102 protein-coding genes, 3 pseudogenes and 1 other annotated feature (2 of these 106 only partly in view) are annotated in these 115,343 nt (G+C 45.2%); of the genes and pseudogenes, 12 read left to right on the forward strand and 93 right to left on the reverse strand.

Features of this window, described 5'->3' with window-relative positions; translation table 11 throughout:
- From DESLBE_RS11565 to DESLBE_RS11600, 8 genes are all read right to left on the reverse strand, one after another.
- Positions 1 to 515, reverse strand: partial view of a class I adenylate-forming enzyme family protein gene (locus tag DESLBE_RS11565; protein WP_144676897.1) — the 5' end (the start) only. The gene continues 1,072 nt to the left of window position 1, outside the view; 515 of the gene's 1,587 nt are visible here — the first part of the coding sequence; its start codon is at positions 513 to 515; its stop codon lies beyond the left edge, outside the window.
- 58 nt (positions 516 to 573) lie between these two features.
- Positions 574 to 1,353 carry a TIGR03084 family metal-binding protein gene (locus tag DESLBE_RS11570; protein WP_144676899.1) on the reverse strand — a complete coding sequence of 260 codons (780 nt, stop codon included), beginning with the start codon at positions 1,351 to 1,353 and terminating at the stop codon, positions 574 to 576.
- A 31-nt stretch (positions 1,354 to 1,384) separates the two neighbouring features.
- Positions 1,385 to 3,442, reverse strand: a complete 2,058-nt coding sequence (locus DESLBE_RS11575) for an FAD-dependent oxidoreductase (protein WP_144676901.1) — start codon at positions 3,440 to 3,442, stop codon at positions 1,385 to 1,387.
- A gap of 161 nt (positions 3,443 to 3,603) precedes the next feature.
- On the reverse strand, positions 3,604 to 4,842 hold the full coding sequence (locus tag DESLBE_RS11580; RefSeq protein WP_144676903.1) for an MFS transporter: 1,239 nt from the start codon (positions 4,840 to 4,842) through the stop codon (positions 3,604 to 3,606).
- 164 nt (positions 4,843 to 5,006) lie between these two features.
- The gene (locus DESLBE_RS11585) at positions 5,007 to 6,158 is read right to left on the reverse strand and encodes an acyl-CoA dehydrogenase (RefSeq protein ID WP_015943152.1); all 1,152 of its coding nucleotides are present in this window, start codon (positions 6,156 to 6,158) and stop codon (positions 5,007 to 5,009) included.
- Between the two features lie 54 nt (positions 6,159 to 6,212).
- On the reverse strand, positions 6,213 to 7,160 hold the full coding sequence (locus DESLBE_RS11590; protein ID WP_011461747.1) for an FAD-binding protein: 948 nt from the start codon (positions 7,158 to 7,160) through the stop codon (positions 6,213 to 6,215).
- A gap of 14 nt (positions 7,161 to 7,174) precedes the next feature.
- A complete protein-coding gene (locus DESLBE_RS11595; protein ID WP_011461748.1) occupies positions 7,175 to 7,945 on the reverse strand; it encodes an electron transfer flavoprotein in 771 nt (256 codons plus the stop codon).
- 50 nt (positions 7,946 to 7,995) lie between these two features.
- Positions 7,996 to 9,210: a CoA transferase gene (locus tag DESLBE_RS11600; protein WP_005813458.1), complete on the reverse strand. Its 1,215-nt coding sequence runs from the start codon at positions 9,208 to 9,210 to the stop codon at positions 7,996 to 7,998.
- A 509-nt stretch (positions 9,211 to 9,719) separates the two neighbouring features.
- Between DESLBE_RS11600 and DESLBE_RS11605 the strand changes: the two genes are divergently transcribed.
- Positions 9,720 to 11,495 carry a reverse transcriptase/maturase family protein gene (locus tag DESLBE_RS11605; protein ID WP_144676905.1) on the forward strand — a complete coding sequence of 592 codons (1,776 nt, stop codon included), beginning with the start codon at positions 9,720 to 9,722 and terminating at the stop codon, positions 11,493 to 11,495.
- A gap of 342 nt (positions 11,496 to 11,837) precedes the next feature.
- Here DESLBE_RS11605 and DESLBE_RS11610 read toward each other — a convergent pair whose 3' ends face one another.
- Together DESLBE_RS11610 and DESLBE_RS11615 are read right to left on the reverse strand one after the other, a co-directional pair.
- Positions 11,838 to 13,415: an MFS transporter gene (locus DESLBE_RS11610; RefSeq protein ID WP_144676907.1), complete on the reverse strand. Its 1,578-nt coding sequence runs from the start codon at positions 13,413 to 13,415 to the stop codon at positions 11,838 to 11,840.
- A 31-nt stretch (positions 13,416 to 13,446) separates the two neighbouring features.
- Complete coding sequence (locus DESLBE_RS11615) at positions 13,447 to 14,214, reverse strand: enoyl-CoA hydratase-related protein (RefSeq protein ID WP_015943148.1); 768 nt, start codon at positions 14,212 to 14,214, stop codon at positions 13,447 to 13,449.
- A gap of 461 nt (positions 14,215 to 14,675) precedes the next feature.
- Between DESLBE_RS11615 and DESLBE_RS11625 the strand changes: the two genes are divergently transcribed.
- Positions 14,676 to 16,613 (forward strand): sigma 54-interacting transcriptional regulator, encoded by a 1,938-nt coding sequence (locus DESLBE_RS11625; RefSeq protein ID WP_144676911.1) that lies wholly within the window; start codon positions 14,676 to 14,678, stop codon positions 16,611 to 16,613.
- Positions 16,614 to 16,676: 63 nt separating this feature from the next.
- On the opposite strand, the gene DESLBE_RS11630 is transcribed toward DESLBE_RS11625, so the two are convergent.
- Both DESLBE_RS11630 and DESLBE_RS11635 read right to left on the reverse strand, forming a co-directional pair.
- Positions 16,677 to 17,645 carry an MBL fold metallo-hydrolase gene (locus DESLBE_RS11630; protein WP_035214236.1) on the reverse strand — a complete coding sequence of 323 codons (969 nt, stop codon included), beginning with the start codon at positions 17,643 to 17,645 and terminating at the stop codon, positions 16,677 to 16,679.
- 79 nt (positions 17,646 to 17,724) lie between these two features.
- Positions 17,725 to 19,398, reverse strand: a complete 1,674-nt coding sequence (locus DESLBE_RS11635; protein ID WP_144676913.1) for a 2-isopropylmalate synthase — start codon at positions 19,396 to 19,398, stop codon at positions 17,725 to 17,727.
- Between the two features lie 49 nt (positions 19,399 to 19,447).
- Positions 19,448 to 19,718 (reverse strand) — a binding site (T-box leader).
- 211 nt (positions 19,719 to 19,929) lie between these two features.
- Between DESLBE_RS11635 and polC the strand changes: the two genes are divergently transcribed.
- Entirely contained in the window at positions 19,930 to 24,273 is a 4,344-nt protein-coding gene (polC, locus tag DESLBE_RS11640) for a DNA polymerase III subunit alpha (RefSeq protein WP_005813449.1), read from the forward strand.
- A 63-nt stretch (positions 24,274 to 24,336) separates the two neighbouring features.
- On the opposite strand, the gene DESLBE_RS11645 is transcribed toward polC, so the two are convergent.
- The 8 genes and pseudogenes from DESLBE_RS11645 to DESLBE_RS11675 all read right to left on the reverse strand — a co-directional run bounded on the left by DESLBE_RS11645 (position 24,337) and on the right by DESLBE_RS11675 (position 31,181).
- A complete protein-coding gene (locus DESLBE_RS11645; RefSeq protein ID WP_243131294.1) occupies positions 24,337 to 24,585 on the reverse strand; it encodes a hypothetical protein in 249 nt (82 codons plus the stop codon).
- A 130-nt stretch (positions 24,586 to 24,715) separates the two neighbouring features.
- A complete protein-coding gene (locus tag DESLBE_RS11650; protein ID WP_144676917.1) occupies positions 24,716 to 25,120 on the reverse strand; it encodes a hemerythrin domain-containing protein in 405 nt (134 codons plus the stop codon).
- Between the two features lie 110 nt (positions 25,121 to 25,230).
- A complete protein-coding gene (locus DESLBE_RS11655) occupies positions 25,231 to 26,376 on the reverse strand; it encodes a collagen-like protein (RefSeq protein WP_144676919.1) in 1,146 nt (381 codons plus the stop codon).
- 283 nt (positions 26,377 to 26,659) lie between these two features.
- On the reverse strand, positions 26,660 to 27,073 hold the full coding sequence (locus tag DESLBE_RS27435; protein ID WP_242869917.1) for a hypothetical protein: 414 nt from the start codon (positions 27,071 to 27,073) through the stop codon (positions 26,660 to 26,662).
- Positions 27,074 to 27,351: 278 nt separating this feature from the next.
- Positions 27,352 to 28,210: pseudogene (locus DESLBE_RS27440) on the reverse strand (collagen-like protein); the annotation flags it as partial.
- A 333-nt stretch (positions 28,211 to 28,543) separates the two neighbouring features.
- Positions 28,544 to 30,055: a HAMP domain-containing sensor histidine kinase gene (locus tag DESLBE_RS11665; RefSeq protein ID WP_018306235.1), complete on the reverse strand. Its 1,512-nt coding sequence runs from the start codon at positions 30,053 to 30,055 to the stop codon at positions 28,544 to 28,546.
- Positions 30,052 to 30,735 carry a response regulator transcription factor gene (locus DESLBE_RS11670; protein WP_005807742.1) on the reverse strand — a complete coding sequence of 228 codons (684 nt, stop codon included), beginning with the start codon at positions 30,733 to 30,735 and terminating at the stop codon, positions 30,052 to 30,054. The genes DESLBE_RS11665 and DESLBE_RS11670 overlap by 4 nt, the downstream gene beginning before the upstream one ends.
- A 122-nt stretch (positions 30,736 to 30,857) precedes the next feature.
- On the reverse strand, positions 30,858 to 31,181 hold the full coding sequence (locus DESLBE_RS11675; RefSeq protein WP_005807746.1) for a hypothetical protein: 324 nt from the start codon (positions 31,179 to 31,181) through the stop codon (positions 30,858 to 30,860).
- A 389-nt stretch (positions 31,182 to 31,570) separates the two neighbouring features.
- Between DESLBE_RS11675 and ilvA the strand changes: the two genes are divergently transcribed.
- A complete protein-coding gene (gene ilvA, locus DESLBE_RS11680; protein ID WP_005807750.1) occupies positions 31,571 to 32,818 on the forward strand; it encodes a threonine ammonia-lyase IlvA in 1,248 nt (415 codons plus the stop codon).
- Between the two features lie 176 nt (positions 32,819 to 32,994).
- Here ilvA and DESLBE_RS11685 read toward each other — a convergent pair whose 3' ends face one another.
- The 4 genes from DESLBE_RS11685 to DESLBE_RS11700 all read right to left on the reverse strand — a co-directional run bounded on the left by DESLBE_RS11685 (position 32,995) and on the right by DESLBE_RS11700 (position 36,817).
- Entirely contained in the window at positions 32,995 to 33,582 is a 588-nt protein-coding gene (locus DESLBE_RS11685) for a Uma2 family endonuclease (protein WP_005807752.1), read from the reverse strand.
- A gap of 28 nt (positions 33,583 to 33,610) precedes the next feature.
- The gene (locus DESLBE_RS11690) at positions 33,611 to 34,411 is read right to left on the reverse strand and encodes a hypothetical protein (protein ID WP_005807753.1); all 801 of its coding nucleotides are present in this window, start codon (positions 34,409 to 34,411) and stop codon (positions 33,611 to 33,613) included.
- 142 nt (positions 34,412 to 34,553) lie between these two features.
- A complete protein-coding gene (locus DESLBE_RS11695; RefSeq protein ID WP_005807755.1) occupies positions 34,554 to 35,336 on the reverse strand; it encodes an energy-coupling factor transporter transmembrane protein EcfT in 783 nt (260 codons plus the stop codon).
- Positions 35,330 to 36,817 carry an ATP-binding cassette domain-containing protein gene (locus tag DESLBE_RS11700; protein ID WP_005807756.1) on the reverse strand — a complete coding sequence of 496 codons (1,488 nt, stop codon included), beginning with the start codon at positions 36,815 to 36,817 and terminating at the stop codon, positions 35,330 to 35,332. Before DESLBE_RS11700 ends, DESLBE_RS11695 begins: the two co-directional genes overlap by 7 nt.
- Positions 36,818 to 36,989: 172 nt before the next feature.
- On the opposite strand from DESLBE_RS11700, the gene DESLBE_RS11705 reads away from it, so the two are divergent.
- The 3 genes from DESLBE_RS11705 to DESLBE_RS11715 all read left to right on the forward strand — a co-directional run bounded on the left by DESLBE_RS11705 (position 36,990) and on the right by DESLBE_RS11715 (position 39,722).
- The gene (locus DESLBE_RS11705) at positions 36,990 to 37,538 is read left to right on the forward strand and encodes a biotin transporter BioY (RefSeq protein ID WP_005807757.1); all 549 of its coding nucleotides are present in this window, start codon (positions 36,990 to 36,992) and stop codon (positions 37,536 to 37,538) included.
- A 211-nt stretch (positions 37,539 to 37,749) separates the two neighbouring features.
- The gene (locus tag DESLBE_RS11710) at positions 37,750 to 38,085 is read left to right on the forward strand and encodes a hypothetical protein (RefSeq protein WP_005807761.1); all 336 of its coding nucleotides are present in this window, start codon (positions 37,750 to 37,752) and stop codon (positions 38,083 to 38,085) included.
- Between the two features lie 272 nt (positions 38,086 to 38,357).
- Positions 38,358 to 39,722, forward strand: a complete 1,365-nt coding sequence (locus DESLBE_RS11715) for a monomeric [FeFe] hydrogenase (RefSeq protein WP_015943139.1) — start codon at positions 38,358 to 38,360, stop codon at positions 39,720 to 39,722.
- A gap of 79 nt (positions 39,723 to 39,801) precedes the next feature.
- On the opposite strand, the gene DESLBE_RS11720 is transcribed toward DESLBE_RS11715, so the two are convergent.
- Entirely contained in the window at positions 39,802 to 40,374 is a 573-nt protein-coding gene (locus DESLBE_RS11720; protein WP_005807769.1) for an ANTAR domain-containing protein, read from the reverse strand.
- 32 nt (positions 40,375 to 40,406) lie between these two features.
- Positions 40,407 to 41,735 carry a type I glutamate--ammonia ligase gene (gene glnA, locus DESLBE_RS11725; RefSeq protein WP_005807771.1) on the reverse strand — a complete coding sequence of 443 codons (1,329 nt, stop codon included), beginning with the start codon at positions 41,733 to 41,735 and terminating at the stop codon, positions 40,407 to 40,409.
- Positions 41,736 to 42,102: 367 nt separating this feature from the next.
- Between glnA and asnB the strand changes: the two genes are divergently transcribed.
- A complete protein-coding gene (gene asnB, locus DESLBE_RS11735; RefSeq protein WP_144676921.1) occupies positions 42,103 to 43,956 on the forward strand; it encodes an asparagine synthase (glutamine-hydrolyzing) in 1,854 nt (617 codons plus the stop codon).
- A 156-nt stretch (positions 43,957 to 44,112) separates the two neighbouring features.
- Here the strand turns inward: asnB and DESLBE_RS11740 are convergent, their stop codons facing one another.
- From DESLBE_RS11740 to DESLBE_RS11895, 29 genes are all read right to left on the reverse strand, one after another.
- Positions 44,113 to 45,714, reverse strand: a complete 1,602-nt coding sequence (locus DESLBE_RS11740) for a hypothetical protein (protein WP_005807777.1) — start codon at positions 45,712 to 45,714, stop codon at positions 44,113 to 44,115.
- Between the two features lie 204 nt (positions 45,715 to 45,918).
- Positions 45,919 to 46,485 (reverse strand): hypothetical protein, encoded by a 567-nt coding sequence (locus DESLBE_RS11745; protein ID WP_144676923.1) that lies wholly within the window; start codon positions 46,483 to 46,485, stop codon positions 45,919 to 45,921.
- A 10-nt stretch (positions 46,486 to 46,495) separates the two neighbouring features.
- A complete protein-coding gene (locus DESLBE_RS11750; RefSeq protein ID WP_005807782.1) occupies positions 46,496 to 47,017 on the reverse strand; it encodes an NUDIX domain-containing protein in 522 nt (173 codons plus the stop codon).
- A gap of 288 nt (positions 47,018 to 47,305) precedes the next feature.
- Positions 47,306 to 48,499: an IS256-like element ISDha1 family transposase gene (locus tag DESLBE_RS11760; protein WP_011459365.1), complete on the reverse strand. Its 1,194-nt coding sequence runs from the start codon at positions 48,497 to 48,499 to the stop codon at positions 47,306 to 47,308.
- 835 nt (positions 48,500 to 49,334) lie between these two features.
- Positions 49,335 to 49,856: a hypothetical protein gene (locus DESLBE_RS11770; RefSeq protein WP_144676925.1), complete on the reverse strand. Its 522-nt coding sequence runs from the start codon at positions 49,854 to 49,856 to the stop codon at positions 49,335 to 49,337.
- 41 nt (positions 49,857 to 49,897) lie between these two features.
- Positions 49,898 to 50,263, reverse strand: coding sequence for a hypothetical protein (locus tag DESLBE_RS11775; RefSeq protein ID WP_041272649.1), 366 nt, complete (start codon positions 50,261 to 50,263; stop codon positions 49,898 to 49,900).
- Between the two features lie 13 nt (positions 50,264 to 50,276).
- Positions 50,277 to 50,930 carry a C39 family peptidase gene (locus tag DESLBE_RS11780; RefSeq protein ID WP_144676927.1) on the reverse strand — a complete coding sequence of 218 codons (654 nt, stop codon included), beginning with the start codon at positions 50,928 to 50,930 and terminating at the stop codon, positions 50,277 to 50,279.
- Between the two features lie 14 nt (positions 50,931 to 50,944).
- On the reverse strand, positions 50,945 to 52,015 hold the full coding sequence (locus DESLBE_RS11785; protein WP_144676929.1) for an EFR1 family ferrodoxin: 1,071 nt from the start codon (positions 52,013 to 52,015) through the stop codon (positions 50,945 to 50,947).
- Positions 52,016 to 52,035: 20 nt separating this feature from the next.
- A complete protein-coding gene (locus DESLBE_RS11790; RefSeq protein ID WP_005807790.1) occupies positions 52,036 to 52,443 on the reverse strand; it encodes a molybdenum cofactor biosynthesis protein MoaE in 408 nt (135 codons plus the stop codon).
- A gap of 78 nt (positions 52,444 to 52,521) precedes the next feature.
- Complete coding sequence (locus tag DESLBE_RS11795; protein WP_243131394.1) at positions 52,522 to 53,427, reverse strand: hypothetical protein; 906 nt, start codon at positions 53,425 to 53,427, stop codon at positions 52,522 to 52,524.
- 219 nt (positions 53,428 to 53,646) lie between these two features.
- Entirely contained in the window at positions 53,647 to 54,312 is a 666-nt protein-coding gene (locus DESLBE_RS11800) for a class I SAM-dependent methyltransferase (RefSeq protein WP_144676933.1), read from the reverse strand.
- A gap of 119 nt (positions 54,313 to 54,431) precedes the next feature.
- On the reverse strand, positions 54,432 to 54,779 hold the full coding sequence (locus tag DESLBE_RS11805) for an SHOCT domain-containing protein (protein WP_015943133.1): 348 nt from the start codon (positions 54,777 to 54,779) through the stop codon (positions 54,432 to 54,434).
- A 185-nt stretch (positions 54,780 to 54,964) separates the two neighbouring features.
- Positions 54,965 to 55,486 (reverse strand): hypothetical protein, encoded by a 522-nt coding sequence (locus DESLBE_RS11810; protein WP_243131296.1) that lies wholly within the window; start codon positions 55,484 to 55,486, stop codon positions 54,965 to 54,967.
- Positions 55,487 to 55,867: 381 nt separating this feature from the next.
- Positions 55,868 to 56,443 (reverse strand): hypothetical protein, encoded by a 576-nt coding sequence (locus DESLBE_RS11820; RefSeq protein WP_172625423.1) that lies wholly within the window; start codon positions 56,441 to 56,443, stop codon positions 55,868 to 55,870.
- A 115-nt stretch (positions 56,444 to 56,558) separates the two neighbouring features.
- Positions 56,559 to 57,179, reverse strand: a complete 621-nt coding sequence (locus tag DESLBE_RS11825; protein ID WP_041272650.1) for a hypothetical protein — start codon at positions 57,177 to 57,179, stop codon at positions 56,559 to 56,561.
- Positions 57,180 to 57,382: 203 nt separating this feature from the next.
- On the reverse strand, positions 57,383 to 57,841 hold the full coding sequence (locus DESLBE_RS11830; protein WP_144676939.1) for a GNAT family N-acetyltransferase: 459 nt from the start codon (positions 57,839 to 57,841) through the stop codon (positions 57,383 to 57,385).
- A gap of 140 nt (positions 57,842 to 57,981) precedes the next feature.
- Complete coding sequence (locus DESLBE_RS11835; RefSeq protein ID WP_005807804.1) at positions 57,982 to 58,338, reverse strand: cupin domain-containing protein; 357 nt, start codon at positions 58,336 to 58,338, stop codon at positions 57,982 to 57,984.
- 50 nt (positions 58,339 to 58,388) lie between these two features.
- Complete coding sequence (locus tag DESLBE_RS11840) at positions 58,389 to 58,574, reverse strand: M20/M25/M40 family metallo-hydrolase (protein WP_005807806.1); 186 nt, start codon at positions 58,572 to 58,574, stop codon at positions 58,389 to 58,391.
- A 73-nt stretch (positions 58,575 to 58,647) separates the two neighbouring features.
- Positions 58,648 to 58,803 carry a hypothetical protein gene (locus tag DESLBE_RS26570; RefSeq protein WP_157385247.1) on the reverse strand — a complete coding sequence of 52 codons (156 nt, stop codon included), beginning with the start codon at positions 58,801 to 58,803 and terminating at the stop codon, positions 58,648 to 58,650.
- Between the two features lie 143 nt (positions 58,804 to 58,946).
- Positions 58,947 to 60,191 (reverse strand): MFS transporter, encoded by a 1,245-nt coding sequence (locus DESLBE_RS11850; protein WP_144676941.1) that lies wholly within the window; start codon positions 60,189 to 60,191, stop codon positions 58,947 to 58,949.
- Positions 60,192 to 60,250: 59 nt separating this feature from the next.
- Positions 60,251 to 61,591: an amidohydrolase family protein gene (locus tag DESLBE_RS11855; RefSeq protein ID WP_144676943.1), complete on the reverse strand. Its 1,341-nt coding sequence runs from the start codon at positions 61,589 to 61,591 to the stop codon at positions 60,251 to 60,253.
- A 76-nt stretch (positions 61,592 to 61,667) separates the two neighbouring features.
- A complete protein-coding gene (locus tag DESLBE_RS11860; RefSeq protein WP_172625424.1) occupies positions 61,668 to 63,257 on the reverse strand; it encodes a D-aminoacylase in 1,590 nt (529 codons plus the stop codon).
- Positions 63,258 to 63,273: 16 nt separating this feature from the next.
- A complete protein-coding gene (locus DESLBE_RS11865; protein WP_144676946.1) occupies positions 63,274 to 64,566 on the reverse strand; it encodes an MFS transporter in 1,293 nt (430 codons plus the stop codon).
- A 170-nt stretch (positions 64,567 to 64,736) separates the two neighbouring features.
- Positions 64,737 to 65,960, reverse strand: a complete 1,224-nt coding sequence (locus tag DESLBE_RS11870) for an IS110 family transposase (protein WP_144676948.1) — start codon at positions 65,958 to 65,960, stop codon at positions 64,737 to 64,739.
- A gap of 459 nt (positions 65,961 to 66,419) precedes the next feature.
- Positions 66,420 to 67,643: a Zn-dependent hydrolase gene (locus DESLBE_RS11875; RefSeq protein WP_144676950.1), complete on the reverse strand. Its 1,224-nt coding sequence runs from the start codon at positions 67,641 to 67,643 to the stop codon at positions 66,420 to 66,422.
- A 99-nt stretch (positions 67,644 to 67,742) separates the two neighbouring features.
- Complete coding sequence (locus DESLBE_RS11880) at positions 67,743 to 69,008, reverse strand: dicarboxylate/amino acid:cation symporter (RefSeq protein ID WP_144676952.1); 1,266 nt, start codon at positions 69,006 to 69,008, stop codon at positions 67,743 to 67,745.
- Positions 69,009 to 69,065: 57 nt separating this feature from the next.
- A complete protein-coding gene (locus DESLBE_RS11885) occupies positions 69,066 to 70,124 on the reverse strand; it encodes a glutamate cyclase domain-containing protein (protein ID WP_243131298.1) in 1,059 nt (352 codons plus the stop codon).
- Between the two features lie 305 nt (positions 70,125 to 70,429).
- Complete coding sequence (locus tag DESLBE_RS11890) at positions 70,430 to 70,810, reverse strand: RidA family protein (RefSeq protein ID WP_005808777.1); 381 nt, start codon at positions 70,808 to 70,810, stop codon at positions 70,430 to 70,432.
- 39 nt (positions 70,811 to 70,849) lie between these two features.
- Positions 70,850 to 72,085 carry a Zn-dependent hydrolase gene (locus tag DESLBE_RS11895; protein WP_144676954.1) on the reverse strand — a complete coding sequence of 412 codons (1,236 nt, stop codon included), beginning with the start codon at positions 72,083 to 72,085 and terminating at the stop codon, positions 70,850 to 70,852.
- A gap of 465 nt (positions 72,086 to 72,550) precedes the next feature.
- Here DESLBE_RS11895 and DESLBE_RS11900 point away from each other — a divergent pair, with 465 nt between their 5' ends.
- Entirely contained in the window at positions 72,551 to 74,398 is a 1,848-nt protein-coding gene (locus tag DESLBE_RS11900) for a sigma 54-interacting transcriptional regulator (protein WP_243131300.1), read from the forward strand.
- Positions 74,399 to 74,475: 77 nt separating this feature from the next.
- On the opposite strand, the gene DESLBE_RS11905 is transcribed toward DESLBE_RS11900, so the two are convergent.
- Together DESLBE_RS11905 and DESLBE_RS11910 are read right to left on the reverse strand one after the other, a co-directional pair.
- A complete protein-coding gene (locus tag DESLBE_RS11905) occupies positions 74,476 to 76,026 on the reverse strand; it encodes an AbgT family transporter (RefSeq protein WP_144676956.1) in 1,551 nt (516 codons plus the stop codon).
- 368 nt (positions 76,027 to 76,394) lie between these two features.
- The gene (locus tag DESLBE_RS11910; protein ID WP_144676958.1) at positions 76,395 to 76,823 is read right to left on the reverse strand and encodes a DUF3830 family protein; all 429 of its coding nucleotides are present in this window, start codon (positions 76,821 to 76,823) and stop codon (positions 76,395 to 76,397) included.
- A 358-nt stretch (positions 76,824 to 77,181) separates the two neighbouring features.
- Between DESLBE_RS11910 and DESLBE_RS11915 the strand changes: the two genes are divergently transcribed.
- Positions 77,182 to 79,155 carry a sigma 54-interacting transcriptional regulator gene (locus tag DESLBE_RS11915; protein ID WP_018306505.1) on the forward strand — a complete coding sequence of 658 codons (1,974 nt, stop codon included), beginning with the start codon at positions 77,182 to 77,184 and terminating at the stop codon, positions 79,153 to 79,155.
- A 112-nt stretch (positions 79,156 to 79,267) separates the two neighbouring features.
- Here DESLBE_RS11915 and DESLBE_RS11920 read toward each other — a convergent pair whose 3' ends face one another.
- From DESLBE_RS11920 to DESLBE_RS11960, 9 genes and pseudogenes are all read right to left on the reverse strand, one after another.
- Positions 79,268 to 80,551: a CapA family protein gene (locus DESLBE_RS11920; RefSeq protein WP_144676960.1), complete on the reverse strand. Its 1,284-nt coding sequence runs from the start codon at positions 80,549 to 80,551 to the stop codon at positions 79,268 to 79,270.
- Entirely contained in the window at positions 80,544 to 81,767 is a 1,224-nt protein-coding gene (locus tag DESLBE_RS11925) for an MFS transporter (protein ID WP_243131301.1), read from the reverse strand. Before DESLBE_RS11925 ends, DESLBE_RS11920 begins: the two co-directional genes overlap by 8 nt.
- Before the next feature lie 127 nt (positions 81,768 to 81,894).
- Positions 81,895 to 83,232: a C4-dicarboxylate transporter DctA gene (locus DESLBE_RS11930; protein ID WP_018306508.1), complete on the reverse strand. Its 1,338-nt coding sequence runs from the start codon at positions 83,230 to 83,232 to the stop codon at positions 81,895 to 81,897.
- Positions 83,233 to 83,634: 402 nt separating this feature from the next.
- Positions 83,635 to 84,870, reverse strand: a complete 1,236-nt coding sequence (locus DESLBE_RS11935; protein WP_144676963.1) for a Zn-dependent hydrolase — start codon at positions 84,868 to 84,870, stop codon at positions 83,635 to 83,637.
- A 102-nt stretch (positions 84,871 to 84,972) separates the two neighbouring features.
- Positions 84,973 to 85,876, reverse strand: a pseudogene (locus DESLBE_RS11940) (oligopeptide/dipeptide ABC transporter ATP-binding protein); the annotation flags it as partial.
- Between the two features lie 33 nt (positions 85,877 to 85,909).
- The gene (locus tag DESLBE_RS11945) at positions 85,910 to 86,329 is read right to left on the reverse strand and encodes a DUF3830 family protein (RefSeq protein ID WP_005808765.1); all 420 of its coding nucleotides are present in this window, start codon (positions 86,327 to 86,329) and stop codon (positions 85,910 to 85,912) included.
- Positions 86,330 to 86,604: 275 nt separating this feature from the next.
- Positions 86,605 to 87,351, reverse strand: coding sequence for an IS21-like element helper ATPase IstB (gene istB / locus DESLBE_RS11950; protein ID WP_144676965.1), 747 nt, complete (start codon positions 87,349 to 87,351; stop codon positions 86,605 to 86,607).
- Complete coding sequence (gene istA / locus DESLBE_RS11955; RefSeq protein ID WP_144676967.1) at positions 87,348 to 88,826, reverse strand: IS21 family transposase; 1,479 nt, start codon at positions 88,824 to 88,826, stop codon at positions 87,348 to 87,350. Before istA ends, istB begins: the two co-directional genes overlap by 4 nt.
- Positions 88,827 to 89,256: 430 nt before the next feature.
- Entirely contained in the window at positions 89,257 to 90,000 is a 744-nt protein-coding gene (locus DESLBE_RS11960) for a class I SAM-dependent methyltransferase (protein WP_144676969.1), read from the reverse strand.
- A gap of 289 nt (positions 90,001 to 90,289) precedes the next feature.
- Here DESLBE_RS11960 and DESLBE_RS11965 point away from each other — a divergent pair, with 289 nt between their 5' ends.
- Complete coding sequence (locus tag DESLBE_RS11965; protein ID WP_144676971.1) at positions 90,290 to 92,041, forward strand: bifunctional 3'-5' exonuclease/DNA polymerase; 1,752 nt, start codon at positions 90,290 to 90,292, stop codon at positions 92,039 to 92,041.
- A gap of 7 nt (positions 92,042 to 92,048) precedes the next feature.
- Here DESLBE_RS11965 and DESLBE_RS11970 read toward each other — a convergent pair whose 3' ends face one another.
- The 16 genes from DESLBE_RS11970 to DESLBE_RS12050 all read right to left on the reverse strand — a co-directional run bounded on the left by DESLBE_RS11970 (position 92,049) and on the right by DESLBE_RS12050 (position 103,792).
- On the reverse strand, positions 92,049 to 92,432 hold the full coding sequence (locus DESLBE_RS11970; RefSeq protein ID WP_015943126.1) for a hypothetical protein: 384 nt from the start codon (positions 92,430 to 92,432) through the stop codon (positions 92,049 to 92,051).
- Between the two features lie 27 nt (positions 92,433 to 92,459).
- On the reverse strand, positions 92,460 to 92,912 hold the full coding sequence (locus DESLBE_RS11975) for a GNAT family N-acetyltransferase (protein ID WP_243131302.1): 453 nt from the start codon (positions 92,910 to 92,912) through the stop codon (positions 92,460 to 92,462).
- A 54-nt stretch (positions 92,913 to 92,966) separates the two neighbouring features.
- Positions 92,967 to 93,401 carry a GNAT family N-acetyltransferase gene (locus tag DESLBE_RS11980; protein WP_144676975.1) on the reverse strand — a complete coding sequence of 145 codons (435 nt, stop codon included), beginning with the start codon at positions 93,399 to 93,401 and terminating at the stop codon, positions 92,967 to 92,969.
- Positions 93,402 to 93,453: 52 nt separating this feature from the next.
- Positions 93,454 to 93,924 carry a hypothetical protein gene (locus tag DESLBE_RS11985; protein WP_144676977.1) on the reverse strand — a complete coding sequence of 157 codons (471 nt, stop codon included), beginning with the start codon at positions 93,922 to 93,924 and terminating at the stop codon, positions 93,454 to 93,456.
- Between the two features lie 10 nt (positions 93,925 to 93,934).
- Positions 93,935 to 94,774 (reverse strand): methyltransferase domain-containing protein, encoded by an 840-nt coding sequence (locus DESLBE_RS11990; RefSeq protein WP_144676979.1) that lies wholly within the window; start codon positions 94,772 to 94,774, stop codon positions 93,935 to 93,937.
- A 190-nt stretch (positions 94,775 to 94,964) separates the two neighbouring features.
- Positions 94,965 to 95,654, reverse strand: a complete 690-nt coding sequence (locus DESLBE_RS11995) for a hypothetical protein (protein WP_144676981.1) — start codon at positions 95,652 to 95,654, stop codon at positions 94,965 to 94,967.
- Between the two features lie 407 nt (positions 95,655 to 96,061).
- Positions 96,062 to 97,447 (reverse strand): FtsW/RodA/SpoVE family cell cycle protein, encoded by a 1,386-nt coding sequence (locus DESLBE_RS12000; protein ID WP_144676983.1) that lies wholly within the window; start codon positions 97,445 to 97,447, stop codon positions 96,062 to 96,064.
- Positions 97,431 to 97,778: a helix-turn-helix transcriptional regulator gene (locus DESLBE_RS12005; RefSeq protein ID WP_011461784.1), complete on the reverse strand. Its 348-nt coding sequence runs from the start codon at positions 97,776 to 97,778 to the stop codon at positions 97,431 to 97,433. Before DESLBE_RS12005 ends, DESLBE_RS12000 begins: the two co-directional genes overlap by 17 nt.
- Positions 97,779 to 97,854: 76 nt before the next feature.
- Complete coding sequence (locus DESLBE_RS12010; protein ID WP_144676985.1) at positions 97,855 to 98,286, reverse strand: GNAT family N-acetyltransferase; 432 nt, start codon at positions 98,284 to 98,286, stop codon at positions 97,855 to 97,857.
- Positions 98,287 to 98,572: 286 nt separating this feature from the next.
- Positions 98,573 to 98,935 carry a hypothetical protein gene (locus tag DESLBE_RS12015; protein WP_144676987.1) on the reverse strand — a complete coding sequence of 121 codons (363 nt, stop codon included), beginning with the start codon at positions 98,933 to 98,935 and terminating at the stop codon, positions 98,573 to 98,575.
- Between the two features lie 104 nt (positions 98,936 to 99,039).
- A complete protein-coding gene (locus tag DESLBE_RS12020; protein ID WP_005808741.1) occupies positions 99,040 to 99,426 on the reverse strand; it encodes a nucleoside 2-deoxyribosyltransferase in 387 nt (128 codons plus the stop codon).
- A gap of 59 nt (positions 99,427 to 99,485) precedes the next feature.
- A complete protein-coding gene (gene ant(9), locus DESLBE_RS12025) occupies positions 99,486 to 100,268 on the reverse strand; it encodes an aminoglycoside nucleotidyltransferase ANT(9) (protein WP_144676989.1) in 783 nt (260 codons plus the stop codon).
- A gap of 603 nt (positions 100,269 to 100,871) precedes the next feature.
- Positions 100,872 to 101,606: a class I SAM-dependent methyltransferase gene (locus DESLBE_RS12035; protein ID WP_144676991.1), complete on the reverse strand. Its 735-nt coding sequence runs from the start codon at positions 101,604 to 101,606 to the stop codon at positions 100,872 to 100,874.
- 282 nt (positions 101,607 to 101,888) lie between these two features.
- The gene (locus DESLBE_RS12040; protein ID WP_144676993.1) at positions 101,889 to 102,347 is read right to left on the reverse strand and encodes a hypothetical protein; all 459 of its coding nucleotides are present in this window, start codon (positions 102,345 to 102,347) and stop codon (positions 101,889 to 101,891) included.
- A 182-nt stretch (positions 102,348 to 102,529) separates the two neighbouring features.
- Positions 102,530 to 102,703 carry a hypothetical protein gene (locus DESLBE_RS27030; RefSeq protein ID WP_243131303.1) on the reverse strand — a complete coding sequence of 58 codons (174 nt, stop codon included), beginning with the start codon at positions 102,701 to 102,703 and terminating at the stop codon, positions 102,530 to 102,532.
- Between the two features lie 900 nt (positions 102,704 to 103,603).
- Positions 103,604 to 103,792, reverse strand: coding sequence for a DUF4177 domain-containing protein (locus DESLBE_RS12050; protein ID WP_243131304.1), 189 nt, complete (start codon positions 103,790 to 103,792; stop codon positions 103,604 to 103,606).
- 28 nt (positions 103,793 to 103,820) lie between these two features.
- Here DESLBE_RS12050 and DESLBE_RS12055 point away from each other — a divergent pair.
- Positions 103,821 to 104,630 (forward strand): annotated as a pseudogene (locus tag DESLBE_RS12055) (transposase); the annotation flags it as partial.
- Between the two features lie 99 nt (positions 104,631 to 104,729).
- Here DESLBE_RS12055 and DESLBE_RS12060 read toward each other — a convergent pair.
- From DESLBE_RS12060 to DESLBE_RS12105, 11 genes are all read right to left on the reverse strand, one after another.
- A complete protein-coding gene (locus tag DESLBE_RS12060; RefSeq protein WP_144676995.1) occupies positions 104,730 to 105,965 on the reverse strand; it encodes a M20 family metallo-hydrolase in 1,236 nt (411 codons plus the stop codon).
- Between the two features lie 88 nt (positions 105,966 to 106,053).
- Positions 106,054 to 106,179, reverse strand: a complete 126-nt coding sequence (locus DESLBE_RS27305; protein ID WP_282433884.1) for a hypothetical protein — start codon at positions 106,177 to 106,179, stop codon at positions 106,054 to 106,056.
- A gap of 120 nt (positions 106,180 to 106,299) precedes the next feature.
- Positions 106,300 to 106,731, reverse strand: a complete 432-nt coding sequence (locus DESLBE_RS12065) for a DUF3830 family protein (protein ID WP_144676997.1) — start codon at positions 106,729 to 106,731, stop codon at positions 106,300 to 106,302.
- Positions 106,732 to 106,814: 83 nt separating this feature from the next.
- Positions 106,815 to 107,246: a DUF3830 family protein gene (locus DESLBE_RS12070; RefSeq protein WP_144676999.1), complete on the reverse strand. Its 432-nt coding sequence runs from the start codon at positions 107,244 to 107,246 to the stop codon at positions 106,815 to 106,817.
- Positions 107,247 to 107,318: 72 nt separating this feature from the next.
- Positions 107,319 to 108,890, reverse strand: coding sequence for an ABC transporter substrate-binding protein (locus DESLBE_RS12075; RefSeq protein WP_144677001.1), 1,572 nt, complete (start codon positions 108,888 to 108,890; stop codon positions 107,319 to 107,321).
- A 297-nt stretch (positions 108,891 to 109,187) separates the two neighbouring features.
- Positions 109,188 to 110,234 carry a dipeptide ABC transporter ATP-binding protein gene (locus tag DESLBE_RS12080; protein ID WP_144677003.1) on the reverse strand — a complete coding sequence of 349 codons (1,047 nt, stop codon included), beginning with the start codon at positions 110,232 to 110,234 and terminating at the stop codon, positions 109,188 to 109,190.
- Positions 110,191 to 111,237 carry an ABC transporter ATP-binding protein gene (locus DESLBE_RS12085; protein WP_282433885.1) on the reverse strand — a complete coding sequence of 349 codons (1,047 nt, stop codon included), beginning with the start codon at positions 111,235 to 111,237 and terminating at the stop codon, positions 110,191 to 110,193. The genes DESLBE_RS12080 and DESLBE_RS12085 overlap by 44 nt, the downstream gene beginning before the upstream one ends.
- A complete protein-coding gene (locus DESLBE_RS12090) occupies positions 111,237 to 112,166 on the reverse strand; it encodes an ABC transporter permease (RefSeq protein WP_144677005.1) in 930 nt (309 codons plus the stop codon). Before DESLBE_RS12090 ends, DESLBE_RS12085 begins: the two co-directional genes overlap by 1 nt.
- A gap of 15 nt (positions 112,167 to 112,181) precedes the next feature.
- Entirely contained in the window at positions 112,182 to 113,099 is a 918-nt protein-coding gene (locus DESLBE_RS12095; protein ID WP_144677007.1) for an ABC transporter permease, read from the reverse strand.
- Between the two features lie 294 nt (positions 113,100 to 113,393).
- On the reverse strand, positions 113,394 to 114,635 hold the full coding sequence (locus DESLBE_RS12100) for an allantoicase (RefSeq protein WP_172625425.1): 1,242 nt from the start codon (positions 114,633 to 114,635) through the stop codon (positions 113,394 to 113,396).
- Between the two features lie 450 nt (positions 114,636 to 115,085).
- Positions 115,086 to 115,343 carry the 3' portion of a DUF3830 family protein gene (locus DESLBE_RS12105; RefSeq protein ID WP_144677012.1) on the reverse strand. 174 nt of this gene lie beyond the right edge of the window, so only the last 258 of its 432 coding nucleotides appear in the window; the start codon falls outside the window, past its right edge; it ends in the stop codon at positions 115,086 to 115,088.

The following is a 115,343-nucleotide window of genomic DNA, read 5'->3' on the forward strand; positions in this document are numbered from 1 at the left end:
GTGGTCCCCCCCGTGAACTGAATTCTGAATAAATCCCCACTGTCAACGGCAATATCCGGTTCACTGGTATCTTTATGCTCCAGCAGTTTTTCGAAAGAATATTCACCAGGAGCGGGTTCTCCCAGGCGGATAATATGCTTTACCGTCCTGAAGCTGCCCTTTACCTCACTTACCGGCCCATCATACAACCAGCTGTAGACGAAAACATCACATTCCACTGAATCCAGCAGACATTTAATTTCTCTGGCCACCAGCCGATGATTGAGGGGCACGGCAATGGCACCGATCTTAGCAATGGCAAAGAATAACTCGACAATTTCCATGGAGTTGGGAAAAAGATAGCCGATCTTATCCCCCTTGCCAATGCCGAGATCCAGGAATGCATGAGCCAAGGCGTTTACCCTGCCATTGAGTTCCTGATACGTTAAGCGCTTATCCTTGCAGACAAGGGCAATTTTGTCAGGGTATCTGGCTGAATTCAGGGTCAGAAAGTCCCCTACGGTCATCGGATTCATACATTGATTCTCCCTTCCGACAAGGTAGTGTTTACTACTTCATCTCCAATGCAGGATCTTACCTTTGCCGTTTAGCCGCCGGGGCCGGGTCCGCCCATCCCGCATAGGTCTGAACAAGGGAAGCATAGCGCCGGGCTTCTTCTCCCGCCACTTCCAGATCCGTGTCCATCCAGTTCCGGCGGCGAATAGCCACGAGCGCCCAGTCCTTGGCACTGCCCTTAATCCTGTTTCCTGCGCTTGGCTCTCCTTTAGCCCAGATCTCCCCTGAGGGAAGAGTAAGCTCCAGATAAAGAGGAGTTTCGGGCATTTCCAGGCCATTGATCCGATAGGCATTGGGTCTGGCCTGCCAGGATAAGAACAGGGTACTGGTAATCCGCTCCCGGACCACCGGCTCCAGCCCCAAAGCGTCATAGATATCCACAGAGTGAGCCCACAGCTCCATTAAGCGGGCCGATGCCAGGGATTTCGCCGACATCGGCAGCCCAGGGGCCCAAGGAATTCTGTCTTTGGGATTTTTATCATAAAAAGAGGCCGCCATCCGTGTGCGTTCTTCCCGCCACCAGCTTAATACTTCAGCTCCGCTCAGATGATGGAAGTTTGTCGCTCTGACATATTGATCCTGACCGGACTCAGCATCGGCCAGCTTCACCAGGTCTTCTGCTTCCCCCCTCATCAGCTTGTTGGCCGCATAATCAAAGAAAGCAATATGAATAATAGCATCTTTAATATTCCACATTTCTACGGGCAGGGGCTTCAGCCACTGTTCCTCACTTAAGTCAGACACTAAGGTATCCACCAGGGATTGTTCCGCTAATAAATCACTAAGAATTGACTTCATATACCTCTCCTCCTTGCTTCACCGAATTCTCTTAAATTTGACAGGCCGCTTTATAGCCGGCTTTGGTGGCATCAGCCATACGGGCGGGATTGCTGCAGTCCCCTACGGCATAGACTTCGGAGACCCTTCCCTTAAGAGCTTCCGCCAGCTCCATATTCTTCTCGAAGCCCAAAGTTACCGCCACTGTCTTGGCTTGATGGAATGCCTCCGAACCATCTTCATGAACGACCTTGACTCCTGCTCTGGTGATGGCCTTTACCTTAGTCAGCGTCTCCATGGTTACCCGGGGAGATTTCTTAAAGGCTGATACAATATGGAAACGGTCGCTGCCGCCCACATCATGGCCGATTTTCTTTTTTTCTTCGATGATCACAAGCTCCCGGCCATAGTGCATCATTTCTTTGGCCAGCTCACAGCCCGGCAGACCGCCGCCGATGATGGCAATTTTCTTGCCCAGGGGCCAGGGGAATTTGCCCATAAAGGTACGGGCCAAATCCGGGGTATAGAAAAATTTCAGAAAAACAGAGCCGCAGTTATACATAACCTTGTTGATGATTCCCGGCTTTTGAGGGGGATTGCCATTGAGCAATTCCAGGAAGTCATGGGATTTGACCACATTGCCGCCTTCCGCTCCTGGTACTTTCAGGTCAATCGGATGACCCCCGATGGCCACAATCACCGCATCAGGTTTTTCACGGGTTACCTGGGCAGGGGTAACGGCTGTATTAAGGTGTACTTTAACTTCCGGGTGTTTCTTGAGCAGGGTTTTATAATAAGTGTTTAAGCGGTCATAGATGGGGCTGAAGATGGCACTCATGACCAAACAGCCTCCCAAACGAGGTCCCCGTTCATAGATCGTCACCTTATGCCCTCTCCGGGCTGCAGTAACAGCTGCCGCCAGTCCTCCCGGTCCACTGCCGATGACCATGACCTTCTTGCTCTGCTTCGCTTGGGCCAGAGGTGTTTCCAGTTCTTCTCCCAGGCGGGGATTCACTCCGCAATAATTCAGAGGCTTGCCCTGACTGATAACGTCATCCAGGCAGCGGCAGCAACAGATGCATTTATTAATGTCCTCCGGTCTGCCTTCCATGACCTTTTTGGCAAATTCAGGGTCGGCAATATTGTATCTCAGGCCCGCGATCACATCGGCCTTATCTTTCGCCAGAATTTCTTCCATACTAAAAGGATCCGTATTTCTATAGGCGGTGGCCACAGGTATCTTGGCTACCTTTTTGATCTCCTCAGAGATCCAGGACCAATATCCTTCCGGCACATCCTTAATGGTTAAAGGTACGGAGGTTTCATGCCAGCCCGGTGCCAGGTTGTGCAAAACGGCACCTGCTTCTTCCAGGATCTTCACAATCTGCAAGGATTCTTCCATGGTTAAGCTGCCTTTGATAAAATCCACCGGGGACCAGCGGACGATCATGGGATAATCCTCCCCGCAGGCTTTTTTGATCTCTGCCATAACTTCAACCGTCAGCCTGCAGCGGTTTTCCAGGCTGCCGCCGTATTCATCCGTACGATCGTTGGTCGCCGGGGACATGAAGCGATTTAAAATGCCTCCTACCCCTGCCATAACCTCTACCCCGTCCCAGCCGGCTTTTTGCAGGATAACACAGCATTGGACGATATTTTCCTTGAAAATCCGGATATGCTCCTTTGTCATAGGTTTTGGACTATGCTTGGAGACAGACAAAGTGGAAGGCCCCCAATACTCTTCCTTTTCTTCCGGGGCGGGCTTCCAGTCATGCACGGCATATGGCTGGCCAACGATCAGCCCCCCATGCTTATGCACGACCTCAGCCATCTTGCTCAGATGGGGAAGATGTTCCTCCCCGTAGCCCAGAGGCAAAGGATGGAGATGATTCAACTGACTCTTAAGTCTGGGATAAAAGCAAACGGTTTGGCAGATCAAGGCCGTTCCGCCGGCAGCTCTTTCCTCCAGGTAATTATAAAATCTCAGCGTCGGTTGTCCTTCCTCATCGGTATAGTCATGTCCCGGGGACATGGATGTGGTGATCATGCGGTTTTTCAGAAGCATACTGCCTAATTTAACAGGAGAACTCAATAATGGAAATTGTGACATAAGCGTTCCCTCCTTATCCTATGGGATATTCTTGAGTGCATTAATGACTTCAAGGGGCTATTTAGAAGGTAAACCTCAATCGAGGCTATCCATGATTGAGGTTTACATCATGCTCAGGACCTTCATTTCAGTTCAGGGAGTGGGAATGGATATCAGCCTGCTTAGGTGTGAATCAGCTTTTTGCCCACCTTAACGGCTCCGAACAGCATAACGATGGCAATAGCCAGGGTCACAATATTCATCTGCCAGGCAAAGACAAAGCTTTGGGTGATATCGAAGATTCTGCCATAGATAATTGCAGCTGAAGCGGCCATTAACTGCTGTACCAAGGTTACATTGGCATAGATTTTCCCATAATCTTTTTCGCCAAAGATTCCTTTGACAATCAAAGGCAGCATAACGGTCAGCGAGGAGAAACAAATACCGAAAAAAACTAAACCGGCATAGAATATGCTGACATTGGAGCCGCCGGCCAGAATAATCAGGACCCCTGCAATCCCGCAGGACAGGGCAGCAACCATAGAGGGCAGGAAGCCTTTGCGGTCCGTTAGCCAGCCCCAGAAGATTTTGCCGCCCATATTGGCCAGGTTGAGAATGGTCATGGCATAAGCCCCAAAAGCAGTCGCCAGCCCGATTGAACTAGCATATCCCGGAATCTGGGTGTTCATGGAGGAATACAGAACCACCGCACAAGCTATGAACATAACCATATATAAAGCAGGGGATTTCAGGGAATCGGCGGCAGATACCCCTTTCAGAGATATAGCGGCTTTCGCCTGCCCCGTGGCTCCTTCTTCATAGCCGTAGGGTTTCAGACCGACATCGGCAGGTTTAAAGTTAACAAATAAGAGAATACCGGGAATGGCAATGACCCAGGCCGCGATGGACATGGCCAGGCGGGCGGTTCTCCAGCCATACTCCGTAATCAGCATGCCGGCAACGGGGTTGGCTATGGCTGAACCCAGGGTTCCGATGGCCAGGGCGATACCTAAAACCATACCGGTCTTTTTGTTGAACCAATTGCTGATGATGACCGGAAGGGTCAGGTACATAATGACGGAATAGCCCAGACCCATGAGAACACCGGAGATGTTCCAGGCCATGACGGTTTGGAACTGAGAGGCAGCACCGGTAGCGGCGCACACCAGAGTCATACTGATCAAGAGCAGCACTTTTGAATTGACTTTATAAAGAAGTCGGCTGGCTATGGGCTGAGTAAGAGCCATGGTTAACATATAGATGGTCAGATACCAGGAGGCATCGGTCCTGCTCCAGCCCATTTCCTGGGATACCGGAGTCAGATAAAGACCATTGGTATTCCCCAGCATTCCCAATGCGGCAAAGAACAGCAGGGCCAAAGATAGAAATACAAGCCACGGACGAGTCGATTGTTTACTCATGTCTTATCCCTTCCTTTTGAAAAATAGGTTAAATAAGTTCTGCAAAGAAATATATTTTCTTTCCCCATCTGCCTGATTCTCCTGGCACCTCTTTTCCTTGGATTTGGGGAAATAAATATCTGCATTAAGAAAATAGTGATAAGCTGTCCCGGCAGTTTGGCGGTTTATTTATAGTGCTTTAAAATGGCTCTTCCCGCGGCGTGAATCATGATTTCGTCCGTACCGCCGCCGATCCTGAAGACCCGGGCATCCAGCCATAACCTGGAGATACGGGCATCTTTGGTGTAACCGATTCCGCCCATGATTTGCAGGGCATCATCAATGACTTCATTGGCCGCTTGTGCACAATATAATTTGGCAATCGCCGAAGAGATTTGCACCGGCAGCCCGTTGTCCACTTCCCAGGCGCATTTGTAGACCATATTTTTCATATTCTCGATTTTGGCTTTCATAAAGGTGATTTTTTCCTGAATCAGCTGAAAGGAGCCAATGGTCTTGCCAAACTGCACCCGTTGGTTGGCGTAACGGACGGCATCTTCAAAAGCGCACTCCGCCATGCCCAGCACCGAGGCCGCCATCAACAAGCGTTCCATCTCAAAGTTGTACAAGACTTGCATAAAGCCGTTGCCTTCCACACCGACAAGATCCTTTTCTTCGACTTCCACATCTTCCAGGTAAACTTCACAAGTATCCTGCATATGCCAGCCGATCTTTTCCAGCTTTTCGATCTTAATGCCGGGAGCATTCATAGGCACCCACCACATGCTGAAGGCGTTGCGTTTGTCGGCATTGCCGGCCTCTTCCGAATTGCGGGCCAGGCAGAGCATATAGGGTGCCCGCAGCGCTCCGCTCATGAAAGTTTTGTGGCCGTTGATATAGACCTTGCCATTTCTGCGGGTATAGGTGGTGGCAGCGGCACTGCTGTCGGAACCGGCTTGAGGCTCTGTAAATCCCAGGACGAAGGCAACTCCGCCCCTTTGCACCACAGCCATGGTATCGGCGATTTGCTCCTCGGAACCAAAATGGAGCATATCGGCAATGGATAATGCCTGTCCGAACACAAAGTGAGGCCCGCCATTCTTGGTGATTTCTTCAGCGACCAGCATCATAGTCAGGTTATCCACCGGGGTGCCGCCGTGTTCTTCCGGAACCCCTAACATGCCGAAACCATTATCCATAAGGGCCTGAACAAACTTTGTGGGATGCTCGCCTTTTTCGTAGCATTCTTTCATATAGTCTTCGGTACAATCCCTGGCCATGACTTCCCTGAGGCTTTCCAGCAGTAATTCCTGTTCTTCTGTCAGTCTAAAATCCATTAACTTTCCCTCCGATAAGTTCTTTATATTTGACTTTGTCTAGTGCTCTGAGTACTAATGTTCCGCTTTAAACTTCTCAATTAAGGAAGGAAGAACCTTATAAAAATCCCCCACGATTCCGTAATCGGCCTGGCTGAAAATCGGTGCTGCCTTATCTTTATTGATGGCGACGATGACCTTGGCCTGGTTGACTCCCACCATATGCTGAACCTGACCGGAAATGCCCAAGGCCAGATAAAGATCGGGTTTGAGCATAGCACCGGATACACCGATATACCTCTCTTTGGGCAGCCAGTTCATTCCCTCGGCAATAGGACGGGAACAGCCCACTTCAGCTTCCAGCAGGCAGGCCAGTTCTTCAACCATTCCGAGGTCTTCCTGTTGAACAAGACCACGGCCTACACCCACCACCCGTTTAGCCGCATTCAGATTGACCTCTGCACTTGCTTTGCTCTTTTTCTCCAGGAGCTTGATTTTAACGGCAGGCTCCACGAATTCCACCTCGATGACTGTACCTTGACGGCCGGAATCTTCCGCAAGAGGAGTAAAAACGCCGGTGCCGATTGTAACGATCGCTGTCTGGGGCTGAATTCTTTCGGTACGGAAAGCCGCCCCGCCATAGACCATGTGCTGGATTTGAACCTTATCACCGTCCGTCAGGATTTCCACGGCATCAACCAGGGCAGATGTCCCCAGTCCCGCTGCCAAACGACCGGCAATCAGCTTTCCCCTTTTAGTCGGCTGAACAAACAGGGCATCCGGCTTTTCTTCTTGGAGCAGCTTCTGAATGGTCTCCACATAATCTTCCTTAAGGTTCTCCGGTCTGGGAACACCCAGCCGGTACACTTTATCCGCGCCCATCCGAATGGCTTGGTCAGCCTCTTCTTTTTCTCCCCAGAGAATTGCGGAGACTTCTTCTCCCAGCTGGCGTCCGCCCGCGCATAACTGACCTAAAGCCGCTTGTTTTTCTGCCAGTACCCAAACTTTTTTTAAAATGTTCATCTCTTTCACCATCCTTAAAGAAGTTCTTTGTGAATATGCGCAAACAAGTGTTGTATAACTTCTTCCGATTCGCCTTCCCAAAGGACTTTCTTGCGCTCCGCTTGTTCCGGTGCCAGGGTGCTTACCACTTCAGTAGGAATATCCATTTCAGTCATGCCGATAGCCGTGAGATCCCAAGCTGTGGTCGGCTTCTTCCCGGCGGCCAGGATATTTTTCATGCTGGGAATCCGGGGCAGATTAATATCCGTGGTTACCGAGATCACCGCAGGCAAAGGAATCTCCAGCACTTCAATCTCGGTCTCCAGGGTGCGCTCGGCGATCAATCGCTCTCCATCCACGGTCATCTTGCTGATCCCATTGATGGTCGCTGCCTTGAGCATTTGACCCAGCTGGGCTCCCACCTGTTGGGCGTATAAATCCGAAGACCCTTCACCGCAGATAATCAAGTCAACTTTACCTATTTTGCGGATGGCAGCTGCTAGGGTTTGGGCGGTCGTATAGCTGTCTGCATTCCCTAAACTCTCGTCAATGACCAAATAAAGCTCCTCAGGGCCTCTGGAAAGAATCCCCTTCTTGAGCTTAGAGTTGTCCAACTCCTTGCCGCCAACGCTTAAGGCCATAACTTTGCCGCCTGTAGCTTCGGCAATTGCCACCCCGGCTTCCACGGCATTCAGATCATATTGCCCGATTTTCCATTCCGCCCGGTTGAAAGACAGGCTGCGGTCCTTTTCCACTACAATATCCTGTTCTTCCGGAACAATTTTGTAACAGGTAATAATGTTCATGACTTCCCACCTCATTCTCTTTGTGTTAAAGCGTTTTAGCACATAAAGGCCTATTTTTTCTTAATAACACCTTTGTCATAGAAAGCTTTGATCTCATTTTCGCTATAGCCAAACTCACTCAGCACATCCTCATTGTCCATACCGTAGGTATGCCCGCTGCGGAAGATTTGGCTTGGGTTGTTCCTGAACCTGGGAATGGGGGCCACCCCTTTGATCCTGCGGCCGCCGATCTCGTCATACCATTCCGTTATGGTCTCCCTGGCTTTGTACTGAGGGTTATCCAGCATTTTGTCATAAGTCATGACAATACTGCAGGGGATTTGATTTTCGTTCATGATGCGATCCACTTCTTCGGCAGTATGGGTCCGGCAAAACTCAACAGCAGCTTTCACGAATTTTTCAGCACGGGGTCCATCCTCTTTGAAGATCACTGTATGAGGCTCTTGAAAATCCGGGTCACCGTCGAGGCCCCAAAGTTTTTCAACTCTCCTTAAGACTGCGCCTCCCCCTAAGGCCAGCATGACGTAATTGCCATCTTGGCATTTCTGGACGTTTTCCAGAGCAGATTTCAGATCTTTATTGCCCATGCGGGGCGGTTGTTTGCCGGAATTGACTCCTTCCAGGAGAAAATTCCCTTGAATACGGACCAGGCACTCATACTGGGCAACATCAACACTTTCTCCTACCCCGGTTTGCTGGGTCCGGTAGAGGGCCGCCAAGGTGGCCCAAGTGGTATTTAAGGCCGTCACATAATCCCCGGTAAAGGGCTTTGGTGCATAAGGCGGGGCCGGTTCCGGTTCTCCATTAATGGCCATGTAACCGCTGAAGGCCTGCCCGATAGGGTCAAAGGATCCCCGTTTGATGTAATCCGGATCACCTGTCAGTCCAAAACCTGAAACATGGGTGATGACCAGTTTGGGATTGATCCCCCAGAGAAATTCGTCCGTCAGCCCCCACTTGGCCCAAGTACCTCCTTTGGAGGATTCGATCAGGATATCGCACCATTGGACAAGTTTGACTAATATTTCCCGGCCTTCGGGAGACTGAATATCCAAGGCCATGGTTCTCTCGTTTCTATGCTCACTCGACCAAACGTCTCCAAACATACGAAACATATCGGGAACAGCCGTATTCTCCAGGTAAATAACTTCAGCACCCTGTTCTGCAAAAAGTGCCCCGGCAAAAGGGCCTGCAATTGCCGACCCGGATGTAATGACCTTCAACCCCTGCAGGTTCCCGAACTTTGGAATCTCAGACTTTTTCATGCTGCTCTTTCTCCTTTCGTGCGCACGTTGTGCGCTTCATATAAATTTCTTAGAAATCATCGCTCCTGCGATGCGATGTAAGGCAACCGACTCACCTCATGCGAAAGCCTCTGGGGGACAATAGCATGTCGGTAAAGTCAGGATTAGGCAGCACCTGCTGTCAAGTAGCCTGGCGAGTCAGGCCATATAGGGTAAAGCCTGTGGGCTGCTTCCGGGTCTGCGGCTGTGAAACGCTGCCGGACTAAACTCTGGTATCAATGGGTATTCCCAATATTGAGAGGATTGGGTATAAGCAGGCCCCTTGACGCACCTGCGGTAAGCAGGGCAACGACCAACCGGATACCTACGTATGGAGACACTATATGAAGCGTCAAACGTGACCTGCCTAAGTGCCGTCCTCGGCATACGGCAGAGAGCCCTAAGAGTAGCCCAACGGCCTTCTGTAATGGAAGGCACATGGTGAAGGGGGGCAGTATTCCAAGTTCCAATTCTGAAAGGAGTTGCTTTGAATGGAGCAATCAAAACTTGTGCAACGATTGGAAGGTTATCGCCGTCGCAACACTACCAACCCTGGCTATGTCAACGAGGACCTTTACCGGTTGTTCTACAGCAGAGACCTGTACATCATCGCCTACAATTCCGTCAAGTCCAACGACGGCGCGGAAACCTCCGGCGCTGACGGCACCTCCCTGCATGGCTTCTGCGAGGAATGGATAACCCAACTTATCACCTCCATGCGCGATGAGTCCTACCAGCCTCAGCCTAACAGAACAACGATGATACCCAAAAAGAGTGGTAAACTACGTAAACTCAGCTTCCCCAACGGAAAGGATAAACTCGTTCAGGAGGCCATCCGTATTATCCTGGAGTGCATCTACGAGCCAACTTTCTCGAACCTTTCTCACGGCTTCCGGCCCAAACGCTCGACTCAAAGCGCTATCGCCGAGGTCCAGACGTGGAGGGGGACCATCTGGTTCATTGAAGGGGACATTTCCGCCTGCTTTGATGACATCGACCACCGCACACTGGAAACGATACTTCGGGAACGGATCAGGGATGAGCGGTTCATCCGACTGGTCAATAAGGTACTCAAGGCCGGCTACTTCGACATGCAGCACCTCTACCAGAAAACCAAAACCGGAAATGCTCAGGGGTCCTGCTGCAGTCCCCTACTCTGCAATATCTATCTCGATAAGCTGGATAGATTTATGGAAAACGTGATGGAGCAAGACACCATGGGAGGCTACCGCAGGCAGAACCCTGACTATGCCAAGGCTCGTTACCTTTACAAAAAGGCTCTCAAGAGCGGCAGCGACCCGCAAACGGTTCAACACCTTAAGCGGACCATGGAACACCTCCCGACGACGGACCGATACGACCCCAACTTCCGCAGAGTGAACTATGTGCGCTATGCCGATGACTTCCTGATTGGGGTGATTGCTTCCAAGAAGTATGCCCTCGACTTGAAACTGAACCTCAAGGAGTTCCTGCAAAACGAACTCTCCTTAAGGCTAAGCGACGAGAAAACTAAAATCACTCATGCCGCCGATAAGCACGTGTCTTTTCTCGGCTACATCCTCCGCAAGGGCTCTGTCAAACACAGCAAATTCCAAAACCACCCTTTTGACTCAACCCTCCGGGTTTACATGAATACGGAGGGTATTCTGAACAAGCTGCGGGAAAACGGAATGTGTACTTCTAAGGGTTATCCCATGGGTATCACCCGCCTCCTTAGAGAACCTCCCCAAGACATCATCCACTACGGCAACCAGATACTTCGTGGTCTCCTCACTCAGCAACGCGGCTGCTTCAACTTCTATCGCGGGTGGCGCATCCAATATATCGTCCAATTTTCTATAGCTAAAACTCTGGCGCGCAAATTTGACATCAGCCTCAAGAAAGTGTTTGCCCGCTACGGCAAGGCTCTTAACATCCATTACCAAAACGCCAAAGGTAAAGCCTGCTCAATTCGTCTGGCACTCTACACATCGTTTGCAAGGCACAAAGACTTCTTCACCAAAATCAAGCTGGATAGTAAAGCGTTTCTGTTCCTGCCCCTCTACAGCTTGAAAGACCCGTTGGCCCGTGTTTGCTACATCTGCGGCAATCCGCAGTCTCATGTCAGCATGTATCACAGGAAAACGAAGAAGAAGCTCCCCAAGCCCTATTCACCGATGGTCACTCTCATGCTGGCCATCAACCGACGTCAGATACCCTTATGCCAGTCTTGCTTTACCAGCGTCGAAACCGACAGGTTTCAGCTCAATCAGTTAAAACGACGATGACTCATTTGGAATATGGAGAGCCGTATGCGGTGAAAGTCGCTCGTACGGTTCGGGAAGGGGCGGGTTACTTTGCTAATCCGCCTATTTCATAATCTGTCATGCACTGGTAGCTTCCATATCTATACAAAGCAAGAATGATGCCAACTCGAAGATGGAAGAAAAATAATCTCTTTGACCTGATATTGCTGGGGAAATCCATCAGGAGACTCTTTCCATCCCCATAAAAACGAAACAAAGTGTTCAGTCAAAGTGTTCCATGCCAACACTTTCACAACAAGCAAGAAGCTGTGGCTTAAGGCACACAGCTTCTCCCTTTAAGCTCTTGAACAAGTCTGTCTTGTCTTATTTGTTTTTGGGGGCAAGGCCACCGGGGCCGCCATTGGTATTGGGCAAGACAAATACTGCTGCTATAAAAGCTGCTACCGCTATAGCAATAATGATCGTGCTCATCTGGTTGATCGCAATGACCATGCCATCGAAATTGGCCTTAGCATAGAGATCCTGAAAGCTAACCCCAATCTTGGCCAAATGATCCGTTAAGGCCGGGTCAATAACTTTACCGGCTGTTTTCCCCGCTTCCACCACGGCCGGTATCATATCCTGGCTTACTCCCGAGTTCTGAGCCTCAGCAGTTATCTCCGCAGCCAGAGAGGAGGCTGAAATCGCTCCAAAGGCAGCCAGCATGGTGGTTTGTCCGCTGGGACTTCCTAAATCGCGAATCATGATATACGTTCCTGAGCCGCTGCCGAGCTTTTCCGGGGGAACAGCGGACATGGACATTTTCATGCAGGCAGGGGCCATAAACAACAAGGAACCGGACATAAATACCAACGTCAGCACAATATACCAAAAGGGCGTGTCCACTGTGTACTGGGAATAAAGCAGAGTACCAACGATGAAGGTTCCCATTCCTATCAGCAAAACCGTTTTAATCTTAAAAGAATCAATCAATTTGCCGCTGAGCAGGGACGTTACCGCTCCGGCCAGATAAATCACTCCTGTCATAATACCTACATAGGCAGTGCCCAACCCCGGTTTGGCTGTAACAAAGTAGGAGTTTGTAAATACGGAGCCTTGGGAGCAGAGAGCAATAAAGAAATAGAGCAGGATCGGTGCAGCAAAGTAGCGGTTTTTAAGGATGGATAAGTCCATAAAGGGGTGACTGGTTCTTTTCTCCACATTCCAGAAACTTATGGCAAAAACAAGGGCTAATCCCAACATACCCAGAGTATAGGGTGATACCCAGCCAAAATTGGCAACCAGTACGGAAAGAGATAACCAAGTTCCTATGGTAAGCAAAAGCAGGATCGAGCCGATATAATCAAAGGGCTTTCTCTCTGCAGTGGGAGTCTCGGGAACCGTTATCTGTACCAGTGCGATGCCTAGGACTGCTAAGACGCCGCTGATAATATAAAGAGATTGCCAGCCGAATTTCGCAATCAAGATCCCGCCTAAAAAACCACCCATCGCCGAAGCAAAGGTCCCGACGGCAGTATACACACCCACCGCTATTCCCCGCTTGTTGGGCGGAAATAAATAGCTGGCATAGGAAAGGCCGGCCGGGAGAACGGCCGCCACGCCAATTCCCTGGCACAATCTGGCCAATAAGAAAAAGGGATAGTTGGTGGCAAAAGCAGCCATAAATTCACTGATGGCAAAAATAATCATACCGATCATGGCAATGCGTTTGCGGCCTATCTGATCGGCAATATTGCCAAAGACGGGACCGCACACGGTAGCCGTCAGGTAATAGCACAGGCTGATCAAGGCTGCTGTGGCTACCGGGACTCCAAATTCCTTCGTCAGCACCGGCAAAGCGGGAATTTGAAAGGCCATTGCCTCAATCATGGTGAAAGTTCCCAATAATAACCCCAGGTATGAAAACCACGGAGATTTCCGGCTCAGCTGTTCATTGGTCATATTGCTTCCTCCCAGCATGTATTACTTGCTCTTATTTTTTCCGGTTTTTAAACGCTTCAATTAAAGATTTATGCTCTTCCGTCTGGGTGCAAAAAGGAGTGGATTGAAGCTCCGCTTCCATCACCGAGTTCAATAAATTAAACAGAGTTGAATTGGTAATCCGTTTGGTGATTCTGACCGGAAGAGCAGGCATTTGGGCTAAGTCTGCGGCAAAGTTCCGGGTAGCGTTCTCAATTTCTTCCGCAGTATAGACTCTGTTAACAAATCCCAACTCTTTTGCTTCCGCTGCATCAATAACTCTTCCTGTAAACCACAATTCCTTTGCTCTTTGAGCACCCATCATCATGGGCATTAGCAGCATAGCACCCATTTCCGGTGTAATTCCTACTTTGAGGAAATTGGAGCTGAATTTGGCATCCTCCGACGCAAACACAATATCGCAAACCATGGCTAAGCTCATGCCTCCGCCCACAGCATAGCCTTTGACCATAGCAATGACAGGCTTTTCCATCTCTTGGATCTTTCTTGCGGCAAAAATAAACTTTTGTAAGGCTGCTCTGGAATTCTCAACAGTGGGCTCACCGCCGACCCCCGCTTTCAAATCGCCCCCCGAGCTGAAGTGATCCCCTTGACCTTTGAGGATGATAACCCTGACATCCGTATCCTGATCCAGTTGCTCCAAAACTTGTACCATCTTCACCATCAAATCGGCATCCATAGCATTTCTGCGTTCCGGTTTATTAATAATTACATAAGCGATACCGTCATTTTGTTTTTCCCATAATAAAGTCTCGGACATTTTGCTACCTCCTGTTGAGCCGCGTGTTTAATTCCGGCAAAATCGTGAAATGATGTACTAAAATTTGCTCGCGTTTGATCCCTCCCTCTTGCTGTTCATAAACTGTATTTTTAGACAACTTATGATCAATGCAAAACTCATGCCAATTCATTAATACCTCATTTTCCTTTAAAGCAGAGAAGAAACCCCTAAAACCAGATGTTCTATTGTTCACAAGACGGAACACTTTGTTTGAACAAATTGTTCCGCTTTACGCAGCCGGTTTTTTTTAGGAAAAGGTTCGGAGTTGAAAATATTATTAATGTGGTGTAAGATGGCTATAAGATTGGGAAAGTTATTACTAACACCTCGAATTACCGCTTTTCAGCCCTTTTGCTCATGACTGCTTCTCGAAGTGAGAGAAAGAACATAAAGGTTTAAAGGATACTTTCACCATGATTTCTTCTGAGGAGGCTGTGACTATGCATTATACCCAGGAAGAAATTCTTGAGGCTTGGAAGAACTTTATAGTCCGCGGAGTGAGCCAGGAAGACAAAGTTCATCCTTCTGTGGCCCGCTCATGGGAACGATGCCGGAAGCTTGGCCTTGATCCCTGGTCAACGGAATTTCCTAAATGCGACCCCTCCTTGTTGCAGAAAAAAAGAACCCAATATGCAGAATTACTGTCTTTAGCGGCTCCGGTTATGAACTATCTTTATACTTTGCTGGATTGCAACATCAGCATCTGCGATTCTGATGGGTTTGTTTTTGAGTTGATTACCCCGTTAAAAAACTACCCCCGGACTTTAGGAGCCTATACCGATGAAGCGACTTGTGGTAACGGCGCTGTCACTATCGCCCTAAAGGAAAAAATCCCCATGAGAACCGACGGCTATGAGCATTACCGCATTATCAGTCAGAACCATTCCGGTGTGAGTTCTCCGATTATGATCGACAATGCATTGGTTGCCGTCCTCAATGGGGTCAATCCCTTTGGCAGCCTTCACGATAAAGCCCTTGCCATGACTATCACTGCAGCTAAACTCATCGAATATTGTCTGATGGCAGGGCCTAAACCCGCTAAATCTCTTGAACTCAGACCTCGGATCAAAACAATGATCGATGATTGTTCCAGCCCGGTTCTTGTTCTGGAGCATGATGGGACAATCTATACAGCCAACCATGTTTTCGCAAGCTCTTTGGCCGGTTCCGACACAACCGGCAAGTCTTTAGGGAACTATCTTGCTGACAAACATGATTTGAATCGTCTCCTCGCCAACAATTACGAACAACCCAGTGAAGAAATTGAGTTTAAAACAAATTTCACACCCCATAAAAGAGAAACCTTCCGCTGCCGGCTGCTCAGAAAACGGCAGATTCGGCTTCTTAGCGGTGAAGTCCATACCCTGCTTATTTTTAAAAAGCAAGGCCCCGTTTCTACTCCCCATAAGCTCTCCAAACCTCATGGGATTGACTATATCGGTGAAAGCACCGCTTGGTCCAAGGTAGACAGCATCGTTCAAAAAACCGCCAAATTCCCATCCAATGTGTTGCTGTTGGGGGAAACCGGGACAGGCAAAGAAGTGGTGGCTAAAGCCATCCATCAACGCAGTGGACGGAAAGGCAATTTTGTAGCTATCAATTGCGGGGCACTGCCCAAGGATTTGCTTCATAGTGAACTTTTTGGCTATGAAGAAGGGGCTTTTACCGGTGCCCGTGCCCATGGTTCCATCGGAAAATTCGAGCATGCTCATGAAGGAACCCTGCTTCTGGACGAAATAGGAGAAATGCCCCTGGACATGCAGGTAACTCTCCTGAGATTCCTCCAGGAACGGACCATCACGCGGATAAACTCCAATAAGCCCAAAAAAGTGGATGTGCGCATTATCGCCGCAACCAATAAAGATATGGCAGAGCTGGTCAGACTGGGGCAATTCCGTCAGGATCTCTATTATCGGCTCAACGTCATTGAGATCAACCTGCCGCCCCTCCATGAACGAAAGTGCGATATTCCTTTATTGGCGGAATATTTTATATCCGAATTATCCAGGCAGTATAATGTTCCATCCAAACAAATTCATCCGGCTGCTCTGCAAATCCTTTGCGGCTACAGTTGGCCGGGAAATGTCAGAGAGTTAAAAAACGTCATTGAAAAAGCGTTGATCTTGTCCGAAGGCCTAGAAATTACTCCCGACTTTTTACCTGAATATATTTTGCCTTCTCAAAATGCGACCTCTCAATCCATACCATCTACTTCCCGAATCGGGGAATCAGAACGGGAACACATCATCAACCTGCTGGAAAGCTATAACGGTAATATCTTTCAAACGGCAAAAGCCTTAAAGATGTCCCGCAACACCTTGTACCGCAAAATTGAAAAATACAATATTCAACTAAAAACTTCAGCAGTGAAAAAGTAAAAAAGCCAAGGCCCATTTCCCCGCTTACGCTATAGGGTGAAATGTTACCTTGGCTTTTATCTTTTAGTTTACTAATTCGTAATAGGCTTCCCCATCGTGGTTCACCCGCCGAACGTCTCCTTTGTGCACCAAATGCTCCAGATGAGCCATCGCCTCCCCGGAAGCAAACCACTTTTGAGCTAGAGGAAAGTCATCCCAGCTGTTATATCTCAGCTCCCATTGCATTTTTGACGCCGTCTGACCCACCGTCTTTTTGCCATCCCGCAGGATCTCCGCAATCTCCACCAAGCGCTCTTGATGATGGGCGATCAGCTCATCGATCCGCTGCCGGTGGTTGGCGATAAGGCTGCGATGGGCAGGAAATACCTGCTCAATATCATACCCGCGGATCTTTTCCAGGCTCCTGATAAAGTTCCCGAGACTATCAATTTTGTAATGAAAAAAGGTGATATTGGGAGTGATCTCATTGAGGATATGATCGCCGCCCAAAAACAGTTTATGCCTTCTTTCATAGAGGCCGATGTGCCCCGGACTATGTCCGGGAATATTGATAACTTCCCATTGATAGAGTCCGGTCTCTAAGCAGTCTCCCTCATTCAGCGGAGTATAGGCCAAAGGCTTTTTAGGAGTAATATCAAAGACCGCTTTCTCCGTCGAATTCATTTCCTGGCCTAAATTCAAGACCTTATTCAATTCACCCATAATAAGGCCCGGCGAAGTTCTATAATTATTGAGCAGAATGCCGTCCTTCTCCCCAATATAAACCTGGCATCCTCTCTCAGCTAAAAAGTCAGCCAGCCCGGTGTGGTCCACATGCATATGACTCAGTACCAAATCTGTCTTTTGCAGATCGATTTGAAGTTCCTCCACCCCCTCCATAAAAGCAGCCTTACAAACTTCCAGGTCAAACCCTGTATCCAAAATAAGGGGGCGGTCCCCGGACAGAACGATATAGCTGTTCAATGTCTTTAAGGGGTTATGGGGCAAGGGTATCTCATTCAGATAGATATGGGGATAGATTTCACGAATCATCATTTCACCTCAGCATAGCGTCGTTCTGATCATTCTAGCATAAAAAGGCAGCGATTCCTAGGAAATGCAACACCGATCATTAAACCGCAGCTGAATCCTTGATCATGGTGTTAATAGCACTGATCAACGCTTTAACCGAAGAAGTAAAGATATCGGTGTGAATTCCGCATCCCCAATGAATCACCCCATCCGGACCGGTGACTCCCACATAGGAAACGGCTTGTGACTTGGAGCCTAATTCCAAAGCATGCTCTTTATAGATCAGGTTAGAGTAGGATAGCCCCAAGCGAGCCTGGAGAGCATTGCTGATGGCATCCAAACGACCGTCCCCTTCCCCGGATAACTCCTGAATCTCACCCTTGAACTCAAGAGTAACCGTAGTCTGAAAATCATCATGGTTGAGGAAGCGGAAGTTGAGGAATTTAATAGGGCTCTCAATATTGACATATTCCTTGAAGAAAATATCCTTGATTTCTTCAGGCATGAGTTCCTTGTGCAGGTTATCGGAGACATTTTTCACCTTATAGCCGAAGTCTTCCCGCATCTTAGCCGGCAAATCAAGAGCATAATGCTGTTCCAGCATATAGGCGATGCCCCCCTTACCCGACTGGCTATTAATGCGGATCACATCTCCCTCATACTCCCGGCCGATGTCCTGGGGATCGATAAGCAGGTAGGGCACATTCCAATAGTGGCACTCATGCTCTTCCCGCCATTTTATGCCCTTGGTGATGGCATCCTGATGGGAACCGGAGAAGGCTGCAAAGACCAGCTTGCCCCCATAAGGCTGGCGGTCATGGACTTTCATCCGGGTCAACGCTTCATACTTGGCCGTGATTTCCAACATGCTTGCGAAGTTGAGGCCGGGGTCCACACCATGGGAAAACAGGTTAAGGGCTAAGGTGACGATATCCACATTGCCGGTGCGTTCCCCATTGCCAAACAAGGTCCCCTCGATGCGTTGACCACCGGCCAGCAAGCCCAGCTCCGCATCAGCTACGGCAGTACCCCGGTCATTATGGGGATGGAGGGATAAGATCACATTGTCCCGATATTTGAGATGCTCGCTCATATATTCAATCTGACTGGCATAGACGTGGGGCATGGACAGGGAAACGGTGGCCGGCAGGTTAATAATCACTTTGTTTTCCGGGGTAGGTTCAAACACATCCAGGACCTGATTGCAGATTTCCAGGGCAAACTCCATCTCCGTACCGGTAAAGCTCTCCGGCGAATATTCAAATTGGAAATTCCCTTCCGTCTCTGCGGCATATTTTTTCAGCAGCCGGGCACCACTGACGGCGATCTCCACAATCTCCTCCCGGCTCATTTTAAAGACCTGCTCCCGCTGGGCTACAGAGGTGGAATTATAGAGATGGACGACTGCCTTTTTGACTCCCACCAAAGCTTTGAAGGTCTTTTCGATAATATGGTCACGGGATTGGGTCAAGACCTGAATGGTCACATCTTCAGGAATCAAATTCTGCTCAATAAGGGTGCGCAGGAAAGCATACTCTGTTTCCGAGGCGGCCGGGAAACCCACCTCAATCTCCTTAAAGCCAATCTTCAAGAGCATGTGATAATATTCCAGTTTTTCTTCCAGGCTCATCGGCACCACCAAGGCCTGGTTGCCGTCCCGCAGATCAACGCTGCACCAGGTGGGCGGCACCGTAATATATTCCTTTTCCGCCCATTTTAAGCTTTTGACAGGGGGCATGAAATACCCTCGGCGATAATTGTCCACATTCTTCATTGTTCATCATCCTCCCTCACAATAAAAAAAACCTTCCATCTCTATAACCTATAGAGACGAAAGATTTTAACATCTTACGCGGTACCACTCTCATTCATGCCCAAAGCATGCTCTCACAGATACGGGTCCACTATCTGCAAAGAGATTGCCGACCTTATATCCTCCTACTGTAACGGTTAGGATCCGGCTCCACCTACTCTTGATCATTTCAGCGAGCTACTCCGAGGCGAGTTCGGTTCCATCTTTGCCGCTGTTTTACACCAGCCAACAGCTCTCTAAGCGCTTAGATAAAACGTACTAGTCCTCTTCGGCGTATTTAAAAACTATTTAATGTATTCTATAACAGCTTCTCAACTTTTGTCAAGAAAAATTACTTCTTCTTTCCGTCTTCTTTCCTATTCACTCTCATGGTAAAATAAACATAATATGAGCCAAGCCTATTTGTAGTTAAACATCCACAACAGATAGGCTTCTCTGTTTATTTTAGAGAACAACAATTCAGAACAAGTAGATGGAGAGTTTAGAGACAGTATGAAAAGAGTTCAGGAGATTTTCAGGAATTTTGAAGCTGGGGTCAGCTTAAACACAGCTATCGTCAAAGCCGTGGTGCTGAAAGAGAAGAGCAAGACCCTGGAAATGAAGATCAGCTCGGATAACTATATAGAGGTCAGCGACCTTGAATCTCTGAATCAATTTATAAGAGAACAATTGACTTTAGAGGATTCTGAGATTATCGTCGAGTACTCTGAGGGTACTCCCAAAAAGCCCATCGAAGAGGAGCTCAAGAAAATCATCAGCTTGCTGGCCCGCAAACATCCTCTTTTGAAATCTGCCCTCAATAATTGCGACTTCGACATCACGGATCAATCCATACAGCTTACCTTTAAGATTGCTGTTTCTTACTTACTCAAAGGCAAGGGCTATGACAAGATCATTCAAGAGGCGATTAAAAACCTCTATGGTGCCCATTATACCGTTCATTTCGCCGATAAAGTCAACCCTGAAGATTTAGTCCGGCTGCAAGAGGCTACCCAGGAAAAAGAACTTCAGCTGATTCAAAAAGAGAGGCTGGCGGTCCCCCCTAGTCCAACCCCTGCCGAACGCCCTAAAGAGGCTGCACCTGTGCCGGCGGAGAGCAAAGCTGATGATGGCAAAAAAAGCGATCCCCAGCTTATTTTGGGCCGTAATGCCGCCATTAAAGATAAGGTCATCAAAGTTACCGACATTACCCCCGATGAAGGCAAGATTGCTCTTCAAGGGGAACTGTCCAATATCGAAGCCAAAGAATTAAAAAGCGGCAAAACTTTAGTGTCCTTTGATCTCTATGACGGCTCAAGCTCCATCACCTGTAAGTCCTTCCTCAAACCCGGTGAAGACAGTGAGGTCGTATCCAGACTGCAGAAGGCTAAAGGAGTTAAGCTTTCCGGAAATGCCGGCTTCAGCAAGTTCTCCGGGGAAATAGAGGTCATCGCCCACACCATCGTGGAAACAGAAGGTGTAAAAAAATATATACGACAGGATCTGGCCAAGGCCAAACGGGTGGAGCTGCACCTGCATACCCAAATGAGCCAGATGGATGCCATGAGCGGTGCCACGGATCTCATCAAACGGGCCATGAACTGGGGGATGAAAGCCATTGCCATTACCGATCATGGTGTGGTTCAGTCTTTCCCGGAAGCTCATAAACTCCTGGGCAGAGATAATCCCAATATGAAGGTCATCTATGGCGTGGAAGCTTATTTGGCACCGGATAAGAAACCCTCCGTAACCCATCCTAAAGGCCAGAGTATTGATACTACCTATTGTGTACTGGACCTGGAAACCACCGGCTTCTCAGCCGCCACCGAAAAGATCACGGAAATCGGGATCATGAAGATCCAAGGGGGCAAGATCATCGATCAATTCGGCTGTTTTGTCAATCCGGAGAAACCCATCCCCGCCCGGGTCGTGGAGGTAACCAACATCACCGATGACATGGTCAGGGACGCTGAGACCATCGACCAGGTTTTTCCTAAAATCCTGAATTTTATCGAAGGAAGCGTTTTGGTTGCTCATAATGCTGATTTTGATATGGGCTTCCTGAAGCACAACGCGAAAGTCTTAGGCTATGATTTTGACTATACCTATTTGGATACCCTGTCCTTAGCCAAGGAACTTTTCCCGGATTACAAAACCTATAAACTAGGGAGAATTGCCAAGAATCTAGGCATTAAAGTCGAGGTCGCTCACCGGGCCCTCGATGATGTGGGCACCACCGTTAAGGTGTTCAATATCATGGTAGACATGCTTAAAGAGCGGGGGGTAGAGACCCTTGAGGACATTGACCTGAAGGCGGCGGATGAGGCGGCCAGGAAAGATGAATATAAAAAGCTTAAGACCTATCATGCTATTATTTTAGCTAAGGATTATACCGGGCTCAAAAACTTATATAAGCTGGTCTCCTATTCTCATCTTGACTATTTTTATAAAAAACCCCGTATCTTGAAGAGTCTCTATAAAAAGTACTCAGAAGGCTTAATTCTCGGCAGTGCCTGCAGTGAAGGGGAGCTTTATCAAGCCATCCTGCTGGGCCGCTCGGAGGAGGAAATCGAGTCCATCGCCGAAGAATACGATTATCTGGAGATCCAGCCTCTGGGGAATAATGATTACCTGATTAGAACCGAGCAGGTGCCGGGTAAAGACTATCTCATGGAGATCAATCGCAAGATTGTCGCCTTGGGCGAGAAACTCAACAAACCTGTCGTAGCCACAGGGGATGTGCATTTTCTGGATCCCGAAGATGAAATCTACCGGCGGATCCTGGAAGCAGGCCAGGGCTTCAAGGATGCGGATCAGCAGCCTCCCCTCTATCTGAAAACCACAGAAGAGATGCTGGAGGAATTTTCCTATTTGGGAGAAGACAAAGCCTATGAAGTGGTGGTCACCAACACCAATCTGATCGCCGATCTCTGTGAGCCCATCAGCCCTATTTCCTCGGAAAAAGCTACTCCCCATATTGAGGGCTGTGAGGAGACCATTAAGGAGATTGCCTTTGGCAAGGCTCACGAGCTCTATGGGAACCCTTTGCCGGACATCGTTCAGCAAAGGCTGGACAGGGAGCTGGATTCCATCATCAAAAACGGCTTCTCCGTGATGTATATCATCGCCCAAAAACTGGTCTGGAAATCCAACGAAGACGGCTATCTGGTTGGGTCCCGGGGTTCTGTGGGGTCATCTGTCGCCGCCTATATGACAGGCATCACCGAGGTCAATGCCCTGCCCCCTCACTACCGCTGCCCCAGCTGCAAATACTCGGATTTCTCCGATCATGGTCCTAAGATCGGCTTTGATTTGCCGGATAGAGAATGCCCCGTCTGCGGAACCCAGCTGGATAAGGACGGCATCGATATTCCCTTTGAAACCTTCCTGGGCTTCAACGGGGATAAAGAGCCGGATATCGACTTAAACTTCTCAGGAGAGTACCAGGCTAAAGCCCACAAATACACCGAGGTTATCTTCGGTAAAGGCACCACCTTCAAAGCGGGAACCATCGGCACCATCGCTGATAAGACGGCCTTTGGCTATGTAAGGAAGTATTTTGAGGAAAAGAACCGGACTGCCAATAAAGCGGAAATCATCCGCATCTCCAAAGGCTGCACAGGCATTAAACGAACCTCGGGACAGCATCCGGGGGGCATCATCGTGGTGCCCAAAGGCCGGGAAATCTTTGAGTTCTGCCCTGTACAGCATCCTGCCGACGACCCCAATTCAGATATCATCACCACCCATTTTGACTACCACTCCATTGACCAGAATCTTTTAAAGCTGGATATTCTGGGCCACGATGATCCCACGGTGATCCGCATGCTTCAGGATATTACCGGAGTCGATCCGAAAACCATTCCCATGGACGATAAGAAGACCATGTCTCTCTTCTCCTCCACAGAAGCCTTGGGTGTAACCCCCGAACAGATCAACTCCAAGGTGGGGACCTTCGGCATTCCTGAATTCGGTACCCGCTTCGTCCGGGGCATGCTCCTGGATACTCTGCCTAAGGCCTTCGAAGACTTAATCTGCATCTCCGGTCTCTCCCACGGAACCGATGTGTGGCTGGGGAATGCCAAGGACTTGATCGATGCGGGAACGGTGACCCTGAGCGAGGCGGTCTGTACCCGTGACGAGATTATGACCTATCTCATTCGCAAGGGCCTCCCTCCCAACACAGCCTTTAAAATTATGGAAATAGTGCGTAAAGGTAAAGCCCTTAAAGAGCCTAAATGGCCGGAGTACGAAACCTTAATGAGAGAGCACGATGTTCCCGAATGGTACATTGACTCCTGCCGCAAGATCAAGTACATGTTCCCTAAAGCCCATGCCGCAGCCTATGTGATGATGGCCTTCCGTATCGCTTGGTTTAAGGTGCATATTCCCTTGGCCTATTACGCAGCCTATTTCACCATTCGTGCCAAAGCTTTTGACGCCGAATTTATGATCTTCGGCAAAGAAAAGGTCAAGGCAAAAATGAAAGAGATTGAGGCCCTGGGCAATCAAGCGGCACCTAAGGATAAGGATATGTACGATGATTTGGAAATCGTTTTGGAGATGTATGAGAGGGGCTTCTCCTTCCTGCCCATAGATATCTACGCATCCCATGCTACAAAATTCCAGGTGGAGGGCAATGCTTTAAGACCCCCTCTTAACAGCATCTCCGGCATGGGAACCATCGCTGCCGAAGGACTTTACAACGCCGCCCAGGAAAAACCTTTCAACTCCCTTGAGGATGTCAAGAAACGGGGCAAAATCGGGAATTCCACCATGGAATTACTGAGTAAATTTGATTGCTTAAAAGGCATACCGGAAAGCGATCAGATCAGTTTCTTTGATCTAATCAGTTAAAAAAATTGCCTGGAATCTTTGCTGAGCGAAGATCCAGGCAATTTTAGATTAATATTCAGACTCTTATTTTTTCATAAAGCTTCGTATCTTTAATTGAAGAATTACAGAGCAGGGAATAACAAGAATGATCACACCAAAAAGAGCAAGGATATCGATTATGGTGTCTTGTGGGGAAATCAAATGAAACACCCACCAATAGGCCTTCCACACCAAGAAGAAGGCAATCAGAGCGCTGAAAACATCCAGCTTTTTCTGATTGACGCTGACAAAAACTTGCTCATGGTTCGCGGTTCTGGCTCTACTGTTATTCATCATATCAACATCCCACTTCCGGTCTATACCTAATCCTGACTTCATGATAATAAGCACATTTTACAAAAGTATATCACAAAAAAAGGAATGGCAACAACACCCTATTGGGCACCAAAACTTGACCTATCTCTTAGATATGCTGATAAAGTCTTTTATCTTCGGTGTTCAGGCGATTTTTCAATGCGGAAAAGATCTTATTTGACTCTCCGATGAATTGTGGAATATCGGCTTTAATCTTAGCGGCAGACATATAGGTACTCTTATAGCTCAGAAATTCAGTGGATAGGGAGCCCATTTCCCGATAGAGCTGCTCTGCTGTTTTGCTCAGTACTCCATCCTTTGAATTTTTTAGAGCGGGATAAAGGTATTCATCTTCCGATTTTAAATGCAGAACAAGAATACCGGACAGCTTGCTGATTTTCAAAGAAAGGTCAAAAGCTTTTTGATCAAGGTTCCCTGAACGAACCTCTTCCTCGATCTCCTGAATAAGCTGACGAATTGTATTATGCTGGTTCTTGAGTAAATCGTTATTCATTTCTATTCCCCCTTAGCTGGTAAGGTTATGGTACCTCATCAATAAAAGCAGTGCCGTGACATGGGTCACGGCACTTTTGTGAGCATTTTAACCAGGTAATCACATTATAGTCAGGCAACTTCAATAATGGTCAAGTTTGCTTGGATAGCCGATGCGCCGTAAGAGACTGTCGCACCACTGTTATTGAATAGGTTAAAGACCAGCGGAACGGTTGTCACAGTGAGCAAAGCACTTCCATTTAGCTGTAACGTGACCATCGGAGAAGGAGACGATGACAAAATGGTCTGCGAGCCGCCGCTAATTACCCGGATGCCAAAAGACACCGTAGGCTCTGCTTCTGCCCCATCCGTATTAACCCACCAGGAAATATAATAATTTCCCGGCTGATTGATAATGAAGGCTCCAATTCCAGCATTATAAATGATATTTGCGGTAGGAGCGTTGATTGTAGTGTCAAACAAGACATTGGCATTATTGGCGACCGTGCCTCCACTGCTTCCCTGCAGCTGAACCTGGAGCCCAGATAATGATCCAGCCCCACCAGTTAGTCCTGTGGAACCTGTAGGTCCAGTCGGGCCTGTCTCCCCTGTGGCCCCCGTGGTACCGGTCTCCCCTGTGGGCCCCGTTGCCCCGGTCTCTCCTGTGGGTCCTGTTGCTCCAGCCTCTCCTGTAGCTCCCATGGCTCCGGTCTCTCCTGTTGCCCCCGTTGCCCCGGCCTCTCCTGTTGCCCCTGTTGCCCCCGTTGCCCCGGTCTCCCCTGTAGCTCCTGTTGCACCGGTTTCCCCTGTGGCCCCTGTTGCGCCGGTCTCTCCTGTGGGCCCCGTTGCCCCGGTCTCTCCTGTGGGTCCTGTTGCCCCGGTTGCTCCTGTAGCTCCCGTGGCTCCGGTCTCCCCTGTGGGTCCTATTATTGGTTCCAGTGAATCTAATTCAGCAGGGAGCACCCGATGGGCATCCACTAAGTTCCCTTCAGCGTCTTTACCCCATACCGATATAGCTACCGTTTCAGAACTTGTCGAGAATACAAATTCAAAAGCATCCAAATCAGCGAAATACTCTCGAGTTATCACCTCATTTGGATTAACATTAACTATTTCTAAAACATATACTTCTTTGAAAGACCCATTGGGATAGTAGCCGGTTATTCTAACCGTCTCCGTAGAATCACCATCGTTGGTAATTCTAATGGCTACCGATACTGAGGGGCGTGCCCCATTAACTGGAAAATTATCTATCAAACCGGTGGTTAACTCTGCCATCTTGACATCTCCTTCTTTTTTGCATTTCACTCATTGAGTTCTTGAAGTTGAAAAATTATATCAATCCCTCCATTTTCATTTCACTCTATACTATTACTCTTGTCCTCCATAGGTGACTCTTATCGCAAAAATGCCTCATGAAAATAAAACGAGAACATATCCGCAAGGGAATGTTCTCGTACTAAGAAAATCAGGCAAAACGCATCTCAGTGAAAGGGAGCGGGAACTCAGGCCTCTTCGTTTAGGAGCAGAGCGCTTATGCTTGCGTTGAACCCGGACTCATTTAATTACTTAATTGAACAACAGTTAAGGAGCGATTTATATAACCTAAAATAGGGAAATCCGTACTAGCACTCACTCCTACTTCATCTCCTGCTGTTAAAGATGCTTGAACTACAAACGTTGAACTACTTCTATTAAATATTTTAAAGAAAGTGGTTGTATCGCCAAAAATTGGCGAACCATTGACAGTGATAATAGCCTCCAGATATGGGTCATCAGGATCTGGATCAGTAGTGGCTTGAGCGTTAATAGATATTGTTATTTGATAAATTCCGCTTTCCCCTACCACTAATTCATTGCCCGATAGACTAACTGTGATAGTATCTGATAAAGGTCCAACTATACTAAACGGTACGGGTGTGAATGTTGCCCCAGGTGCCTCTGCACTACTTCCTCTTAAAGATCCAAAAGCCAAAACGACTTCTCCGGTAGGACCAGTCGGACCAGTCTCCCCGGTCTCTCCTGTGGCTCCCGTTGCTCCGGTCTCTCCTGTAGCCCCTGTCGCTCCGGTTTCTCCTGTGGCCCCTGTCGCTCCGGTTTCTCCTGTGGCCCCTGTCGCTCCAGTCTCTCCTGTAGCCCCTGTCGCTCCAGTCTCTCCTGTAGCCCCTGTCGCTCCAGGCTCTCCTGTAGCCCCTGTCGCTCCAGTCTCTCCTGTAGCCCCTGTCGCTCCGATTTCTCCTGTGGCCCCGTTGCACCAGTCTCTCCTGTAGCCCCTGTCGCTCCAGTCTCTCCTGTAGCCCCTGTCGCTCCAATCTCTCCTGTGGCCCCTGTGGCCCCGTCTCTCCTGCGGGCCCTGTTGCACCAGTCTCTCCTGTAGCTCCCGTTGCACCAGTCTCTCCTGTGGCCCCTGTGGCCCCGGTCTCTCCTGCGGGCCCTGTTGCACCAGTCTCTCCTGTAGCTCCCGTTGCACCAGTCTCTCCTGTAGCTCCCGTTGCTCCGGTCTCTCCTGTGACTCCCGTTGCTCCGGTCTCTCCTGTGACTCCCGTTGCTCCGGTCTCTCCTGTGACTCCCGTTGCTCCGTCTCTCCTGTGACTCCCGTTGCTCCGGTCTCTCCTGTGGCCCCTGTGGCCCCGGTCTCCCCTGTGGCTCCCGTTGCTCCGGCCTCTCCTGTAGCTCCCGTTGTTCCAGTTGCTCCTGTGGGCCCTGTTGCCCCGGTTGCTCCCGTGGCTCCGGTCTCTCCTGTGGGCCCCGTCGGCACTATAATCGGTTCCAGTGAATCTAATTCAGCAGGGAGCACCCGATGGGCATCTACTAAATTCCCTTCAGCGTCCTTACCCCATACCGATATAACTACCGTTTCAGAACTTGTCGAGAATACAAATTCAAAAGCATCCAAATTAGCATAATACTCCCGGATTATTACCTCATTTGGATTAACAGTAACTAGTTCTAAAACATATACTTCTTTGATAGTCCCATTGAGATAGTAGCCGGTTATGGTAACCGTCTCCGTAGAATCACCATCATTGGTAATTCTAAGGGCTACCGATACCGAGGGCCGCGCTCCATCAACCGGAAAATTATCTATCAAACCAGTGGTTAACTCTGCCATCTTAACATCTCCTTCTTTTATTCAGCAATTTTACTCATTAAGCTCTTCAAGTTGAAAAATTTATATTAATCACTCATTTTCTATCTCATTTTATAATATTACTCTTGTCCTCCATATGTGACTCCTATCGCCAAAAAATTACTTAGTACTTTGATTACTTTTATCCTGACCATAAGAACGCAGTTATGCCCCTTAAGTTCTGTGATACGCAAAAAAATGCCGTGACATAGTCACGACACTTTTCGCGTAATTTAACAGGCTATTCCTTTTCACCTTCTGTAAGGACAAGCCAGCTAAACTTCAGATAAAACCCAAACTCTACCTGAAGTAATTTTATCCTTTAGGCAGCCCGACAATAAACCGGCTTCCTTCACCCACTTTACTTTCGACGCGAAGTGTTCCCCCATGAAGCTCTACCAGGGAGTGAGTAATAGCTAAGCCCAGTCCAGCTCCCCCATATTTCCGGGTCCGGGAAGAATCGCTGCGGTAGAACCTTTCAAAAAGATGAGGTAAATGCTCCTCGGGAATTCCCGGTCCGTTATCCTGGACCGTCAATTCCACCCCGGAAGCCTCAGATTTCAAGCTGATTTGAATCAACCCCTTATCCGGGTCCGTATGCTGGACCGCATTATGGAAAAGGTTGAGAATGACCTGTTTCATTTTATCCACATCGATAGGGACCAATTCCTCAGGGGCCAAATCCAATTGAATCTCCCGTTCTTCAGCCAGCATACGCAGTTGGGGCTCCATCTCCAGTATCAGTACCCCAATATCCTTTTCCGATTTTTCAAGATAGGGAGAACGGTCCAGCTTAGCCAGGAGCAATAGATCCTGAATAAGCTTCTTCATTCGCTCCGATTCCGCATACATACTGGTTAAGGATTTCTGCAGCTTATCCGGTTGATTCATGGCTCCCCGCAGCAGAACCTCTAAGAAGCCATGGATAGAAGTAAGGGGGGTCCGCAGTTCATGAGAGGCATCGGCTACAAAGCGCCGCATCTGTTCTTTAGCCTCCTTTTCCGCTGTAAAAGAGGACTCCAGCCGCTCCAGCATCCCATTGAGGGATACGGCCAAAGTATCGATTTCTTTTTGACCTTGTTCCACAGGAAGGCGTTCGTTAAGGTTCCCCGCATCCATATTCTCCATGGTATGAACGATATTGGACAAAGGAACCAGAGTCTTTTTGATGACCGCTTGGTAAGCCACCAGTCCGCCCACAAGGGCAAGCACAGAAAGGAGCATAAATATAGACAACTGCCGGAACAAAACATCCTGAACAAATTGGGTGCTAAGGCTAACCTGAATAAAACCAACCAGATAGCCGCGCAGTTCCAAGGGGTGCAGAACCACCAGCAATTCCGTCCCCGACTCTGAGTTCACTACCCAAAACCTCGGCGACTCCGATGGATCTAAGGCTTGCTGATACTGGTCGGCACTGAGGAGCGGCGGGGCCCCTGACCGATTCATGGTATTGGCCAGGCTGGTCACGTTCCCATTCAAATCCACAAAAGCAATCGTAGAATCCATTAGGTTGATGGGAATACGATTGGGAGGCCCTTCCTGGGTTTTACCGGGTACCAGCTCCACTATATCTTTATCCAGATTGAATTTGGCATTAATCTCCGCATAGAGCAGCATCTGCGTCCAACTGTCCCGGGGAACCGACGCAATTTGGGATCGAATGCTTGCCGCAGTGCTGCCGAGAATGAAGTCCTTCAAGAAAACATACTGAAAGATCCCGATCAGCAATAAGATAATAGCCAAAAAAAATAAAGAACGGGAGAGCAGCTGAAACCTCAAGGAGTTGGGGGTTACGATCTTGTGTATAGAGGCTCCCTTCTTCATATCAGGTCCATCCGATACCCGGAGCCCCGCAGTGTACGAATCAGCCGGTGCTCCTTATCCCCCAGTTTTTCTCTCAAGGAGCGAATGTAGACCTCCACGATATTATCATCACCAGCAAAATCATATCCCCACACTTTATCTAAAATCATCGTCTTGCTCAAAACCAGCCCCTGATTAAGAATTAAAAATTTGAGCAACTCATACTCTGTAGGGGAAAGCTCCAGAACCTTATCCTGAAACTGGATTTCCTTGCGGCGATCATCCAAACGAAAGGGGCCCATCACCACTTCTCCTAAAAGGGTGGGGAATTGATTGCGGATACGGGCGTGAATGCGGGCAAGGAGTTCCTCAAAGCTAAAAGGCTTAGCCATATAATCGTCAGCGCCGATGGTTAAACCCTTGACCCGGTCCTCCACTTCATCCTTAGCGGTCAGCATAATAATGGACACATTCTCACTCTTCTTCAGCATCCGGCAGACTTCAAAGCCATCCATTCCCGGCATCATAATATCCAGAATCACAAGGTGGGGATGGAGCTGTTTAGCCAAGGTAACTCCTGTCATCCCATCAGCCGCCGTCTGCACCTCAAAGCCCTCGTTCAGCAGCCCCATTTCCAGGAACTCCAGAATGTTCGGTTCATCATCAATAATCAGGATTTTGATTCCTTTCAATTTTTGCATGGAGTATCTCCCCTTTAAAGGCGAAATCGTTCTCTTCTCATTATCTGCTGCCCCGTTGAAATGGGTCTGAGGGCTGACTGAAAATTAGCTGAAAACCTTGGCCTAACTTTTATCTTAAGCAACTATTCTTTCGGGAAAGAGTTCCGCGAATCCGTAACTTCCTCAACCGGCATATCAATAACCTCTCCATTGGTGAAACCCCGCGGAGAATGCTGGTCTCCGGGTTGCCCCGGACCTTTATAATTGGTGTAAACTTTAAAATGCACACGCTGACTTTGCCCGGCCTTGCCATAACCTATGCCTTTCTTCTGTGCAAAATAGAGATAAACACGATAAAGGGCGTAGACTACAGCACCAATAAGCACGGCCCAGATAGAAAAAACGACAACAGCCAGAATGAAAAAAATGATCGCCAGGGACCATACAATTCGATATAACCAAGGCATACCAAACCCTCCTCTTTAGTCGTTTTGAATCACTTGTTTTAAAACATTTTACTATTTTTACCATTAGGACTTCATGCTGAAACGCACAGTCCAGAATTCCCAATGACAAGTCCGATACTATCCTAAATAAATTGTAGCATATTTCCGCTATGCTTTGTAGTTTGGACCTGATTTTAAGTCAGGATAAGGTTGACTCAGGGCAAAAGCAAGAGTAATATTAATAAAATAATCTATTATATAACATCTTATGTAAACCATTTCTCTCATAAGATACTATCATCTCCAGATATCACCCGAAGATATCCTCTGAATGATAATAGCTTTATTCTATAATTTATCGGTGGTGTGCGATGATACTGCGGGAATGTGGAAAGGGGTAAATTTTTAATATGGGAAAAGTCGTCCTAGAGGATATTCTCAGAGCCGGTCAAACCTTAAAAGGGGTTATCAATAAGACACCTTTGCACCGTCATGACCTTCTTTCGGAGAAATACCAATGCAATATTTTCTTAAAACGGGAAGATCTCCAGGTGGTTCGTTCCTTTAAGCTGCGCGGAGCTTATAATATGGTTCATAGTATTCCCTCAGAACGGCTCAGCAGTGGTGTCGTTTGTGCCAGTGCAGGTAATCATGCCCAGGGTGTTGCTTATTCCTGCAAAGCCCTGGGTATTAAAGGAAGCATCTATGTACCCTCGACGACACCAAAGCAAAAAATCTCTTCCATCAAGCGGTTTGGCGGAGACTTTGTGGAAGTGATACAGATCGGCGATACCTTTGACGATGCCTTCAATAGAGCGAAAGCTCATTGTGAGGAAGCCAATAAGACCTTTGTCCATCCTTTTGATGATCCTTTAGTCATCGCCGGTCAGGGAACCATTGCCATGGAGATTCTTAATGATATGGAAGCTCCCGTTGACTATATTCTGGGTGGTATCGGCGGTGGCGGCCTCATGTCCGGTGTGGGGATTGCCATGAAAAGCTTAAGCCCCCAAACCCAGGTCATCGGCGTGGAAGCCACCGGTGCCGCTTCCATGAAGGAAGCTTTCAGTCAAGGTGAAATAGTCACCTTGCCCCACATCGACGGATTCGTGGATGGTACCGCAGTAAAACGAGTCGGAGATCTCACCTTTGCCATCTGCCGGGAGGTTCTCGACGATGTCATCGCGGTCACTGAAGGAAAGGTCTGCACCACCATCCTGGAAATGTATAATGACAGTGCTATCGTGGTTGAACCGGCGGGCGCACTTTCCATCGCGGCTCTGGAAACCTATAAGGATAAGATCAAAGGCAAAAATGTCGTCTGCATCATCAGCGGCGGCAATAACGATATTGAAAGAACCCCTGAAATCAAGGAACGTTCCTTATTCGATCAGGGCCTTAAACATTATTTCATCGTCAACTTCCCTCAGCGCCCCGGCGCCTTGAAGGAATTTGTAGGGGAAGTCTTAGGCCCCAACGACGATATTGCCCGTTTCGAGTACACCAAATCCAACAACAAAGAAAAAGGCCCGACACTGATTGGTATCGAGCTCTCCCGTAAAGAAGATTACCAGCCCTTGATTGAAAGAATGGATAAGAAGGGCTTCCAATATACGCGCATTAACGATAATCCCGAGCTGTTCGGATTGCTCATCTAGTTTTTTGTGACTGCGTTGTCGTCAATGAAACAAAGCATCTTTAGCCCAAAAGGACTGTCCTGACCAGACAGTCCTTTTTCACTGAAAGAAGTTTAGTTCAATCAGGTATGGATATAATACATTGCTTCCGTCATCAGACCGCCGGCCTGTAATGATATTATCTACCTGTGTCCACGCTATCCGCGGAAGATCTCAGCAAGAGAAATCAGCAAATCCGGGAACAGCCCCACAGGAATTTGATCGGAAGCTCTATAAAATTGGGGAGCAGCATAGGCCCCTTCTTCCAGTTGAAAGGCGAGGACTGTCTGATCTGCAGGATGAACCACCCAGTATTCGGGAACTCCCGCCTTTTCATAGAGGCGCAGCTTTAAATGCAAATCCCTATGCATGGTGTCTTCCGCCAATATCTCGATGATAAGATCTGGGGCCCCTTTGCACCCTCCCTTATCCACTTTCGATAGATCACAGACCACTGTAAGATCCGGTTGGACGACGGTGGCAATATCCTCATCTTTTTGATCCGTATCTGCAGGCAGCCGAACATCAAAGGGAAAAAGAAATACTTTCCCCGGTTTTTCCCTCAGATAAAGAGCAAAAGCCATATACAGCTCACCCAATACCTCCAGATAGTGGCTGGGAGGGGCCGGGCTTCTGCCATAGGGTACTCCGTTGAAGATTTCACCAGGCTGAGTCTTGGCCCAGGTCAGATAGTCTTTATAGGTATAACGCAGGTTATTTTCATCGGGTTGTTGATCTGTAGACATAGTGCACTCTCCCTGATTGACAAGGCCATCATGGTTTTGCTTTAAGATTCAGCCGGCCATGACTCCATGATTCTCCGTAATGCTGGATTTGATACTCCGGTTTAAGGATTTTAACCTTAGCTTTGCTCAAAAGATATTCCCCATAATCTTCCCAGGCATTTCCCCGCTCTATCTGAGCAGAATCAACGCCGGGAAGCTTATCGGCCATAACTTTATCGAACTCATAATTCATCGTATTGATGGCCATAGCTTGGGCCGTTCTATCCATGCGTTTGCTTAAATAGTCCTCTTCAGAAGTAAAGCCATACTGATGATAAATTGAGGCGGTTTTTTCGACATACTCATTGTATTCTCTTAGGGCCTCCTCGTCCTGGGACATGGCCTCCAAGTTTATCCTTTTGCTTTCTTCCAGGATCTGTTTAACTCTATCGATGGATGCCTCATGCCCTTGTTTGACGGCTTCCTGATAAAGAACTTCCTCCACAAGCAGACTGTTCAGGGCATCATTCGCAGTCGGTATCTTAGCGGAGGATCGTTCAATACCCTCAAAGAACCTTTTCTGACCTGATGTCATATTTCCCTCATCAACTCCAAAGGCTTGGAGCATGGCATCTCTTTGCGACATACTGTTTTCTCCATTAAGCAACCGCAAAGCTTCAGTTAAATCAATGTGCAGTTTCCCTTCATTAATCGCTTCATCGATCTCTTCTTGTGTAATCGTTTCGCCATTGATAACAGCAACCACATTTTCGGGGTAGTTTTGACTGGCGCAACCGCTTAAAATCAAAGCAGCCATTAGAAAAAAGACCCCTGCCCGAATTAATTTCATTCTCTCTGCTCCTCACTGCTCAATTGGGCTGACCAGCCCTTAATTAATCCGCTTCCTTCTCGGAAAAAATCTACTTAACTCCCATATACTATCATAACGGAAAATAGCGGGGGTTACCAGTGGGCACTTGAACTCTAACCCCTTACCATATTTTTAACCCAAGTTCAATAACTAAAGTCCCAATACTCCATAGGATTAGGACCACGGCTCCCCAGCTATCCTTGCTCTCCCATTCCTTGGTTCCCAGGACCCGGTAACCACCGGAAACATAGCCCCGGGCCACGAGATTTTCCGCCAATTCCTCGGCCCGGCGCAAAGCAATGCGCAGCAAGGGGAGTAAAAGGGCCGCTAGATCCTTGATCTTTCCGATCCATTGCCCAGGCAAATTCCCCTTAGCCAGACGGGCTTTATAAAGCAAAGCAGCCTCCTCCAGCAACAAAGGGATAAAGCGCAAAGTCAACGTGATTAAGAGGGCAAAATCAGCCGCCTTAGGAGTTATACGGTAAAAAGGCGCCAGAAAGAAAGCGATTCCTATCCCTTGCTCTGAGGGCAAGGTAAAGGCAGAAAACATTCGGGTCAAGAGGAAAACCAGCAGGATCCGCCAGCTCATCATCAGTCCCTGAAGCACTCCCGCCATAGACCAGTACCCTTTCCAAAAGAACCACCCCTCTTGCCAATGCCAGCCCATAATTAAAGTATAGAAAAGCCCTAATACAACTCCCGCCTTGATGACGGATTGAAAGGCCTTAATGGGCAAAGGGCTGTAGCCAAGCATGATAAAAAGCCCCCCGGTCAGGCAGAGCAACCCTCCCCAGTTCACTGTAGTCATTAACAACCCCAGAATAACAAGACTCCCGATTTTCAGTCGCGGATCGAGCTTATGCAATATGCTTTCACCAGGGTGATACAGTCCTCTTTCTAACAATGGACCCCTGCCTCCTTAAGCTGCTGATCATCGATTTCCATAGCGCCGTCTTTGCTCCGTTGCTTGAAGGTAATCCGCCCTTTTTCCACCAGCCACACTTCATCCGCCAGTTCACGAACCTCCGACCAGTCATGGGTGATGTACAGGATGGTCATTCTGCCTTTCAACTCCTGCAAAAGTTCCAGCATCATGCTCCTACCCGCCAGGTCCAAGCCCAACAAGGGTTCATCCAGCAAGAGAATTTCCGGTAAAGATTCCAATGCTGCAGCTAAGGCCACCCGCTGCCGCTCCCCTCCGCTTAAATATTCCGGGTAGGCTAAGGCTTTTTCCGGAGGTATTCCGAAGACTTGCAGATATTCTATGTTGCGCTGAGCGCCGGCTTTCCTCTCCTTTTTATTCTGAAGATAAAACACTTCATCATAAACCGTACCGCCAATGATATATTCTCCAGGCTCTTGCAGGAGGAGGCGGGCTTTCTGCCGCTGTTTAGTTTGGCGGGTCACTTCTTGACCAAAGGCCAAAAACTTCCCCCGGGAAGGATGAATGAGCCCGACGGCACTTTCCAGCAGAGTGGATTTTCCTGCTCCGGAAGGACCTAAGACAGCCAAAAAACATCCTTCTTTGATTTTTTCTGTAAGTTGCAGCCGTTGACCATACTCTGCTTCCCGCCACTCTAAAGTATCTTTTCTTCCATCTCCATGGAGAAAGGGGCTTTCCGCCTGATACTTCTCCCCCATCTTCTCCCGAACAGAAGAATAGCCCGGAGAATAACTTGGCGAATAAGGAGCACGAATCCCATACTCCTGGCAAAACCTTTCATCCCGGAGTGCCGTTTGCGGCCTTCCCATAGTCGACAGCTTCCCTTCCTTCATGACCCAGAGGCGGTCTGCTTTTTCCGCTAACAGCGGATCGTGTGTAATCCAAAGCTGCCCCATGTGCTTCCCTTTTTCCTCCAAAAGTTCCAGGCAAGCCTCCTGAGCCCGTCTATCCAACATGCTTAAAGCCTCATCCAGCAAAAGAAAAGCCGGATTAAGAGCAAGGATGGCCCCCAGCACCAGGCGCTGCCGCTCTCCCCCAGAAAGGGTGGCGGGGGATTGATGGAGTTTACCTTCAAGACCCATCCGGTAAGCCAGTTCTCTGACCATATCCTGGACCTTCTTCACTTCATATCCCAGATTCAAAAGCCCAAAGCCCAACTCTTCCCCAACCGTTGCTCCGATGGTCTGCCGCCGCGGATGTTGACCGATGATGCCAATCTCCTGCCAGCGCCGGACCCTTGTCCAGGGAATTTCCTGCCCACCCTCAAGCAAGTTAAGCTTCCCTGAAGCAGGTTCATTCAAGCCGGCCAGAAGCCGGGCCAAGGTGGACTTACCTGCTCCATTGGGCCCCATTAAGGCAATAACTTCCCCTTGGCGGAGTGAAAAATCAATCCCCTGAATTATGCCCAAGCTGATGGCTTTCCCCTCCAGTGATTTCATCATAGTTTCATACTCCCTATCTATCTAACCCTATCCAATATTTATCGATAGTGACTCCGCCCTAAGGCAGGGGAATCCAATCTGCGCAAAAAATCTCTTGTCAGTTATCATATCATATTGTAAACTTAAATTCATCAATCAAGTTTACATATCTTTCTGGAAAGGATGGTGCCCCATGAATGCCCAACATTTAGCCAAGACCGCGGCTATGGCTGCTCTTTTATGTTTGGCCGGTATGATCATGCGCTGGGCTTCCCCAGCCTTGGTCCCATTTAGTGTTCTCCCTGTCTTTGTCTTTCTAACCGGCCTTATTCTAGGACCCAAATACGGGAGCTTAGCCGTCATCGTTTATGTATTTCTCGGTTTACTGGGTTTACCTGTCTTTGCCAGCGCTCCTTTTGGCGGCATCGGCTATGTGCTGAAGCCCTCCTTCGGTTACCTGCTGGGGGATATCGCCGCCGCTTATACGGTGGGGAAACTCTATAACCGGCAAAGTCTGCTATCCGCTCTACTGGCCGTTCTGGGCGGCATTATCGTCTTATATCTGATCGGCTTAGCCTATTTTTATCTGGTCATGCATTTTATCCTCCATCAATCCACCACTATGGCTCTGGTCATCTCCATGGGCTTTCTTCCCTTCATCGCCGGCGATTTGATCAAAGGCGGAATAGCCGCCTGGGTGGGTAACCAGCTTATCAAGCGTCAGCGCTCAAGCAGCCTCTAGTCTGTCCGGTATGAACAAAGTACACTGAACCGGTTTGCCTAGTCCCGTCACTGTGAATACATCACAATAGGAAAAACTTATCCCTATGAGAATTATATTTTATATAGCTAACCCCTGCTTTAAAGCCGATTTGAAGCAGGGGGCGGATGAATCTCCGATATAAATGCTGTATAATGAATAACAGTGACGATGATCAGAGGAGGAGTACTTAATGTCAAAAAGTCTGGGCGATCTTAAAAATAACCTTGTGGTAAAATACACTATTGGTCTGATGATGAAGGGCCAAGGAACCGACATGCTGCGCACCGAATTAGATTGTGATGTATGCGGGGAAACCTGCCTGGCCTGGGAAGTCCACCAAATCCCTTATTATCCTGAGGGTAAGCTTGCGGATAATTATGAACCGGGATATACCATGATGGCCTGCGAAAAATGTATCGAAGCAAAGCAGATTGTTCCCTTGGATACGGACGCTTCTGTTCGTTTTGATGCCTCCAATCTGGCTATTAAAGAAATTCTCGAAACCAGAAAGAACCAACAGCAATAGGTATAAAACCTATTGAACAGTCCCGGAATTTTATCCAGAATGTCAAGGGTTTGGCCCAGATGATCCGACTTTCCCTAAAGGGAGGGGGAGCATTTAGGCCAAACCCTTTTGCTATGAGGGAAATCGGGCTTGCTTGCTCCTGACCATTTTTTGAAAATATTCTATTGATGAAATAAACTTCCAAGTTAAACATTTCACCTCTTCATTGAATTCTTATCCCCCTCTTGCTACACTTCGAGTAAATAACTTAACCGATGAGGAGGAAGTCGTCTATGGCCCAATCGGAAATTATGAAAATTCGCCGCCAAGTCTTAAAATCTGCCCTGGACTGGGTCAGTCATGACCAGAACCGCAAGGATCGCGCCACCTTGGCTCGTCAGATCATTCCCGACGGAACGCCCCGTTACCGTTGCTGTATTCATAAAGAGCGGGCTGTTATCGAGGAGCGTTTAAAAGCTGTTCTTGAACCGGATGAAGGTCCGATAGTGCGTGTTCTTAAGGAAGGCTGCAACGGATGCGAAATGCATCGCTATAGTGTAACCGACCACTGCCAGAATTGTGTTGGTCATTTCTGTTTCACCAACTGTCCTAAAAAAGCAATTCTCTTTATTAACAATAAAGCCTTTATTGACCAGACCCGCTGCGTCGAATGCGGCCTTTGCGCCCGGAATTGCCCCTATCATGCCATCATCGAGTATCGGCGGCCCTGTGAAGACAGCTGCCCGACCAAAGCCATCTCGGTCCGGGAGGATCGGATTGCCAGTATTGCCGAAGCTCACTGTACCAGCTGCGGCAAGTGCATCATCAGCTGCCCTTTCGGAGCCGTGGCCGAATCCTCCCAGCTTATCCATCTTTTTGAGGCAGTCCGTAACCCCGAGCATAAGATCTATGCCGTCATCGCACCGGCCTTTGTAGGACAATTCGGAAGAAAAGTTTCACCAGGACAGGTGAAGTCGGCCCTTCTCAAGCTGGGTTTCCAGGATGTTCTGGAAGCTGCTCTGGGAGCCGATCGGACCATCGAACTGGAAGCCCGGGAATATGATGAACGCCTGGCCCATGGCGAAGAATTCATGACCAGTTCCTGCTGCCCGGCCTATGTCAGTGCCGTTATCAAAGAAAAACCTGATTTATTCCACCACATTTCCAGTACGCTTTCCCCGATGGCCCAGGTGGCTCATATCCTTAAGGAAAAAGATCCTGAAGCAAAGATCGCCTTTATCGGACCCTGTGTGGCCAAAAAAGAAGAAGGCAAACGGCCTGAAACGAAAGTGGATTTTGTGCTTACTTTTGAAGAATTGATGGTCTGGCTTGACTATGCAGGGATCAATCCTGCCGAAGAATCCGAGCAAACCCTGGCCGGACCCAGCTCTTATGCCCGGGGGTTCGCCAAAGCAGGTGGAGTAGCTGCAGCACTCACTGCCTATCTGGGCCAGGATTCTCCCCCCACCTATCAAACTGAAGGAATTCAGAACAGCCTAAAAGCCTTGGAAACCCATGTCAAGAACGGGGACAAGGGTTTTCTGGAATGCATGGCTTGTGAGGGCGGCTGTATCAATGGACCCTGGACCATGATTGCCCGCCCCATCGCTGAGCGGGCTCTTAAAGAATTTGTCCAATCCACTGCTGCTCAGCAGTAAGAAACAGCACTATAGAAGCAAAGCTGCCAGATTACGGTATAAAAGGAGAAACCATCGTTGATGACGCGGGTTTCTCCTTTTAAGCATGCTCGTTAATTATATCTTCAGCTATCTGGAGTTGGGGAAGGCGCAAATCCATCGCTTTTTTCTGGATATAGCGGAAGGCCTCCGGTTCACTCATGTTTAATTTTTCTACCAGCAGCCATTTCGCTTGTTCGATGAGCTTACGCTCATCCATGCGCTTCTTGAGGTTATCCCGCTCACTTCTTAATTGATCCAGGGAGCTTCTTACGGACAAAGCAAAGCGGGCACTTTGAATCAAAGTAAGGCGATTGAGTGGTTTCGGCAGAATCATAGCTCCTGTGGATTCCAGGGCATCCTGCATATGGGACACCTGCTCCGGCCGTGCCATCACAATAATTCCGGCCGAAGTTTTCTCATAGGCATCAAAAACAAAGTCAATCCCTTGTTCATCAGGAAGAGGGGTACTGACGATGATTAAATCCGGCTGAACGATAAAAAACTGCCGCCGCGCCTCATTGGCTGAATGAGCGCAGTTTACCGGATGATACCCTTCTTTGATAAGTGTGCTTTCCATACTGCCCGCTACTTCAGATTTTCCACAGACGATGAGGACATTCCCTGCGCTCATTGCTTATCCCCCCTTTGTGCAGGGCTCCCTGTTCAATAGATTTTGAGATAGCTGTCAATCTCCCATTGATGGACCATCTCGTCATAAGCTTTCCACTCTCTGGCTTTGGCCGCGATATACTTGGTAAAGATATGCCTGCCTAAAGTAGCTTGAATCAAAGGATCCTTTTCCATCTCTTCAAGAGCCAGCAGCAGATTAGAGGGTAAGCGCTCCAGGCTCAGGGCCTTTTCCTGTTCGGGAGTGAGATTATAAATGTTTTCATTAACAGGCTCAGGCACCTTCATTTCCCGTTGGAGCCCATCCAGACCGGCTTCCAGAAGCAGGGCCAAAGTCAGGTAGGGATTGCAGCTGGGGTCCGGGCTGCGCAGTTCAAGGCGGGTTCCTGCTCCCCTGGGGGACGGCACCCGCAGCAGCGGACTGCGGTTCATCGGTGACCAGGCAATATGGACCGGTGCTTCATAACCCGGGGTCAAGCGTTTATAAGAGTTCACCAAGGGATTGGCCACGGCGGTGATCCCCTTGATATGCTCCAGCAATCCGGCAATGAATTGCTTCGCTGTTTCCGAGAGCTCTCCGGGATTTTCCGGGTGAATAAATACATTCCTCCCCTCTTTGGCTAAGGACATATTGATGTGCATCCCCGAACCATTGACGCCGTGGAGAGGCTTAGGCATAAAGGTGGCATGAAGACCATTCCTTTGGGAGACAATTTTCACCACATATTTGAAGGTCATGATATGATCCGCCGCCGTCAAGGCATCGGTATATTTAAAGTCGATTTCATGCTGCCCCGCTGCGGATTCATGGTGGGATGTCTCGATTTCAAACCCCATCTCTTCCAGCACCAAACAAATTTCCCGCCGGGTATTTTCTCCCTGATCGATAGGAGCCAGATCACAATAGCCGGCAGCATCATGAGTTATTGTGGTAGGCTGTCCTTCCTCATCCGTATGGAATAAAAAGAATTCACACTCTGGGCCTACCTGAAATACATAGCCTAAGTCGTGGGCTTTTTGCAGGGTTCGCTTAAGAATATAGCGCGGATCCCCCTCGAATTGAGAGCCATCGTGATTCTTAACATCGCAGATGATCCTGGCTACCTTCCCCTGCTGAGGACGCCAGGGAATAAGGGTAAATGTACTGGGATCAGGAAGAAGAAGCATATCCGAAGCCTCAACTCCCGCAAATCCTTTGATCGCCGAGCCGTCAAACAGCACTCCCTCGTCCAAAGCCTGAGCAAGCTGGTTGTGGGTTATGGCAATATTTTTCATCTGGCCAAAAATATCTGTGAATTGCATACGGATAAAGCGGACATCATTTTCCTGCACATACTTAAGGCACTCTTCTTTGGTAAACCCCATATTAAGCTCTCCTTTCAAAATAAGTAAACTATTCGACCGACAAACAACATCCTGATAGTACAAAAAGGGCGCACTAAGATCCCTATTAGGGTCCTTAGAACGCCTTTGTTCTATACCTAATCCACACTAAATTATCAATTCTTCTCTCCACAAAAACCCTACGCTTCATCATATACTTTGGGAAACTCCTCTGTCAATACAAGGGGTTTATGCATGCTGTATTCATGATCGAATCTTATACCGGAATGAAAATTATTTTCATCATCATCTAAGCACAGTTCCTGCTCCCTCACATATATTAATTCAGAGACAAAGGAGTACTCGGCCAGGTACTCCTTTGTCATTTTTGTTTGCGAGGTGTTTATTGATGTGCTCCATTCTTGGATTAGTAAATTTTAAACGGAAGATTTCTCCCCAGGAGATACAATGCCTTAGCACTATGGGGAAGACTTTAATTCATCGGGGTCCGGACCAAAACGGCCTTGAATACGGAGAACATTTTGCTTTTCAACATAACCGTTTAGCCATTATCGATATTGAAAAAGGCCGGCAGCCCATGACCGCCACCCATCAGGGATACGACTATACCATTGTTTACAACGGCGAACTTTACAACACCGCAGATTTACGGCAAGAGCTCCTTGAGCACGGAGTTAAGTTCAAAACTTACTGTGATACGGAAGTAGTGCTCTATGCCTATATCATCTGGGGAGAACAATGCTCCAGCAAATTAAACGGCATTTACGCCTTTGTAATCTACGATTCTAAAGAAAAAAAGGCCTATCTTTCCCGTGACCGCTTCGGCGTCAAACCCTTCTTCTACACTTTTGTAGAGGGCGCTCTTCTTTTCGCTTCGGAGATCAAAGCCCTCCTCAAGCACCCTCAAGTGAAACCCCGTCTGGATTACCAGGGTTTATGGCAGCTCCTCTATATGATGCCTGTCAAAGAGGAAGGCACCGCCATCTTTAAGGATATCTTCGAATTGCCCACCGCCTCCCATGCTTTCTATAGCCTTGCCCCAGGAGCATCTGAAGCAGAGTTGAAGATCGCCAAATACTGGACCATGGAGGCTTATGAGAATCAGGACAGCGAAGCTGCTATCGTCGCCACCACCCGGGATCTGTTGGTGGATGCCATTGAACGTCAGCTGGTCTCCGATGTCCCTCTTTGCACTTTCCTTTCCGGAGGATTGGATTCTTCAATCATCACCGCCGTGGCAGCGCAAAAATATCAAGCCGAAGGACGGCAGCTTGCTACCTATTCCTTTGAACATGAAGGCAATAAAGACCATTTTAAGCAGACTCTTTTCCAACCGCAAAGTGATGACGAGTTTGCCGTTTATCTGGCTCAGCACCTGCACACACAGCATCAGATTCTGACCGCTAAAAAGGAGCATTTGGTGGACTACCTGGATGAAGCCGTAAGGTATAGGGACTATCCCGGCATGGCAGATATCGATTCCTCCCTGCTCTTTTATTGCCGTCAGGTAAAAGAACACCACACGGTGGCTTTATCCGGAGAATGCTCTGATGAAGTCTTCGGGGGCTACCCCTGGTTTTATCGTCCGGAAATGCTCACACGGGGGTTTTTCCCTTGGATCCACGAACCCCATGCCCGGATTAGTCTGTTCAAGCCTGAACTGGTTCGCCCCCAGGAGGGCTTTGCGTACACTTCGGAGATTTACCGCCGGAGCGTCGAGGCCTGCCCCTTGCTTCCAGATGAGTCGGAGACTATGCAGAACTCCCGCATCGCCAGCTGGCTTTCCATTAATTACTTTATGACCTCCTTGCTGGAACGCAAAGATCGCATGAGCATGGCTTCGGGCTTGGAAGTCCGGGTTCCTTTCTCCGATCACCGCTTGGTTCAGTACGTCTATAATGTGCCATGGGAGATTAAATTCAAGGATGGCGTCGAAAAGGCACTGCTTCGGGCCGCCATGCAGGACTATCTGCCTCCTAAAATCCTCTATCGTAAAAAAAGCCCCTTCCCTAAAACCCATGATCCTCATTATGAAGAGCTGGTATTCCATCTTTTCCGGAAGCGGCTGGACTCCGGCAGCGGCATGCTGGCAGAGCTATTGCAAAAGGATGTGCTCAATCGCCTTATAAGTCCTGGAAATAACACCTGGTTTGGCCAGTTGATGGGGCTTCCGCAATTGCTGGCTTGGCTGGTGCAGCTGGACTATTGGTTTGAAGCCTACCAGGTGCAATTGGTAGGCTAAGCCCCCTTATTCCCTTTTCATTGCCAAGGCAAGGCATAAAAAAGAGCATCGCCCTGCTCATGATCGAGCAGGGCGATACTCCTTTTTGGCTTTATCCTCAATCGGGTATGGTCAGGGACAGGAATCTTAAAATCCCCTGTACCTTAATTACTACCTCTATTGCAGCCTCATTATCTCATGCACACCCTTATATTTCTCCACATAGCGGCCTTGGATTTCATCACCAATCTTTAAGAAAGGTAACTTCTCCGAGACCTTGATGCTGGCGACAAAGATGTCGCTCCGGCCGTCGAGAAGAATATAGAAATAGGTGTTGCCATCCATAACCACATTCTGTATATCCGTGATCTTCCCTTGGATGTCGAATTCCTCTTTTGGTTCCTCAGGCGTGGTTTCTGTCACCGTTCCCGATCGGCCGGTAAATGCTCTCAAGGCCTCTTCAAGAGTATTGCCCACGACAACCTTCTGGTAATTCTGAGCATCCACCAGGGCATACATCTTGATCAACCCTGCCGCATCCTTCAGAGACATAAAATAGACCGGATTCCCTTCAATATTGAGGAGAAGAGGAAACGTAGATACATAGCCTTTTTCCTGAACTGCCCCCTGTGCACTGCCCATAGCTGAATACTCTTCGGCCGAGGGAATGCCATAGAAGGTTGTTTCTTTTGTCCGCATATTGATCAGAATAAATCCGATGTTGGACTCATCCCGTACCACGGAAGTGATCCCCGTATACAGATACACATCATCGTGAAGAGCCAGGTAATTATACCCTTCGGTGGTGGCAAGAACACCCTTCTGACCAAAAATTGAGTTGATGAAGCCGTTTTGATAGCGGCCGTTATAATTGACTTGACCCACCACAAGGTCGGCATCATAGACCCGGTCCACCCATTCCGGAACCTCTTCTAATTTAAGCTTCTGATGTTCGCCGGTGGTCGCATTAAGCATGATAGCTTCCTTAATATCCGTTCCTCCGAAAAGTCCGATGGTATTATGCCGCACAGAGACAATCCAATAAGGTACCCCTTGCTCATCGACTTCAAAGCTGAAATCACCAAAAATAGCCATCGGATAATGCATGCGCAAATAACGCCGCACATTTTCAAAGAAGAGTTCACTCTCGGAGTATTTGATGCTCTGTTCCGGAGTAACGAGCTCCACGTTTCCAGTGACCATGTCCACCCTGATATAGCTGGGAAGTCCTTCTTTGGTGTTGCTCAGCCATTTGAAGAAGTCTGCATACTCCAGTGGAGACACACGGACCGGCTTTCCCTGATAATTGATTTGGGTGTAATCGGGTGCCACATTGAATTGGGAGACCAGTTCGACGATCTCACCCATTTTTCGATCCCCAAGCCTCAAGGCCGTATCCCGGTCTACCGTGGGAATTTGATTAATAGGTAGTTCCTCTACATCCTTGGCAAAATCCCCTTCCTGCTTGTCAATGAGATTGGCATAAGCTTTGGCATGGAAGACGGGCAGGGAGTAAAGGAGCATAATCCCCCCTACGATAGTCACAAGCAAGGTAGCCATAACGAGATAGGAACCGATATGCTTGGTGAGGGTGAGCCTCTTTTCAACAAATACTTGATGAAGCAAAAACAGCCCGGCACCTACCCCTAGAACGTAAATCAAAAATACCCAGAAACCGGGCGACTGCAGGTTAATAGGGACGAGTGCAAAATAATAAGAGATTAAAGTGAACGCTATCCAAATTGCAGCGAGGATAAGCTTGCCCTTGGAATTTCTCATAGCCTTTTCCTTTCTTTTTAAAACTCATAAGGTCTTGGTTAAAACAATGATTATCTTAATAGTTTACCATGCTTTATATAAAAACTCCAAATTCCCCCCTTCAGGAGGGGCTATCTCCTAAGTATCGTCCCCAAAGATGAAGGGCGCCTCTTAAGCACATTGTGCTCATAAAGCGTCCTCTAAGCCCCTCCGCTATCACAGATCTTAGATGAGGAACATAATGAGTTGATATTCCGGTATACTTTTGATGTATTCTAAGTTGCTTGAAACCATGCCGGACATTATCAAATCAAAGGTCAGGGAATTATCATTGGCCAATACGACCACACCACTATCTCTCAATGGATTGCCAAACTTCCCTTTTAGAGTCAAAAGATGCTTAAAGGGCTTTCCACTCAAATCCTTCGCACTGGAATCAAACAAATAGTAGTAACCCTCATTGTAGAATAAGTCAGCGAAGAAGGGGCTGCTGCCATACTCTGAATAGAATTTTGCCATGCGCAGGGAGGTATTTTTCCCTTGGGAAGAAGCCGCCAGAAAATCATCCCACAAACCGCCGTTGGCAATTATCTCTGAATCACTCATGACATAGTATCCGGCATTTTGAGCCATTTCCGGTGTATATCTGGATGGTATGCTATTAAATCCGGTGTACTGCCCCCTATTGTCGAAAGCAAATTCCAGGGAAGAGCTTTGCTGTACCACAGTAACACCGCCTGCCAGCAACACTAAGAAGCAAACCAGACAAACGATAATATAATTTTTCATCATTAATCCCCTTTCATCCCGTAAAGCGATATCCGGCTCTGTGTTTCCGAATGTCAAAAAGCTGTTCCATAAACCAATAACCAATGAATTGACCTTCTTCAATAAGCTGCATGATTTCATCCTTACTTGCCCATTTCACACATTGAACTTCTTCATATTGCAAGCATAAGCCATTGATGTCGATATCTCTCTCAACGAGGTAATAGTCATCAAAGCCTCTTTCAAAATTCACGGTGAAAAATGGGCGTTCAGCGGACAAATCAATTTTATAGCCTATTTCTTCAAAGGTTTCTCTTTCGGCGGCTTCCGCACTGGTTTCACCGGCCAAAGCACTTCCCCCGACAGTGATATCCCACATATTAGGCCATCCCTTTTTCCAGGGTTGCCGTTTTTGAATCAACAGTTCGTTTTTTGAGTTGAAGATACAAACATGAATAACCAGATGATAATCGCCTTTAGCAAATTGGCTTCCCCGTTCCATTGTTCTCCCGGTTAAAGTTCTGTTTTTATCGTAGATATCCCATAGTTCTGTCATTATTCTACTTCGATAGTGTCAAGAAATGTTCGCAAAAACCATCAGAACCCCTTAAGGCTAAATGTTTTATGTAAAAGCGTAAGTTGGGAAGAGTGTCAAGGGTGATGCGAGGGATACCGGAGGCCGTCAGGCCGAGGATATGCTCGGCATCATCCCATTGACACGTGCACCCTACCAAAACGCTTGAAGACGGCAAAGTCTCTTTCACCCCAAAGAGTAACCCTAAATCAAAGAGAGTTTGCTTGGCTAGCGCCGAGCGTCATGCTTTTCTGAATTAATGATTAAGGCTTACGCAGCTTTTGAACGTTCCTGCTCAATCGAAGTGATGATTTTTGGATTGATATAGGATCGGCCACTGCACCAGTCTTCGCTATACTCAATAAGGTAGCTGGTTACTAGCCGAATATAGGAATCCATACTTGGGAATATCCCAACCACCCGGGTTCTTCTACGTACTTCTCGGTTGAGTCTTTCCAGCAGGTTGGTTGACGCGATCTTTCTTGAATCAATCTCTGCAAAGCTGAAAAACTGTAGTGAGTCTTCCAACCCTTCTTCCAGAGTTTTAATGGCTTCAGGATATTTGGCCTCAAACTCATCCATCAGAGAATTAGCGTATTTCTTTGCACTGCTATAGTCTGGTTGAAGCCAGATTTGCTTTAGTTTATTAGCAAACGCTTGCTTATCTCGACCGGATATATGAGCGAGGATGTTCCGCATAAAATGCACTTTACAGCGTTGCCAGGAACACCCGATAAAGGACTCTTGAACAGCTTTAACTAACCCTTTATGGGCATCTGAGACAACCAGCCAGACTTTCTCTAGTCCTCGTGACTTTAACTTTTCGAAGAGACTGGTGTAGGTTGCTGTGGACTCTTCTGGCATGGGCTCTACGGCCAGAATATCTCGTTTGCCTTCTAGATCAATACCCGTTACAATCAGCACTGCCATATTTTTGACCCTTCGATCATCTCGGATTTTCTCATAGAGAGCATCCACCCAGAGTACGGGATAGACTTTATCGAGACTTCGATTACGAAAGGCTTCAACCTGTTCGTTCAGTTCTTTAGCGATGCTTGATACCTGACTTCGTGACATGGAGTCAATGCCTAAGGACTTAGTGAGTTTCTCTATTTTACGGGTGGATACGCCATTAACATAGGCTTCTTGAATCACATTCATCAAGGCCAATTCAGAACGTTTCTTACCTTCCACAAAGAAAGGGATATAGCCGCCATTTCGCAGTTTGGGTACCATTAAATACAGTGTCCCCATCCGGGTATCGAAACGGCGAACGCGATAGCCTGATCGATACCCTTGACGTTCAGTAGACCGTTCTGATTTTTCAGCACCTAGCTTTGCATCCACTTCTGCTTCCATCAGCCTTTCGCAGAGCCATTTTAACATAGCCTGCATGGGATCTTCTTCGGTTACAAATTTCATTAGCATTTTTTCAAAAGGTACGGTAGAATTTGGGTAAGCCATCGGTTAACAACTCCTTTTTGGTTTGCTTCAGCACTTACCTTTTCGGAGTTACCGATGGCTTTTCCTTTTTTACTTTTGCGAACTTAATTGTACTCTATCTTCTACTTCCTTATGATGAAATTTGGTTTCTCTCTTCCGGAATATTTGATGATGTACTTGCCTCCTGAGTGCATCCGTTTAAGCCCACTATTAGTATGAGAAGTATAAGGATTATCCTTCTTTTCATTCCCTCACCTTTTTCAAGATGGATATGAGGATTTCCCAAAGACATTATAGGAAAGAAAAGTATACTATAAATGAGAGTGCAATGAATAGAATCCCCATGAACATATTCCACAGCAGATCCTCATCCGAGCTCTTGATTAATATAATCGAAAAGAAAACGATTATAAAAAGCAGAACAAAAGCAACAAGTGCAAAGGATATGAATTGATTTATACCCGACAGTAATCCAGGAGCGCTGTCCAACATCGATACCCTGTATCCATTAAGAGCAAGGATCGCCAATATATAGAAATTCATGGTGCTATACCTTCTCTTCTTCCTATAAAGGCTGCTACCCTTCTCGCCACAGCTTCGATAGAATCCTGGATTCAGAAAAGCAGAAAATCTCTCATAGAAAGCTCTATTAACACTTAACAACATAGCCAATACCAAGGAGCCAACTGCCAAAACCAGCATAGTTACGCCCGATTTAAGTATTAGCATGATAATGATAAGTTGCAGCAGTAATGCCAGTATAATAAATGACTTCAGATTTGACTTTAGATTCATCTCATCCTCCACTCTTTAAAGTTTGGCTCGCTCTTCATCCTGCCCATATAATTCCATCAATCTATAATGCTTGGGGGATTGTTGGCAACACGCTACCGTCTTTATCGTAAATTTTTATCGCACCTGAGCCCACAGGTAGAACAATCGCAAAGGGTTTTGTATGATCAATATCAATAATTTCGACAGTGTTGCCATTATCAATTTCAATTTTTGCAACCTGCTGCTTGTTCATTGAAAGATAAGCCTTTTCCTGACGTCCCTCTGCTCTGTATTCAGCAATACCTTCATTTTCCGTATTTGTTGAGCCTCCGCTGCGGAAGAAGTAGCCAAATGATAGCCCTTTTCTATTTTCATAGATTGAGAAGATGTAGTTACTACTGTCTTTATCATAAAAAAGCATGGCAGACATGGCATCCGTTGTTGATTTTGCTACTTGCCAGCTGGAATCAATTTTATGAGAAATTCTTGCATCCTTCTCAATCTTTGCTTTAGGAGTACCAATAGCATTGTTAAAGTATAAACTCAGAAATAAACCGGCTATCATAACTGCAACGATACCCGTATACTTAACTGCTTTTTTCACAAAATCACCTCGCCCAAATGACCATCTATACACCTTACCACCTATCTCCGGACCTTCCTATCCAATGTTAATAAAATGGCAGAAGCTAAATAACCAAGTGAAACCAACAAAAAAAATCTAAGGACGCTTGGCGTCATTGCTGCGTAAAGGCTGAGTGGCAGAGAATAAACAAACACACCATACATTAACCAAATGATTCCATAGAATGAAGCCACTAGTCCAAGAATCACCGGGAGCCCAAATCCTATAAAAATTATGGGTATCGTTTCATTGAATGTATATTGAATTGCCCATAATGCCCATAAAATAAACACTATAATTCCGCTTACAGTAGCTGCTATGCCAATAAATATTCCGACCCGTCCTATCCTGTTCAGGCTTTGAAAGGACCCCATAAAGACTTTCATCGGAACCCCTCCCCTACTGCTCCACTACAAAGTAAATTTGTTCAAAAAAAGGTATTTCATTTTTCCACTGAGATAAGAATTCCTCATTGGTCATTGTTCTGTTATACCCTCTGGAATTATCAGTATCCATATTTGAATCATAGAGAAAAATAGTGTCTTCATCGTATCCGACAACCGTTACATAGTGTTGCCAGCTGACAAAATGTCCTATTAACACAATAACCGGCTTTCCCTGATTTAGCCGTGTTTTCAGCTGTTCCAGATTCCCACTAAACATGTTCACTTGATAATTATATTTCTCAAAAATGTCTATTAGTGCTTGGGGCATTACATACCCATTGGAAAATTTGTGCCCAAGTTCTTGATAATTGTCCCTCCCGCTTATTTCTTCGCCCAATACTCTAAGAACATAAGCAGAAGAAAAGCCGGCACATTGCCCCTTTTCCTGTTTTTCGAAATAGCTCTTTGTTTCCATGAAATACCCAGGGCTGTAGTTTATGGCTTTCGTATCTTCCCGGGGCAAGGTTTGAGCATAAATATCTAAAACCGTTAATCCAGCTCCGCTCAGTGTTAAAACTAATTGAAGTGCAATGTTGAATACGATCACCGTACTAAGTAAAAAAAGTACGATTTTCTTGAATAGATTCATCTTTTTTAAGTATCTCAATAGTTTGCACTCCCCTAGACTTGTTTTTTGAGCATATCCCCTAATTTTGTATCAGGCTCATGATACCGGCGGTAAATATGGGTCAATGTCGTGTAGGTGCAAAGCTTATTAAGCAGAGGAATTTGAATAAGCAAAAAAAGAACAAGGTTGGCTATAAAAAACACAAACAAGATGTAACTATAATTAAGCAGAGCACTCACAACAAACAAATAGGGTCCCATGGGCGCGGATTCACCTAGTTCATTTAATATATAGACGGATACCGGCAGTGTCGCCAAAAAATACAAGATAACGGCAAAGGGGTGGCTCACCTCAACGGCTTGGTTAGGACAATAGCCCATGCATCTCATGCAGCTTTCACAAGCAAATGTCCAATATGGTCGGGGTTTGTTATTCCCCACCATTTTTATAGCCTTAACCGGACAGCTTTCAGCACACAAACCACAACCCGTACAATCCCCGGAGGCAAAAAACAGTTTCGACAGAAAAAAACGCCCTATAATCAGATAGCCCAAAGAAACGGGACTCAGCATCAGGCCCAGGATGAGGGGGACAATCCCTCTAAACCCTTTCTTCCCTTCTAAAATGCTGTTTATGAAAGCATCCGCCTTAGCCTTTGCCCTATCAATGATGAATCCGGAATTAACAGAATTCAGCCCCCAGTGCAATGCTATCCAGTTGGATGGCATATCAAGCCCCATAACTCCCCGAACACTGTATCCCTTCAAAATCAGTATAAGGGCAATAAGATAACCCGCAGTCCCCTCCATTCCGGGAAACGGAATAGAAGCGATTCTACTCCCGGCTCTTGTGGCCACCACAAAAGCATGTTTTCCCCTTCCCGAAGGCAGACGCAGCGCGTACCTAATCACATGCCAAGGTGCTGTAAATCCATGGGTGGGAAACACCACTCCCAACAGCTCACCGGAGCCTTTATCCACATCAGACTCCTCCCGGCATCTGGCGATCGGATACAGCTCCGACCTTATCCCTCTTTGCTTACCCATTTTCGTCATCCATGCGGCGGCTCTGAAGGAGTTTCCTGTTCCGCTCATAAAGTTTATTAACAGGGATTTATAATCCATACCGGCCTCCCTTTGCCTGACTACTTCCGCTCAATTTCGGTAACGCATTCGTTTTTGATCCTTCCCACCAGATATTGGAGAGCATCCACCACATGAGGCCTGATATCTCCTCCTATCAGGACAACCATGATATCATCACCCAGCTCAAGCTGACCTTCATTAAGCCAAACCCTGACATGGAAAATCCCGTCCATCTTATAAGTTTCCGCAATTACTTCATCAACCTTTGCCGCATCATAAGCGAATTCCATGCCTTTTACCATGGACCCGTCATCAATTCCCTGGCGCACTTTTGCCTTAGGCGTTTGACGCACAACGCCATTATGAACCAGAAACATTCCCTCCTGTACTGCCGCCGGATCAGCTTTTGCCTCTTTGAGCCACTCATCAATCGATGGCGGCGTTTTTTTCATTTTTCCATTAATCATAAATCAAAACACTCCTTCATTGATATTTAAAGCAAATACTTAAAGCACCCTGCTTCTGTACGGCCACTCCCTGAGCAGCTAAAAAATTCCGGGTATCAAATAAGCCATATAGAGCCCCAAACCAAAGGATACCGCATTGGCAACCAGGGCATAGAAGGGAATAAGCCATCTTCTCTTCAAATCCTTACCGCTGTATTTAGGCAGAAGAGCAGAATACACCCCTGCTTCAATGACAAACACAAGAAATTCCATCCAAATATAGTTAAATACAAACATCATACTCCCTTGATTATAGTTGATAACATTGAGCAGGATGTTCAGGATCGATTGAGTAACAACATTTACAGTTCCTATAAGCAAAAGCTGCTTTTTGGCTCTGAAACCAAACAGTAGCGCAATCAGAACTTCAATCGCCACAGTTGCGATAATTCTGGCCAGAAGAGAAATCAGTTCCCATGTATAATTATAATTCCTCACCGCTTCGATATTCTCAATGGGTGTAATTGACTTTAACTCCAAACCTTTCACATCGGCACTATAATAACTGTGAAAAGCATAGCGTTCATATACTTCTCCACTAACGGCAAATTGATCATATGCCGGAAAGTAAATTAGAATTTTAAACTTGGGCGGTGGATAGTACCCCCAGGTAAACTGGGCTGTCCCGCTGCATTCTCCGAAATACTGCAAAAAATAATATCCGTCTTTGTCCTGATAGGAAAGGAACTTTTCCCAAATCTCATAATCTTCATCACCTTCATGATATCTTTGGTTACCAGGATGTTCTCCTAAGGCACTATGAGGTCCAGTGGAAACCATCTCAGACAGCAGAGTTACATAATATCTTTCGTCTTCAAGACCCTTGAAGTCAATAACCACGGAAGGCTTAGGGCCTATATCGGCATAGACTGCCATGGGCATGACGGTAAACATAAGTATAATGCCCAGCACTATGGAAAATACTTTCCTTTGCAAAAGCTCCACCACCTTCCACTAACCTTACTTACTCGTACTGCGCAAATGATTCATAGACCGGAGAGCCATTCTTATCCAAACTTTAGCTATCTTTGCCCGGAAGCTTATCTATCAGCTCCTCGATCTTTATGATAAGTAATTGATCATTTTGGGTTTTCCTCTTCTCATCTACATCCCACCATGGAAGGCGGAAGTTCCTGACCATAATGGCAATCTGTTGTGACAGTTTCAAATATGTTCTGGGCCGTCGCCTGTTACACACTGCTTCTTTGCAAGAAAAAACATATCGTTCGTTTTGCTTCCATCACTTTCAAGATATTCATCACGTTGAACTTCATTAATCTTTAAACCGTTCGTCCATAATACATTCGATATAAACTCTTCCGAATAGTAATTAAAAAATATGAAATCATTCGAACTAAAACTTGTCGTCTCGAAACCAGATTTGCTGCCTTCCATACAACTTAGGTACAATAGCCCCCCTTCACGTAATACTTTGCTAATATCTTGAATAAACATCCCAGCTTCCTCATCTGTTAAGTGCGGTAAGCAAAAGGATGCTATTACTGCGTCAAAGGCATTTTCCTCTAAATCCATATTCCTAATATCTCCTACCCTAAACTCGACGCAGGGGGAAATTACATTTACCTTTGCATGCCTGATCATTTCACTGGAAAGATCTATCCCTAAAACCTCGAATTCCTTATTCAATTCAATCAATTGCTTGGCTACATTTCCAGGACCACATCCAAGGTCAAGCACTTTTGCTCCAGCCGCTAAAATTCTGCCAAAGGATTGAATTCTCTTAGCATACCCAGGAAAATTCATAAACTTTTCTTCATACAAACCAGCATGTAAGTCGTATGTTTCGATAGTCCGCTCTGTTTTGTCCACTTTAATCTCTCACCTCATCGATCACTTTCTCGATAGACCTTATCCGCAGTAACTAAGCAATATCACTATACTTATCAAAGTAAAAAAGACAAAAGCTTTCCGCATTATACTCTCTCCTACTACCATTCCGACTTCATGATATCAGCACGTTTCTTCGCAAATTCAGAATCTGTGATTAATCCGTCCTCTTTAAGCCTATTAAGCTTGCGTAGCTTTGCCTCAAAATCCTCTTCCCTATTAATACCTTGATGATTAGGCTCTACATCTATCTCCCAAGAAGCTACACCTTTATCAGTAAAGTAATTATAAGCATGCATTCCTGCTATAGCCATCGCCATTATGGTCCAAAAAATACCGAACATCCCCATCATGGGTATAATACTAAATCCGATAATAACAAAAACGGCCCCACCGATCATCCCAACAAAAGACTGAGATTTACTCGGTTTAACACGCACTCTTCTCACTCTGATCCCCTCCATCCATATTTAACCCTATCTATAAAAACAGGCTTCCTTAATCAGGTTCCGGCCATGGAGCAATATAGCAAAACCAGCTCTCCCCTACAAAGTGCCTATAAAGTACAATTCAATATATACTTAAACATTCCTCCAATTTATCCACTTATTTTACAAATCGTACCTGCCCTGGCTCAATAATCAAACTTATTTTGCCATTGCTCAAGCCAATCACTATAATTTATGGAGTGAACTTCTTCCAATGTCTTGCCATCAAGAGACCAATAGCCGCCGGCCATTGGTTCGTCGATAGCCGGATAGGAAATTCCGCCGACAACCTCTTTATCAGCAATATATACCCAGACACGGGTTTCACCCTTTGACTTTACGATATTCTCAGGATACCTGCTTGTAGACTGCCAGTTATCAAAAGGATGATTCTTAATGATGAACTTTTCCACATACACCTCTTTGCCCAGGTGCTTGCTGGGATCTTCCCTTTGCAATCCCCAGTAAATCATATAAGGCATGCTCATGAGCTTTTCCTTAGTCAGGATATAGTTTTCTGCGTTACTCTCATACGCAATAATTTCGTAGCCCTTATCTTTTAGGTAATCCGCTCCTATGACGCTATTTTCACTCGTTATCTCTTTAGTAGAACACCCGCTAAGCAAGAGAGCTATAATCATAACCGCAAAAGCAACTATTCTCTTCACTTTACTCGCCTCCATTTAATATAGACGCTGATAGCGATATCTTTCTTCCCGATAATTTCATATAGTTTAAATAATCACACAGGCAATAATCTGCCGGATTCCCGCAAACACCACCGGACAGAAAACTAACGGCGGGAAATTTCCCGCCGTTAGACCTGTTTTTTCTTTAACGTCCTTTTCATCTGGGCATTGTTTGTCTCAGCAACATACCGCCCCGCTCTTCACCAGCAACCTTAGCACCATCATAGAGCTTTCAGATATCCTGTTCACAATTGACTACCGCACCATCGGATTGGCTAAAAAACGAAATTCCCAAACGTTTGGGAATTTGACCTATACTTAGACTGTCCTGCTCCTGAGCCTATATGGCCACCCGCCACCTCAATCCGAAGACTCTCTCCCCCAATAATTATCATGGAAAAGCTGCCATAAAACTTCGCCATCTTTAGACTTGCCACGAATTTGATAATAGTCCTTATTCCCAGGTTCTGTTTGAAACGCAACAAATCTACGGGAATTCACTTCAGCAATAGACAATAGTTTCTTTTCCGTATCCGTTTCATATTCGACAGTTATGATTTCCGGGTCAATTACTTCGAGTATTCCGAAGCAGTCCAGGCTCGACATTCTTACCGGATCGTCAGGCTTATAAGGCTGTTGACCCATGTGCGCAAAAGTCCACTTATCGGATTTCCATCTATACACAGATGACTCAAGAATCTTGGTTCCATCAGCAAACTCACCATCAAATAGTTCAAACTTTTTCTCCCCATTTGGGGTTAACAACCGAAGTACCGGCCCCTGCTCATCAATACCGGTCTCTATTATGAACGGCTGCGTTCCTCTTATCGGAGGATCATCGAAAACGAAGCAGGTTGTTAAGGCTAATAATCCTCCCAGCATAACACTAACTATTGCTAGATATATTAGTCCTTTAACACCGGCTTGCAGATGCATCAGTAATTCCCCCAAATCACTACTTATAACTATTTAAAGCTTCCTAGGCATTTGCTAATGATAATTCTCTGATAGCATTCCTGGGATTCCCAATATGTCCCGTTATCAACTCTTTCTACTGTATATCGATAAATGAAGTTTCCGTGAAAACGCTGCCATATCTACGCAAATCGTTTAGATCGCTCTGTAATAGACCATTGTGATCATACAGTTCGATCGCTTCAACATCCGCAACCGGTTTCGAAGAAATGATATAGCCTGTTCCCACAGGTTCCTCGATTCTTTCTCCGTTTTTAAACTTAACTAAAATGTTCCGTATATTAACAGGTTTTTTAGTATCTGTTTCCATTTCCCATTTAGTGTTATTGAAATTTCCAAATACTATAGCATTACCTTCATATTCCAATAGATTGACAGTAAAACACATACTAATAGGTGTAAGGCCTGTCGCCCTCTTCTCAATTCTCTTTTCTGCATTGATTAAGAATAGCTCTGTTGATGAATGGCCGTCGCCCGAATATTTTTCCGCCAAAACTAAAACCTTATCGTCTAACGGCCTTTGAGCAAGAATCATTAACTCACCTTCGTTCGTAGGCTCGAACCTCTTATAGTAAGATTCTACGCTCTCATTTATAGTACTCGTTGCAGAGCCTGGGTGTGCTGCACACCCTGTTGTAAAACTTAATAAGCTATATAGAATAACTATGAAAGTCAATGCCCGCCTTTGTTTTACCATTTTATACTCCTCGCACCTTCCGGTTTGCTACCTGAATCAACTTGTTTGCATCCACTTAAAGTAAGCGAAAAGATTAATAAAGCTATCACCAGAACTAACATATTTCAGGAAACTGTCATATTTATGTCCCCCATTCCACTCCGAAACGGATGGCGGTTCTTCGCATTGCATAGTGTATTACCCTTAGGAGTTCCCGCCACGTCCTAAACAGACTTTCGCATCATGAATACTGATTCGACTCCCTCAAAGCCAAACTGTTCATACAACCCATGAGCATCTCGGGTTACTAAAGCGCTCCTGACATTTTTGAACTCTGGTGTCTCCAGAATACATGCTATCAACTTTTTGCCAAGCCCTTTTCTCCTATGCTTTCTATCGATATAAACATCACTTATCCATACCATGGTTGAATAGTCGGTCACAACACGAGCAAAACCAACCTGCTCTTCTCCATAATATACTCCGTAACAAAATGAATGCTCTATCGTTTTTTCAATAAGTTCCCTTGTTCTGTCAGCAGCCCAGTAACTATCGGACAAGAATTCCTTCACCCGAGCAGCTGACACCAACAACTTATCATTATTTATGATATACCCCCCAAATTCCCACCTCATCATAAAGCCCCCAAACCTATTTTTATGGATAAGCTGTTTTAACACCATTATACCATTTTCTTCTCCAAGTACATTTATGATTACTTAACTCAGACCCCTATACAAAACCCGGTGCGCAACTGCCGCACCGGGTTCTTCAGAAAATATAGCCTAGAGAATCTTATCTTATTTTAAATGGATATTTTACATTATTCTTTAACCGAATAAAGGATCACCGCCAGATATTCTAAATCAACGTCCCCAATATTCTCAATGGAATGAAAATCCCCCTCTTTACATTGAGTCATATCCCCAGGCCCAAGTTCGCAGATGTTGCCGTTATCGTTAACAAGGGCTTTTCCTTTGAGGATATAGTAGGTTTCGAAATCACCGACGTGGGTATGCTGACCGATAGAGCCCCCTGGGGGAATGATGCTGACCCCGAAAAGACGACCGGTGCCGTACATCTCATTCTTCTGTAGAATATTAACAATACGGACCGTATCCTTGCCGCCTTTTAAATTCGGCTCCAAGTCGATAGGCAAATCTTTGGCTTTCTTAATCATAATTATCCTTACCTTTCTTCATAGTAATTATTGCAATGGGGGTATAAATATTATTGCATATTCAGGATCAAATCATAGATAACAGCAACCGCTTTGGCTATATCGGCATATTCGGTCCATTCCACAGGGCAGTGGCTCCTGCCGCCCTTACTCGGCACAAATACCATTACTGTATCCAGAACCTGACCGATAGCCAACGCATCGTGTGTCCCGCTCCGGAAGGCATGCGCTGCCAACTGTAGCCATGAGCTTTGCAGCTTGTTTGCAACATCGACAACATATCCTCGTTTAAATCGACGGGTTCAATGGTCAGCTTATTATGCATTTCAAAATATTCTCCGGAACAAGGCCATATTCCTGCATAGCTTCGTAAACGGATACATCATCTTTATCTTTATACTGATGCAGATTCTCAAGGGTAACCTGCCCCAGCATTGCTTTGGAGGCCAAAATAACCGGTGCCAAAGCGCATATCCTCCTCACCGCAAAAGCCAATGACAACAAAACTGCGTTTGAGCTGCACTTTGTTTTTGATAAGCAACCGGGCAATTTCTATGCCGGTCACGATACCGGCCAGCCCATCAAAATTTCCTCCGTTGATTACGGTGTCATAATGATCCTTTCTTTTTGCGCAATGCCAATACCCCTAAAAATAACAGCATAATTAGACCACTTAACAGAAACGTTTTCTTTGCACCCCATAATTCAGCCAGAAACCCTGCATAAAGGTTACCAAACGGGGGCAGCCCATTGTTCATCAGCGAATGCACCCCCATCACCCTGCCCCGGAAGTTGTCCGAAGACTGGGTTTGGATGAGGGAATTTGCAGTAGCCGAAAAGCAAATCATACAGCATCCCATGAGTCCAAAAACTATGGCGGCAGCAAAATAATTAGACAATGTGCCTGCTATAACAGACAGCAGGGAAAGACCCAGCGCACCACCCATCATGACACGAACATCGGGCTCCCGATAACTCTGCATAGCAACAAACAAAGCACCGACAATGGCCCCCACACCCAGAGAGCTCATTAAAAGACCATAACCCAATGCATTTTCACCAAGCTCGTATTTGGCCATGGCCGGCACCAAAATATTGAAGTTGATACCAATCGTGCTGATTACACCGACTATAATAATTACCAATAGGAGCAACGGGTTTTGTCTGACAAATTTCATACCTTCGGCCATTTCCTTTAAAATTGAGGTACGCGAATGCGTTCCCTTTGGATTCGTTACCGGGGGAGTATATTCTGAAGTCTGAGGCAACCTGTAGAGGATATAGATAACTCCTAAAAAACTAAGCCCATTAATAAAAAAACACCATGTCGCTCCCCATAACCCTAATAACACCCCGGCGACTGCCGGTCCAACCAGCCGTGCGGAATTAAAACTTGCTGAATTTAAAGCGATTGCATTGGTAAGATGCTCTCGTCCCACCAATTCGATAATGATCGCTTGTTTCGCAGGATTATTGATGCAATTAACGATACCAACGCCCATAGCAAACACCAGAATCATCCAATAGCGAACTAATCCAAGACCAATCAACATCGCCATAACCAGAGACAATAACATAAGTGCGCTTTGGGTAATCAATAAGATTCGTCTTCGCGGCAAACGGTCAATTAAAACTCCGGCATGAAGGGATAACAGCATTGCGGGGACATTCTGGAGAGCCGAGACCACTCCCATTAAAAAAGGAGAATCTGTCAACTGGAGTACTAGCCAAATCAAGCTGACATTTTGAACCCATGAACCAATCTGCGATAGAGTCTGCCCCCACCAGTACCATCGATAGGTGGTATGGGTGAAAGCCGGAAAACCTGATTGAAGTAATCCCTTGATTCTCATCAGCCCTCACCCCCAGCTAATTCGTTTTATCACACGTAACCGGCAAAGCTATTCCGCTACTACTTATTCCGTATTACAAGCTTCCCATGTCCCAATTCACCTATAATGTTCCCATCTTTAACGACGACTTCGCCTCTGACCAGCGTAAGTATTGGCCAGCCTTTGAAAATCCTTCCGAAATAAGGAGACCATGGACATTTCGATTTCAAATCAGCTTCAGTAAACTTTTTCTCCAAATCCATATCCAATACGACTAGATCGGCATCCGCTCCGGGCTGAATGACACCTTTCCTTGGATACAGGCCATAGATCTGAGCGGCGTTATAGCTTGTGGCTGCGACAACCTTTTCTAAAGTAACCAGTCCTTTATTCACTCCATCCAAGAGAGAGGGCAAATACGCTTCGAGTCCGGGTATTCCATAATGGGTTTTCCAGATATCATCCAGGGCCACTTCTTTTTCCCATTTCTCCGCGGGACAATGATCCGACCCGATGACGTCTATATATCCTTTCTCCAGCAGTTCCCACATCTTAAGTCGATTATCTTCTCCGCGCATAACCGGAGTAAACGCGAGAAATGGCCCCTGCTCTTCTGTATCTTCACGGACAAACGTAAAAAAGTGAGGACAGGACTCTGCCCAAATTCTAACTCCTCTTTGCTGTGCTTTTTTTATCTCTTCAAGACCTGCCGCCGAGCTGACATGGGCAATGACCGCTTTCGAATTCGTCTGTTCGACTAGATAGGCTACCCTGCGGATTGCTTCTATTTCAACCAGTTCCGGTCTGGATTCGTTATGGGCCATGGGGTCTTTTCGCCCTTGTTTTTGTAGTCTCCGTTCGAATAGTTTAATTAAGGTTTCATTTTCAGCATGGATGATTGACAGCCCGTCATGCCTGCTTAGCGTTTCGAGTATTTCCCATAAGGTGGCATCATCAACCCGTTCTTCATAAGTCATAAACATCTTAATCGCAGTAATTCCAGTTTGAGTCCAAAGGTCCTCAACCTGATCAACATTTGACGGTCTTCCCGCACCATGCAGGGCATAGTCGATATATCCTCTGCCCTCATAGGTTTGAGTATTGAATTTATACCCTTCAACATCAACCAGATTAGTTGTAGGCATCGCCATTCCGGTGGTAATGCCGCCGCAAGCACATGCTGCTGTGGCATGTTCAAAATCTTCACGATAAGTACGACCAGGGTCTTGAAAATGAATATGGGTGTCAATCGCACCGGGGATAATGAATTTACCCCCTGCATCTATTATCTCGCCAGCGCGCAATTCTGCTGTATTCTCCGCTATACACGCAATTTTTCCTTCTCTAATTCCAATCGAACCTTTAAACCGTCCAAATGGAGTAACGACAGTTCCATTCGTCAGTGCTCTATCTAAGTTCATAATTGCAACCCCCTCTTTCTAATTCTAAATATGCCCACCATCAACCCAAGGACACGGATACTACACTTCCCAATGCTTAGAGCAGCCGTATCACCGTTCCGCAAGCCGCGTTCTCGTACACCTTATCGTCCTCCACCACAGTGACACCGTTTACCAGCACTCTTTTTATACCTTGCGCATACTGCCTTGGGTTTTCAAACGTAGCTACATCGATAATCGTATCGGGGTCAAATATAACAAGATCTGCTTTCTTGCCAACTTCCAGCGATCCTCTGTCCGTCAAGCCCATGGCATCCGCCGCCTTTTTGGTTGTCTTGTAAACCGCTTCCTCCATAGACATAAGTTCGTTTTCTCTGGCGTACTTCCCCAAAAATCTTGGGAAGGTCCCATACACACGGGGGTGTGGTTTGCCCCCCAGCAAGCCGTCCGTACACATGTTGACTTCGGGGCGTATCATGTGATCCATAATACACTCCTCGGTGGTATAAAACTGAATCTTGCCGACCTTATTCTCTTCATCAAGCAGAAGATCCATCATGGCATCGATAGGCTCTTTGCCAGTCATTTCACCCACTTCTGTTAAATTTTTGCCAACGAACTTCTGGTTATGAGGTTTATTGACGCTTGAAACATAGGTTCGATCGTAATTGGATTTATTCAACGTCTTGCTTTCTCTTTCATCATCAATAAGGATATCCCGTTTTATTTTTTCCCGCTCTTTACTGTCTGCCAGCCGCTCCAGCAGACGGCTCGTGCCTCCCACATGGGCCCATGCCGGAATCATCGCGCCCATCATCGTGCTTCCTGCAGTATAGGGGTACTGATCAGCAGTCACCTCTACCCCAAGTGCTGCGATTTCCTCCATCTTACGATACAAATCAAAGCGCATCGTTTCATCCCCTGCGACCTGTAAATGAGAAATATGCAAGCGCACGCCACTTTCCCTGACAATGTGCATCAATTCATCCATAGATTCAAGAATTTTCTCATCCTGGTTGCGTTGATGAACAACAAATGGACGATTATATTTCTTGGCAACGCGGCAGAGCCGAACCAACTCCTCCGTTTGTGAATAAACACAGGGAATATAGATTAAACCGGTCGATAAACCCGCTGCCCCCTCCCTCAATTGCCGGTCAAGAATAGTCTCCATCCGTGTCATTTCTTCATCAGTGGCCGGTTTATCAGAGAACCCCATCACTGCCAGTCTGATATTTCCGTGGGGAGAGAGGCAGGCAAAATTTGAGCAAGGGGACTGACGTTCAATGGCCCTGAAATAATCATCAATGGAATCGTATACCCAGGAAATCTGATCAGAATCTCCGTTTAATCCCCCGATATTCCGACGCCAGTCCTCCGCATATTCTGCAGGAATCGGTGCCATAGCAACGCCATCCTGGCCCAGCATCTCAGTTGTAATTCCCTGGCGTATTTTAGGCAGAATTACTTTTTCCGTTAACACCAACACATCGCTATGGCTGTGTGTATCAATAAAACCTGGGCAGACCGCAAGCCCTCCTGCGTCAATGATCGTTTCATAATCTTCGGATGCAGGTACGTCCTCAACTGCAGTGATGGTGTCCCCAATGATCATGATTCCGCCTGAGAAAGCAGGCTTTTTCGTTCCATCATAAATCTTTGCGTTTTTAATCATTGTTTTTCTCATGAACATTACCTCTTTCCTAAGCGATTGATCTTTTTTTAATCGTTAAAGCAAGAACAGCTGCAGCAACGAGAGATACCACCAGAAGTAAAAACGCCGCATTGTAGGATCCGCCGCTTGCCTTGATCATGAAGCCCATTGCCGCCGGCGCCACTAAACCTGCAACTTGTCCGCCAAAATTAACCGCTGCTGAACCTGAACCCATTAAACTGGCCGGGAAGCTGTCACTGACCATAGTCCAGAAAACCCCCTGCGAAAAACACATCAGCCCATTGGCCAGGCATTGATAAAAAATTGTCATTTCCGTACTCGGCGCTACGAAGAGAAGATAAATAAATACACCGCCCAGTGCTGCCGCCCCGACGAAGAGCCATTTGATTTTATCTCTATAGCGATCTGCAGCACGTCCTCCAAGCAAAATACCGATCGCCCCAAACAAGAAAGGAAGGGAACCATAGATTCCGGTCTTCATGACTGAAAGACCTCTTACATTCATGAGATAAGAAGGCATCCATGAAGAAAAACCCCAAATAGCGATATCTGCTAAGAACCAAATGGCGATCATTTGCCAGAGTATTGGAGTCTTAAAAATGTCTTTAAAGCTGAGTTCGCTTTTATTGTCAGCAAGCAATTGTTTTTGTTCTTCTTCACGATCGGCCTGTAGTTCCGCCAGATCTTCAGGTGTCATCTGAGGATGATCAGCAGGGTTATCCTTAAATTTCACCCAGTAGTACACCCCGAGTAACACACCCGGTATACCAAGAACAAGAAAAACGGCTCGCCATCCGAGCACTACAATGATCGCCGCCGCCGTTATGGAAGCAAAAATATTTCCTATACTATTAGCCGTTGATTGAATTCCAATAGCCGTACCTCGCTCTTTGCTGGGGAAATAAGTAGTAAGGGTCTTATATGAGCTTCCCGGCAAAACCGCTTCCCCCAGCCCGAACGCAAAACGAACCAAAAGCAGAAGCGGATAAGAAAATACCGCACCAGTTAAGGTCGTAAAGGCTGACCACCAAATAATGCCGACACTTAACATCCGTCTGAATCCCAACTTATCTGCAAGCATACCACCGGGTATTTGAAATAGAGCATATCCCGCAAAGAAGGCGCTTAGAATCAGGCCTTGTGCTGCTGCATCAATATTAAATTCCTTTCCTATAAACGGCAATGAGAGCGTTATTACCATGCGATCTAAAAATGATAAGAACCAACCTAACCAGATAAATACTAAAACCGTGTGGCGGGCACCCCATTTAAATGTCTTTTTTGTTCCTTGATTCGGATCGACCTGCTTTGGAATTGCCATTATTATAGACCTCCTTTTTCAAGATTACTGTTATTTTTCTGCCCTGAAAATTAACTGAGTAGATTAATTCCAATTTGACAATAAGAAACTATACCCCTAAGGCCTCTTCTCTTAAAATCTTTTTACTAAAGTCTTGGGGCAATTACTTTGACTGGTTATTTCATCATTATTTAAGATGCTGTTTGCTCTCGGATTGTCACGGTAAGCCCCAATGACTCCAATTTCTTAATGGATTGCTTTACTATGATCTCTTTTTTGCGTTGTTCTAAATAATCAAATCCCAAATCGACATAGGCTTGTTTTCGCGTTAACAAGATATGGACCAGGGATAGGATAGTGTGTCCGACAGCTATTGCAGCTCTATTTTTCCCTCTTCGGGCTGCTATCCGATGGTATTGGGCCGATAGATACGTATTTTTTTGACGTGATGCTGCTTTGGCCGCCTCTGTTAAGGCACTTCGTAACTTCTTGTTTCCTTTACGTGTCTTCGCCGACTTCTTTTTTCCCGCACTTTCATCATGACCCGGAGTCATTCCTGCCCATGAGCATAGGTGTCCAGGTGTGGGAAATCGAGACATATCTGTACCTACCTCAGCTATAATTTGTTGAGCAATTCTTCTCCCTACACCAGGAATTGAATCTAATAACTCCAGGTCTTCAACAAAAGGGAGCATACGTTTCTCGATTTCTTCATCCAGTTCCTTGATTAAATCATCAAGATAGTCAATATGCCCCAACTGTTTTTCAATCATTAACACTTGATGCTCCCCTAGTCGTCCTTCCAAGGCTAGCTTCAAATCGTCCTTTTTCGCTTTGAGCTTTTTCTGTGCAAAATCGGCTAATACTTCCGTATCTTTTTCGCCCTGGAGTATTGCTTCCAGCATATTTCGAGCGGATACTCCCAAGATATTGGATGCCACAGAGGCAAGTTTGATGTTCCCTCCTTCTAGCACCTTCTGAATTCGGTTTACTTCTCTGGCTCGTTCTTCAATGATGCTTCGCCGATAGCGTACAATCTCTCTTAATTCTCTTTGGTCTCTATCAGGCACAAAACTCCCTTGAACGAGTCCATGTCGTAATAAACGGGTAATCCATTCTGCATCTTTGACATCTGTCTTTCGCCCTGGCACTGCCTTAATATGCTGGGCATTGACCAAGAGTGGCTGAAGATCTTCCACCTCCAAAAGGTTATAGATTGGTTTCCAGTAGTCACCGGTACTTTCCATCGCGACATGGGTGCAACGGCTGTTTTTAATCCAGTCAACTAACTCAATGAGATTTCGGGTCATTGTCCCAAATGTTTTGATCTCCTTTCCTTTAGGGGTGATGATGCAGGCTGTGATGCTCTTTTTATGAACATCTAGTCCACAACAACATTCGTGCAGTACATCCATAACCTACTTCTCCTTAGGCTGGTTTATATTAAGGCTGGTGCAACAAACCAATACGGGTTATTCTGCCCTGCGTGCTTCCCTTAGGAGCAACATTCTGTGATGCACCGGGTCGTTGTGGTCCGTCTGATAGACGGGCTCGCAGCACCAAGAAAGTACGACCTACCTTCGCCAGCCATAGTAGTAGTATGGACACAATTTTCATTCATCAGTGGTGCCGCTACGCGGCATTGAAGTCTGATAGTTATTACTTTTTGCAATTATCATGCCAGCAGGAGATTTACTTAAGCTTCCTCGTCTATTGATTTATTTAAGAATGAAAAACAGTTTTCACGCTCAATTTCTTGACAGGAACATAGGTTTTTCATTCTTAACTCCTCTTTAATGGCCGGCCAATTAACGGCCATTAACATCCATAAAACAAACTACCTGATATCATGTGAACAAACTGGTATTTCGGCCTTAATACGCCTCCGCCAGCTGCAGTATTGTATAAAAAAGCACATTCGTTCCGTCTCTACAATCTTCGGGGCTGCTATACTCGCCCGGATCGTGGCTTAATCCATCTTTCGAACGGACTATAATCATGCCAATTGGGCAAAGATCGGCTATTCTCATGGCATCGTGACCCGACCCAATCGACAGGGAAAAAGGCTCTAATCCCGCTTTTACACAGGCATTGATAATTATCTCCTGGATAGAGGGGTCACACGCAACCCCGTGGCTTTTGGAATGCTTAGTAACGGTAAGCTTTACATCGCGCATCTCACAGATCCTATTCGCCCGTTCAAGCACCCTTTTTTCAAAATCATCTCTGATTGAGTCACTGGCAGCACGCATATCCGCTATGAATTCTACTTTAGAGGGGATTCCTCCACCCGGGGGAGTGTATAGGTTATTGATGGTGGTAACGGCCACATCGCTTTCCTCTCTTGCCTGTCCCTCAATAGCCAGCATCACCTCGGCAGCTGCCATCAACGCCTCTTTACGCAATGGCATCGGTGTATTCCCGCCATGCCCCGGCTCACCTGCCAATAAGAATTTATCTTTTAATTGACTGTAAATGTTGATTAAACAGCCCACCGAAATCCCTTTATTTTCAAGCACCTTCCCCTGTTCAATATGCAATTCCACAAAAGCTTTCATCGTTTCTCGGGGTCTGACCGCCTGAGCGATCGCTTCGGGTGGGAACCCGGCCTGCCCCATCGCCTCTCCCATGGTCATCCCCTGCCCATCTTTCTCCTGGAGATCCTCCTCTTGCAATGCCCCTGTGAAACCCCGGCTCCCCAGCATGCCGCTGAATCTTGCCGCGTCCTCACCGGTAAAAGCAATCACCTCAATCGGATAAAGGGTCTGGATGTTATGCTCCTTCATGACCTGCAATACTTCGATTCCGCCCAGTACACCGAGTATCCCGTCAAAGTTGCCCCCGTGACTCACTGTATCCAAGTGTGAACCCGTTATAACTGCCGGAGCATCCGGGTTTTGCCCCTCCTTTCTCCCGATCAGATTTCCTACGGCATCTTCGTGTACGTTTAATCCAGCCTCCTTCATATATCCGGAAACCAAGTCCTTGACTGCTCTGTCTTCCTTGGTAAAAGCTGCTCTGGTCACTCCTCCGGATTGCTCTTTACCGATTTCACCAACCTCCATAAGCCGCTGCCATAATCTTTGCTGGTTAATCATTTTGAGTACCTCCCCAATAAATAGTGGCCCAGGGAGGCAGTACCCCCCTGGGAATCTTGCAGTAGAGCGTATGATCTTTTTCTGATTTAAGGGGTCTAGCTATTGCACATATTGCACAGCTTTCTTCTCATTGTAGACATCGCGATCAAGTTCTCCGGTCTTGTTGGCAACAAGCAGGGCGATCAGGACATCCACATCAACATTGAGTACCGTGCGTAATTGGCCGACAAACCAGTCTATGCCGAGCAGCAGGGCTATACCGTCTAAAGGCAGTCCCATTGAGGCAGCTAAGAAGGTATAGGTGACAACTGTTGCACCAGGAATACCTACGTTACCTGTTGACATCAACACAGAGAGCAGAACCGCTAAGCCGATTTGCATGGGGCTAAGCACAACACCGGAAGCTTGGGACAAGAACAGGATGACCAGGATATAGCATTGGGCCGCTCCGGTACTGTTCATGGACATTCCGATGGGAGCCACGAAGTCTACTACTCTGCGGCTAATCCCAAACTTCGTAACAGCATCTTCCATCTCTGTGGGCAAAGAAATGGCTGAGGACGTTGTAGTCAGTGCAACAACAGACATCTTGGCGAATTTTTTGGGCATTTTTAGGGGGCTTATCTTGCACAGCATGGCTGCCAATGGGAAATAGATGAGAAACTGAATGATAACACCTACCAACATAGCACCATAGAATTTCACCATAGGGATAATGATACCGAAGCCAATGGTTCCCGCCGCATTGGCAAGGAGGCAAAAAACGCCAATAGGAGCCAGCTTCATGACGATTTTAATAATATTTAAAATACACGCGTTGAGTGCTTTGACCCCATTAATCACTGAGGTGTCACCGGAATTGGTTGTATACGCACTCATACCGAGGCCAAAGAGAATGGAGAAGACCATACAGGCCACCATGGCACCACTTGCCATAGAGCCAATGATATTTGTGGAAAAGAAGCTGAGGATCGTGTCCTGAAACGAGGATGCTTGTGGTATCTCGGTGATTTGGGCAGGATCGATGATGGTTACACCAACTCCCGGCTGGAATATAAGCCCAAGAACGTAGCCGAGTGCAGTCGATATAAGGGTAAAGGTTAATATCCATTTGACAGCTAAGGCCCCCATTTTGCCTACGCTTCGGGCTTCCGTACCGCCAACGGCCATGGCCACAGCAGTCATGACAAGGGGCACCATAGACATTTGGAGCATCCGAATCCAGACATCGCCGAGGAATTTAAGATTCGCTGCCCACGGACCGATCAATGCGCCAAATACAATACCGCCGATGGTACCAATCACGATTTGGGTTGTGAGAGAGAGTTTTTTTCCGTTTTTTTTGACGGCTGCTTCAACGGCCATACTCTTAACCTCCATTAGATAAAAATTTTTATACCCCAATGATAGAACGGTACTGATTTATTCCGTAAAGAATCCCGTTTTCGTAAACTTATCAATCCACATGGCATCTTCGCTGGTAACGCCTATTTCCACACATTGCCTCATCAAGTCGATAAGCGTCGCATTAAACTTTACACTAAAGCCGTCTATGGCCGGAGTTAACGAGCCATTGGTGGTGAGCATGCCATGATAAGCTGCCGCTTTCATGAGATCAGCTTGCAGATTGGCATCGTGCATAATCTTCATGTTTTTCTTGAGATAGGCGAGCGCCGCGATCATCGCATAACATCCCCAATCCGCTGTTTTGGCGATAATGATATGATCGGCTGCCGTTGCGGCCGCCGCACCACCCTTGCATTCACAGATACAGCCACCCTCGCCGGCACCCGGCACATGTTCCTGTATATAGTTCTTGATCGCACCCATGCCCAGTTCGTTTCCGCAGTCACCTATGGAGAACGTTGGAATTGCCCTTTCCTTCACTTTATTAAATAAAACATCCATCTTTGCTTCGATTTTGGTTACATCCCAACCATAGGCCATATGGTATACACCCTTTTCGTTGGCTGAAGCAGTTTCCATCGAGATTAACGCCCTAGGGTTGAAGGCCAGAATTTTATCCGCGCATTCTTCCGCAGCCTTTGCATCTTTGGGAATAACCACACCGGTCATGGCAAAGGGGCGTTCCAATACCAGGTCCAGGGAGTCATAATAATTAAGTCCGACCACGGCAGCGCAGTTCTTTAAAGCTTGCTGGGATTCCTGCGGAATCACTATCACCGGCTTTACATCAAAGCCTTCCACAAGTGCTCTTGCTGTAAGCAACGCTCCTGTAAATCCATCCATCTCGGTTCTTTGGTGGTTGCGCAATACGAATCCGCACAAAATCAAGACGACATCCTCTGGCTTCAGAACCTTGCTAAGCTCTTGGGCAAAGTGCATCGCAGTGGGTCCCCCTGCATAATCCCTTACCCCAGGGTAACATAGCCTGTTGATACCAATGCAGGTTGGGTCTATGTTCATAAGTGCATCGAGGTTTTCTCCCATTTGTCGAATAAAATACTCTTCTTTTTTCATTTTTTGTCCCCCACCTTTTTGTTTTTTGGGTGCCCTATTTTTAGAGCTACCCTTGACTCTTTGCAATAATCGTTCCACAATAACAAATATTTTAGAACTCAGCCAAAAATTCGATTATTTCATCAAATTTTTCTTTTATAAAGGGTGAATCCACTAATATTTCTGCAAATTTACGAAAAAACGACATTATCAGGCCGTCCTAATCACGTCCAATATCGACCATTTATAGTTAAGAGGGTAAGTTAGAGGGGCATCGCCCACTGCTTTCTTAATGCAGTTTGACGATGCCCCTTTAGAGCACTAAGCTATTTTGTTTTTAAAGCGATAACTTCCATTTCAATCATGGCATCTTTTGGAAGCTTACCCACCTGGAAGCACGAGCGTGCCGGGAAAGGCTTTGCAAAGAGCTCTCCATAGAGCTTGTTTACAGTCGCAAAATCATTCATATCTTTCAGAAAGATCGTGCTTTTGACTACGTTTTCAAAACCGGCACCCGCTTCTTCGAGTATCGCTTTGACATTGCTGAAGACTTGATTGGCCTGCCAAACGATGTCATTCTGATCAATCTCGCCGGAAACAGGATTTATCGGGAGTTGCCCCGAGGTAAATATGAAACCAAGAGCCTCAATTGCTTGTGAATATGGGCCTGCAGCTGCCGCAGCCTTGCTTGTAAATATTTCTTTCATGAGATTATCTCCTCCGCTTTAATATTTAATAGGTCATCCCTATTTCGCCAACTCCAAAAGTGTATGATAAAGCACATTAGCCCCATCTCTGCAGTCTTCGGGACTGCTGTATTCGAGGGGGGCGTGGCTTACTCCATCTTTTGAGCGCACAAAAATCATCCCGATTGGGCACAATGCAGCGATATGCATCGCATCGTGACCGGCGCCACTCATTAAATTAAAGGGTTTTAAACCCGCTGTTTCACAGGAATCCTTGATTATTTCCTGTATCGCGGGATCGCAAGGAACACCGCCATTGCTATAGGCTTTTTCCACAGTGAGTTTTACTCCACGCTTCTCAGCGATTATTTTAGCCTTTGCAATAACCTCCTGCTCCAGCAGAGCCTTGCTCGGATCATCAACGTTGCGCAGATCCACTGAAAATTCTACTCTTCCCGGAATAATATTTGTTCCGCCTGGAAAAGCCTGAATGTACCCGATAGTCCCCACACATTGACCTTTTCTGGCCTGGTCTTCAATGTCCAACATGATTTCTGAAGCCGCCATGAGCGGATCTTTCCTTAAATGCATCGGCGTTGCACCGGCATGCCCGGCTTCGCCCTCGACAATAAACTTATCCCCTAATTGACTGTAGATTCCTTTGACAATCCCCACAGAAAGGCCTTCCGTTTCCAGAACCTTACCTTGCTCAATATGAAGTTCCACAAAGGCTTTGACTGTTTCTTTTGACCTGATTGCTTGTTTAAAAGCCTCAGGTGCATAACCGGCTTCCCTCATGGCATCGCGCAGCACAACTCCGTCACGATCAAGCTGATCCAAGTCAGTCTCCAGGAATCTTCCCACCATGCCGCGGCTTCCGATCATGGCATTATTCCATCTTGTACACTCTTCATTAGTGAAAGCAATAACCTCAATAGGCGCTTCCGTTTCAATGCCGTTTTCATGCATTACCTGCAGGGACTCAATTGCGGATAAAACCCCCAATGCCCCATCAAAATTGCCACCCAGCCAGACCGTATCGATATGTGAGCCTGTCCAAACTGCAGGAGCGTTGGGATTCTTGCCTTCTTTTCGACCGATGAGATTGCAGACTGCGTCTTCTGTGACGGTAAGCCCAGCCTCGGTCATAAAGTATGCAACTAACTCCCTGGCTGCCTTATCCTCTTTGGTAAAAGGCAGCCTCTTTGTTCCTCCACCTTCCTGCATCCCTATTTGAGCCAAGGCCATAAGCCTACCCCATAATCTTTCCTGATTAACCAGTAGTTTCACCTCCAATAAAGTCCATCAATTTACAAGATACTAAACACTCTTATCTCCTTTCTTTTGTTGTCTCCATAAAAAAAGTCCCTCAAGTTATTGAATTGCAAGTATCGTGCCAATCCCATCCTTAAAGGCAATGAAAGATAGTTCTATATGCAGATTAATTTTTAACATTTTTATTTCCTAATGGACATCTATTGCTAAATTCAATATTCCCAATGAAATAGTTTTTTCTGAATTCAGGGAAAAACATGAAGGATATATTAAGCCCATGACGAATATTATCAGCAGTAAACTGTCGACGGTGTACCAACATATTGTTTTCAATCATAATCATTGACAGGAGGTGGGATTATCGCAAACTTCATTCTCTTGACTTATTATTGCAATACACGAGCAGCTCTCAGTCAACAACTGGAGGAACTACTAGGTGAGCATATCAATTTTCGCAGCTATGCCTTAGAAGAAGGAATTCACCAAATGATTAGTAATTCTATCCTTTTGCTAACTGCTCCCACACTTCTTGAAGAAGCGTCAGATTATATCGACAAGCAATCCTGCACAATCCTCTTGGCAAGAAGGACCTTAAACCATTACAATTTAGAGAAGCTCTTCCCGCTTGCTCATCAAAGCAAAATTTTAGTGGTAAATGACAGCCATGTTTCCACCATTGAAATTATCAGATTGTTAAACGGAACAGGGTTTGATCAGTTTATTTACACTCCTTACTGGCCTGATTGCCAACTCCAGAGCTTTGATTATGACTATATCATTACACCCGGACAAAGGCATCTTTGTCCTGAAGGGTTGGCCCCTGTTATCGACATAGGCCCAAGAATTTTAGATTTCATAAGCATTGTGGAAATATTGCAAGCTATACACTTGCTCGACGAACGGTCCAATCTTGTCGCCGCCAAATACGTGAAGCAAATCATCTCCCAAGGTTGGCAGCTAAGCAATGTCAACGAATTCCTTTATAAAGTCATCAACAGTGTTGACGATGGGCTGCTGTCTTATGATGAACACGGAAACATCACACTCATTAATTCAAGTGCCAATGAAATCTTGAATCTTGGGATGGGTGAGAGCCTTTCCGCTTCGCCCTCAATTTCTGCGGAATTGCGAAGTTTCTTTCTGAGTCCAGCTGCTACGAACGAAATGTTTACTATTTTTCACACTGAGTATCTTTTTTCTAAATCTTTTATTGAGAGCACGAAATCCTTTCTTTGTACTCTGAAAAATGCCCGGGAACGAATAAATATGGAAAACCGCTTGCGTAAAGAACTAAAGAAGAAGGGCCATTATGCCAAGTATTTCTTTCGCGATATTATTCACGAATCCTCGCTGATGCAATCAGCTATAAGCAAAAGCCAAAAATTAGCTCAAAGCGATTATGATATTCTGATTCTCGGCGAAAGCGGCACAGGAAAAGAACTCTTTGCCAGTGCTATCCATAATTCCTCACCACGCTGTAAGGGTCCCTTTATCGCAATTAACTGTTCTGCACTGCCCGAGGAGTTAATCGAAAGTGAACTTTTTGGCTACGATGAAGGAGCATTTACCGGAGCTAAAAAAGGCGGAAAGATCGGTTTATTTGAAATGGCCAACGGCGGTACCATCTTTCTCGATGAGATCGGCGATATTCCTCCCAAAATCCAACTTCGCCTCCTTAGGGTTCTGCAAGAGAAAGAAATCTTAAAAGTAGGCGGGAATACTATCATTCATGTTGATGTCCGAGTGATCGCCGCAACCAATGAGGATCTCCTTGATCTGGTCAATCGTTCGGTTTTCCGTAAAGATCTATATTATCGATTAAAAAAACTCTATCTGAATCTCCCCCCTTTACGCGAGCGGAGAGAAGATATACTTGTCCTTTTTGCTCACTTCCTTCACAAAAAAGGTGGGACGAATCATTCCCTTTCACCCGAAACAGAAAAAATTCTTCTGGATTATAAATGGGAGGGAAATATTCGCGAACTGGAAAATACAGTGGAGTATATATTAGCTATTTGCGATGAAGAAATCATCATGCCCTATCATTTGCCGGAAGACCTCTGCCGAAAGCAAGGAAATGAGTTTTCATTGGACCCTATCGATCACTTTTTGCTCGAGACCATCAACAGGTTTAATAAGAGTCAAGACTCTGTTGGAAGAAAGAAATTATCTGAACTATCCCATATTCAAGGTTTTAATCAATCTGAACGTCAAAGCCGAACACGAATAGATAAGCTGGCAGCCAAGGGGTACATTCGCAAGTTTCGCGGCCGTTTTGGACTCGAAATTACGGTTAAAGGCAGAGAAATCCTCTCAGCTTTCTCTGCAGAATAAAACGACCCTCCTCGTTAAAATAACAGAGTGCGAAAAGGCATTATCTCTTTCGCACTCTGTTATTTTATATAAAACCATTATTTGGGGAGGAAAATACCCGTACCCGGCCCAAGGGGCAAACCAAGGAAGTAAAAGAGAGCAAGTGCACCAATCCATACCGCAAAGAAAGGAACAAGAAATATGGCAAGGCGGGATATCAGGGTACCCAGCTCAAGATCAGGTTCGTACTCTTTAGCCATGTTGAGGAGGACATACATCCAAATAGATAAAGGGGTAATCAGGGTCGTTGTCGAGTCTCCAATGCGGAAAGCAGCTTGAATTACCGCCGGATGCAGTCCCAGAAGCATCATGCTCGGTACCATTACCGGACCCACTAAGGACCAAAGGGAGCCGCCGCTGGTAATAATCATATTGAGAATAGCTGAGACAAGAACAAGCAGCAGCAAAGCGCCGAAACCTGTCAACCCCGCAGATTCCGCAAGTTGTGCAAGGTTGACCGCAAATAAGGTGCCGAGATTCGTCCAAGTAAGCACTGCCAGAACCTGAGCGATAATGAAGATAATCACTGTCGCACTGGATATATTCTGCAATCCTTTTTTCATTAGAGAATTCACGTTGGTATCCTTATTGAAGGTTTTGGCAACCTTGCCATAAGTCACTCCAAGAATGATAAAAGCGGTACCAATGATCAAAACCATATTGCTAAGGAGGGGAGAGGGTACCAAGGTGCCGCCTTGACCTCTCAGGATTCCCTCAGGAAGCAGCCAGGCAGCTAAAGCCCCACCAACAAAGATCATGAAGGCAATACCACTCCAAAGCAAACCACGGCGTTGTTCAGGAGTGAGGTCAAATCCTACCTCACCCTCTTTACTCTCCGCTTTCCCAAGTTTAAATGCAGGCAGACGGGGTTCAAGGACATTGGCAATGAGCCAACCTCCGACAATTGGGAATAGGATTCCAACAGTCGCTGTGTAGAAGATATTCATAGCAATGTGGACGATATAGTCTCCATGGACCGGCACTAACTGAGCTACCCGCTCTGTAATGGCAACATAGGTAGCATCCAGGGTACCCAGGACCATTCCGCCTGCATACCCTCCCTGCAGAACCGCATAGGCCCCAATAAGACCTGCTACTGGATTTCTGCCTGCTGCTTTAAAAGCGAAAGCTCCAAGGGGTGCGATAACAAAGTAGGATGCATCTGAGAAAATATGGCCCTGAGCAGCAACGAAGGCTACCGCATAAGGGACAAGCTTAGCCGGAACCTTAGACATCAGCGCACGTACAGCTGTCTCCAACACACCACTGCCCTGAGCTACCGTGACTGTCATTACCATAAAGAAAATGTTTCCTAGACCGGGGAAATTAATAAAGTTTTTGATCACGTTATCGAGCATATAAAGGAATCCTTCTAAGGTCAGAATAGATTTAATAGATAAGATCTCTTTCGACCCAGGCACTTGTACCGATGAACCTAATGAAGCAAAGATCGCCGAAACAATACACAGCACTACAAAAATACCTATAAATAAGACAAATGGATGCGGAAATCGATTGCCAATCTTCTCGAGTGATGCCAAAAAACGCCCAGAGCGACCGCCGCCATATGACGGTGATGTCTTACTCATAAAAGTCCCCCCTTTTTGTTTTTAAGAAAAATGCTTAAGACAATAGCGGCTTCTTCATTTCGACTAATTTCATCGCCCATCCCCCTCTCCAAAACTCATCAAGGAATCCTTTTGGGTGCAGTTATAATTTCTAGAACTTCAGGTGATTTCTAACATATAATTGCAAAAAATATGCCAAGCTACAGAATTTTTAGAGCTTATTAAATACGCTAAAAAGTTCTGAAATTAAACTGTGAATCGCTGATTGGTTATTATCCGGCTGGTAAATGGTTAGCCAATTACTTCTCAGCAAGGAAACCAGGATAGAAAAAACCACCTGCGAAGTGATTCACAGGTGGTTTCTTAGCTCAAAACTCAGTTATATGTCACTAATCCAACTTCTCGAATACTATTTCCTGGCCCCCTTGCAGATGTACGGTTCTGCCAAATTCGCCCAAGTGTTCATTCCCTTCAATAATCGTCATGAAATGATTTCCGACTAAATTGCCATTGGGACAAGCAAAAACGTTGCCACCCCAAGGGAGGAAAATCTCTCCACCCATTTGCAGGGTGGGAATGTTTCCAGGATACATCAGAACTTCTCCCTTGGAAGGGCGGCTTGTGGCGCATTCGAAGGGAACTCCATGGCCCAGGTCCTGAAGACGAATGAAACTTGCCTGACCGCTCCAGGAAACATGAATCATGGTTTCCTGGTAAGGCAGCAGATTCAAAAACCATTCGCAGGTTTTTGGGCATTGTTCTTCTTCCAACTTACCGATAAAAGTAAACTTTCCCGAAGTAATTTTAATACGTGTCATTTTTATCTCCTCCATCCTTTTCTCTTTAAATATTAGATATGACAAGTTATTTTTATGCAAATTACATGCCAAAGCAAAAATCACCTTTGCCCCCTAAAGCAAAAGGTGATTTTTATACCGTTACTTACTCTTGATCTCCCAGATATTAATAAATTTATCCGGCGTCGGCTTAAATACGATATTGATTCTATCCCACTCTGAAGGTGGAATATCCACAGCGAGCTGAACACCACCGGTAAGTAATTCAGATACACGTGTTGCTGTCTCATTTATAGGGCCATTTTATCTCCATCATTTGTGAACCGGCATTTAAACCAACTCGAAAATCAGCTATAATAATTACGGAGGGGGAATCAAGATGATGCGGTTTGTACTGATCACGGGTACCGAATCAACACGGTTTATGCTGTTGGAACAGCTGAATGAACTGTTTTCCAAGGAAATTCATATCATCAGCTACTCCTTGGAAACCGGAATCATTCAAAAAATATACAACTCGATCATACTTGTCACTTCTTCCAGTGTTCGTGAACAAGCCTTACCCTTTATCGATGAATCCTGTAAAGTCATTAAAGCCAGAAGAACCTTGGATTTTTCCAAATTGGACAAACTTTATCCATTACAAAAAGACAGCCAGGTGCTTTTGGTTAACGACACTTACGGATCAGCCGTAGAAGTCGCCGATATTCTTATGCAGGCCGGTTTTAGCAATTTTCACTTCACTCCCTATTATCCGCACAGTAAACTCCGCTCCTATGACTTTGACTATATCATCACCCCCGGTGAGGAGGCCCTTTGCCCCTCCGGATTAGCTCCTATCATCGACATTGGTACGCGGGTATTGGATATTACTACGATTACAGAGCTCCTCCACGCCCTTTCTTTACTGGATGATCGGGCTCACCTCGTCTCCGCAAAATATATTAATAAAATCATTTCCCAAGGTATGGAATTACACGACTATGCCCAAAGCATCAAAAACATTAATGAGTTTTTGTTTACGGTCATCAACAGTGTTGACGATGGTATATTTTCCTATAGCCAATCAGGATTAGTGACAACCTGCAATACCAACGCGGAAAGGATTACTGGCATCAAAAGGAATGAGAACTTGGCAACTTCGCCCTTGATCACTAAACCTATGGCAAATTTCTTCTTCAGCGATAAAGTGCCCAACAGTATGTTTAGCATTGACAATACCGAATACCTTTTCAGTAAAATCTTTGTCGAGGCAACCCACTCCTATGTCTGCACCATTAAAAATGCCCGGGAGCGCATCAACTTGGAAAACCGTTTGCGTAAAGAGCTTAAGAAACAAGGTTATTATGCCAAGCACTCCTTTGCTAATATTGTGCACCAATCCTCGGCGATTTCCCTAACGATTGAGCGGGGTAAAAAGCTTTCTCAGAATGATTATAATATCCTGATACTCGGTGAAAGCGGTACCGGGAAAGAACTCTTTGCCAGTGCTATCCACAATCACTCACCGCGCCATAATGGGCCGTATCTTGCCGTCAACTTTTCCGCTTTACCTGAAGAACTTATTGAAAGCGAGCTATTCGGCTATGAAGAGGGTGCCTTTACAGGTGCCAAAAAAGGCGGCAAAATTGGTTTATTTGAAATGGCTAACGGCGGGACGATTTTTTTAGATGAGATTGGCGATATCCCTCCCAAAATCCAACTCCGCTTACTCAGAGTTCTCCAGGAGAAAGAAATTATGAAAGTCGGGGGCAGTACAATTATTCCCGTCGATGTACGTGTCATCGCCGCTACAAATAAAAATCTCTTTGACCAGGTGGAAAAATCCCTTTTTCGGGAAGACCTCTACTACCGTCTGAAAAAGCTTTATTTAAATCTCCCGCCGCTGCGTGAACGGAAAGAAGATATTCTCGCTTTGTTTCGGCATTTTCTGCAAAGCAAAAGTGAAGCTAACATGAAGATTTCCTCTGAAGCAGAAAAAATTCTCCTTAATTACAATTGGCCTGGCAACGTAAGGGAATTGGAAAATACCGTTGAATATATTTTAGCTATTTGTGATGAAGATGTTATTATGCCTTATCACCTTCCCGAAGACATCGGGCAAAGGCATGTGAACCATCTTCCTTTAGATGCAATTGAGCTTTTCCTCTTACAAAGTATCGAAAAATATAACCAACGCAGGGAATCCATCGGCAGAAAAAAACTATCTGAACTTTCTTTTACGCAAGGTTATAATCTATCTGAGCAGCAAATCCGCACCCGGCTTGATAAACTTTCAGCCAAAGGCTTCCTAAGGAAAAATCGCGGCAAATTAGGACTTGAGCTGACCGCGAAAGGTAAAGAAAATTTTTAACCTAAGATGACGTTTCTTACCCTTCATAGTTAAAATCAAAAAGCAGAAGGCTCCTGCTCAGTGCCTTCTGCTTTTTGATTTTAGGTTCTTAGGTTAGCCAGGTTCTTAGCTTTTAGCCCAGTTTAATAAATCCTGTGCCTTCCCTTATTTCGATGGTTGTGCCAAACTCGGCTGACAAATCCTGCATCTCTTTAAGAATTCTTTCCCCATCCTCCGGAGAAGCATACTCAGGAACTCCTTTGCGGGAACGGGGCTGATTGAATCCCAGGGTCACCGGGTGAATTGCAACACTTTGCAGCTTGTCATCAGCAAAATCAAACACACCGATGAAGGATTCAAAGCACTGAGGATTTGTTTCACCCAATAAGCCACCGGAAGCAATTCTGAAGTCATAGCCGTCAGCCGTACAGCTCTCTGAGCTTAGCTTCCCAAATTTCTCGTAGAACTCAACCGGCGCCTTTTCGATGAGCTCGCACTGATAAAAGAAATCCCCAAGTCCATGGAAAATTGGGCGTTCCTTATAGATTTCAATCCCTCTCATGACATGAGGTCCATGACCGATATAGGCATGGGCACCGGCATCAATACACAGATAGGCAAATTCGCGCTGAAAGTCTGCCAGCCGCTGCTTATCCTTTCCTTTCATCTCATGGGAATGCCCGCTGATGAGTACGATATCGGCCTGCCTTTTCGCTTCCTTAATCGCCCTCTCAATCCTCTTGGCATCATCGCCATCCATCCTCGTATAGGTTCCTGACTCACCGACTTCAAAAAGATGTTCCCCAAAATTGAATATCCCATCCTGCTCATTCTTAACACGTTTATTAATTTCAGTAGCGTTGGCAACTACTTTTAAGCTTTGCATTTCTTCTTCACTTATTCTATGCACCGTAGTGAAGTGTAAGGCGTTAATCCCCGGTCTGCCGATAAAATCCCGGCGCTGCTCCCCTGCCGGGTGCCAGTCCCGAAAGGTCGTATTCACAGCAACCAGTGCAACACGGCCCTTTGCCGTTTCCAAATATCTTGGCCGGCTCGCTTCAGATAAGTTCCTGCCGATTCCTGCGTAGACTATACCTTCCCGCTCTAAATTTTCCATCGTCCTGACCAGCCCATTATGAGACCAATCCATACTATGGTTGTTGGGCGCGCCCAACAGATTGAATCCCAGCCAAGCCATATCGGATAATACGGAGGGAGGTGCGGCAATCCAGTCTCCGCCGCTATGCTTGGACGGATAAACATCATGTTCATAATTGTGGATGGATGTCTCAAGATTTGTAAACCGAACATCTGATTTCATCAACACTTCCCTTATCTTAAGCAGCTTAGGGTCATCCTTCGGCAATCTTGTCACGGTCAGAGAATCCCCTGTCACTGCAATGGACATTCTATTCATTCTTTCTCCCCCATTCTTTACATTGGATGGTCAGCGCAACGCCGGCGGCAAGGATAAGACTCAAAATCATCACCAAAAATGCTGTAGTATAGGAACCACCGTTAACTTCAATAAGATATCCGAGCAAAAACGGTGAAAAAAGCCCGGCCAGTTGGCCGGCAGTATTCACAGTAGCCGAAGCCGAAGCAATAATATGCTTAGGTAAACCATCGAACTGCATCCCGCCAAATGACCCAAAAGCCATAAACAAGGCCGCCGCAGCGATGCATTGGTAAAGTATCGTCATGGTATCGCTTGGAGCATAAATCATCAATGACAAGGCCAAAGCCGCTAACAGGGCACCGGGAACAAATAGCCATTTCCTTCTGCCGATTAAGCGGTCAGATAAATACCCGCCGTAAATCATGGATACCGTTCCGATGAGATAGGGAAGCGCTCCATAGACCCCCGTCTTGGCCAGGGAAAATCCTTTAACCGTCATAAGATAAGAAGGCAGCCAAGTGGTAAACCCCCAATACGTGAAATCGAAGAAAAACCAAACCAAGACCAGCTGCCATAAAATAGGCTTTCTGAGAAACTCCCCATAGGTTATTTGAGAATCTGCCGCAACCATCCGCTCTTCCCATTCAGCAGAGCTTCTCAGTTCAGCCAATTCCTTCGGTGTTATCTTAGGGTATTCAGCCGGATTATCCTTAAACCTGAACCATAAATAGGAGACAATCAAAATTCCCGGAATACCGAGCATGATAAAGACAACACGCCAACCATACACCCCAATGATGGTGGCGGCAACAATCGTTGCCACAGCAGGCGCCAAACTATTGACCGATGCGCTGATAGCTTTAGCCGTTGCCCGTTCCTTAAGGGGAAAAAATGTGACCATGATTCTCATATAGGCTCCAGCCGCAAGAGCGCTTCCCGCTCCAAGCAGGCAGCGTACGATCAACAGCATCGGATAGGAAAATGCCAGCCCGGTCAGGGGTGTGAAAAGAGAAGCCCAACCGATGGAAAAGGTGACTGCCTTCCTGTTACCGATTCGATCGGTTATCAATCCTCCCGGAATTTGAAAGAGTGAACTGCTCAAAAAGCTGAGGCTGATTAGAAATCCTTGAGCCGCCTCATTGATACCAAATTCTTTGCCGATTAAGGGCAATGAAACATTGATCACCATGCGATCGAAGAGGGAGAGAAGGGAGCACGCCCAAAGTAAAATCAATATGGAATAACGGACCTTCCACCGAGGGGCTTTGGGTAAAACCGCAGATGAACCTTCTATGTGCTTAGCCCCCTTCCCCTGCTCCAATCTTGGACTCAACCCCATAAAAGCTGATGATTTCTAAGGTTTAGGCTCCTTGACTGATCTCTTCATCATCTTTGAGGTTCAGTTCGGGAATCTTTCCGGCCAGCACCCCCTGTGCCCGTTCAATATCCAGCAAGCCTTCCCAGCGTGCCACGACAAACGTCGCACAAGCGTAACCAATTATATTGACAAACACGCGAATCTTACCCATGAATCGATCAGGCCCAAACATGAGGGTTACTGCTGCAGCTGGAATCAAACCAGTGGCCGATGCACTGGCTGTAAGGGCTACGAAGGCTGAACCTGGTATGCCGGCCATCCCTTTGGAGGTCAGCATTAAAATTGCTAAGAGGGTAAGTTGTTGGATAATCGTCATATCGACCCCTATGGCTTGGGCGAGAAACACCACGGAAAGGGACAGATACAGCGACGCACCATCTAAATTAAAGGAGTAACCTGTCGGCACAACCAAGCCCACAACGGAACTGTGACAGCCTGCATGTTCAAATTTAGCCATCAGCCGTGGCATACAAACTTCCGTAGAACCCGTGGCAAAGGAAATGACGATTTCTTCACGAATGTAGCGAATCAATTGCCAGAGTCCAACCTTAGCAAATGCTTTGACAATGAAGTGCAGGACGAAGAGAAACAAGAGTGATGCCCCGGCCATCGCCCCGATTAACTTGCCGAAAGAAATCAACATCTCTAACCCGTACAAACCAACACTATAGGCCATGGCGGCAAAGGTAACGGGTACCGAAAGCTTCATGAAAAAACCGATCATCTTAAAAATGACTTCGTTGAAATGCTCAATGGCATTGATAACAACCTCTGCCCGCTCCTTCTTAATCTTAAGGAGTGCAAAACCAAAGAGCAGCGAGAACAGCAAAACCTGTAACAGCTCATTATTCGCAAAGGCTCCAACGGCACTGTTCGGGATGATATTAAGCAGGAAATCTACTGTGGAGGGTATCTGTGCTCCACTGGTCTTTGCTACTAAATCTGTCTCACTCAGGGTAGCGGGGTCGATATTCATGCCTGCTCCGGGCTGGATTAGATTAGCAGCCACCATCCCGATTGCTAAGGCTATGGTTGTGACGATCTCAAAATAGATAACCGTTTTGCCCCCGATTCGACCCACTGTCTTGATATCTCCAACCTTAGCGATCCCCACCACCACGACTCCGAAGACAACCGGCGAAATGACCATCTTAATCAATTTGATAAATCCGTCAACCACAGGCTTAAGTGGTGCACCAAAGGCAGGCCAGAGCCAGCCTACAATAATACCGACGACCATTGCGGCGATGATTTGAAAAAACAGCCCTTTATAGAAAGGCTCCTTAACATGGGTTGCATTACCAACTTCTTTTTCCGCCATTTTTTACCCTCCATTAGTACTTAAATTATTGCAACTCAATCCAAAACTGCTTCCCTTTCAAGATCACTTCCTTTTTTAAAACTACCACTTTGGCCAATGTGGGCTTCCGGTATTTTTCAATTGCAAAAAACATGCCAATATTGAGAATATTATTAAGACAAGGGGAAGAATCAATTTTTGTGGAAGATTTGGTTTATTATAATACTATAGATTGGTCCCGCAGTGTGGAAAATTAATAAAATAAAGAGACGCTCAAGCGAAGCAAAACTATAGTGGTTGACGATCGGTTATTTATTGGTTGTTTATGGTTGGTTGCTGTTGCTTCCTTATCCCCCAATAAAAAACAGGAAGAACTAAGATTAGTATCTCAATTCTTCCCTACTTAGTAACGCACACTTCCTCTCAGTTAACCTGAATGGCAAGCTTCAAAAGTGTCTGATACAAAACATGGGCACCATCTGCACAATCTTCCGGTGAACTCCACTCAGCCGGGTTATGACTAATCCCGTCTTTAGAGCGAACAAAGATCATACCCATTGGACAAAAGCTAGAAAAACTTCCGGAGTCATGGCCGGCACCGCTGGGAAGCTTAAACACCGGTAACCCCAGCGTTTCACACGCTTCACTAATCACACCCTGGATGTCTTCGGAGCAAGGTTTCGGCTCGCCCCCTTTACTAAGCAGCTGGAAATCCAGCTCGACAGATCGCTTGCTGCAAATCTCTCTGGCCTGCGCCAGGATTTCTTCAATGACCGCTTCACGAATCTCAGCAGCTTGGGCTCTCACATCAATACTGAACTCGACAAGCCCCGGAATGACATTAACCCCGCCCGGAAGAGCATTGATCCGGCCTACGGTAGCAACAGCCGTCCCCTTACCCTGGGCTACTTTTTCAATGACCAGGATAATCTCCGCGGCTGCAACAAGGGGATCACGGCGTAGATTCATAGGCGTCGCTCCGGCATGCCCCGCATCTCCCTTAATGACAATTTTCCCTCTTGATTGGCAGCAGATCCCCGTAACCACTCCCACCGAAAGATTTTGGCTTTCCAGAACTTTTCCCTGTTCAATGTGCAATTCGACCTGAGCTTTAGCATACCCTGGCGGCAGTGCAGCTTCACCTACCCGTTCAGGGTCTATGCCGTTAGCTCTTAAGGCTTCGGCCATTGATATGCCATCTTTATCGGTATGGGATAATATTTCCGGTCTCACAATTCCCACCAGATGCCTTGCTCCGGAAAATCCACTGGCAAACCGCGTTCCTTCTTCATCTCTGTAAATATAGACTTCAATTGGATGCTCGGTGATGATTCCTTGTTCATTCATGGCTTGGAGGGCTTCAATTCCCCCAAGGATGCCCAAGCGGCCGTCGAACATGCCTCCATCATATACCGTATCGATATGTGAACCTGTCATAACGACTGCCGCATGGGGATTGCGTCCTTCCCTGCGCCCGATTAGATTTCCTGCTGCATCCATGCGCACGCTTAATCCCGCTTCTTGCATATACGCTGCCACAAGTTCAACCGCCGACTTATCCTCGGGCGAGAAGGCAAGGCAGTTTATTTCACCGTCTTCCCCTTTGCCTATTTCCCCTACTTCCAGAATACGCGCAAATAATCTCTCTTTGTTAATCATACTTCCACCCCATTCAGTCATCAATTCATTGCATAGTGACTACCTTGCAATTTACATACCAATTTGCAATGAATTACGTTTTGTGCGAGGGTTCAAAAATAATTCCCTGGCATAGCCGCAGCGTGTATGAAAACGACATCCTGAGGGAGGATTGGCATATCCCCCTCGATGATGATCCGTTTCCTTTGATTGCGTAAACTCGGCTCGGGAATTGGAACCGCCGCCAAAAGCCCCTCTGTATAAGGGTGCAGCGGCCGGCTGAAGAGCTGTTCTTTACTGGCTGACTCTACGGCTTTCCCCAGGTACATAACAACGATGCGATCGCTAATATGCTTGACCACAGGCAGACCGTGGGCGATAAAAATATAAGTCAATTGGAATTCTTGTTGCAGCCGGGAAAGCAAATTCAGGATCTGGGACTGGATTGAAACATCAAGGGCCGAAACCGGCTCATCACAAATAATCAGTTTGGGTTTTAAGTCCAAAGCTCTGGCGATACCGATTCTTTGCCTCTGTCCGCCACTGAATTCATGAGGGTAACGGTCGGCAAAGGAGGGACTAAGCCCTACTGTGATCATGAGCTCCGTTACTCGATTGCGCAGCTCTTGGCCTTTGGCAATCTCATGAGCTCGCAGCGGCTCAGCAATCAAATCAAACACTCTCATACGCGGATTCAAACTGGAAAATGGGTCTTGGAATACCATCTGAATATCTTTTCGCCGATGACGCATTTCTTCCTTCGGAAGTTTCAGAAAATCTTGACCTTCAAACACGGCTTCCCCTTCCGTGGCCTCCAAAAGGCGGAGAATAACATTTCCTGTTGTCGATTTTCCGCACCCTGACTCCCCGACAATTCCGAGAGTCTCTCCTGGGAAGACGTCAAAGCTGACACCGTCGACTGCTTTCAGATAGTGCCTTTCTTTGGGAAATAAACCTTTGGTGATATCAAGTATTTTTTCAGTCCCTTAACCTGTAAAAGAGGTCGCTCGTTTTGCCAGCTCGTCATCCAAATTCACCTCCGAAATTCCATCACATTGTTTCACACTACCTTTTCAAAGATAATCTCCTGTGCCCCTTCATAGAGGGTTTTCCTGCCCAGCTCGGCAAGCTGAGAATTTCCCTCGATAATCGTCAGGAAATGGTTGCCCGAAATTTGCCCCCGCGGGCAGGCAAAACATGTCCCCCCGTATGGAATGAGAATTTCCCCATTGCTTAATTCTTTCCCCGGATACATCAGGATTTCACCCTTAGAAGGATGGCTGGTAGGGTTTTCATAAGGAACATCTGCACCTAAATCCTTAAGACCAATAAATGTCGATTGCCCGCTCCAGCGAGCCTGAATCATTTGGGCTTTAAAAGGCAATAGATTAAGGAACCACTCACATGTTTGGGGAGCCTTTTCTTCTTCCATTTGAACCAAGAAGGTAAAATCACCCGAGGTCATTTTGATATGAATCACGCTAAATCCCCCTTTTGCTTTTTAACTATAAGTTCACTCACTCCGCTGCTTACCGCTGCATTTTTTACCTCCTTGAAGTTCATTTATAGTTGTATAAAACAGTTGACTTTAAGCATTGTGTGAATGTCAACGAATTTCTTTACCACGTGACAGCGAATTAGTTTACCAGTAATGACAATGAATTTGTTTACCATGTTTAAGTTTTTGACAGTGAAAAAGTTTACCACTTAGCTTCTAAAGATAGGGAAACACCCTTGCAGGTATTTCCCTTGGCTTTAATTACTCGTGTTAGAATACTCGGCTCTATACGGATGATCAGAATTCATATTCAATACATGGGATCTGAACGTCAGTCGGTCAATAAGAGCCGTAACCATGGTGGTGTTTTCAAACATGGTGACCCAATCGGAGAACTTTAGGTTGGTTGAGACGATCACACTCCGGCGTTCAGCTCTGTCCGCAATAACTTTGAACAATAATTCCGATTGATGCCGATTAAAGGTCAGGTAACTTAATTCATCAATAATTAGCAGGTCAGCCTTAGCAAGCTGCTTCTCAATCTTAAGGAGCTTCTTGTATTCCTGAGCTTCTATCAGCTCATTAGAAAGGTTAGCTGCAGTATAAAACTTCACATTCATCCCTTGCATACACGCTTTAACACCGAGAGCTATACTCAGGTGGGATTTACCTGTCCCGGGGTTTCCAATCATCACGATGTTCTGTCGTTTACTCACAAAGTCGCAGCTTCCCAGTTCATGGATAAAGGCTTCGGTAAGATGTTCAAAGTAACTGCAGTCCAGCTCGTCAATGGTCTTGATGTAAGGAAAATGAGCTGTTTTAATTTTTCGGCGCTGGCTGCTTTCCATGCGAGAATCCAGTTCCATTTTCATAAGGGCGAGAAGAAATTCGTCATAGCTTTTGTTACTTCCCAGTTGACGAATGACATTCTCATAATGATTGAAGGTAGGTAGCCTTAATTGCTTGGCATAAAGTTCAATGGTCTGAGACTGGATGGTGATCATTGGCTTGCTACCCCGTATTTCTCATCATATTTCCGCAAATCTGTTTGGGTAATACTAATCTCATTTTTAAGATAGATGATAGACGATTCAGCGGGTTCGTTTAGATAGGTTCTGACCATATCCACAGTAGGAACCATCTGGCCAGGGATGCGTTTTTTAATGGCCAGAATTCGATCTTCTCCATAATCTACACAGAGCCTCAGAAGCTTAACCATTTCTTTATTCCCACCCGGCAATTGACTTCCCCAGGTCAGAAGCTCTTGGGTCAGTGTCTCCTTGACCGGCTTAGCGTTTTGAACAGAACGAGGCTTCCTTTCTAAAAGATCGATGTAATGCTCTAAACAATATCGAGTGTTACCTGAGCCATACTGACGGGAGAAGGTAGCGATTTCTGTTCCTTCATGGAGAATGCGAAGGGTATTGGCGTATCCCTTAACGGTCACATTCTTTCGAAGATATCTTGTGGGAACGGAGTAGTTGTTTTTCTCATAGCGTACTGTGGAGAAATCGTCAACTTTGGCTAGCGCCGTTTTGCTCGTATCAAATCTAAATCGGGGTAGGGGATTTAAGAGATTCGCTTCTTCCTGGTACATTCGGTTTACAGGGTGAGTGCGGTGTTGTACCTTATGGTTCTCACGGTAATGGATACAGGCCTCCCGAAGCTTACGATTCAGTTGCTCAATATCTGCTACTCTGGGAACCGGGACGAGGAAGTTTCTTCTGGAATATCCTACAAGATTTTCAACCAGGCTTTTTTCATTACCCCTTGCAGGATTACAAAAGTCTAGGGAAAAGGCATAATGGGCGCTAAAGGAAAGGTATTTGTTCTGGGGTTTGGCATACATCCCAAAGCCCTCTTTTACAGCCACCTTGGCATTATCAAAGATGAGTCGTCTCGGAACTCCGCCAAAGAAATCGAACATAAGCTGTTGAGCCTCTAAGAAGGTTTCTTCATTGCTGGCTTTGTAGACCTGAACAAAGATGTCGCAACTGTAGCATAATCGCCCACAAAAGGTATATAACTTGGTTTTCTGTCCATCAAGGTATACTGTCGCTTCGCCCCAGTCAATTTGTACTGCCTCTCCTGGTGCATAAGAAAGTGGGATACTGCTTTGCGGGGGAACTGTTCTTTCGGTTTTTAGAAGTCTAACGGCTGTTCGTATGGAGGAGTAAGATCCTTCAAAGCTCTCTTCTGCGACCAATCGGTCATAAATTCGTTTGGCTGTATGTTTTTGCTTTTTAAGATTCTCAGCTTCATCTTCTTTGAAGCAGCTCAGGATGAACGATTTGACCTCATCATTGACGACTTCGGATTCTCTTTGGTAGGTTTTCCGTACTTCTGGATGGGTTGAGCCTTCGCAATATTTTTTTACAGTTTGTCTGGAAATACCCAGGATTTTGGCAATTGAGCGAATGGATTCGCCGTCGGTATATCGAGTACGGATGACTGAGTATAGGTCCACTCCAATGATCACACCTTTCATTCCTCCTTGCAAAATATTAGATACTATTTTACAAGGATTCTTATGTTAGGTGGTAAACTAATTCATTGTCAAAAGGTCTTGGAGTGGTACACTTTTACATTATCATTTACAAGCATTGCAATAATCACGCCAAAATAGGCAAATATTTTGAAATTAAAATAAATTCCCTAAATTAAACACAAGAATATTCGTTTTTTTAATCCAAAGGCTTATCACCCTAAGACTAAAATCAGGAGTTTTCAGGAATTCACATCTTCATACTAAAATAAAGAGTATCCGATCTTTTTAATCGGTCACTCAATGGTTAACCTTAAACCAATAATCTTATCCAATAATCGAGCACTTGGAGAATTAATTAGCCAATAAAAAATAAATGGACGCTTCGTTCGGCAGATTATGCTGAACAAAACGTCCCTTGATTTTAATCCTGCTCCGGTTTCTTCCTGGCCGCCACAATCAGCATCATTGGTCTGCGCAGCTCATCGTGCATTCCCGGAACCGTATGCAGCAGATCTTCTGGTGGCTGAGGTTCCACAACGCCGGTTAACTCAAAGCCTCCCTGGATTAAACCGTTCAGATAGGTTGTCAGAGTCTTATGATATTTGATGACCTCCTCCCCTAAAAAACTGGCGTCACGCTTGCCTTCAACAAAGTAACGATCAAGAGGAAAATGAAGAATGTTTCCCTTTTCATCATAATACCAGTCCTGGCTGCCGTAAGCGGTAAAAGCCGGGTGCTCCACAGAGAAAACAAAATCCCCGCCCTGCACCAGACAACCGGATACTTTCTCAACAATTCCCTCGAAGGATTTCAGATAGTGAAAAGCAAGGGAACTGATAACCACGTCAAAGGAGTTGTTGCTGAAAGAGATATCTTCAATGGGCATTTGGATATAATGGATTCTCTTATCGGTTTTTGTCCTGGCTACGGCAAGCATTTTTTCGGAAATATCCACTCCTGTGACCGCTTGGGCCCCATGTTCCAGGGCATATTGACAATGCCAGCCGAATCCGCAACCTAAATCCAGAACACGTTGATCCTTAAACCCAGGCAGCATTCCCTCCAGGGTCTTCCATTCCCCGGCACCGGCCAGTCCCTTGGTGGAGCGGTCCATTTGACTGTATTTCTGAAAGAATAGATTGTCATCATATTTATTCTGTTTCATTTTAAAATCCCCCAGCCGGTAATCATTTCATGGTCCGGTTCCTTATCGCACCTTGGTAATCTATCGTCTATTCCTCGTTATTCCAGATGAGTCGGCTTTTCCGTACAAGTCTTTATCTCAAATACAATTTACTCTTCCTTGGGAAGGGCGTTCAACCCATTTATCGGTTCTCCCCGCTGTGATATAATCGGTATGCCCCTAATTCCACTATTATAAACACTAAATCAGCTTACGCCCATGATTCCACAAGCTTGCTAGATTTGATTTATGGCGGCTCAAAGGAGGAACTATGGATATAAACGCTATGGATATAAAACGCATCCTCCACCCTGCCGATCTGGTGCCTTATATGGAAAAGCTGACCGCCGCCAAGGTCATCGCGGTGGACACCGAAACCACCGGACTGGACCCCCACACCTGCCAGCTCCGGCTGATCCAGTTGGCAGCGGAAGACCTCCCGGTGCTTGTGATCGACTGCTTTTCCTTCCTGCCCGAAGGCCGGGAGCTTATCAACGCTATCCTATCCACTTCAGGCATCAAAGTCTTTCAGAATGCCAAGTTCGATCTGCAATTTCTGATGGCACTGGACATCTTTCCCCCAACTCTCTTTGATACCATGCTGGCCTCCCAGCTTCTGCGGGGCTCAGGGGGCCCCGTTCAGTCCAATTTGAAGGCGCTGGCCCAGCATTATTTAAATGAGGACCTGGACAAAGAGGAACAGACCAGCAACTGGCAGGGAGAGCTGACGGAATCCCAGATCCTCTATGCCGCCCGGGATGCGGAGATTCTCCTGAGACTGCGCAAGGTGATGATCCCGCAAATCCTGGAAAACCACCTGACCCAAATCGCCGGGATCGAGTTCCGTTGCGTCAAAGCCATGGCCCATCTTGAGTACCGGGGTATCTATCTTGATCGGCAAAAATGGCAGGAGCTTTATGAGAAAACGGAGGCAGAACGTAAGACAGCCCTTGACGAGCTCTATACCTATGTAGAAAGGCCTCTGATGCAGATGAGCCTCTGGGGGGAAGACGTGGCCATCAATCAAAACTTTGAAAGCCAGCAATTTGTTTTGAACGTACTGCACGAGCACGGCATTCCGGTGGCTGCTACAGCCAAACAAGACCTCTATCCCTATCGCCGGCATCCCTTAGTCAAAACTCTGCTCTCTTACCGGAAAGCCGCCAAATCCATCTCCGCCTTTTTGCAGCCTTTTACACCCCTGATCCACCCAGTGACGGGACGGCTCCATCCCCGCTACGGCCAGATCAGCGCCTGGAGCGGCAGAATGAGCTGCTGGAATCCCAACATCCAGCAAATTCCCCGGGATTCGGAATTCAGAGCCTGTTTTGCCGCACCACCGGGGCGGAAATTAATTTTAGCCGATTATTCCCAGATCGAATTGCGGGTAGCAGCCCAAATCTCCGGAGATACCCGGATGATTTCAGCCTATCAGCAAGGCGAGGACCTGCATCTGCTGACCGCTTCCCTTGTCGCTCATAAACCCATTGCGGAAATAACCCCACAAGAGCGTCAGGCTGCCAAAGCCGTGAATTTCGGATTGATCTTCGGCATGGGGGCACCCGGACTCCAGCAGTACGCCCAGCAAAATTACGGTGTGGAGATGTCCCTGGAACAAGCAACAGAATTCCGGGAGCGTTTTTTCAAAGCCTATACCGGAATCCACCGCTGGCACCAGTCCATTAAGGCTCATCTCCCGAAAGAAGGGCGAACCTTAGCCGGCAGGAAGTTCGTCTATTATGAAAAAGCCGGGTTGCCCGGATACTATAATACACCTGTCCAGGGAACCGCGGCGGATATTGTGAAAAAAGCCTTGGGGCTTTTGATTGAACGCTTAGCGGGAACCGATACCTATATCGTCGGGATCGTTCATGATGAGATTCTGCTGGAAAGCCCGGCAGAAGAAGCTCATACAATGGCTGCTTTACTTAAGTCCACCATGGAGGAAGCCGCTAACGCCATTTTGCCCAAAGTGCCGACGAAAGTTGATGTGCTCGTTTCGGAGAGCTGGGCGGAGAAGTAGAATTAAGCTATTTTATAGGAACAGAGTTTTGTGGCAGTTGCAGCATAAGCACAATACTATGCAAAGCCGCTACGCAAACACCAACTTGACTGATGGATTTCCATGATAAGACCGAAGCTATAATACATACTACTAAGCAAACTCGCACTGCCTTTCCCGTATTCGCTTTTCTGATACCGAGTAAGAGCAGAAAAACGACAACAATGGATAAAAGAGCTGTGATAATGGGGAGCCAGTTACCATATCCGAAGGGCATCAGACTAAAATATGAAAAATATCTAGTTACAAGTTCTGTGGGACCAGGTGCAAATGTCATAGCTATACCATATGGCGTCGCCATCAAAATTATGGCAATCAACATACAGCAAATCGAAATACCTTTTTTCACCATAATCGGTCCCCTCCTCTACCTCAGGGTTCATTCAAACTCCATTCCCAATAATACATATTCCTCATTGAAACCACATCTTCGATAGAATCCCTGCGCTCCTTCATTGGCCCTCTCTGTTCCTACTTCAACTTCATCAAAGCCTCTTTTTAAAGCTTCCTCTTGAACCATTTGAACCAACCTTTTGCCGATTCCTTTCCCGCGCTCAGCCTGAGTAATGATCAGCTCATTAATGAGTGCCGTACCACCCTTATGAAAAACCGTTCTATAGAAAATCGCGGAAATGAATCCTACCACTTTTCCCGAAATCTCCGCAACTACATTTAAATATAGCTCTGGTCGTTGCTCCATTTCCGTAAAGATTTTGTTCACATCGCGGAAGGCGATTTCATCACCTTGGGCTACTTCCCTGAGCTCATTCATCAACTTAACTACGTCAGACAAATCATCCCTCTCACACAGTCTGATAATTACTTCCGACATAAAAATACCTCTTTTCACTTTGTTCCAAGTATCTTTCTTTCCATATTTCATTATCTATAGTTGGAGAATCATTTTAATATGAGGAAGTCCTGTTTTAGGGGATGAAAAACTATCTCCAGTGACCACAAAAGCGAATTTTTTATAAAATTTGGTTGCTTCTACTTTTGCGCTTAAGGTTACTCTATCCTTTTTATCCAAGCGGGCTTTATCAAGTAAACGCTTTACCAATTCACTTCCCAAACCTTGATTCCGATATTCCTCGTCCACAACTATCTGTGATAATATTGCTTCCTGACCTTCATAATTCAATCTGGCATATCCATTAACTTTTCCCTCCGTAAGACAAATCATATGAATTGCTGTGTCCTCATATGAGTCAAAGACTATCTCCTGCTTAATATTCCATGGCCTGAAAAAGATCCGGTAACGCAAATCCACGGCCTGTTGATATAAGAGGTTATCCATATTTATAAATACATATTCAAACATTGTGGCCTCCTAAATCAGGTGTCAAAATACTTGGCAATGATAGCAACTGAGCTTACCCGTTAATTTCCTTGCGGTGCTGCAAGTGGATACCGATATGCCCGATTCCTAAAACCACGACCGCTATCAAAAGCCAGGCTACTTTCCCATAGATGCCAAGCAAAAAAAACGCCATAACAGGCAGTGTCGCACCGGCTACAGGAACACCGCAAAAGCTGCTATAAAAGTCCCGCAATGTCTTTTGGCTTCTGAAATACCGAAACCACCAAACCTCGTACATAAGCATTAGTATTACTGCAGCAATAAGCCACAGCGTCCATAGAGACCACGGGCGAAGATTAAAGTCCGAGAAAATGAGGGCCGTACAGGTAACAAGAACCTGACCGATACGCTCAAAGAACAACAGGACCTTATTCTCGCTTCGAAAATCATACCCCTGGGGCTGATGCCTTATCCATAGGAGGTTAGGAATTGTCAGCATCAGCAGAAAAATCAGCCCTATATATGAAAAACCCAGATGGCCCATTGCTTTATCCTCACTTCTGCGTTCTCTTACACTGACATTTCTGAGCAATCATCTTATTCATCGCATGTTGGTGCAGTATGCCGGAGGAATCACAGTCAAAAATCACTTCTGAACATTCTTGAATCAACCAATCATGATAATGTGTAAATAGTTCACCTGAAACCCATTTGCACGCGGTCGGCTCTTTTTCCGGAGGTGGATCTATAAACGGTTTGTTTACAAACACATTAAAGATATGCAAACCATTAGGGTTGGTAAATTGTTTATAGTTGCTGAATATCTCTTCCCGCAATTGAGGTTTAACATAATGCAAAACACCACTTGAAAATAGGATATCAAAATTAGTATCTAAGCGGTAATCCAAGATATCTGCCTTAAAAACTTTAACTTGGATACCGGCATTGTCAGCGAGATGTTTTGTTTTCTCGATGCCGGCATCAGAAATATCAAATGCGGTTACGTCATAACCATTCCTTGCAAAGAACACAGCGTCTTTCCCTTCACCGCATCCGATATCCAATAGTTTTAAACGAGTAGTTGGCGGCATTAACTCAAGTACACGCAAACACATTTTTGAAGGCACAATACCCCAGTAATACTCCTGAGTCTTATATTCCTCCTCATAGATGGTTATTTGCTTATCATAAGAAACATAACCCAGTAACTTATCAATGCTTATATCCAATAGTTGTGACAACCCCGGCAACAGGGTTATGTCCGGCAAAGTCTGAGCCGTTTCCCACTTTGAAACGGCTTGAAATGTTACTCCCAGTTTCCTGGCCAGCTCTTCTTGGGTAAGCCCTTTTTCCTTGCGGTATCTGCAAATATTTTTAGCCAATTCACCTTTCATGATTTCATGCTCCTCTCTACAGGACTTATTTTATTGTTCGGAAAGGAGCAATTCAATAACTCCACAGTTGAAAATCTTATCTACTCAACCTATGGTTGAATAACCTTAATGGTTAAATACTTTATTCGTTCCAACCACATTCATCATTCTCCAGTCGCAGGCGCTCTGTCTTATAAGGCGTGATCGCCCTTTATGTACCATGATAGATAAGCTTTGAAGAGTCTATATTATTAAAAAGCTCAAATTCAAAGGTTTCCCAATACCATTGAGAATCAAAGACGTTATCTCTGGTGATGCCATCGGCTAATTGAACCGAAATCTCTTTATCAACGATTATGGGTCTCCTGCGGCCAAACGATTTATATGATTCGTCAAAATCAATAAATTTTTTATTAAAATAGACTGTCCACGAATCAGGCAGATACATTCTGATTTGAAAATCGCTCATGTCTTCTCTATAATCGGTTAGTTCCAACTTTATATTCATTGTAACGTCATGATCTGTTATGCTTGAAATTTTAATGTCGATATCCTTAAAATCTATAGACCTCATTTCGTTATTTAGGTTTGATAGATAGATTGTTTTTGCCATATCCAGCGTTCCCCTCATTGCAGGCATTACCAGTATAAGCACAATGATAGTTATCAATAACTTGCTTTTGTCTGCAAACCACTCCAGCCTACACAATCCTCTTATACCGACAAATAGCATTATTAATGGAACCAGGCCGGATAGATTAAGAACTGAGTTTTCAAATCGAATCGGCTTAACAATATACTGTATCATCGAATATGAATCCTGCGGCAGTTTATACAACAGGATCACTGATATAAATATAATGCCTAAGTATATAAACGCTCCCTTCAAATTTTTCCCCATTTCAAAATCCCCCCTGTCCTAAAGAACATTCCGATAGGATTATTCCTTATAACGTTCTGAGTGTCTGCGGCGCCGGATTATATCTGCATATTCCCCCGATGCCACAAACCCTCTGTTGTATGCTGTGCTGCACTTTCTGTCCGAAGCCCGCTATTTTAAATTCGGTGCTCCCCAGCGACGATGTTCCAAGCAACACCGAATTTGTCTGTCAAAGCAGCATGGAATGAACTATAAAATGTTACTCTTCACCTTCCATAATACTTGCTCAGCATCACTAGCTACAACTATTATTTATCGCGGTACTCATTCATTTTATCAACCAACTCATTATGACAATTCCATTATCACTTACCGCTTTCTTATCAATAAAGGTCTGGATTTTACGAACTTTCAGAGCCTCCCCAGATTTATTGAGCCGCTTTAAGATTGATTATAATCTTTCCATCCTCATATTGAATTAAGCGCCCTGCCTTTATTCCTGCTCCCCCAACCCTATCACTTACCAAACTGCCTGTGCGGAATATTGACAGCAAAAATCCTATCAGACACGTATTAATCAGCAAAGCCCGCCCGCCATAAGAGATAAAAGGTAGTGACACAGGGTTAAATACTAAGAAACCCAAATTAAAAGCAATATATGTCAAAACCTGTATCGCAAATGTTAAAATAATCGCTAACGAAACAAGTTGGCCAAGGGCACTTTTTTGTCTCTTACTCATGAGCACAGCCCGGACAATAAAGACCGCGAAAATGACTAAAATACCGATCAATAACATCCAGCCAAACCTATGTGTCAAGTAAGTCAAAAGGAAGTTAGTATTTATTTCAGGTAAGATCTTTGCTATCGGATAGTATCCATAATCGCCTACAGGCAAGCCTTCTCCAAATAACTGCGAATGCGACAGCAGCTTTTGAACAAGAGTTGCCATATATCCAGCTCCTGTGGGGTCTGACGACGGATTCAATGCAGCTTGCAGTCTAGTTCTAACGTAATATTGATTTATCATCGTAAAAAACATAGTTGAAAAAATGACCCCAGAGGGAAAATACACCATAAACAAAGCGTATAATTTTCTTACCCTAAACCATCCCTTGGCAACGGCAACTGTTAATATAATAAGGCAGGAAGTGCCAACCAGAAAAAGAACCGTTAAGTAATGCATAAACGATATTAAAATTATCGGGATAATTGCTAATGCACCGCAAAAAGCAAGCCCCCAATATCCCTCATTGCGCATCCTATACACAAGCCCGGCAAAAATGGTGGGGAACAGCAACAGCGGATAAATTGCAGTATTATATCCGGCAATCCCGCCACCGGAAAGCCAATAATCACCTAACGCTATAGCCATGAGCAGCCCATAAATAATCAATGAGTATTTCCCTATAATCGTAAAGTCCAGAAAATAAGCAGCCAAGAAAACAATCACAGCCAGTCCGGCCCAAGTAACTTGTCTGTAGAACCGTTCCATTCCATCATTGATATCCGTTCCTATAATGAACTGAATAGAGAGCCCCAAAATAATCAATAAAGCTGTTATAGCCAGCAGCGGCCAATCCGGCTGGGGCCTGTGCGTACGATCAAGCTGCTCACCAACCATTACCGGATCACCCATTTCTGCTATAGCCCTGATCGCAGCCGTTTCCTCATCAAGGCCGTCTCTTTGAAAAGCATCCTTTTGGTCAGCCAAATGGTTTTCGATTTCCTCTAAAACATAGGTTTGAGCCCTTTTCCAGCGTATCTGCCGGCGGACAGTTTCCAAATAATCGGCAAATTTATTGGACTGTAGCAAAGTCTACACCTCCCAAAACATTATTGACAGCAGAGGTATAAACTTTCCACTCTTTTGTTTTCTCGTCCAAATACTTGCGTCCTGTTTTGGTAATACTGTAGTACTTGCGCACCCTCAGATTACTCGTGCTTTTTTCGTAAGAAGTGAGCATATTTTTTTGTTCCAAGCTATGAAGCAGCGGATACAATGTTCCTGCTTTTAACTCAAATATGTTCTGCGATTTTTTGCTCAGTTCTTCAATCATTTGATACCCATACATATCCGCTTCTTCCAGTAGTTTTAGGATAAGCATAGTGGTGCTCCCGGTTAACAGGCTTTTATCAATTGGCATAAGAACAGCCTCCTTATATAGATGATCTATATAGGAGTATAGTATATCGACAATCTATATATGTCAATAAGCTAAATTATTTTAACTTCTTTTTAAATCCCTTATATGCTTCAGGTCTATACCCTACAGATTCATAAAAATTACAAGCATCAATTCTATTCGCTTCAGTAACAAGAATTATCTGGTTACATTTCTCTGCTGCTCTTCTTTCTAGTTCCGATATCAGCGCCCTGCCAATTCCACGATTTCTATGCTCTTTATCAACGATCATATTTTCAAGAACCAAAAAAGATTTGCAATCCCCATACAGTTCTTCGCAGATCACGCCCATAACAGAACCGACAAGCTGATTGTCTTCAACCGCACTGAGCAATAGGTGAGAACCATTTCCCTGAAATTTCTTAAACTGTATGTACATCGTATCAATAGAGGAGTCCTCACCCCAAAATTGTTTATACAATTGAGCCAGTTGTGGAATATCCTCTTTAATCATGTCACGCACTATCATTGAGATCCTCAGCCTTTCATAAAATATAGCTGCATTTATCAGCCGAACATAGGAGGTCGGCATTATGGTCCGTCATATAATATTCTCGGGGTTCCCAAGCATCATATACTATTCACATAGTCTAAGTTTCTAATCTGACGTCTCCTGCCCTCAAAATCGCTTCCCCAAGCATTTACCAAAACAGTTATCTAGTACACAAGCACTTCTGACGGCGCCCCTAGAGCCTCCGCATAGTTTAGATTTTTATATCTTTACGACCAAATAACTTTTTTACACAATTGCTTGATCATTCCGGAAAAAACAAGCCACACGAAGGACACTCCTGGCAATCTACAGGTATTTTATACTGGCATGCAGGGCAGATGCACTGTTCAGTTGCTAGATTCTCTTCATCACTTTCTCCATATAAACTCAATAAATCTTCTACTTTAATCCCGTCAATCTCAAGTACCTCCAGCTCATCCGTATAAAACCATTTGATAACTCCTGTTTTATCACATACCGCTGCAACAGGTATTTCCCCGCTTTCCTCACAGGGTAGTAGACTGCCCCCTAAAAGACTTGGCCTTGTTGCTTTATAGGCACCATACCCAGTACCAATCAAAGCGTATACTACTTTCGTATCTCTGTGCTGAACAATGGTCGCCATATTCTCATCACCACCAAAAAATGAATCAAATATAATAAAACAAAAACCCAGTTTGACCTATACGTTCTGTGTGGTCCCTCAGCCTCTTAATCGCATTCAGTGTGTTATTTGCTAAACATTGTTACCATATCTTCAAGTTCTTCATAAATAAGCACTTTCTTTGAAATTCCGAGCATTGTATTTGACATTTCAGAACCTTTTTTTGCAACTATGTACACTGGTATTCCTTTTGCATATGCGTATCCCGACTCTATTCCTAAACCGACACCTTTTTCGGTTACATCAATTACAACTACATTGCTCGAATCGATTTCTTTGAAAGTTGCCTCCATTAGTTCGTTTGGAGCAAGCGTCACTGAACCCCATTTTTCTTTGTCACGGATTATGCAACTAGTCTCATACCCCGCATCTTCAAGAATCGAAGCTATCTTTTCGATTGTAACCCTATTTCTGCAGTCATGATGATACTTAATTCCAATATATGCTTTCATAAGTCAACTCCAAATAATAGGTATTGTTTTAGAAGGTGCCCGACTCTCTATGAGCATGCTCAGCTACCAAGACCAGACTCTATCGACAGCTTCATATGACCAACCAGTTCTATAATCTCATGCTCTCGTCCTTCCCAACTATCATTGCCTTCTCCACGATAGGCTCTTCGGGCTAAATCAAGCAGAGCCGCTTGTTCTTTTGGTAGCCGGGGTATAGCCCATGCAGCAGCTGCATCTTTAGAAGAAATTTCACCAACTGTCACTGTCAGCCACATTCGTGCAAGAGTCAGGATTACATTACGCTCATCACCCTTAATACCCTCCATTAATCCAGGCATCGACTCCTTAATTGCTCTGCGAATATCTTTCATCGGTACGAGATCGAGCATGTCTGAAGCATCAGGCCCCACCAATGAAATACTATTCTCTCTTATTTGCTTCAGCACGATAGCCAAATCAGGATCATAAGCTGGTTCTGGGATTTCTCCTCCCTTATACTGCTCCCTGAGCCACTCACCATAGATAAATTCATTTTTGGGAGGGTATCGCCAAGGTACAACATCAGTTTTGTTTATAATCGTAACTTCAAGAGGTCGGATAGAATCAGTATTTCCTATCTTACCAGAGACCTCCATCAATCTGGTGACGAGGCCTCTTCGAGCTTCTGCTGGTAGTCTCCGATTAACAACCACGAGAACATCTACATCACTGTTTACTTGCAAGCCGCCAGCAACCGCTGAACCGAAGAGATATACTCCTACTACTGCACTACCGAGCAGCTCCTGTACAATCTTGAGGGCTTGAGTTGCTTCTAACGGTATTGTTTTGCTCTCTGTACTCATCTACTATAAATCCTTTCATCTATCCCTCGAATCGGAGACATTGAAAACAACCTGAATATGATTCTTCTGCTCTGAACCCAATTACAGTTCCGTACTATTAAATTGCTTTTTGTAAATCTTCAATATTTACTCTACCATGTGTTATCTTGTTTTCATTTGTTCTATTCTTCCAACATAAGAATATTATTGCCATCAAGATCTTTAACATTAAGCTCTTTCCCACCCCAAACAGCAGTAATCGGTAGGTCAAGAATGACATTTTTTTCTTTCAATTCACGGTATGTTTCATCAAGATCATCACAACGAAAAACAAATGTGACTGCACCGAAATTTGATTTACCCCATTTGTTTTCGTTCCAAATCCAAATAACGGGTTCTTTAATGTTGAAACCTAAATTCTACTCCGTCATAGCTGCATTGACTTGGGTTTTCAGTTAAAATCGGAATACCTAGCTTTTCATTATAAAATTTCACAAGTAATTCGGGATTTTTTGATGAAATATTTATGCCACCAAAACTTTTTATCATGTTATTACACCTCTCACAAAATAACAATTCATTACTTCAGTTGACCAACCAACACTCAAGCTTTTGCTTCTCTTTTCATTTAATCTTTTTTAGCAATACATGATTAAAAAAAGAAATATTTATAAAATCTCTTATATCCGATACCTTCACTTCAAGTTCAAACATTCTTTCTTGCCAGCTTGTGTCATATTTAATTTCATTATTTGAATGTAAAGCAAAAAACGTTCTAATTCCAAGCACATTCTCAATATTAATCTCTAAACCACTAATCCACTCTTTAATATCATTCAACTCATAATAATCAACTTTTCCAAAATAAGCCGCTTCGGCCATCCCCCCGTTGAGCAACATGATTGCCGCATCCAAATTATTTTCAAAAACAACTTTTTGCATGATTCTTCCTGCGTGATTATGTTTTACGATAGATAATATTCCATTGGGTTTAAGCACTCGGTAGAGTTCTTTAAATATATCGTTTCGCTCTTTCGTATACTCTAAAACATTGTGGCATACTACCACATCAAACGAAGCATCTTGTTGCTGTCTTAATTGTTCTAAATCCCCTACTATCTGTTGATAACCATTTTCACATATTCGCATTTCTACCATTTCGACATTTGGTTCAATTGCAACCACGTCATTGTTCTTTGATAAATAATTTGCGGTAATTCCCAGCCCACTTCCGAAGTCAAGAATCTTAGAATTGATTATTGGATGAATTCGAGATAATTGTTCCCAAACAATTCTATAGTATAAAGTATTCCAAGGTTTTTTCATGTTCTCATAATATGTTTTTAAATCATTACTCATCAAGTTTCTCCAATACTCCCCCCACCCTTCCCCTTCTCTTTCAACATACTGCATAATCATACTTAATTAGCTTTTATCGGTTGATTTATATAGTGTCCGGCGTATTCCTGAAGTCTGCTTATTACCCGCATATCTTCTCAGACTCTTGGCAATACGCTGTTACACGACAAATTATGCCCCAAGCTCAGCGACTATCATGGATGGAAGTTCCTAGATCACTTTCAAATTTACTGTGTTTATCTTCAAGATTTCGTATATATTGTTTCATAATACTTCTGTTAATTAGAATCCGGCTTCATAATAATACCAGTTATCTGTAATCTTTTCGGTATACATCCAATTATCGCTATTTGGATTTTCCCACTTTTCCTCCCATCTCCAGCCATCCCCATCTGGTTTAAACTCCACAGATTGTGCTTGAAATCCCAAAGGCCTATCATTACTGATGTAATAGAAACCATAATAGACAGAATTCAGAACTAATCCACTTCCAGAACAATAAAAATCAACAAATTTCTCTTTATTACGCAGTGAATATGGGGTTATCTTCTTTATTCCTATTATTCTGCTCGCTTTCTCATACGTCTGATTCTTGATGCATTCGTTCAAAAAATTTTTATGTATGTATACAATTAAAAAAATTTTTTCTTTCTTAAAACCAAAAAACGACATTATAATAACTACAATAGCGATAAAAATGATTATATTCTTATATCTCTTGAAATTTATATGCTTCAACATCTGAAACACCACCTGGCTGTAAGATCCTAAGGAGTTTTGGCAGTTCTGAGGAGTTACGCAGCATCCCAACCACATGCATCATCTTTTAGTTACGGACTCCTCTGTTATATTATGGATGGCACCCTGATTCAGAACTGCCATGTAAAGGCAGCCCTTGAATCCAATCATCTGCGCATTACCGGTTATTTTTTATGATATTCTATAAAGTCTCTAATGTTAAGAAACTTATCAACATCATCTTTATTATTTGCTACCAAAGAACTCAATGCTTCATGAGAAGTGTTTACTAACCAAAGCTCTTCACTTTTTCTAAAAGACAAATCTTCAGGCAGATCTGGCTGTACCCATGAATGCAAGGAACTCGAAACCTCTTTTAGAGTTCGCTTTGCCTATACATCGGCTCTAAAGTAATAAACTAATGCAGGCCTTTCTCCACAGTATATTGTCCCTGGCCATTCATATTGTTCCTTTACTTCTTTAAGTGAACATGACAGTCTTTCTAAAACACTCTTTGCATTCAGTGACACATAGATACTTTGTCTTACAACTAATATAAATTCATCACAGCATTCAAACGCTAGATCGATTAGAGCCTGATATACTTTGCCTTTTGGGTCAGTAGAGATAAAACATCGATTAACCTCTCCCCATGAACAAGTCCGGCTAAGGAAGGCGGCTTTGCGCCATCTATCATATAACGTCCCGAGGGTTTGCGACGCGTTCCACCCATCATTCATTTTATCAAAGTGTCTCTAAACCTCTCAGACTCCAGCGGAGTGAGCAAGTAATCTTGAATATAGTCGATTAATAGCCTCATCACCATGCTTAGATTCCTGGCTTTGCTCCCAGCCAGCCTTCATCCGGGTGATCTCTTCAACTAAATACCCTTCTACAACTATTTTCTCATCTGGGAGCTGGGAATAAAGCAACTCTCATAGAGCTCCCCCTCCCTCAACCCCAATATATCCCTATTTCTCCACAAATAGTTTTAATCCTGCAAATTCTGACTGATTATTGAACGAGACTACACTCTGATATAGGCGTACTTTTTACCAATTAGTTCATGAATCTCAAAAAACAACCGGATAAGCCTTCAGTCAGGGGGATCATCCGGTCGGTGATTTAGCTTAAATACCCAAGAGCTAGCCAAAAATCTCCTATGCTATGCTGAATATTGGAATATTGAATTCCCGCGTTTTTAGCAACCTCCATGTGTAAATCACGGTTACTTCAGCAAGATAAAGAATTTTACAGACTTAAATCTCTTTTTCAAATATCAAATCAAATTGTCTTATTAAACCGTAACCCGAAAACACAGTTGGAATTGCAGTAATAAATCGCCAACCTTCTTCACTATATTTATCAATTAGCTCCCTATGTTCTGAACTTCTAAACGTTCCTGCTGCCTTTGCCTCGACATAGATATATTTATATATTTTAATCACCCCCTCTCTTTTAAATTAGCTTACTATTTTTCATCTTTCTCACTTAGAGGGTAAGAGTGTTTGGGGACATCAAGTCCAAGCAACCCTTGTTCAATGTGGTAATCACTCGCTCATTCATACTATTCATCGATACGATAAAACCAAGCAGAGCAAAATTGATGACGCCTGTGAATTGGCTAAAACGATGCCCATTCCCCCTAAGTCAGGCTATGCCTTGGTCGATTCTTGGTATACATGCTCTAAACTCATGAACACTTATGCAGCAAGAAGTTACCAACTGATTGGAGCTCTTAAAACCAACCGCATCCTCTATCCTCAAGGGATTCGAGTTCGTCTCGATACCTTTGCCTCTTATGTGACCCAAAAGGAAGTTCGCCTTGTGACAGTGAACGGTTCATCCTACTGGGTTTATCGCTATGAAGGAGCTCTCAATGATATCGGGAATGCCGTCGTCTTATTGTGTTGGCCGAAAGAAGCCTTTCAAGAATCTAAAGCCCTGCATGCCTTTCTGTGCACAGATGTTTCCTTAGAAACACAAACCATTTTGGATTACTACAGCAGACGATGGCCCGTTGAGATCTTCTTTCGACAAGCCAAGGGCAATCTTGGTTTCAATGGCTACCAAGCGCGGTCGATCCGTTCCATTGAAAGGCTTTGGACATTGCTTGCTTTTACCCATTTGCACTATACTATTGGGCTGGGAAAGCCGCTACCCTTTGGCGCTGGACTACGGAGAGTCAGAAAAGAAGTAAAAGGGCACTACATTCAATGGATTTATAGTTGTGGTAAAAAGGGAATACCTTGGGATGACATTTTAAAACATCTAAAAGCTGTATAGGGGGAAGTCTCGCCAAGTTTCTGTAAATATTTGTAACGAAAAATACTCATTTATAGATAATTACCTTTCTTCAGGTGATTATTACAGGTTGTATAATCGTTATTGCATATCCACGATCAGATCGTAGATAATAGTCACTGCTTTAGCAATATCAGCATATTCGGTCCATTCGACGGGGCAGTGACTCCTACCGTCCTTGCTAGGCACAAATACCATCACCGTATCTATGCTCTGACCGATAGCCAGGGCATCGTGACCGGCTCCGGAAGGCATGCGCTGCCAACTATAGCCATGAGTTTCGCAGCTTTTTTGCAGCATGGACAACATGTTCTCGCTCAAGTCGACTGGTTCAATGGTTAGCTTGTTGTGCATTTCCCAGGAAGCACCATTCGCCTTGCAGGCCTTATCCAGTTCCGCCCGGATTTTGGCAACGATGTCATTGATATTATCATTGTTGCGGGAGCGTATATCTATCGAAAACTGAACTTCTTCGGCGATAATATTCATTCCACCAGGGAGTACTTTAACAAAGCCGGTTGTGACCACGGTTCCATCACCTTTTTCCCGAGCCCAATCAGGTATTTTAGAGATTACCTTGGTGGCAGCCGCTACGGCGTCAATACGCATATCCATCGGAGTTGTGCCGGCGTGATCTGCACGCCCGTGCACTGTAACGATAAAACGTTGGATGCCCACAATACACTCCACAAGACCAATCTCCACTTTTTTCTGGTCAAGCACCGGGCCTTGCTCAATATGCACTTCGATAAATGCTTTGATTTTGCTCAGATCTTGTTTGGCTTTCAGCACATCCTCGGGAACTAGGCCGTATTCTTGTATCGCCTTGTAAACGGATACATTATCTTTATCTTTATATTGATGCAGATCCTCAAGAGTAATCTGCCCCAGCATTGCTTTGGATCCAAAATAACCGGTACCAAATCGCATGCCCTCTTCGTCACAAAATCCTACGACTATAAAATTGCGTTTAAGTTGCACACCATTTTCTTTTAGCAAGTGGGCAATTTCTATGCCGGCTACGATACCGGCCAGCCCATCAAAATTCCCTCCATTGATCACGGTGTCGTAATGGGAGCCGACTACTAGCGCCGGAGCCTGCGTATCCTCGCCTTCCAGTACACCGATTACGTTTCCGGCCTGATCCTCATTAACCTTCAGTCCTGATTCAGCCATCAAAGTCTTGATAAAATCTGCAGCCTGACGCGCTTCTTTGGTAAACGGAAGCCTGGTGCAACCATGACCGGGGGTTGCCGTGAATGTGGAAAGCTTCTCTAATTTTTTTTGTATATTAATTGAAATCGTATCTTTATCCATTAATTTATACTCCCTCCTCTAACATCTTTTGCAAACAATTATACGGGAATCCCAACTTACTTTACGCTATCTTCCTGCCATTCCACGACTACCGATCATGGTATTGTTCCATATTCTCTTGGATATCAGGAAGCCTTTTTGTTCCACCACCTTCCTGTCTCCCAATTTGAGCCAAGGTCATAAGCCTGCTCCATAGCCTTTCTTGATTGACCATTAATTTTACCCCCCTTGTAGAAAGCATTGGAAATTACTAAGAATAGGCAACACATATATTTATAATGTGTTGCCTACAAAATATCTTTAAACAGTTTGCCACCTGAGTTTATACCCTGGACTAATCATCTAACGTTTCAAAAACCACCTCTCGTCCCCCATGTAAATGAATCGTTTGCCCAAATTCAGTAAGTTTCTCATTTCCTTCAATGATTGTCATAAAATGATTTGCTGCTAAATTGCCATTAGGACATGAAAGTACACAACCACCCCAAGGAATCCATATCTCCCCACCCATTTGTAAGTGGGGAATATTTCCGGGGTACATCATTACTTCCCCTTTAGAAGGCCGGCATGTTGCCTTTTCAAAAGGCACCCCATGACCAAGGTTTTTAAGACGAATAAAACTTGCATTACCACTCCAGGAAACGTGAATCATGGTTTCTTTGTACGGTAATAGGTTTAGAAACCACTCACAGGTTTTGGGACTCTTCTCTTCTTCTAATCTTCCAACGAAAGAGAATTCACCAGAGGTAATTTTAATGCGTGTCATTTACTTTCTCCTTTAAAAAATTAATTATTATTATCCATTAAGGGATATACTTACATATTTTCCATTTGAGTTTATACCCTGGACTAATCCTCTGACTTTTCAAAAACTACCTCTCGTCCCCCATGCAAATGAATTGATTGCCCAAATTCTGCAAGTTTCTCGTTTCCCTCAATTATAGTCATAAAATGATTTCCTGCTATATTACCATTAGCACATGAAAGTACACAACCACCCCAAGCGAGGAATATCTCCCCACCCATTTGTAAGTGGGGAATATTTCCGGGATACATCATCACTTCTCCCTTAGAAGGTCTGCTTGTTGCTTTTTCATAAGGCACTCCATGGCCAAGGTCTCCAAGGCGAATAAAACTTGCCTTGCCACTCCAGGAAACATGAATCATGGTTTCTTTGTAAGGTAATAGATTTAGAAACCACTCACAGGTTTTGGGGCTCTTCTCTTCCTCTAATCTTCCAATAAAAGAGAAATCTCCAGAGGTAATTTTAATGCGTATCATTTACTTTCTCCTTCCAAAAAGTTAATTGCTATTATCCAAACTATTTAAAAAGTACGACTAGCAGTCAGATTCCTATTTTTGCTTCACCTTTATGTCAAGAAGTAAAAGATTTCTGTCTGGGTTAGTTTTGAAGGTAAGGTTAGAACTTAAACCCGTAAAGTAACTTTCAACATAAAGCGGAATATCCGGCAGCTCTTGAGCAATTATTCCTTGAATTTCTCTATATTGTTGGACTCGTTCTTCAAGGTTCATATTTTGTTTGGCCTTCTCCACTAATTCATCTACTCTGGCATTTTTATAAAGACCAACATTTTCTTGTTGAGCCTTTGAGCTATATAGATCCATAAATTGAGAAGCGTCAAGCAGTGGATTACTTTTTCCGCTTAAACATAATCCTTCAAATTTTCTGCCGTCACGAACTTCCGCATAGCGACTGGATTCAAGAATCTCTATCTCCGTTTTAATACCAACTTCCCCAAGCATGGCAGCAATCATTTGAATAACATCTGTGTCCATTAAATATTTACCTTTGGGGCCATTCAGCTTAATTGTAAAACCCTTCTCATAACCGGCTTCTTTCAACAATTGTTTAGCTTTCTCAGGATCGTAGCGGTAAGTATTATATAATTTGGGGTCAGACCCGGTGGCCTCTTCGGTAACTTTTGTCAAAGTAACTATTCCAGTTCCTTTTAACACTTTATCAACAATTTGTTTGTCATTGATCGCATAGTCAATTGCCTGACGAACCCTTACATCTGCTAACGGTTGTCCTGGAGTCAAGTTTGTTAGCAAATGGATAACTTGAGAGGTTTGTCCCGTAACAATCGATACGCCCTTCGTGTTATTTACTCTGTCCCATTCGGCAGGAGGAACATCTTCAGCATATTGCACTCCTCCAGTAATTAACTCGGATACACGCGTTGTCGCTTCAGGAAGGGCCCGAAAAACGATTTTATCCCAATCCGTTACATTGCCCCCGAAATAATCCTTAAATTTTGTTAATACTAATTGACCATCCAATGCAAAGTCTGCCACTTGGAAAGGACCTGAACCAACAGGCTTTTTCATAAATACATCCCAACCATTTTCCTTCAGATACTTTTCCGGTAGAATACTTGCGGAATAATGAGCTAGACGGGACAATAAAAGCGGGTAAGGGTACTTAGTAATAATCTCAAAGTTCAGATCATCAATAACCTTAACATCTTGAATTGTTGTAAAGTTAGAATTTCTCAGTAACTTTGGATCGTTCCTAACGCGATCTAAGGAAAATTTAACATCGTTAGCAGTTAATATGTCGCCGTTATGAAATCTGATGCCTTTTTTTAGAGTAAAGTGCCAAGTTGTATCATTAACAAGCTTATAATCTGAAACTAAACTTGGTAAAATATCATATTTATTGTCTTTGTTAAAGTCCCTTATAAATAGGGTGCTAAAAACATTGTTAAGAGTACCATTAGCACTCGAAGTATTTTGAACGTCAAAATTGGGGTCAACGCTTTTTCGCCCTAGTGTTAACACATTTTCTTTCGCAGAGCCTGTGTCGGATTGATTTTTATTGTTGCTACAAGCTGGGAGTACTAGCATTGATATAGTCAAAAGCATAACAAGCAACAGATGCCTTTTATTAAGTTTTTTTTTCATTTTATTTCCCCTCCATGAATTTTAAAACTAATCCTCTAATTTTGCCTTCTTCAGCTTCTCAATTTATCACCCCCACGCCATTTTTTATTTCCAGGATTGTTCCGAACTCAGCAGATAACACCTGCATCTCTTTGAGAATTCTCTGTCCGTCTTCCGCCGCAGCAAGTTCAGGAAAACCCTTTCTGGATCGAGGCCGATTAAACCCGAGAGTAACTGGATGAATAACAGATCTCCTGGGTCTGCGTAAGTACTCGCTCCAACACCTTATCCAAATTTTCAGCTGACTGATCTCTAATATTACCTTTTCAGTATCATCCCGTTATTTAGAGAAGCAACGAATGTTCCTTGACTAGAAGTAAGAGGAAAATGACAAGCTGCCATATGGCCATCTCCACGATCCACCAGCAAAGGTTCTTCCATTTTGCATTTTTCTTGTGAGTAACTGCATCTTGTATGGAAACGGCATCCCGAGGGTGGATTAGCGGGACTTGGCATATCACCTTCCAAGATGATGCGTTTCTTCTGCTCACGCAAACTTGGATCAGGGATTGGTACAGCTGCGAACAACCCTTCAGTGTAAGGATGTTTAGGAGAACTAAAGATTTGCTCTTTACTGGCTAATTCCACTATTTTACCCAGGTACATGACAGCGATCCGATCGCTGATATGCTTAACTACCGGTAAACCATGGGCGATAAAGATATAGGTGAGTTGAAATTCCTTTTGAAGCTTAGAAAGAAGGTTTAATATCTGGGACTGAATGGATACGTCCAGAGCTGAAACCGGCTCGTCACAAATAATAAGTTTGGGCTTTAAAGCGAGAGCCCGGGCGATACCGATACGTTGTCTCTGCCCACCGCTGAATTCGTGAGGATAACGGTCGATAAAACTGGAACTTAAGCCCACGGTGGTCATTAATTCCGTGACCATCTTACGCAGTTCTTTCCCGGACGCAATCTCGTGAGCGATGAGCGGTTCGGCAATAAGCTGGGATACCCTCATTCTCGGATTTAAACTCGAAAAGGGATCTTGAAAAACAACCTGCATATCTCTTCTTTTTTGGCGAAGTTCTTTAGGGGAAAGTTGCAGATAATTTCGTCCTTCAAACAAAACTTCCCCTTCCGTCGCTTCCAGAAGCCGAAGGATCACGTTACCGGTTGTTGATTTGCCGCAACCAGATTCACCGACAATCCCTAGTGTCTCGCCTTCATATACTTTAAAGCTGACGCCGTCAACTGCTTTGAGATATTGTTTCTGCTTTTGGAACCATCCTTTGGTTATATCAAAATATTTTTTTAAATTATTGACCTCCAGAAGCGGCTTTTCTTTTTCTGAATTCGTCATCCAAATTCACCTCCTCAACTTCATGCAGCCAACAACTAACATGATATTTTGGTTTGATTTCCAAAAGCTCCGGCGGTTGTTCGATACACTTAGCCATGGCCAGCGGACAACGGGGATGAAAACGGCATCCTTTCGGCATATTAGAAGGTATCGGAACGGTACCTCTGATTGAAACCAGCTGATCTTTTAACTCATGAATTTTCGGAATACTATTGAGCAACCCTCTCGTATAGGGATGTTTAGGGTGATTAAAAAGAGTGTAAATATCCCCTACTTCAACAACTTTACCAGCGTACATAACAATAACGCGGTCAGCCATCTCAGCAACTACGCCAAGATCATGGGTAATTAACAAAATTGCCGTATTAAGCTTCTTCTGTAAGTCCTTCATCAATTCCAGTATTTGAGCCTGAATCGTAACGTCTAAGGCTGTAGTAGGCTCATCCGCTATTAATAATTGGGGATTACAAGATAAAGCCATGGCTATCATGATTCTTTGGCGCATTCCTCCGCTTAACTCAAACGGATAAGAATCAATTACTTTGTCAGCCCGGGGAATATTAACTCTCTTTAACATTTTGATGGCTTGTTCTCTTGCCTCTTTCTTTGAAACGTTTTGATGCAAAAGGATAACTTCAGAAATCTGAAAACCAATTTTATAGACAGGGTTTAAAGACGTAAGGGGTTCTTGAAAAATCATCGAGATATCATTGCCTCGCAACTTTTGCATCTCTCTTTCAGAAATCCGGGTTAAATCTTTATCATGAAATAAGATGTGCCCTTCTTTGATCTTTCCCGGTTTGCTGACAAGTCCCAATATAGAAAAAGCAGTAACACTCTTGCCGCAGCCGGATTCCCCAACCACAGCGACAACTTCGCCTTTATTCACCTCAAAGTCAACCCCATCAACCGCGGCAACCTCTCCCTGATCCGTTTCAAAGCAAGTTCTTAAATTTCGTACGCTGAGTAATATTTCAGTTGACATTGCGATCCCTTCTTTCATTAAGATCTACGTCCTTGAGAACGTGGATCAAGCAGATCACGTAACCAGTCTCCAAAGAAAATAATGCTTAGTACTGTTAAGGTGATAGCAATCCCGGGAAAAGTAGCCAGCCACCAGCTTGTAGCCAGGTACATTCTCCCTTCACTTAACATATAGCCCCAAGAGACCGTAGGCGGTTGAACGCCAAGACCCAGAAAGCTCAAGCTAGCTTCCGTAAGGATTACTGAAGAAATATTGATTGTGCATATTACAATAAACGTCGAAAAGCAATTGGCCAGCATATGCTTAAACATTATTACCCGGGTTTTTGTCCCAATAGCATAAGCAGCTTTCACAAATTCCCGTTCTCTGAGACTCAGTACCTCTCCTCGAATAAACCGAGTATACTTGGTCCAAGTCGTACATCCTAACACTAAAATCAAGGCCATAACACCTGGTTTAAACACGCTGATAATGACCAGGACGAGCAAAACATTAGGAAGAGCTAATAAAGCCTCAACTAATCTCATAATAATATGGTCAATTATTCCTCCGTAATAGCCACTAACGACCCCTAGGATTGCTCCTATGGTACCTGCCACTGCGACCGCACATATACCGACGATGAGGGAAACTCGCGAGCCATAGATAATACGGCTCAACAAATCTCTTCCCAAATTATCTGTTCCGAGAAAATACGCCGCATTGCCACCTTCCATCCAAGAAGGCGGGAGAAGCATTACATCCAAATCGATTTTATTCGGTGCATGGGGGGCAATTTGTCCTGCAAATACAGCAATGAAGATAATGCTCAGGACACCTAATAAACCTAACAAACCTGTTTTACTTCGTAATAAAGACTTTAATAATACTCGTAAACGATCTTTTTCCTTGCCTATATCGTATTCTGCTTCCGAACGCATTAATTCTGATTTAGTGTCTGTTAGCATATTCTCACCCCCCATTTAATGAAATTTAATCCTTGGGTCCACCGCACGATACAAAATGTCTGCTACTAAATTCATGACCACGATAGCGGTAGCACTAATCATCACGCACGCTTGTACTACAGCCATGTCGCGGAGATTAACTGCTTGAACAAGCAATTGTCCCATGCCAGGCCAAGCGAAAACAGTTTCTGCGATCATCGATCCGCCAACAAGATGCGCAACTTGCATAGACATAATCGTAACAACGGGTATCAGGCAATTTCTAAAAGCATGCCGGAACACAACAATATAGCCCGGCAATCCTTTACTTTTTGCTGTCCGTACATAATCCTGTTGTAAGACTTCCAACATATTAGACCGGACCAAGCGGGTCATCTCAGCTGCTGAATTCCACCCCAGTGTAATCATTGGCAAGACCAAATGAGCCGGGCTCCCTCTTCCGGAAACAGGAAATATCGGAATAATTACAGCAAAGGCTAAAATAAGCATGATTCCCTGCCAAAAACTAGGCATTGCTTTTCCCAGAACTGAAGCCCCGGTAATTAAAACATCGGAAAGCGAGTTTTGCTTTAGCGCCGATAAGATTCCCAGCGGTATCGCAATTCCAACGCTAAATAGCATTGCAAAGAACCCCAACTGGATTGTCGCCGGCAATCTTTGCATCACAAGATCAAAGGCCGGTATATTATAACGATAGGAAATTCCGAATTGCCCCGTAAGAGCATTCTTTAAAAAAATACCGTATTGAACATAAAAGGGCTGATTTAAGCCTAGAGCATCCCGCAGGCTTGCGACTTGCTCCGGTGTCGCTTCGTCCCCCAGCAGCTGGACAATAGGATCGCCTGCTACATAAACTAAGGCATATAATATGAATGAAATAATGAACAATACAGGTATAACCTGTAGCAGCCTTTGCAAAATGTATTTTCCCATATTTTTCACCTCGAATTAATAGGAATTTAATTAGGAATATTCAAACAACTAATACTAAACAACGCCCTAAACATTCTCGCGAACAATGGTGAGTTCCTTATAGGTTTGGCAGATGCATGAAATCATCAGGACAAGATATTTACATTGGGAACAATCCCCAATGTAAATATCCTACTCGTATTTATTGCCCTGTTGAATGATGGCAGTAGTTGAATCAAGCGGTCAATTTCGCTTCGGCATGGGTAAAAATCTCCATTAGGGTTCATGAAACTATAAACTTAGGCGTTTTAACCCTTACTTCTTTAACGCTAATAAGTTCCTTATCGTCTCAGCATCTTGGGCGTTAAGTTTGGCAAGAGCAGACTCGATCGCTCCCGCGTCGCTAAACGGTCTTTGGGTTGCCAGGCTTTGGGCTGCTTGAGCGTCAACTCCTAAACTGCCTAGCAGGTTGTTCAAATGTTGTGCTGGGAGGAGATTGAACCAACGCAAGGCCACATCGGATTTCCCTTTTTCCGTCAAGTTTCCGAGTACACAAACTTGATTAAGCGTTCCATCAGGGTAACAATCCAACCTGACATGAGTAGCCTGCCGATCAGATGCCACATTATATTTTTGTCTGCAATCGCGTCTGAACTTCGTATATGGCACCACTTCCCACCAGGAATTAGGATCATCCATATCATCCTTTGTCGCGTCACATGTATAAACTGAGATTGCATCCGGGTGATTATAGAATACTTTCTCGGAATCTACGATTACTTGGCCGATTAACGCGGCTCCAGCCAATTTAATGATCATCCAGTCTTTTCCGTCAAGTACGTAACGGCGGGAGGCCTCCCATTTTTCTCTTTTCGCCAGATAAGGCACATAGGGGCAAAGAAGGTTACTGGCTTTGTTATGCCATTCATCGCTCACGCTGACAAGTTGTCCGCCGTTTTCGATAGCTGCCAAATCAATCGACAGTCCGGCAAATTCACGAAGATCCGGAACAACTTCGCCAAATACCCGAAGCCGGGATATGCCACCGGAAGGAATATTGTTAAGTCTCACGTGCGTGAATCTGCGTTCGTCATTGATTTCAAACTTGTGCGTGTGGTGGAAGCGCAGCTTACTCTTCGGCACAAGTTCCACCCATTCTACAGAAGGATCAGTTAAGTCCTGTTCAGAAGGGTACCCTTCCATCGCACAAGCTTCAAGAGAAGCGTATTCAGCAGCATTATTATAATAGAATGCCGTATCAATAATGGCGCCACGGATGACGCCCGGAATTCCAAGACGAACAATTGCCCAATCATGGCCGGGGTCGCGTCTCCGCCGGGTTTCCCACCCATCTGAAGCACCGCCGGGATTAAGGTGTTTCGGTGATACAGGCTCATGCTGAATCAGGTTCTCTTTCGGACGAAACGACTGGTCATTGGCAGCGATTACACTTCCACGGAACTTTCTTGATGAAAGTTCAATAAGACTTTCAAAACTACAAGTCTGGTCCGCGGTTGCAGGAGCATTTGGATCAATGTCTTTCTTAACAAATCTCAATGTTAGCACCCTTTCTTATTTCAAAATTAAGAAGCGTCGGAAACAGTGATGGACATTCTACAGAGTGCAGTTGTGGCCAACACACTGTAGTCAGCACACTTTTTCTAGACACCCTTGCAAATATTTATCATGATTATAAAATGAGAGTCACATAGGGAAGCCTTTTTGTACCACCACCTCCTCCATAGCCTTTCTTGATTGACCATTAATTTTACCCCCTTTATAAAAAGTTTTTGAACTCATAAAACATTATTGCAAATATTATGCCAGGTATTCTGATACAACGTTTTTCCTTGCCAACTTGGCAATTCAAGCCCAATCGGATAAGTTTTGTCAATTTATTCATTGTTTTTGCAATTGTTTTTCAATTTAATGGATATATAATGGGTATATAATGGTTGGCCAAAACTTCACCCAAAGTTTGCGTTTTTAAAGCAAATAGAATTAAATCTAATCCTCTATTTTTTCAAATACAATTTCCTGCCCGCCGTGTAAATGAACAGTGTTTCCAAACTCAGCTAGTTGTTCGTTTCCCTCTATAATTGTCATGAAGTGATTTCCTGCTAAATTACCGTTAGGACATGCTAATACATTACCGCCCCAGGAAAGGTAAATTTCACCGCTCATTTGCAAGTACGGGATATTTCCTGGGTACATTAGCACTTCCCCTTTAGACGGACGGCTTGTTGCATTTTCAAAGGGAACATT

Source organism: Desulfitobacterium sp. LBE, from assembly GCF_007830365.1.
In the GTDB taxonomy this organism is placed as follows: domain Bacteria; phylum Bacillota; class Desulfitobacteriia; order Desulfitobacteriales; family Desulfitobacteriaceae; genus Desulfitobacterium; species Desulfitobacterium hafniense.

Coding starts and splice junctions, on each gene's coding strand:
- DESLBE_RS11570 (WP_144676899.1), bottom strand. CDS start 1,353: ATGAAGTCAATTCTTAGTGATTTATTAGCGGAACAATCCCTGGTGGAT.
- DESLBE_RS11575 (WP_144676901.1), bottom strand. CDS start 3,442: ATGTCACAATTTCCATTATTGAGTTCTCCTGTTAAATTAGGCAGTATG.
- DESLBE_RS11580 (WP_144676903.1), bottom strand. CDS start 4,842: ATGAGTAAACAATCGACTCGTCCGTGGCTTGTATTTCTATCTTTGGCC.
- DESLBE_RS11585 (WP_015943152.1), bottom strand. CDS start 6,158: ATGGATTTTAGACTGACAGAAGAACAGGAATTACTGCTGGAAAGCCTC.
- DESLBE_RS11590 (WP_011461747.1), bottom strand. CDS start 7,160: ATGAACATTTTAAAAAAAGTTTGGGTACTGGCAGAAAAACAAGCGGCT.
- DESLBE_RS11595 (WP_011461748.1), bottom strand. CDS start 7,945: ATGAACATTATTACCTGTTACAAAATTGTTCCGGAAGAACAGGATATT.
- DESLBE_RS11600 (WP_005813458.1), bottom strand. CDS start 9,210: ATGAAAAAGTCTGAGATTCCAAAGTTCGGGAACCTGCAGGGGTTGAAG.
- DESLBE_RS11605 (WP_144676905.1), top strand. CDS start 9,720: ATGGAGCAATCAAAACTTGTGCAACGATTGGAAGGTTATCGCCGTCGC.
- DESLBE_RS11610 (WP_144676907.1), bottom strand. CDS start 13,415: ATGACCAATGAACAGCTGAGCCGGAAATCTCCGTGGTTTTCATACCTG.
- DESLBE_RS11615 (WP_015943148.1), bottom strand. CDS start 14,214: ATGTCCGAGACTTTATTATGGGAAAAACAAAATGACGGTATCGCTTAT.
- DESLBE_RS11625 (WP_144676911.1), top strand. CDS start 14,676: ATGCATTATACCCAGGAAGAAATTCTTGAGGCTTGGAAGAACTTTATA.
- DESLBE_RS11630 (WP_035214236.1), bottom strand. CDS start 17,645: ATGATTCGTGAAATCTATCCCCATATCTATCTGAATGAGATACCCTTG.
- DESLBE_RS11635 (WP_144676913.1), bottom strand. CDS start 19,398: ATGAAGAATGTGGACAATTATCGCCGAGGGTATTTCATGCCCCCTGTC.
- polC (WP_005813449.1), top strand. CDS start 19,930: ATGAAAAGAGTTCAGGAGATTTTCAGGAATTTTGAAGCTGGGGTCAGC.
- DESLBE_RS11645 (WP_243131294.1), bottom strand. CDS start 24,585: ATGAATAACAGTAGAGCCAGAACCGCGAACCATGAGCAAGTTTTTGTC.
- DESLBE_RS11650 (WP_144676917.1), bottom strand. CDS start 25,120: ATGAATAACGATTTACTCAAGAACCAGCATAATACAATTCGTCAGCTT.
- DESLBE_RS11655 (WP_144676919.1), bottom strand. CDS start 26,376: ATGGCAGAGTTAACCACCGGTTTGATAGATAATTTTCCAGTTAATGGG.
- DESLBE_RS11665 (WP_018306235.1), bottom strand. CDS start 30,055: ATGAAGAAGGGAGCCTCTATACACAAGATCGTAACCCCCAACTCCTTG.
- DESLBE_RS11670 (WP_005807742.1), bottom strand. CDS start 30,735: ATGCAAAAATTGAAAGGAATCAAAATCCTGATTATTGATGATGAACCG.
- DESLBE_RS11675 (WP_005807746.1), bottom strand. CDS start 31,181: ATGCCTTGGTTATATCGAATTGTATGGTCCCTGGCGATCATTTTTTTC.
- ilvA (WP_005807750.1), top strand. CDS start 31,571: ATGGGAAAAGTCGTCCTAGAGGATATTCTCAGAGCCGGTCAAACCTTA.
- DESLBE_RS11685 (WP_005807752.1), bottom strand. CDS start 33,582: ATGTCTACAGATCAACAACCCGATGAAAATAACCTGCGTTATACCTAT.
- DESLBE_RS11690 (WP_005807753.1), bottom strand. CDS start 34,411: ATGAAATTAATTCGGGCAGGGGTCTTTTTTCTAATGGCTGCTTTGATT.
- DESLBE_RS11700 (WP_005807756.1), bottom strand. CDS start 36,817: ATGATGAAATCACTGGAGGGGAAAGCCATCAGCTTGGGCATAATTCAG.
- DESLBE_RS11705 (WP_005807757.1), top strand. CDS start 36,990: ATGAATGCCCAACATTTAGCCAAGACCGCGGCTATGGCTGCTCTTTTA.
- DESLBE_RS11710 (WP_005807761.1), top strand. CDS start 37,750: ATGTCAAAAAGTCTGGGCGATCTTAAAAATAACCTTGTGGTAAAATAC.
- DESLBE_RS11715 (WP_015943139.1), top strand. CDS start 38,358: ATGGCCCAATCGGAAATTATGAAAATTCGCCGCCAAGTCTTAAAATCT.
- DESLBE_RS11720 (WP_005807769.1), bottom strand. CDS start 40,374: ATGAGCGCAGGGAATGTCCTCATCGTCTGTGGAAAATCTGAAGTAGCG.
- glnA (WP_005807771.1), bottom strand. CDS start 41,735: ATGGGGTTTACCAAAGAAGAGTGCCTTAAGTATGTGCAGGAAAATGAT.
- asnB (WP_144676921.1), top strand. CDS start 42,103: ATGTGCTCCATTCTTGGATTAGTAAATTTTAAACGGAAGATTTCTCCC.
- DESLBE_RS11740 (WP_005807777.1), bottom strand. CDS start 45,714: ATGAGAAATTCCAAGGGCAAGCTTATCCTCGCTGCAATTTGGATAGCG.
- DESLBE_RS11745 (WP_144676923.1), bottom strand. CDS start 46,485: ATGATGAAAAATTATATTATCGTTTGTCTGGTTTGCTTCTTAGTGTTG.
- DESLBE_RS11750 (WP_005807782.1), bottom strand. CDS start 47,017: ATGACAGAACTATGGGATATCTACGATAAAAACAGAACTTTAACCGGG.
- DESLBE_RS11760 (WP_011459365.1), bottom strand. CDS start 48,499: ATGGCTTACCCAAATTCTACCGTACCTTTTGAAAAAATGCTAATGAAA.
- DESLBE_RS11775 (WP_041272649.1), bottom strand. CDS start 50,263: ATGAAAGTCTTTATGGGGTCCTTTCAAAGCCTGAACAGGATAGGACGG.
- DESLBE_RS11785 (WP_144676929.1), bottom strand. CDS start 52,015: ATGGATTATAAATCCCTGTTAATAAACTTTATGAGCGGAACAGGAAAC.
- DESLBE_RS11790 (WP_005807790.1), bottom strand. CDS start 52,443: ATGATTAATGGAAAAATGAAAAAAACGCCGCCATCGATTGATGAGTGG.
- DESLBE_RS11820 (WP_172625423.1), bottom strand. CDS start 56,443: ATGCATCTGCAAGCCGGTGTTAAAGGACTAATATATCTAGCAATAGTT.
- DESLBE_RS11825 (WP_041272650.1), bottom strand. CDS start 57,179: ATGGTAAAACAAAGGCGGGCATTGACTTTCATAGTTATTCTATATAGC.
- DESLBE_RS11830 (WP_144676939.1), bottom strand. CDS start 57,841: ATGGTGTTAAAACAGCTTATCCATAAAAATAGGTTTGGGGGCTTTATG.
- DESLBE_RS11835 (WP_005807804.1), bottom strand. CDS start 58,338: ATGATTAAGAAAGCCAAAGATTTGCCTATCGACTTGGAGCCGAATTTA.
- DESLBE_RS11850 (WP_144676941.1), bottom strand. CDS start 60,191: ATGAGAATCAAGGGATTACTTCAATCAGGTTTTCCGGCTTTCACCCAT.
- DESLBE_RS11855 (WP_144676943.1), bottom strand. CDS start 61,591: ATGAACTTAGATAGAGCACTGACGAATGGAACTGTCGTTACTCCATTT.
- DESLBE_RS11860 (WP_172625424.1), bottom strand. CDS start 63,257: ATGAGAAAAACAATGATTAAAAACGCAAAGATTTATGATGGAACGAAA.
- DESLBE_RS11865 (WP_144676946.1), bottom strand. CDS start 64,566: ATGGCAATTCCAAAGCAGGTCGATCCGAATCAAGGAACAAAAAAGACA.
- DESLBE_RS11870 (WP_144676948.1), bottom strand. CDS start 65,960: ATGGATGTACTGCACGAATGTTGTTGTGGACTAGATGTTCATAAAAAG.
- DESLBE_RS11875 (WP_144676950.1), bottom strand. CDS start 67,643: ATGATTAACCAGCAAAGATTATGGCAGCGGCTTATGGAGGTTGGTGAA.
- DESLBE_RS11880 (WP_144676952.1), bottom strand. CDS start 69,008: ATGGCCGTTGAAGCAGCCGTCAAAAAAAACGGAAAAAAACTCTCTCTC.
- DESLBE_RS11885 (WP_243131298.1), bottom strand. CDS start 70,124: ATGAAAAAAGAAGAGTATTTTATTCGACAAATGGGAGAAAACCTCGAT.
- DESLBE_RS11890 (WP_005808777.1), bottom strand. CDS start 70,810: ATGAAAGAAATATTTACAAGCAAGGCTGCGGCAGCTGCAGGCCCATAT.
- DESLBE_RS11900 (WP_243131300.1), top strand. CDS start 72,551: ATGATTAGTAATTCTATCCTTTTGCTAACTGCTCCCACACTTCTTGAA.
- DESLBE_RS11905 (WP_144676956.1), bottom strand. CDS start 76,026: ATGAGTAAGACATCACCGTCATATGGCGGCGGTCGCTCTGGGCGTTTT.
- DESLBE_RS11910 (WP_144676958.1), bottom strand. CDS start 76,823: ATGACACGTATTAAAATTACTTCGGGAAAGTTTACTTTTATCGGTAAG.
- DESLBE_RS11915 (WP_018306505.1), top strand. CDS start 77,182: ATGATGCGGTTTGTACTGATCACGGGTACCGAATCAACACGGTTTATG.
- DESLBE_RS11920 (WP_144676960.1), bottom strand. CDS start 80,551: ATGAATAGAATGTCCATTGCAGTGACAGGGGATTCTCTGACCGTGACA.
- DESLBE_RS11930 (WP_018306508.1), bottom strand. CDS start 83,232: ATGGCGGAAAAAGAAGTTGGTAATGCAACCCATGTTAAGGAGCCTTTC.
- DESLBE_RS11935 (WP_144676963.1), bottom strand. CDS start 84,870: ATGATTAACAAAGAGAGATTATTTGCGCGTATTCTGGAAGTAGGGGAA.
- istB (WP_144676965.1), bottom strand. CDS start 87,351: ATGATCACCATCCAGTCTCAGACCATTGAACTTTATGCCAAGCAATTA.
- DESLBE_RS11960 (WP_144676969.1), bottom strand. CDS start 90,000: ATGAAACAGAATAAATATGATGACAATCTATTCTTTCAGAAATACAGT.
- DESLBE_RS11965 (WP_144676971.1), top strand. CDS start 90,290: ATGGATATAAACGCTATGGATATAAAACGCATCCTCCACCCTGCCGAT.
- DESLBE_RS11970 (WP_015943126.1), bottom strand. CDS start 92,432: ATGGTGAAAAAAGGTATTTCGATTTGCTGTATGTTGATTGCCATAATT.
- DESLBE_RS11975 (WP_243131302.1), bottom strand. CDS start 92,912: ATGTCGGAAGTAATTATCAGACTGTGTGAGAGGGATGATTTGTCTGAC.
- DESLBE_RS11980 (WP_144676975.1), bottom strand. CDS start 93,401: ATGTTTGAATATGTATTTATAAATATGGATAACCTCTTATATCAACAG.
- DESLBE_RS11985 (WP_144676977.1), bottom strand. CDS start 93,924: ATGGGCCATCTGGGTTTTTCATATATAGGGCTGATTTTTCTGCTGATG.
- DESLBE_RS11990 (WP_144676979.1), bottom strand. CDS start 94,774: ATGAAAGGTGAATTGGCTAAAAATATTTGCAGATACCGCAAGGAAAAA.
- DESLBE_RS11995 (WP_144676981.1), bottom strand. CDS start 95,654: ATGGGGAAAAATTTGAAGGGAGCGTTTATATACTTAGGCATTATATTT.
- DESLBE_RS12005 (WP_011461784.1), bottom strand. CDS start 97,778: ATGCCAATTGATAAAAGCCTGTTAACCGGGAGCACCACTATGCTTATC.
- DESLBE_RS12010 (WP_144676985.1), bottom strand. CDS start 98,286: ATGATAGTGCGTGACATGATTAAAGAGGATATTCCACAACTGGCTCAA.
- DESLBE_RS12015 (WP_144676987.1), bottom strand. CDS start 98,935: ATGGCGACCATTGTTCAGCACAGAGATACGAAAGTAGTATACGCTTTG.
- DESLBE_RS12020 (WP_005808741.1), bottom strand. CDS start 99,426: ATGAAAGCATATATTGGAATTAAGTATCATCATGACTGCAGAAATAGG.
- DESLBE_RS12035 (WP_144676991.1), bottom strand. CDS start 101,606: ATGAGTAATGATTTAAAAACATATTATGAGAACATGAAAAAACCTTGG.
- DESLBE_RS12040 (WP_144676993.1), bottom strand. CDS start 102,347: ATGTTGAAGCATATAAATTTCAAGAGATATAAGAATATAATCATTTTT.
- DESLBE_RS12060 (WP_144676995.1), bottom strand. CDS start 105,965: ATGGATAAAGATACGATTTCAATTAATATACAAAAAAAATTAGAGAAG.
- DESLBE_RS27305 (WP_282433884.1), bottom strand. CDS start 106,179: ATGGTCAATCAAGAAAGGCTATGGAGCAGGCTTATGACCTTGGCTCAA.
- DESLBE_RS12065 (WP_144676997.1), bottom strand. CDS start 106,731: ATGACACGCATTAAAATTACCTCTGGTGAATTCTCTTTCGTTGGAAGA.
- DESLBE_RS12070 (WP_144676999.1), bottom strand. CDS start 107,246: ATGATACGCATTAAAATTACCTCTGGAGATTTCTCTTTTATTGGAAGA.
- DESLBE_RS12075 (WP_144677001.1), bottom strand. CDS start 108,890: ATGAAAAAAAAACTTAATAAAAGGCATCTGTTGCTTGTTATGCTTTTG.
- DESLBE_RS12080 (WP_144677003.1), bottom strand. CDS start 110,234: ATGACGAATTCAGAAAAAGAAAAGCCGCTTCTGGAGGTCAATAATTTA.
- DESLBE_RS12085 (WP_282433885.1), bottom strand. CDS start 111,237: ATGAAAGAAGGGATCGCAATGTCAACTGAAATATTACTCAGCGTACGA.
- DESLBE_RS12090 (WP_144677005.1), bottom strand. CDS start 112,166: ATGCTAACAGACACTAAATCAGAATTAATGCGTTCGGAAGCAGAATAC.
- DESLBE_RS12095 (WP_144677007.1), bottom strand. CDS start 113,099: ATGGGAAAATACATTTTGCAAAGGCTGCTACAGGTTATACCTGTATTG.